The 115,343-nt window shown below is 29.5% G+C and carries 88 protein-coding genes and 1 tRNA gene (2 of these 89 cut by a window edge); 43 read left to right on the forward strand and 46 right to left on the reverse strand.

Annotation, left to right across the window (positions count from 1 at the left end):
* Both QEJ31_RS10700 and QEJ31_RS10705 read right to left on the reverse strand, forming a co-directional pair.
* A protein-coding gene (locus QEJ31_RS10700; RefSeq protein ID WP_280590013.1) for an HAD family hydrolase crosses the window boundary here: on the reverse strand, window positions 1-31 show its 5' portion. It extends 743 nt beyond the left edge of the window; only the first 31 of its 774 coding nucleotides appear in the window; it begins with the start codon at window positions 29-31; the stop codon falls past the left edge of the window.
* 85 nt (window positions 32-116) lie between these two features.
* Entirely contained in the window at window positions 117-2,810 is a 2,694-nt protein-coding gene (locus QEJ31_RS10705; RefSeq protein WP_280590015.1) for a hypothetical protein, read from the reverse strand.
* A 156-nt stretch (window positions 2,811-2,966) separates the two neighbouring features.
* On the opposite strand from QEJ31_RS10705, the gene pilM reads away from it, so the two are divergent.
* The 6 genes from pilM to QEJ31_RS10735 all read left to right on the forward strand — a co-directional run bounded on the left by pilM (window position 2,967) and on the right by QEJ31_RS10735 (window position 9,558).
* Window positions 2,967-4,697, forward strand: coding sequence for a pilus assembly protein PilM (pilM, locus tag QEJ31_RS10710; protein WP_280590017.1), 1,731 nt, complete (start codon window positions 2,967-2,969; stop codon window positions 4,695-4,697).
* 1 nt (window position 4,698) lies between these two features.
* Complete coding sequence (locus tag QEJ31_RS10715) at window positions 4,699-5,358, forward strand: hypothetical protein (RefSeq protein WP_280590019.1); 660 nt, start codon at window positions 4,699-4,701, stop codon at window positions 5,356-5,358.
* Between the two features lie 23 nt (window positions 5,359-5,381).
* Complete coding sequence (gene gspN, locus QEJ31_RS10720; protein WP_280590021.1) at window positions 5,382-6,320, forward strand: type II secretion system protein GspN; 939 nt, start codon at window positions 5,382-5,384, stop codon at window positions 6,318-6,320.
* 90 nt (window positions 6,321-6,410) lie between these two features.
* On the forward strand, window positions 6,411-7,151 hold the full coding sequence (locus QEJ31_RS10725) for a M15 family metallopeptidase (RefSeq protein ID WP_280590022.1): 741 nt from the start codon (window positions 6,411-6,413) through the stop codon (window positions 7,149-7,151).
* Window positions 7,152-7,492: 341 nt separating this feature from the next.
* Entirely contained in the window at window positions 7,493-9,286 is a 1,794-nt protein-coding gene (locus tag QEJ31_RS10730; RefSeq protein ID WP_280590023.1) for a hypothetical protein, read from the forward strand.
* A 77-nt stretch (window positions 9,287-9,363) separates the two neighbouring features.
* The gene (locus tag QEJ31_RS10735) at window positions 9,364-9,558 is read left to right on the forward strand and encodes a hypothetical protein (RefSeq protein WP_280590024.1); all 195 of its coding nucleotides are present in this window, start codon (window positions 9,364-9,366) and stop codon (window positions 9,556-9,558) included.
* Here the strand turns inward: QEJ31_RS10735 and QEJ31_RS10740 are convergent.
* The 4 genes from QEJ31_RS10740 to QEJ31_RS10755 are packed head-to-tail and all read right to left on the reverse strand — an operon-like array spanning window position 9,553 to window position 17,581.
* Window positions 9,553-10,566, reverse strand: coding sequence for a hypothetical protein (locus tag QEJ31_RS10740; RefSeq protein WP_280590026.1), 1,014 nt, complete (start codon window positions 10,564-10,566; stop codon window positions 9,553-9,555). The genes QEJ31_RS10735 and QEJ31_RS10740 overlap by 6 nt on opposite strands.
* A gap of 7 nt (window positions 10,567-10,573) precedes the next feature.
* A complete protein-coding gene (locus tag QEJ31_RS10745; RefSeq protein WP_280590027.1) occupies window positions 10,574-13,015 on the reverse strand; it encodes a tetratricopeptide repeat protein in 2,442 nt (813 codons plus the stop codon).
* Complete coding sequence (gene mfd, locus QEJ31_RS10750) at window positions 12,999-16,529, reverse strand: transcription-repair coupling factor (RefSeq protein WP_280590029.1); 3,531 nt, start codon at window positions 16,527-16,529, stop codon at window positions 12,999-13,001. Before mfd ends, QEJ31_RS10745 begins: the two co-directional genes overlap by 17 nt.
* Before the next feature lie 32 nt (window positions 16,530-16,561).
* Complete coding sequence (locus QEJ31_RS10755) at window positions 16,562-17,581, reverse strand: NAD(P)H-dependent glycerol-3-phosphate dehydrogenase (RefSeq protein WP_280590031.1); 1,020 nt, start codon at window positions 17,579-17,581, stop codon at window positions 16,562-16,564.
* Between the two features lie 181 nt (window positions 17,582-17,762).
* Here QEJ31_RS10755 and QEJ31_RS10760 point away from each other — a divergent pair, with 181 nt between their 5' ends.
* Both QEJ31_RS10760 and QEJ31_RS10765 read left to right on the forward strand, forming a co-directional pair.
* Window positions 17,763-18,731 (forward strand): AAA family ATPase, encoded by a 969-nt coding sequence (locus tag QEJ31_RS10760; RefSeq protein ID WP_280590033.1) that lies wholly within the window; start codon window positions 17,763-17,765, stop codon window positions 18,729-18,731.
* 14 nt (window positions 18,732-18,745) lie between these two features.
* Window positions 18,746-19,267, forward strand: a complete 522-nt coding sequence (locus tag QEJ31_RS10765) for an HAD-IA family hydrolase (RefSeq protein WP_280590036.1) — start codon at window positions 18,746-18,748, stop codon at window positions 19,265-19,267.
* 2 nt (window positions 19,268-19,269) lie between these two features.
* Here QEJ31_RS10765 and QEJ31_RS10770 read toward each other — a convergent pair whose 3' ends face one another.
* The 3 genes from QEJ31_RS10770 to QEJ31_RS10780 all read right to left on the reverse strand — a co-directional run bounded on the left by QEJ31_RS10770 (window position 19,270) and on the right by QEJ31_RS10780 (window position 22,427).
* A complete protein-coding gene (locus QEJ31_RS10770; RefSeq protein WP_280590038.1) occupies window positions 19,270-19,746 on the reverse strand; it encodes a hypothetical protein in 477 nt (158 codons plus the stop codon).
* A 368-nt stretch (window positions 19,747-20,114) separates the two neighbouring features.
* Window positions 20,115-20,984 carry a hypothetical protein gene (locus tag QEJ31_RS10775; RefSeq protein WP_280590039.1) on the reverse strand — a complete coding sequence of 290 codons (870 nt, stop codon included), beginning with the start codon at window positions 20,982-20,984 and terminating at the stop codon, window positions 20,115-20,117.
* A gap of 375 nt (window positions 20,985-21,359) precedes the next feature.
* On the reverse strand, window positions 21,360-22,427 hold the full coding sequence (locus QEJ31_RS10780) for a hypothetical protein (RefSeq protein WP_280590041.1): 1,068 nt from the start codon (window positions 22,425-22,427) through the stop codon (window positions 21,360-21,362).
* Between the two features lie 190 nt (window positions 22,428-22,617).
* Between QEJ31_RS10780 and QEJ31_RS10785 the strand changes: the two genes are divergently transcribed.
* The gene (locus QEJ31_RS10785) at window positions 22,618-23,229 is read left to right on the forward strand and encodes a helix-turn-helix domain-containing protein (RefSeq protein WP_280590042.1); all 612 of its coding nucleotides are present in this window, start codon (window positions 22,618-22,620) and stop codon (window positions 23,227-23,229) included.
* Here the strand turns inward: QEJ31_RS10785 and QEJ31_RS10790 are convergent.
* On the reverse strand, window positions 23,226-24,278 hold the full coding sequence (locus QEJ31_RS10790) for a hypothetical protein (RefSeq protein WP_280590043.1): 1,053 nt from the start codon (window positions 24,276-24,278) through the stop codon (window positions 23,226-23,228). The genes QEJ31_RS10785 and QEJ31_RS10790 overlap by 4 nt on opposite strands.
* A 223-nt stretch (window positions 24,279-24,501) precedes the next feature.
* Window positions 24,502-24,633, reverse strand: a complete 132-nt coding sequence (locus QEJ31_RS10795; protein ID WP_280590044.1) for a hypothetical protein — start codon at window positions 24,631-24,633, stop codon at window positions 24,502-24,504.
* Window positions 24,634-25,090: 457 nt separating this feature from the next.
* Here QEJ31_RS10795 and QEJ31_RS10800 point away from each other — a divergent pair, with 457 nt between their 5' ends.
* Together QEJ31_RS10800 and QEJ31_RS10805 are read left to right on the forward strand one after the other, a co-directional pair.
* Window positions 25,091-27,154 (forward strand): hypothetical protein, encoded by a 2,064-nt coding sequence (locus tag QEJ31_RS10800; RefSeq protein WP_280590045.1) that lies wholly within the window; start codon window positions 25,091-25,093, stop codon window positions 27,152-27,154.
* A gap of 18 nt (window positions 27,155-27,172) precedes the next feature.
* Window positions 27,173-28,081 carry a hypothetical protein gene (locus QEJ31_RS10805; protein WP_280590049.1) on the forward strand — a complete coding sequence of 303 codons (909 nt, stop codon included), beginning with the start codon at window positions 27,173-27,175 and terminating at the stop codon, window positions 28,079-28,081.
* Here QEJ31_RS10805 and QEJ31_RS10810 read toward each other — a convergent pair.
* The 7 genes from QEJ31_RS10810 to QEJ31_RS10840 form a co-directional block, all read right to left on the reverse strand.
* Window positions 28,078-29,115, reverse strand: coding sequence for a D-glycerate dehydrogenase (locus QEJ31_RS10810; protein ID WP_280590052.1), 1,038 nt, complete (start codon window positions 29,113-29,115; stop codon window positions 28,078-28,080). The genes QEJ31_RS10805 and QEJ31_RS10810 overlap by 4 nt on opposite strands.
* Window positions 29,116-29,371: 256 nt before the next feature.
* Window positions 29,372-31,063 (reverse strand): SpoIIE family protein phosphatase, encoded by a 1,692-nt coding sequence (locus QEJ31_RS10815; protein ID WP_280590054.1) that lies wholly within the window; start codon window positions 31,061-31,063, stop codon window positions 29,372-29,374.
* A 65-nt stretch (window positions 31,064-31,128) separates the two neighbouring features.
* Window positions 31,129-31,818, reverse strand: a complete 690-nt coding sequence (locus QEJ31_RS10820; RefSeq protein ID WP_280590056.1) for a class II aldolase/adducin family protein — start codon at window positions 31,816-31,818, stop codon at window positions 31,129-31,131.
* Window positions 31,815-32,972: a RuBisCO large subunit C-terminal-like domain-containing protein gene (locus tag QEJ31_RS10825; protein ID WP_280590057.1), complete on the reverse strand. Its 1,158-nt coding sequence runs from the start codon at window positions 32,970-32,972 to the stop codon at window positions 31,815-31,817. Before QEJ31_RS10825 ends, QEJ31_RS10820 begins: the two co-directional genes overlap by 4 nt.
* An 18-nt stretch (window positions 32,973-32,990) precedes the next feature.
* Window positions 32,991-34,073, reverse strand: coding sequence for an S-methyl-5-thioribose-1-phosphate isomerase (mtnA, locus tag QEJ31_RS10830; protein WP_280590059.1), 1,083 nt, complete (start codon window positions 34,071-34,073; stop codon window positions 32,991-32,993).
* 27 nt (window positions 34,074-34,100) lie between these two features.
* Window positions 34,101-34,976 carry an S-methyl-5'-thioadenosine phosphorylase gene (mtnP, locus tag QEJ31_RS10835; protein ID WP_280590061.1) on the reverse strand — a complete coding sequence of 292 codons (876 nt, stop codon included), beginning with the start codon at window positions 34,974-34,976 and terminating at the stop codon, window positions 34,101-34,103.
* 8 nt (window positions 34,977-34,984) lie between these two features.
* A complete protein-coding gene (locus QEJ31_RS10840) occupies window positions 34,985-36,001 on the reverse strand; it encodes a glutathione S-transferase N-terminal domain-containing protein (protein WP_280590063.1) in 1,017 nt (338 codons plus the stop codon).
* 132 nt (window positions 36,002-36,133) lie between these two features.
* Here QEJ31_RS10840 and QEJ31_RS10845 point away from each other — a divergent pair, with 132 nt between their 5' ends.
* From QEJ31_RS10845 to QEJ31_RS10865, 5 genes are all read left to right on the forward strand, one after another.
* Entirely contained in the window at window positions 36,134-36,646 is a 513-nt protein-coding gene (locus tag QEJ31_RS10845; RefSeq protein ID WP_280590064.1) for a hypothetical protein, read from the forward strand.
* Window positions 36,647-36,879: 233 nt separating this feature from the next.
* Entirely contained in the window at window positions 36,880-38,067 is a 1,188-nt protein-coding gene (gene tuf / locus QEJ31_RS10850; RefSeq protein ID WP_280593283.1) for an elongation factor Tu, read from the forward strand.
* Between the two features lie 180 nt (window positions 38,068-38,247).
* On the forward strand, window positions 38,248-39,279 hold the full coding sequence (locus tag QEJ31_RS10855) for an MBL fold metallo-hydrolase (RefSeq protein ID WP_280590065.1): 1,032 nt from the start codon (window positions 38,248-38,250) through the stop codon (window positions 39,277-39,279).
* 11 nt (window positions 39,280-39,290) lie between these two features.
* On the forward strand, window positions 39,291-39,791 hold the full coding sequence (gene greB / locus QEJ31_RS10860; protein ID WP_280590067.1) for a transcription elongation factor GreB: 501 nt from the start codon (window positions 39,291-39,293) through the stop codon (window positions 39,789-39,791).
* A gap of 60 nt (window positions 39,792-39,851) precedes the next feature.
* Window positions 39,852-40,565: a dienelactone hydrolase family protein gene (locus QEJ31_RS10865; protein WP_280590070.1), complete on the forward strand. Its 714-nt coding sequence runs from the start codon at window positions 39,852-39,854 to the stop codon at window positions 40,563-40,565.
* Here the strand turns inward: QEJ31_RS10865 and QEJ31_RS10870 are convergent.
* The 4 genes from QEJ31_RS10870 to QEJ31_RS10885 form a co-directional block, all read right to left on the reverse strand.
* Complete coding sequence (locus QEJ31_RS10870; protein ID WP_280590072.1) at window positions 40,536-42,347, reverse strand: hypothetical protein; 1,812 nt, start codon at window positions 42,345-42,347, stop codon at window positions 40,536-40,538. The genes QEJ31_RS10865 and QEJ31_RS10870 overlap by 30 nt on opposite strands.
* A 198-nt stretch (window positions 42,348-42,545) precedes the next feature.
* A tRNA-Cys gene (locus QEJ31_RS10875) sits at window positions 42,546-42,620 on the reverse strand.
* An 82-nt stretch (window positions 42,621-42,702) separates the two neighbouring features.
* Window positions 42,703-43,869, reverse strand: a complete 1,167-nt coding sequence (locus QEJ31_RS10880) for an HD domain-containing protein (RefSeq protein WP_280590074.1) — start codon at window positions 43,867-43,869, stop codon at window positions 42,703-42,705.
* Window positions 43,870-43,883: 14 nt separating this feature from the next.
* Entirely contained in the window at window positions 43,884-44,444 is a 561-nt protein-coding gene (locus tag QEJ31_RS10885; protein WP_280590075.1) for a gamma carbonic anhydrase family protein, read from the reverse strand.
* A gap of 92 nt (window positions 44,445-44,536) precedes the next feature.
* Here QEJ31_RS10885 and QEJ31_RS10890 point away from each other — a divergent pair, with 92 nt between their 5' ends.
* From QEJ31_RS10890 to QEJ31_RS10905, 4 genes are all read left to right on the forward strand, one after another.
* A complete protein-coding gene (locus tag QEJ31_RS10890) occupies window positions 44,537-45,673 on the forward strand; it encodes a hypothetical protein (protein ID WP_280590076.1) in 1,137 nt (378 codons plus the stop codon).
* The gene (locus QEJ31_RS10895) at window positions 45,670-46,356 is read left to right on the forward strand and encodes a bacterial transcriptional activator domain-containing protein (protein WP_280590077.1); all 687 of its coding nucleotides are present in this window, start codon (window positions 45,670-45,672) and stop codon (window positions 46,354-46,356) included. Before QEJ31_RS10890 ends, QEJ31_RS10895 begins: the two co-directional genes overlap by 4 nt.
* Before the next feature lie 429 nt (window positions 46,357-46,785).
* On the forward strand, window positions 46,786-49,749 hold the full coding sequence (locus QEJ31_RS10900) for a hypothetical protein (RefSeq protein WP_280590079.1): 2,964 nt from the start codon (window positions 46,786-46,788) through the stop codon (window positions 49,747-49,749).
* 830 nt (window positions 49,750-50,579) lie between these two features.
* Complete coding sequence (locus QEJ31_RS10905) at window positions 50,580-52,460, forward strand: hypothetical protein (RefSeq protein ID WP_280590080.1); 1,881 nt, start codon at window positions 50,580-50,582, stop codon at window positions 52,458-52,460.
* Between the two features lie 301 nt (window positions 52,461-52,761).
* Here the strand turns inward: QEJ31_RS10905 and QEJ31_RS10910 are convergent, their stop codons facing one another.
* From QEJ31_RS10910 to QEJ31_RS10935, 6 genes are all read right to left on the reverse strand, one after another.
* Window positions 52,762-53,511 carry an Rpn family recombination-promoting nuclease/putative transposase gene (locus QEJ31_RS10910; protein ID WP_280590082.1) on the reverse strand — a complete coding sequence of 250 codons (750 nt, stop codon included), beginning with the start codon at window positions 53,509-53,511 and terminating at the stop codon, window positions 52,762-52,764.
* Window positions 53,512-53,595: 84 nt separating this feature from the next.
* Window positions 53,596-55,182, reverse strand: coding sequence for an IS66 family transposase (locus QEJ31_RS10915; protein WP_280590084.1), 1,587 nt, complete (start codon window positions 55,180-55,182; stop codon window positions 53,596-53,598).
* A gap of 397 nt (window positions 55,183-55,579) precedes the next feature.
* Window positions 55,580-55,969 (reverse strand): hypothetical protein, encoded by a 390-nt coding sequence (locus QEJ31_RS10920; RefSeq protein ID WP_280590086.1) that lies wholly within the window; start codon window positions 55,967-55,969, stop codon window positions 55,580-55,582.
* Window positions 55,970-56,025: 56 nt separating this feature from the next.
* The gene (locus QEJ31_RS10925) at window positions 56,026-56,250 is read right to left on the reverse strand and encodes a PD-(D/E)XK nuclease family transposase (RefSeq protein ID WP_280590087.1); all 225 of its coding nucleotides are present in this window, start codon (window positions 56,248-56,250) and stop codon (window positions 56,026-56,028) included.
* 368 nt (window positions 56,251-56,618) lie between these two features.
* Window positions 56,619-57,770 carry a hypothetical protein gene (locus QEJ31_RS10930; RefSeq protein ID WP_280590088.1) on the reverse strand — a complete coding sequence of 384 codons (1,152 nt, stop codon included), beginning with the start codon at window positions 57,768-57,770 and terminating at the stop codon, window positions 56,619-56,621.
* A 27-nt stretch (window positions 57,771-57,797) separates the two neighbouring features.
* A complete protein-coding gene (locus tag QEJ31_RS10935; protein ID WP_280590089.1) occupies window positions 57,798-58,082 on the reverse strand; it encodes a hypothetical protein in 285 nt (94 codons plus the stop codon).
* Between the two features lie 195 nt (window positions 58,083-58,277).
* Between QEJ31_RS10935 and QEJ31_RS10940 the strand changes: the two genes are divergently transcribed.
* The gene (locus QEJ31_RS10940; protein WP_280590091.1) at window positions 58,278-60,521 is read left to right on the forward strand and encodes a hypothetical protein; all 2,244 of its coding nucleotides are present in this window, start codon (window positions 58,278-58,280) and stop codon (window positions 60,519-60,521) included.
* Between the two features lie 235 nt (window positions 60,522-60,756).
* Here QEJ31_RS10940 and QEJ31_RS10945 read toward each other — a convergent pair whose 3' ends face one another.
* Window positions 60,757-61,359 carry a hypothetical protein gene (locus QEJ31_RS10945; protein WP_280590092.1) on the reverse strand — a complete coding sequence of 201 codons (603 nt, stop codon included), beginning with the start codon at window positions 61,357-61,359 and terminating at the stop codon, window positions 60,757-60,759.
* Window positions 61,360-61,371: 12 nt separating this feature from the next.
* On the reverse strand, window positions 61,372-61,671 hold the full coding sequence (locus QEJ31_RS10950; RefSeq protein WP_280590093.1) for a hypothetical protein: 300 nt from the start codon (window positions 61,669-61,671) through the stop codon (window positions 61,372-61,374).
* Window positions 61,672-61,867: 196 nt separating this feature from the next.
* Here QEJ31_RS10950 and QEJ31_RS10955 point away from each other — a divergent pair, with 196 nt between their 5' ends.
* The 8 genes from QEJ31_RS10955 (at window position 61,868) to QEJ31_RS10990 (ending at window position 79,314) form a co-directional block, all read left to right on the forward strand.
* A complete protein-coding gene (locus tag QEJ31_RS10955) occupies window positions 61,868-64,108 on the forward strand; it encodes a hypothetical protein (protein WP_280590094.1) in 2,241 nt (746 codons plus the stop codon).
* 18 nt (window positions 64,109-64,126) lie between these two features.
* Window positions 64,127-68,278, forward strand: coding sequence for a hypothetical protein (locus tag QEJ31_RS10960; RefSeq protein WP_280590095.1), 4,152 nt, complete (start codon window positions 64,127-64,129; stop codon window positions 68,276-68,278).
* Between the two features lie 54 nt (window positions 68,279-68,332).
* On the forward strand, window positions 68,333-75,826 hold the full coding sequence (locus QEJ31_RS10965; protein ID WP_280590096.1) for a polymorphic toxin-type HINT domain-containing protein: 7,494 nt from the start codon (window positions 68,333-68,335) through the stop codon (window positions 75,824-75,826).
* Window positions 75,819-76,235, forward strand: coding sequence for a hypothetical protein (locus tag QEJ31_RS10970; RefSeq protein ID WP_280590098.1), 417 nt, complete (start codon window positions 75,819-75,821; stop codon window positions 76,233-76,235). Before QEJ31_RS10965 ends, QEJ31_RS10970 begins: the two co-directional genes overlap by 8 nt.
* Window positions 76,225-76,683 (forward strand): hypothetical protein, encoded by a 459-nt coding sequence (locus tag QEJ31_RS10975; RefSeq protein ID WP_280590100.1) that lies wholly within the window; start codon window positions 76,225-76,227, stop codon window positions 76,681-76,683. The genes QEJ31_RS10970 and QEJ31_RS10975 overlap by 11 nt, the downstream gene beginning before the upstream one ends.
* 406 nt (window positions 76,684-77,089) lie before the next feature.
* Window positions 77,090-77,575: a hypothetical protein gene (locus QEJ31_RS10980; protein WP_280590101.1), complete on the forward strand. Its 486-nt coding sequence runs from the start codon at window positions 77,090-77,092 to the stop codon at window positions 77,573-77,575.
* Between the two features lie 220 nt (window positions 77,576-77,795).
* Window positions 77,796-78,590: a hypothetical protein gene (locus QEJ31_RS10985; protein ID WP_280590103.1), complete on the forward strand. Its 795-nt coding sequence runs from the start codon at window positions 77,796-77,798 to the stop codon at window positions 78,588-78,590.
* 253 nt (window positions 78,591-78,843) lie between these two features.
* Window positions 78,844-79,314, forward strand: a complete 471-nt coding sequence (locus QEJ31_RS10990) for a hypothetical protein (protein WP_280590104.1) — start codon at window positions 78,844-78,846, stop codon at window positions 79,312-79,314.
* Window positions 79,315-79,420: 106 nt separating this feature from the next.
* Here QEJ31_RS10990 and QEJ31_RS10995 read toward each other — a convergent pair whose 3' ends face one another.
* Both QEJ31_RS10995 and QEJ31_RS11000 read right to left on the reverse strand, forming a co-directional pair.
* A complete protein-coding gene (locus QEJ31_RS10995) occupies window positions 79,421-80,311 on the reverse strand; it encodes an Rpn family recombination-promoting nuclease/putative transposase (RefSeq protein ID WP_280590105.1) in 891 nt (296 codons plus the stop codon).
* A gap of 274 nt (window positions 80,312-80,585) precedes the next feature.
* Entirely contained in the window at window positions 80,586-81,500 is a 915-nt protein-coding gene (locus QEJ31_RS11000) for an Rpn family recombination-promoting nuclease/putative transposase (protein WP_280590106.1), read from the reverse strand.
* 366 nt (window positions 81,501-81,866) lie between these two features.
* On the opposite strand from QEJ31_RS11000, the gene QEJ31_RS11005 reads away from it, so the two are divergent.
* Together QEJ31_RS11005 and QEJ31_RS11010 are read left to right on the forward strand one after the other, a co-directional pair.
* Window positions 81,867-82,127 (forward strand): hypothetical protein, encoded by a 261-nt coding sequence (locus QEJ31_RS11005; protein WP_280590108.1) that lies wholly within the window; start codon window positions 81,867-81,869, stop codon window positions 82,125-82,127.
* A complete protein-coding gene (locus QEJ31_RS11010; protein WP_280590109.1) occupies window positions 82,124-82,540 on the forward strand; it encodes a type II toxin-antitoxin system death-on-curing family toxin in 417 nt (138 codons plus the stop codon). Before QEJ31_RS11005 ends, QEJ31_RS11010 begins: the two co-directional genes overlap by 4 nt.
* A 77-nt stretch (window positions 82,541-82,617) precedes the next feature.
* Here the strand turns inward: QEJ31_RS11010 and QEJ31_RS11015 are convergent, their stop codons facing one another.
* The 6 genes from QEJ31_RS11015 to QEJ31_RS11040 form a co-directional block, all read right to left on the reverse strand.
* Complete coding sequence (locus QEJ31_RS11015; protein ID WP_280590111.1) at window positions 82,618-83,154, reverse strand: Rpn family recombination-promoting nuclease/putative transposase; 537 nt, start codon at window positions 83,152-83,154, stop codon at window positions 82,618-82,620.
* A gap of 93 nt (window positions 83,155-83,247) precedes the next feature.
* Window positions 83,248-84,834: an IS66 family transposase gene (locus tag QEJ31_RS11020; protein WP_280589758.1), complete on the reverse strand. Its 1,587-nt coding sequence runs from the start codon at window positions 84,832-84,834 to the stop codon at window positions 83,248-83,250.
* A 403-nt stretch (window positions 84,835-85,237) separates the two neighbouring features.
* Entirely contained in the window at window positions 85,238-85,627 is a 390-nt protein-coding gene (locus tag QEJ31_RS11025) for a hypothetical protein (RefSeq protein ID WP_280589761.1), read from the reverse strand.
* 84 nt (window positions 85,628-85,711) lie between these two features.
* Window positions 85,712-86,065, reverse strand: coding sequence for an Rpn family recombination-promoting nuclease/putative transposase (locus QEJ31_RS11030; protein WP_280590112.1), 354 nt, complete (start codon window positions 86,063-86,065; stop codon window positions 85,712-85,714).
* Between the two features lie 278 nt (window positions 86,066-86,343).
* Entirely contained in the window at window positions 86,344-87,186 is an 843-nt protein-coding gene (locus tag QEJ31_RS11035) for an Rpn family recombination-promoting nuclease/putative transposase (RefSeq protein WP_280590116.1), read from the reverse strand.
* A 280-nt stretch (window positions 87,187-87,466) separates the two neighbouring features.
* Window positions 87,467-88,297: an Rpn family recombination-promoting nuclease/putative transposase gene (locus tag QEJ31_RS11040; protein WP_280590120.1), complete on the reverse strand. Its 831-nt coding sequence runs from the start codon at window positions 88,295-88,297 to the stop codon at window positions 87,467-87,469.
* 706 nt (window positions 88,298-89,003) lie between these two features.
* On the opposite strand from QEJ31_RS11040, the gene QEJ31_RS11045 reads away from it, so the two are divergent.
* The 3 genes from QEJ31_RS11045 to QEJ31_RS11055 all read left to right on the forward strand — a co-directional run bounded on the left by QEJ31_RS11045 (window position 89,004) and on the right by QEJ31_RS11055 (window position 92,642).
* Complete coding sequence (locus QEJ31_RS11045; RefSeq protein ID WP_280590124.1) at window positions 89,004-89,462, forward strand: RICIN domain-containing protein; 459 nt, start codon at window positions 89,004-89,006, stop codon at window positions 89,460-89,462.
* A gap of 120 nt (window positions 89,463-89,582) precedes the next feature.
* Window positions 89,583-90,419 (forward strand): c-type cytochrome, encoded by an 837-nt coding sequence (locus QEJ31_RS11050; RefSeq protein WP_280590125.1) that lies wholly within the window; start codon window positions 89,583-89,585, stop codon window positions 90,417-90,419.
* Window positions 90,420-90,608: 189 nt separating this feature from the next.
* Complete coding sequence (locus QEJ31_RS11055) at window positions 90,609-92,642, forward strand: hypothetical protein (protein ID WP_280590127.1); 2,034 nt, start codon at window positions 90,609-90,611, stop codon at window positions 92,640-92,642.
* A gap of 3 nt (window positions 92,643-92,645) precedes the next feature.
* Here QEJ31_RS11055 and QEJ31_RS11060 read toward each other — a convergent pair whose 3' ends face one another.
* A complete protein-coding gene (locus QEJ31_RS11060) occupies window positions 92,646-93,263 on the reverse strand; it encodes a hypothetical protein (RefSeq protein ID WP_280590129.1) in 618 nt (205 codons plus the stop codon).
* 225 nt (window positions 93,264-93,488) lie between these two features.
* Entirely contained in the window at window positions 93,489-93,962 is a 474-nt protein-coding gene (locus tag QEJ31_RS11065; protein ID WP_280590131.1) for a hypothetical protein, read from the reverse strand.
* A gap of 226 nt (window positions 93,963-94,188) precedes the next feature.
* Between QEJ31_RS11065 and QEJ31_RS11070 the strand changes: the two genes are divergently transcribed.
* Both QEJ31_RS11070 and QEJ31_RS11075 read left to right on the forward strand, forming a co-directional pair.
* Window positions 94,189-94,968 (forward strand): ABC transporter substrate-binding protein, encoded by a 780-nt coding sequence (locus tag QEJ31_RS11070; RefSeq protein ID WP_280590133.1) that lies wholly within the window; start codon window positions 94,189-94,191, stop codon window positions 94,966-94,968.
* A gap of 87 nt (window positions 94,969-95,055) precedes the next feature.
* Window positions 95,056-96,603: an MFS transporter gene (locus QEJ31_RS11075; protein ID WP_280590135.1), complete on the forward strand. Its 1,548-nt coding sequence runs from the start codon at window positions 95,056-95,058 to the stop codon at window positions 96,601-96,603.
* A gap of 1 nt (window position 96,604) precedes the next feature.
* Here the strand turns inward: QEJ31_RS11075 and QEJ31_RS11080 are convergent, their stop codons facing one another.
* Window positions 96,605-98,245, reverse strand: coding sequence for a peptide ABC transporter substrate-binding protein (locus QEJ31_RS11080; protein ID WP_280590136.1), 1,641 nt, complete (start codon window positions 98,243-98,245; stop codon window positions 96,605-96,607).
* A gap of 222 nt (window positions 98,246-98,467) precedes the next feature.
* Here QEJ31_RS11080 and QEJ31_RS11085 point away from each other — a divergent pair, with 222 nt between their 5' ends.
* On the forward strand, window positions 98,468-98,947 hold the full coding sequence (locus QEJ31_RS11085; protein ID WP_280590137.1) for a hypothetical protein: 480 nt from the start codon (window positions 98,468-98,470) through the stop codon (window positions 98,945-98,947).
* A gap of 48 nt (window positions 98,948-98,995) precedes the next feature.
* Here the strand turns inward: QEJ31_RS11085 and QEJ31_RS11090 are convergent, their stop codons facing one another.
* From QEJ31_RS11090 to QEJ31_RS11100, 3 genes are all read right to left on the reverse strand, one after another.
* The gene (locus QEJ31_RS11090) at window positions 98,996-101,341 is read right to left on the reverse strand and encodes an AsmA family protein (RefSeq protein ID WP_280590138.1); all 2,346 of its coding nucleotides are present in this window, start codon (window positions 101,339-101,341) and stop codon (window positions 98,996-98,998) included.
* Window positions 101,342-101,357: 16 nt separating this feature from the next.
* Complete coding sequence (locus tag QEJ31_RS11095; protein WP_280590140.1) at window positions 101,358-102,347, reverse strand: alpha/beta fold hydrolase; 990 nt, start codon at window positions 102,345-102,347, stop codon at window positions 101,358-101,360.
* Window positions 102,348-102,475: 128 nt separating this feature from the next.
* Window positions 102,476-103,006 (reverse strand): DOPA 4,5-dioxygenase family protein, encoded by a 531-nt coding sequence (locus QEJ31_RS11100; RefSeq protein ID WP_280590142.1) that lies wholly within the window; start codon window positions 103,004-103,006, stop codon window positions 102,476-102,478.
* A gap of 203 nt (window positions 103,007-103,209) precedes the next feature.
* Between QEJ31_RS11100 and QEJ31_RS11105 the strand changes: the two genes are divergently transcribed.
* From QEJ31_RS11105 to QEJ31_RS11130, 6 genes are all read left to right on the forward strand, one after another.
* Window positions 103,210-103,737 (forward strand): rhodanese-like domain-containing protein, encoded by a 528-nt coding sequence (locus tag QEJ31_RS11105; RefSeq protein ID WP_280590143.1) that lies wholly within the window; start codon window positions 103,210-103,212, stop codon window positions 103,735-103,737.
* 46 nt (window positions 103,738-103,783) lie between these two features.
* Entirely contained in the window at window positions 103,784-106,723 is a 2,940-nt protein-coding gene (locus QEJ31_RS11110; protein WP_280590144.1) for a hypothetical protein, read from the forward strand.
* Entirely contained in the window at window positions 106,723-109,206 is a 2,484-nt protein-coding gene (locus QEJ31_RS11115) for a Mur ligase family protein (RefSeq protein WP_280590146.1), read from the forward strand. The genes QEJ31_RS11110 and QEJ31_RS11115 overlap by 1 nt, the downstream gene beginning before the upstream one ends.
* A 26-nt stretch (window positions 109,207-109,232) precedes the next feature.
* On the forward strand, window positions 109,233-111,119 hold the full coding sequence (locus QEJ31_RS11120; protein ID WP_280590148.1) for a tetratricopeptide repeat protein: 1,887 nt from the start codon (window positions 109,233-109,235) through the stop codon (window positions 111,117-111,119).
* Complete coding sequence (locus QEJ31_RS11125; RefSeq protein ID WP_280590150.1) at window positions 111,116-111,574, forward strand: hypothetical protein; 459 nt, start codon at window positions 111,116-111,118, stop codon at window positions 111,572-111,574. The genes QEJ31_RS11120 and QEJ31_RS11125 overlap by 4 nt, the downstream gene beginning before the upstream one ends.
* A 76-nt stretch (window positions 111,575-111,650) precedes the next feature.
* Complete coding sequence (locus QEJ31_RS11130; protein ID WP_280590151.1) at window positions 111,651-113,255, forward strand: ATP-binding protein; 1,605 nt, start codon at window positions 111,651-111,653, stop codon at window positions 113,253-113,255.
* 10 nt (window positions 113,256-113,265) lie between these two features.
* Here the strand turns inward: QEJ31_RS11130 and QEJ31_RS11135 are convergent, their stop codons facing one another.
* Together QEJ31_RS11135 and QEJ31_RS11140 are read right to left on the reverse strand one after the other, a co-directional pair.
* On the reverse strand, window positions 113,266-114,999 hold the full coding sequence (locus QEJ31_RS11135) for a M14 family metallopeptidase (RefSeq protein WP_280590153.1): 1,734 nt from the start codon (window positions 114,997-114,999) through the stop codon (window positions 113,266-113,268).
* Between the two features lie 28 nt (window positions 115,000-115,027).
* On the reverse strand, window positions 115,028-115,343 hold the 3' end of the coding sequence (locus tag QEJ31_RS11140; protein WP_280590154.1) for a YebC/PmpR family DNA-binding transcriptional regulator. 398 nt of this gene lie beyond the right edge of the window; 316 of the gene's 714 nt are visible here — the last part of the coding sequence; its start codon lies off the right edge, out of view; the stop codon is at window positions 115,028-115,030.

Raw genomic sequence — 115,343 nt, forward strand, 5'->3', positions numbered from 1 at the left:
GAACTTTAGGAAGTTCTTGTTTTTTTTTCATTATAAAATTACCTGCGGAAAATGAATTAACCCAGTAATCACTACAAGACTAGAATATTCCTTTTTAATTTCGTTAAGTCAAATGTTCAGCAGGCTAATCCCACAGGGCTAGTATTATTTTTTGACCCTACTGTAATAAATATTTCTTCGATCATTTTTTGTTCAAACGTATTTGTAGGAAAGATATGAAAAATTTGTGACAATGACTCTTTTGTAGCATTGTTTAGTTGTCCAGCTCTTTCTAAACCTTTTATTAAAAAATATAGACTTTGAATAGAAGCGTTAGTGCTAATATTATTTTGCATTTTTTCAATACCAGCAGAAAATTGACCTTGTGTCACAAGAATGTAACCATGTAAAACTTTTGTATCAAGAGGTACCTTTTGAATATTCTCATACGAGTCAATTGCAGCTTCTAATAAAGTTTGTGCTTTTTTGTAATCAGTACCCTTCATAATAATACTTAGTGCTTCTAGTTCAAATAATTTTTGTTTCGTCATTTTTGCTGCAGGGCTTTGATTATTTTTAGCAATTAGCAGCCATTCATCAACAAGCGGCCAATTCCCCGTAAGACTGTAAATTTGTGCAATGCAAGCAGAAAGAATACCAAAGTTAAATTCTTTATTGCCTTTGTGCTTAAGATTAAGAAGTTCTTGAACTGAAATTCTTGAATTAAAGCTGGCTCCAGACTTAGCTATAAATTGTAAAAGTGAGTCTGAAAATCTTTCACTAATTAAAATTGCACTTTTTGCTAAATTCCAAGCATATTCAGAATAATTATTTTGCAAACAATCAAGACCAAATTTTATAATATTTTCTATTAATTGCTCACGTTGGGGACTTAAAGTAGCAGTTGTTTGCAAAATTAACTCTTCAAGATTTTTTATAATAGTATCACTTTCTTTTATGAAAGCATTATTGCTTAAATTAAGTGAAGATCTAAGTAATAGAATTAAATATGAATGATTCCATGGATCACTTGCTAAAGATTTTTGAATTTCATCAAGAGAATTTTGATATTCACCTTCTGAATAGTAAGTAGCAGCAATACTCCAGTGCATTTCATTAGATTGTTGTTCCGTTAGAGATGATATTTGTAAACTTTCTTGTGCTATTTCTCTTGCGGTATTATAATCTCTAATTTTTAGAAGGAAAAATATGTATCTTAAAATTCCATCTGAGTTATAAAAGTCAGAATTAAACATATACTGGAAGTATTTTTTAGCTTCCTTATTATTCCCTAATCGTGAATGTATTTCTCCAAGATAGTAATGAATTTCAGGGTCAAATTGATAAATATTATTTATTTCTTCTAACTTCGCTAAAATTTCTTCTTTTGGAGTTTCATTTGCAATACATTCTCTTATTTTGTTTTTTAAGGTCATGTAGTTATTTATATCGATATTTGCGATCTTAAGCCCGCAAAGTAAAATGCAAAATCTAATTTCTGGGCTACCATTTAAATTTTTGTATGCAACTTTTAAGCATTCCATTAACCCTTCAGATGGAGATGAGCTAACGCACAATGAAGCTGTTTGCATAACTAGATCTGGAGGTGAATCTTTCGTAATGAGCACAGCAAAGTAACAAATTCTTGCAACGGCTTTTAAACCATATTCATCACACAATTGAGCGATAAAATAGATTTGATTCATGTCTCTAGGAGATTTTTTACAAGCTATTACTACATTTTCAACTTCAGCTCGGCAAGCTTCTGAGGCTGGAATATTATTTGCCATTTTGTAAGCCTGCATTGCTCCAAGGAGACATAATATTTCGATTTCTACTGGGACTTCATTGTATTGTCTTTGTAACCAGTCTGCGAGGCTTTTCAATGCATTAATCGCATTTTTATGGTCATTAAGCTGGATAAATTCATGGTAAAGTGCTGTGTGTGTTTCAAAATGACCATGCACTAAATACTTATCAAGAGCCTCAAATCTTTCTGCAAAATTTACATGTTGATCTGATAAAGCTCCCATTTGTTGCAGTTCAGTAAGAGTTGCTAACACGCAGATTGAATTCTCATTTAGTTTGAAAGCGTTTTTCCAATGTTCGATAGCTTCAGTAACTCGCCCTACGCTTTCTAGTGCGCAGCCAGCTAAATACCATGCAGCATAGTTTTCAGGAAAGTTCATTTTGAAATCTAATGCTTTATGATAGTAATCCTCTTTCATTTGTTTTTTACTTGAATCTAAATCTTTATTATCATTTGAAAAAATTTTTTTATTGAAATCTTCTTCATCTGGAATGTAGTCGTCGGGTATTTCAAGATTTCGATTGATACGAATTTTTTTATTTGAAAGAATATTAATTAAAGGTGTTTTGGTTTGAACATACATTTCATTATCGCGATGCAAATTTTCGTAATGGACTTTAAAAGTCTGTCTTTTTTCTTTTTCTATATCATTTTTTGAAGAAATCCTTATACTTCCTAATAAGATCGCAAATTCTAAGGCCATGGATTTGGGATGATCTTTGCTCAATTTTTTTAAGTCGTGTAAGAGTTCCAAAAGGGTGTCCCTTTTGGATGAGACTTCTACTCGCCTGAAGAGAATTTCATAATCGTTAGGGTAGGTAAGGGACAACTTTTTAAGTAGATTTTCTGCTTTTTCAAAATCTTGGACAAATATGTATTTGTTGACTTTTTTTAAAGCGTTAACAGAATTATGATGAGAAGAAGATCTATGGCGTAATTTTGCTAAAAAAATCATGCGGGAGATAATTTTTTGTTTAGTTATTGGCTTGTTATTTTTTGAGCTCTTTGCTCTAACCTGCATAATTTCTCCAACAAAGGTTTGACTCTAAATATGAAATCGGAGTTTCTGATGGAGAGCTAAAGATTATTTTATGGAAGATGGGTTCTTTGACTAAAAGATTCAGACAAAAGTTTGAAACTTATTGAAAGTGTTATCTATTATGGAGATGCCAGAATAATGCAAAAGATTCTTGGTCTAGATATCGGGACTTACTCGATTAAGGCTGTAATTATATGGAATGACTATAAAATAATTAATGATTACAAAAATTATCTCGTGCATCAAGTTATTGAAAAAAAAATCGAATATAAAGAAGGGCTTAGTGAAAAAGAAGCCCAAACTCAAGCCATTGACGCACTTATAAAAGAATACAATATTGAATTTGATCTTGTTTTTGCTGCTATAGATGCCAAAAATGTTTCTATCCGCAAAGTAGATTTTCAAAATATTCGCAAGAGAGATATCGTCGGATTTTTGGAAAATGAACTAGAAAGTAGCAGTCCTTTTGCGATTGAAGAAACAATATTAGACTATCAAATTATAGATTATACTAAAAATAGATCTTCAGTTTTGGCTGTCCTAGTAAAAAAAGAAGTTATCCGGGACATTTTAGAAATTATTGAAAAAGAACATCTGCGAGTTAAAGTATTAGATATTGATAACTTAACATATTTAAATATGCTAAGTTTTTTAGATAAGGATCCAGAGCTACCTGAACACATAGAAGATAATCAAAATCAGCAACAAACTAACGTAACTGCAAGTTTAATTATAAATATTGGACACAGTAAAACAACATTAACTTTTTTAGCGGATAAAAAAGTTCTTTATACTCGAATAATTAGTATTGCTGGTGATTACTTTAATCAAGTACTAAAACAAAAATTAAATATTGAATATACTGAAGCAGAAATTCTTAAGCACTATGTCAGTTCAATGGAAACTGTTGAAAGTGAAGATGCTAATAGCAAAAGGAATTTAGTATCTATTATACTTGCAGATGCAATTTCAGAATTGGGGATTGAAATTCTACGTACAATCCAGTCATTTCAAGTAAAAGAAAATATTCAAATTCAAACTGTATTTATATCAGGTGGATCTAGTAAAATTAAGGGTATTAAAGATTATCTTCATGTCATTTTAAAGGTACCGGTTTCTAATATTAGAATTAAAAAAGAAAACTTTATGTTTGAAGATGACGAGCATTCTGATTATGGCGGAGTCGAAAGTTTAGCTACTTTTTCTCAAGCATTAGCAATATCAATGCGAGGATTACCTGTAATAGGAATTGCTTCAAAAGTTAATTTAAGAAAAGGTGAATTTGCTCAAATAAGTAATTATGACAAATTAATAAGGCAAATATTTTTGTATACGAGTGCTGCGGCAATTGTACTTTTCTGTTTATTTATTAGCTACTTTATACGTTCGGTTTTGTATAATCAGGAAATTACTACATTAAAAAATCAATTTAGAAAAGATGTTATTTCTATGGCAAACGGTGAACCGTATTCACTAAGAGCTATTTCAAGTAAGAAAGACTGGGACTTTAAAATTTATGGAAATGAAGCCATTAATTTTCTAAAGCAAAACATGAAAGATAAAGAAAAAATAGTAGAAAATTATTCTTCAGCAAGTCCTTCTTTAGCATTAAATGTAATGAGTCAAGTATCCAGAGCAATACCAAAGGAACTTTATTTTGAAGTTTCTGAATTTAGAATTCAAGATGATCAATTATATATTGAAGCTGAAACGAATAGTCCTGAAAGTTTAAATAAAATTATTGATAAGCTTTCAAAAATGAAAGAACTCTCTCAGGTAACAAAAAAATCCCAGTCAAATAAGCTTGGATCTGATAAAAAAATAATTCACTTTGCAGTTTCTGCTGCTGTGAATGTTGGAGAAGGGTAAAATGGCAAGTAAAAAATATGCAGAATCAATAAATCAGTTTTCCCAAACTATGAAAACTTTAATATTTGGAGAAAATAACGCCAGATTAGATTATCTGATTGAGCAATTTTACCGCTTAAATCATGAAAGAAGATCTTTTATAATTGTTTCATCATTAGTACTAGCTATTTTAAGTTTTGTTGGCTTAGTTTGTCTTTACTTTTTAGGTTTATATTCTTTGCAATCAAAACTTTCGAGTGCATATACAAATTCAAATGCATTAAGAGAAATTAAATCTGCATATATATCAGTTCAAACAAAATACGAAGAAATTACAGGCAATATTTCCTCTGCAAATAGTAGTTTAAATTTAGTTTCTATAGTCGATCAAAAGGCAAAAGATTTAGGAATTCAAGTATCTGGTTTTCCATCTAAACCAACAATAACTAAATTTCCAAATCAAAATCCATTAGCTGAAAATTTTCAAAAAGAAAGTATAGATTTTAAATTATCAAATATTAGTTTAAAAAAGATGATGGAATTCATCAATGGACTAGAACAGCTTCCAAATAAATTAAAAGTTACAAAATATAGATTAATATCAATAACTGATGCTAAATTATATTTTGAAGTTCTATTAACTGTAGAGGCTTTAATTCCTAATGATAAAGAAAATAAATAACTTTTTAAGGTGTTTTTACTTTTATGAATAAAAAAAAAATAATTAGTTACATTTTTGTTAGTTTATTTGCTTTTATTGTGATATTTTATCATACTTTTCCTTATACATTACTAAAAGAAAATATTGTTATACAAGTTCAAAATCAATTGAATTCACAAAAAATACCCTTAAATTTTTCTATGATATCTTTGAAACCTTACTGGATAACGGGTGTTGAAATTCGAGGATTGGAATTTGAAAATAAACTAGATCACAACGATGAATTGGTGATTAGAAGCATAACTGCCAGGCTCTCTCTTTTACCTTTATTAATCGGTAATATTACTATTAATATGAATATAGAACAAAGAGATGGTAGTGTTGTCGCTAAAGTAGTTCTTCCTCTTTTTGCTACGCTTGCAGGAGATACCAGTTTAAAATATTTAGATCTGCAATCCAAAAATTTTAAACTTGACTCAATATTCTCGCAATTACTTAATGTTGTTCGTCTGAATGAAAAACCAGAATTAGCTTTAGTAACTCCTATTATCGCAAAAACTAAAGTAGGAGGGAGACTTTTTGGAACGGTAACTTATGAAGAAAAAGGTAGGGCTGTTGTAAAATTAAACTTAAAAGAAGCTTTTTTAAATACTGCAAATGAGGCTTTGAATATTCCAATCCAAAACTTTACAACTGCAAATGTTGATTTTGATTGGAATGGAAAGAAAATTCAAATACATCCAAATACCAAATTTGAATCTGAGGATATTAAATTTGATTTAGACGGTTTTATGGAAACCCCTTCCGATCCTAAATTACCGTGGCATTTAGATTTAGGACTTAACTTGAAAATGAGTGGTCAAGTTGAAAAAGATTTTGGTTTTTTAATCCCTCAACTTTTAAATTGTCCTAACAATGTAATAATTGCTGGACTTATGAAACTTAAACTTGTAGGTGATTCAAGCAGTTTAAGTTGTCAATAAAATATATATTTCTTTTTTAATTTTTATAAAGTAGATATAGATTATCTTATTTAATACAGTAAGATATTCAATTCTTGTAAGGAGATAAAAATGAAAAAGAAAATATGTTTTTTTACTTTATTTAACCTTTTTTTTGTAAATATACAAACAAATGCTCTTGAAAAAGGCTTTGTTTATTTAAAAGATATTGATCCGACAATAAAAAGTGATCTAAGATATTTATCGACAAATAATTTTACAAATCAAATAGTACCTGGATATAAAAAACCAGCGGTAATTTTAACTAAAGAAGCAGCTGAAGCGTTAAAATGTGCTCAACAAAAATTCAATAAAGATAATTATTCAATAGTTGTTTATGATGCTTATAGACCTCAAACTGCAGTGAATTTCTTTATGAAATGGAGTAAAGATTTAAAAGAACAAGAAAAAAAATCTTGGTTTTATCCAAGAGTGGACAAAGTGAAAGTATTTGAGTTGGGTTATGTCGCTTCTAAATCAGGACACTCACGCGGTAGTACTGTTGATATTTCGTTAATTAAAAAAGATAAAAAAATAAGTAAAATTGTTCCTGAAGAAAGAAAATATTCTGATGGAATGAAAATTTATTACTTAAACGATGGAACCGAAGATTTTGGTTCTTCATTTGATTTATTTGATCTTGCTTCACATTATGAAAATGATCTCATTAGCAAAGAACAACAAGAAAAACGTTTATATTTAAAAAATGTTATGGATTCTTGTGGTTTTAATAATTACAAAGAAGAATGGTGGCATTTTACTTTAAGAAATGAACCATTTCCTGAAACTTATTTTGATTTCTCAGTGGAATAATTTAGATTATTCCATATTTCATTCTCAAAAATATTCTTTTAATTCAAGTTAAAATATAAAAAAATCACGAATTCTTCAAAAAATCATAAAAAAAATTTTAAAAATCATTCTCTTTTTAAATAGGAAGAGTAAAATTTAAATAATTAGTTATATTATTTTCTTAATTTAAGAAAAATAAATTAATAATTATTTAAATTTAAAATTATAAATATTTATAACACTATTGTGTTCAAATTTTGGTTATGATATTTTAGGAAAATTAATTAATTTCTGTTTATGCATTGCTTTTTACTTGATACTTTGTGTATTCAAGTTCTCTTAATTTATTAAGGAGTTCTCAATTGACTAATATTAAACTGTCTTTAAGATCTGTTAGTTTATCAGTTGCCCTCGTTTTTTCTTTAAATGCATTTGCTAATAAAGATAAAAATACAAATGAATTAAATGAAAGTTTGACTATTGGGATAGAAAAAAGCTTACCTTTAACCCAGGGTGTTGATGGTTTATATAGAAATGATGGTGTTGCAGCTGTCATTTCAGAACCAAATTTTATAATTAGTAATAAAATTAATGGGAAAACGGAAAATAACAAAAATGATTTCATATTGATTGCGAAGGAATATTTACGGTCAAATGCTGCAAAATTCGGCTTAAATCAAAATGCTATCGAAAATCTTGCCTTACAATTTGTAAGAACTGACAAAGAATTCTCAGTAGTCAGATTTATTCAACAAGTACACAATATTCCTGTTTATGGAAGTTCTATTGCTGTAACTGTTAATAATAAAGGAAGAGTAACTTTTGTTGCAAGTAATACAGTAACAGGGAATTTAGAAGAACATAAAGTATTATTAGATAGCTTAACTAGCTTTTCACAAGAACAAGCATTAAAAATTGCTTTAAACTATTTAAGAATAGAAGCAACAAAATTTACCAAAGCAAATTATGTTATATTCAAAGATACACAAAATAATGTTCATGAAGCATGGCATTTTAAAGTAATTCCTGCAAAAGGAAATGGAGATTGGGATATACTAATTGATTCAGCGCAAGGAAATATTTTAAGGGCAGAAAATAAAATTAGAAACTATTCTGCAACTGCAAAAGTTTATAAAACAGACCCCCTGTCTACAGTAAAACTAAAGTATGGCGATGCTGGGTTTGCAGATAACATCGATAATCCAAAATCTTCTAATTCTAGTCAGCAGCCAAAAGATACTCCAGAACTTTCTAAAGCAAGAACGCTTGTAACATTACCAGATGTTACTTTTATAAATAATAATTACTCTTTAACAAGTAAATATGCGGTTTGTGATGATTTTGAATCTCCAAATGACAACGCTTGTCCAGTGCAAACAGCCAATTTGTTTGATTTTGATAGAACAAATAAGTATTTTGATGCAGTTAATGTCTTTTATCATATAGATAATTATCTTCGTTATGTTAATGAAACTTTAAACGTAAGTGTTATGCCGTATCAATATAAAGGCGGAGTTCATTATGACCCACATGGATTGGGAGGTGATGATAACTCGCATTATAGTGAATCATCTGGGAAGTTAGCCTTTGGCCAAGGTGGAGTGGATGATGCTGAAGATTTGATGGTCGTAATCCATGAGTTAGGGCATGGTATCCATGATTGGCTCACTCACGGAAATTCTGAGAATGATGCTGAAAATGGCTTAGGAGAAGGAACTGGTGATTATCTTGCGGCAGGGTATGTCCGTGACATACCTGAAAACTTATGGAAACCGACAGATCCAAAGTATAACTGGGTAATGCGTTGGGATGGTCACAATCCATTTTGGCCTGGTAGAGTTTCTAATTGGCACATTGGCAGAAAATATCCTCAAGATGTCATTCATACAGGGGATAATCATGCTTCAGGGCAATATTGGTCTTCTTGTAATTTAGTTGCACGAGATAAAATAGGAGGCCAAGCTATGGATAAAGTTTTTTTGAGTGGGTTATCAAAAACAGTTGAATCGACTAATCAAGTTGGTGCTGCTCAAGCAATTATCAATGCTGCAAAAGATTTAAAATATTCTAATGATCAAATTAAGGGTATTGCATATGCTTATAATACAGTTTGTTCATATAATGTTAAAATCCCAATAACTGATCCAGAAGAATAAGTATTGTCAAATTTAAGAAGAGAAGTTATGTTGCCTTGGTATTAAATTAAAACAATTATATAATATTGAGGCACATTATGAAAAACCTTAAATATGTATTCTTTTTTGTTTGTATTTTTCTTTTCCAATCAATTCATGCACAAAATTTTAGATCAAAGGAAGAAATTTTTTCTCAATATTTTAAACCAACTATTGATTGTACATGGTTAAAAAAATGTAGTTTTAGACCTCATAAAAAAGAAACTACTACAAAATTCCGTTTTGTTTTATAGTGTAATATTTTTTAAAAGTTTATTTTGAAACCCTGTTAATGACAAAGACCCACCTGAATGAATAATTAAAATGTCTTTTGTTAAATTTTTTTCTTTAATAATATTATAACTTTCATAAAATAGTTTAGCACTATAAATAGGGTCTAAAAGAAAGCCATTTGTTTTACAATTATTTATTATAAATTCAAAAATTTTACTATTTGTAGAACCAAATGATTTTGCATTTGTTGGAGTGTATAAAATAAAATTATTACTTAATGAAATATTTTCCTGAAATAAAGTGTTAAAAATTTTTAAATAAGAATTTAGTAATTCTTTGAAATAAGATTCAGTTCCTGCAATTAGTAGGACATGTATAAGGGTATCTTTTTTGATATATAAAAAAGAAATAATTACAGAAATAGCTGTTAATCCAGTGCCAGAATCAATAAAAATATGGTGAAAATTTAACTTTAATTTTTCTTCATTTTTTAAGATATCATAGGGTAATGATAAAGATCCAGAAAAGGCTTCTTCAGTATTTGCCCCTTCGGGCAAAACAAATATTTTTTTGCCTTCAGCAAGCGCCGTTTTTTGATATTCATTTATTGTCTCTTCTATATTTTCAGTATAAAGAATATTACTTTCTGTTAGAAATAATGAAGTAAAAAAAGAATTTCCAACTAGTGATTCTTTTTTTACTTTAGTATTTAATACTAGAATTGGTTTAATGTTTTGTTCAATTAAAAGTTGTATAGCACTGAGAATATTATTAGAGTTTAATCCGCCTAACAAGATTACTTGACCGTAATCATTCTTAACTAAATAAGGCATTAATGATAGGTATTTTCTGATTTTAGAACCACTAATTCCAAACCCTAATTCATCATCTCTTTTTACATATAAAGTAGCATCGAATTTTATTTGTTGATTTAATTTATGTACTCTTGATGAATATTGATAATTTGCGAAAGTAAAAGATTCAACTTTAGAAAAAAAATTATCTGTTAAATTATTTTTTAATTGCATTTTTCCCTTAAAAAATTCCTGTAACCATAAGTGATAATCCTGGGCGAAAAATATCAGAATTATCTGGTACAACCCTAGTGTATTCATAATATGCACTAAAGGTACCTATTAGCCAATCTAAAATAAAGTAATTAGCGGCCGCCGTGGGAGTAAATTTAAATTTACTTTGAATAGGGGAAATAAAAGTAAAGAGAAAATCAAAAGTATTCCCAAACTTTAAACTTAGCTTTGAGTCAATAGCATAAGTAGCTGCTGGAGTAGCGATTAATTCTAAAGAGCTTCCAACAGTATCTGAAGTATTAAACATAAGAATTTCTTGGCCTTGTAAATTTAAATCGAGCACAAACTTTTCTATCTGACCTAAGCCCATTAAATAATATTGATTGTAGACTAATCCACTGCGTTGATTAGAACTGGTTCTACTAGATACATCTATTTGAACCCCAGCGTTTAATTCAAGATTTTTATAAACTCCGCCACCTAAAAAATATAAGGTGTCTTGAGTATTATCCACAAATATAGCACCACCAGATTGATATATTCTCACTGAATCAGTTTCTTTTTTTAATTCATCTTTTTCCCAACGATAGCTTTCATAGATACTTCCTTCTGCAACAATTGCATCAAGATTACTATACCCGTTCGTTAAATTTTTTACATAAAATAATTTTCCAGCACCACCTAAAAACCATCCTGTAGCATTAGATTCTTTAATTGTATCATAGCTATATATACCACCCATGATGGCACGAAAAACACTTTTATCGCTATACGTATTTGGTAAGGATTGATTTTGAGCAAGAGATAAAGCGTTTGCATCATATTGAATTCCAAATGGAATAATTAGAGTCCAAGGTTTTTCAATATTAATTTTTTTTAAAAAATCTGCAGCTGATTGACGTAATGAAGGATCGAGTTCTGTATCCCAAACTGCTGTTTGAAAAGCATTTTTAGCAAATACTAATTTATTATTAAAGTAATAGGGAACTCCAACATAGTATTCATATTCATGCGCAATTTTGCTTTCTGGTGGGATATTTTTTTTCGCTAATAAAAATTCATTTTCTGCTTTTTCATAATTTTTTTCTTCTAGATATATCAATCCTAATTGCCAATGTGCCATTGGGTAATTAGGGTCCATTTTTTCAGCGTATTGAAAATATTTTTTTGCGTCTTGATTTTGATATAATCCTTTTTTGGCAAAACCAAGATAATAAGGAATTCTAATATCTTTATCCATTTGATTTTGAATTGGAGTGAGTAAGTTAAGTAATTCAAAAAACTCTTCATTGTCTGCTAATACAGCTGCTCTATCTAATCTATCTAATATTTCACCAATTCCATCTATATTTTTAATTTCAAAGCGTTGCTTTAACTCATCTTGTGTAGTTGTTAAAGCAATATAGTTATCTATTGTAGAACTTTTAGGAGTCGCTAATGGTAATACACTACCATCTTCAAAAATTGTAAATTCTAACCCTGGTGTTAGTTTAATACTATTATCACTATTTTTTTGTTTTTCTTCAGATTTTGTAACGCTAGGAATAAGAGTAACATCCCCACTGAATACTAAAAGTCTTGTAAATAATTTTCCGTTTTCTTTATCTCTTGTAATGACAACATCTGAACCTCTGGGTATTAAAACATTTACTTCCGCAGTATAAATATTGATTTTATTTGTAAAGTTTTCAGTATTTGCATCAGTATCATTTCTATTACCAGAAGCTTTAACTCTTAATCCTCCGTAGTTTAACCTTGCTGTTCGCATTTGCTCATCACTTTGTGTAGTTTCTATACTTAAATTAGATGAAGGTAACAAAAATAATACTCCAGACTCAGAATCTGATATTCTAAGAGTATCTAAATTGTCTGTTTGAAAAATACCATCATTCCAAACAAAACTTCTTGATAAAGAACCAATGTATAGAATATAGTCGCTTTGAATCAAAGTGCCTTTTCCATAAATTGCTGAAACTTGTTGAGAAGAAAATGAATCATTTTTATTTTGCTTTGGCTTTACATAATCCATTAATTTATTCAATTCTTTAGGATCAAAGCCTTCTTTCGAACGAATATCAAATTCATATGTGTAAGTTGTTCCACCAAATTCATTATAGGTAATTATTTGTAAGACTGGAGCTTTGTCTTGGTATTCATTTTCTTTTAAAATAATCGGACAGTATAATCCAGTACATATTTTTTTGTTATTAATCGACCATACTATATTTGAGTTTTGTGATGAAAAATCATCTCCAGGTGTTACTTCTAATAAAACTTCTTTATCATAAGCAGCCTGGATATTTAAAGGCGGGCCTGAAGACAAAATAGGGAGTTGCGGATTTAATAAACTTTTTGGAATTTCGGCAAATGCTTGCAGGAAAAAACTTTGGAAAAAGACAAAGAAACATTTTATTGTTGATATTTTAACAATATTAAGATTTTTCCTCATAAGCTTCTCCCGCGAGGAGACTTAAAATTCTTTTAATTTCTGAAATAGTTCCAAAACTATCCTGTTGGAAATTCTTTTTTCTAATAGTTAGTAATAGTCTGCCATCAGGAGTAATACGCATTCCTTTTGTCTTTCTATTACAAACATCAAGAATTCGTTTGATAAGCAATTCACTGTTTTCATCCTCATTGTTAGGTTGTAAAACATTTTTGCCTAAGCGAATTTCAGTAGCATCATCACCTATCGATAAAGATGTAGCTCCTAGTAATAGAAGCCATCTTCTGATTCTGGCAATTTCTGCTAAGTTTTTAACTTCAACAGGTAGAGTTCCAAATCGATCTTCGCATTCCATGATAAGGTTTTGCAATGCACTCTCTTGACGAGCACCAAAAAAGCGACGGTATGTTTTTAAACGTTCTTTTGAATTCTCAATATAATTTTCTGGGATTTGAGCAACTAATGGAATTTGAATTTCAACATCTGTTTGTGTTGTTACTTTAACGCCGCCTAAATTTTTAATAGCATCATCTAACATTTGTAGATAAGTTTCCAATCCTATATCACTGACTTTTCCACTTTGTTCATCACCTAGTATATTTCCTGAACCTCGCATTTCCATATCGTGACTTGCAATAATAAACCCACTTCCAAGTTCTTGGTGTTCCTTTAATATATCAAGTCGTTTCATTCCTTCTTGATCTTCTTTTGCATTCAAGGAAGTTAAGAAATATGCATAACCTCGAGTTGATCTTCTGCCTACACGCCCACGTAACTGATATAGTTGAGCTAGACCAAAATAATCTGCATTTTGTACGATAATCGTATTTACATTTGGCATATCTATGCCTGATTCTATTATTGTTGTGCACAGAAGAATTTGATATTTTCCATCAAGAAAATCTATGATTGTTTTTTCCAAATCTTTTTGAGTCATCTTCCCATGCCCAATGCAAATTTTTGCGTTTGGCACAAGTTTGATTAAAAATTCGTGAACTGAATCTAGTTCTTCAACTCTATTATGCACATAAAATACTTGTCCCCCTCTATTTAATTCAAACAGAATACTTTCAGAAATAATGCTTTCATCAAACGGGCAAACAAATGTTTTCGTTGCCAAACGAGATTTTGGAGGTGTGGTTAATAAACTGAGATCACGCAAACCAACCATAGCCATTTGTAGGGTTCTTGGAATGGGTGTTGCCGTCATAGTAAGAACATCGATACCATAGGACATTGCCTTTATTTTTTCTTTTTGCAAAACACCAAATCGTTGTTCTTCATCTACAATTAATAAACCAAGATCTTTAAATTCAATATCTTTAGAAAGAATTCGATGTGTTCCTATCAAAATATCAATTGAACCTGATTTTATTTTTTCTAAAACTTTACTTGCTGAAGTAACAGAACGATCTAAAATTGTAATATTAGCTGCAAAATCAGCAAACCGTTCCTTTAATGATCGATAGTGTTGATGAGCAAGAACCGTTGTAGGAACAAGCCATGCAACTTGTTTTCCTTCTAACAGCGAGCGAAAAGCTGCGCGCATGGCCACTTCCGTTTTACCAAAACCCACATCTCCACAAAGCAAACGATCCATTGCTTTTGGTTTTGACATGTCTGACATAATTTCTTTAATTGCTCGCATTTGATCTGGAGTTTCGTCAAATGGAAAGGCGTCTTCAAATGCTATATAGTCTTCATCTATTTTTGCAAATGCATGTCCTGGAGTCATAGCTCTTTTTGCTTGGTGTTCCATTAATTCTTTCGCAAGTTTTTCTACATCAACTTTTGCTTTTGCTTTTCTTTTTTCCCATGAGGAGCCTTTTAGACTGTCTAAGGAAGTATTATCAGATGCACCGATATATTTTTGAATTAAATTTAATTTATGAACGGGTACATATATTTTATCATTTTCGGCGTATTCCAAAACAAGAAAATCACCGGTTATGTCTAAAATTTTTATCGTCATTAAACCACGAAAACGAGCAATACCATGTTGCACATGAACAACAAGATCTCCTTCTACAAAGTCAGAATATTGAGCAGATAAAAAAGCTTCTGAATTCTCCTTGGTACTTTTTTTATTCTCTTCATCAGTAAATGTTTCAAAATGTTCTGTAGTTGCAATGCCTCTGATCCATGTTTCAGAAATAGCTAATGTTTTTGTTTCAGAAAGATAGAATCCTTCTTTTGCATTTAAAATTCCTGCGTAAATATTATCGGCTATTTTAGTGCAAGTTAGATTTTTTGCCAAAAGATCTTTACAAGAAAATTGAACTAAATTAAAATTTATATCTTCATTTTTTATTTGCAAATATTTTGCTGCTATTCCATAAAATTCAAGAAAGCTTTCATTATTACTTGCAAGAAATAATATATTATTTATTTTAGAATTATTTAAGAGAGATTGAATTTTATCTAATCTTACTGACAATTTAGTTTTTTCAACAGACTGAATTTCAGTTTGTAAAGGAATAGGTAGTAAATAATTTGATTTAATAAGATTATCATCAATAAAATATTTTTTTCCATTAGATAAATTTGGAAATATATAATCAATAGTCCCTACAGGATAATTTTTTCCAAATGCAGCTTGATAAGAGTTTTCATATAATTTTTCTATTTCACCGATAGATTTTAAAAATAATTGTGGTGAACTATTGAACACAAATGAAATTTCTTGATTTTGTTCAATAAGATTTTTTGTAATAAATTCATGAAAAGCTGGAAATTGTCCAAAAGTAAACATATAAAAAATATCATCAATACCTGCAAATGTTACATTAGCTTTTAAATCTTCTAACAAATTAGCTCTGCCAACTCCCATTACTTTCTGTGCTAAAATTGCTGTATTAAATTTTTCAACCGCATTTTCTATTTGACTTGGATAGGGCCAAACAAACTCTCTTGAAGGTAAAATAGTGATAGATTGCAAGGTTTGAAACGAGCGTTGATCATTAGCACGAAAGGAACGGATTTTATCAACTGTATCGCCGAAAATTTCAATTCTTGAGGGAGTTTTTTCGCCTGGAGTCCAAAAATCGATTATGGAACCCCGGACACAAAATTCTCCAACATCTTCAACTCGCTGAACTTGTAAATAAGCTAATTGATTTAATTGTTCAACTAATAAATCGGGATCGAGATCGTCCCCTATTTTTATTTCATATTTATTGCTTTTTAACCAATTAATAGTAGGAAAATTTCTAATAAAACCAGCAATACTACAAATAATTATTCTAGGTTTATTTGTGGATAAAATGAAACAAGCCTCTATTCTTTTTGCAATAATTTTTCTAGCGGATTCAAAGCGAAAAACACCTGTCTGAGAAAATCCAGGAATATAAATAATATCTTTGGAACTAAAATAATCATTAGTTAGTGATCTTAGGTAGGATTCATATTCTTGAGCTTCTGCTTCTGAATTAGCTATAATTACTTTAGTTAATTTAGGATTTTTTATCAGTTCGGAAACAGTTTCAACTAATCCAGCTTCAATAGAAAAAAAATGCATAAGAAAAACTTTCGTTTAAGATTAAAATTATATTACCATTTAAATTCAGAACTTTGTTGCCGCTCAATAAGTAAACGAACTGCATATTGAATAGGAACATTTTCATATAATACACGATAAGCTATATTAATTATCGTTGTTTCTATACCAAGTTTTTTACTTAATTCATTTGCACTTACTGTTGTTGTTATACCCTCTATTACTTGTTCTGATTCAGCAAATATAGCTTCTTTCGTTTTACCTTCCGAAAGTTTGAGTCCAACTTGTCGATTTCGGGAAAGATCGCCAGTACATGTTAAAATTAGATCACCAACACCGCTTAATCCCAAAAAAGTTACAGGATCAGCTCCCATCTTTACTCCAATGTGCACAATTTCTGCCAATCCTCTAGTAATAACAGCAGCTCGTGCATTATTTCCCAAATTTAATCCATCAACAGCTCCAGCCACCATAGCAATTACATTTTTTAATGCTCCAGCTATTTCTACGCCAATAATGTCTTTTGAATCATAGACACGAAAGTAGGGGCTATGTAAAAGCTGCGAAGAAATATCAAGTAATTTTTTGTCTTTTGAAGCTATAACAACACTTGTTGGCAAACCTTGTAACATTTCTTTTGCAAAACTTGGTCCACTTAATGCTCCAATCGCTGCATATTCTCCCCAAATAGATTCTAAAATTTGAGAGGGAAGCAATAAACTGGATTGTTCAATTCCTTTTGCTGCGGATATAATATTTATTTTTCTTTCAGTTGAAGGAGCTATTTCTGTTTTTTTCCAGTGTTCAAGCATCCATTCACTTACATTTCTAATACTTTGGCATGGGATGGCTAAAATAATAAGTTTAAATTCGCTCAAAGGTGTTTTAAAATCAGCAAAAGTTTCTAAATTACAATTTTTAAGAGAATTGTGCGCTTTAAGTAGTTGAAAGTGCGTTTCTTCTCTTGCTATGATAGTCACAAGGTTTAAAGGTGTATGAATACAAGAAGCTATAGCTGTGCCAAATGCACCCGCTCCAATAACAAGAGTCTTATCCGTTAATGTAAAGACCATAGTTTATCACTCCTCTAGTAATGATTTCTTTGACTAATAGGTTTAAATGAAGCATTTCACCTTTAAAAAACGATATCTTTCATATTCGCTAACGCAGCTGTAACTTTTCTTGGCTTTCACTTTTTAGGTTGAAAGGATAAGCTTAAATAAGTCCTTTTAATGAAAGAAGAGGTTATTATCCATGCCAGATCTTCAAGAAACGTCGAATGCATCTCAAGAACTTATAAAAATGCTGAATAACAAAGTTTTTGGGCAAAGTGAAATCATAGAGCATGTTGTTATAGCAGTTATTTGCAGTGAACATGCATTATTAACAGGTGCACCTGGAGTAGCAAAGACAACTTTGGTTAGAAATCTTGCTGCTGCATTGGGTAACAAATACAAACGAATTCAATTTACCCCAGATTTAACTCCATTCGACATATTAGGCGGCGATACAATTCATTTTGATGAAAAAAATCCCGACCTAAAAAAAATAGCTTTTTCACCTGGCCCAATTTTTTCTCCTTTTATTTTAGCAGATGAAATTAATAGAGCTTCCCCAAGGACGCAATCTGCCTTGCTTGAAGCTATGCAAGAACGTCAAGTAAGCATCGGAGGTGTTTCTCGCCCTTTACCAAAACCATTTTATGTATTTGCTACGCAAAATCCAATCGAAAATGAAGGGACCTTTCCCTTGCCAGAAGCACAGTTAGACAGATTTTTACTCAATTTAGAAATCCCCTATCCAGACTTTGAAGCAGAGGTAAAGGTTGCTACATTAGCAAAGAAAATAGAGGATTTGCCCACTTTACAAGTAGCTGATATTCTCTTAAATTCAAGAGAAATTGTTGAAAAAATCAATATTTCGGATCCATTGCTAAAAGGAATTGTTCGAATCGTTAGAAATACGCGGCCACAAGAATCTAAACTAACTGTCGCAAAAGATTATCTTGATTTTGGTGCCAGTCCGCGAGCAACACAAGCTCTGTTAATTTCTGCAAAAGCACTTGCTTTAATAAGAGGAAAATCAGAAGTTCAATTTGAACATATTGCTGAAGTAGCTCCAGCTGTATTAAGGCATCGTTGTATCGTTAATTTTCGTTCGTTATCCGAAAATAGAAGTTCTACAAGTATTATAAATCAAATAGTTCAAGAAACTATTTTATAAAAGAGATAAAACATATGCAGATTCCCACAACAGCACAGCAAGTAAAATATGCTGTGTTCCTTGATGCTTCAGGAACATTGCTTCAAAGTTCTGTTTCAAATGCAATTGGAGTACAATTATATTTGGATACAAAAAATATTTTACAAGCATTTAAGGATAGAAAAATAAATCAAATTTCAGTAGCAACAGGAGTAATAACGAATTGGGGAAATAGAATCAATGGAATGTTACGAGCATTACAGGTGGATTCTTATTTTGATGTCATTATTAGTTCTGATACCGTCCAAAAAACTAAACCAGATCCTTCAATTTATCATTATGCTTGTACATGTTTAAAAGTGGATCCTAGGCATGCAATCCATATTGGAGACTCCTTATTAGATGATGCTTTGGGAGCTCAAAATGCAGGATTACACGGAATTTGGTTAAAACGCGGTAATTATCTTCCTGAAGAAGCAAAAAACTTAATTCATCCTTATTTTTCTAATTTAAATGACATTTTTCAATATATTCAAAAGAAAATTATTATTTCTTAAAATCAATATATCTCTTCAAATTCACATTGATTAACATTTATCTCCTGAGTGGTTGCTTGAGAATAATCAGGAATACAAACAGCTTTTGTTGGTTGTAACATCTTCCATTCATTTTTCTTTATAGGATTGTCTATTATTGGTAATTTATAGTTACTTTTTGGAGATACCAAAACTATATATTTATTGTCTTCATCAACTAAACGATAAATACACAAGACTTGTTGAAAATTTTCATCACTCTGATTTTTTTTCATTCCAAATAAATGATATAGACTTAAAGCTTTTACTCCTTCATTTAATCCATGAAAAGATTGATAATTTATAAATTGTTTCCAACTACCTGTTTGGGTAGGGACATAATGTGTACCATCTGCATTTTGTTTTATATCTTCTGCTTTAGGACAACTAGCATAAGTATAAAAAGAAAAACCAATTGATAAACAAGCTAAACTGGTTTTAAAAAAGGTAAATTTTTTCATTACTATTCTCCTTAAAATTTTATTATTAAGTTTTTTTCTCAATCAATAGAGATGAAAATTGAATATAAAAATGTATTTATTTTATAACTGCTTGTTAAGCAGAAAGGTTTTTATCATACAAAGAAATAAGAATTATGCAAATAAATTTTTCTGCGAAAAAAAATAAAAACGAAATTAAAAAATATAAAAAAACAACACAATTAAAATTATTATTTAATAATAATATAATGTTATATGCTTATTTTGGCTTAATAAATAGATTACCAATAAATTTAATTACATCTTAATAGATTAATCTTATATAAAATTCACTTAAATAAAAATAATTTATACTTCTAAAGATATCAATATTTTTAAATTTTTTTTAATTAAGTACATTTGCTTTCAGGTAAATCTTCAATTTTATTATATGTATTAAATAAATAACTCAATTCAATTTCTTGAGTTATTATTTTTTTGTTTGGGATATTAAAGTAATGCAGAAATTTATTTATTTCGAAAGCCCAAAAATAATGGCCAAAGTAAGGTTTATCATAGGTAACTATTATATTTCCAGATAATGTTACATTGTATTCAATTACAGCTTTAATTTTTGCAGATTTACCGTACATTGAAATTTTAGTACAGGTTTTTGCAGGTACTTCAAACATTCCCCCCGATTCTATTGATATTTTCTCTGAATTTGTTTTAGATTCTTCTTTGCCAAATGTAAAAGATTCAGTAAATGAATAATTTGAAGTTAAATTTGATTCTTTGATACCTAAAGTAATTCCTAAATTTATAGCTTTGGCAAGAGACTGTTCTTGAGTCCATTTCGTTGTAAAGATATTTTCAAAAGAATGGACAAAGCGTGGAGTCATTTTTTGCATTCTATCCGTTTTATTTTCAAGGATATGTTCTACTAACAATTCGTTGTCCACTTTTCCTTTTATCAACTTTAATTGTTTACTTGAAACAGAAATTGTTACTTCTTTCCAATTATATTCTTTATATAAGTTTCTATGATAATTATAATTACTCCAAGGAGAGTGATATCGAATAAAAGTATTGTCTGGCCTTTTACCAGTATATATTTCAACTAATGAACTGCGAGTAATATTATGTCCTAAATAGAATTCATTTGCCACTTCTTGACTATTGATAACATAGGATTCTTCGCCCGTCAGGAGAAGTTGAAGTTTATTTTCAGTAAATTCTTCCGTATTCAAACCAGTAAGAATAGTTAGTAGAAAAGACATTTAGAATCCCTTTCTAGTAAATAAAATAATTTATATGCAAATTTTTAAAATAATTTCTTATAAGTTAATATTAATTAATTTAAATTTTAAAGCCAAAAAATCTAAAATAAGTAATTACAAAATTAAACTTTATCAAGTGAAAAATATTCTCAGCAGTGTTTTAAGATTACCAAAAAGGTGAAAACTTTGTCAAATTATTTTTAATTTAAATATTAGTTTGGAAATTTTTAATGAATTTTGTAAAGGAAAAATTTTCGGCAATTCATATCTGTACTTAAATTTTTTTATAAAATATTTTTACTGATTGTGCTGAAAAAGTAACTCCACAATAGAATATTATTTCTTACAAAATAAACTCAGTAGATTTACTTTTTCTTAATTGTTTGAAGTTATATATTTACTATGCTCAATTTTTAAAATTTGTTCAGTAGAAACCGTATGAATTTCATCTGGTTTGTGATGATTCCCCCAATAAATTTTTAAAGAACCTGTCCGTGCATTACTTGGTACTTTAATTTTCACAATATCTAATTTATTACCAAAACTATCTTTGCTTGATGCTAATAAATGTGAAGTTTTTTGCGGTTGAGTTACACCAGGAAAATAAATATATCTATTTGCAATATTGTAACCAATTAGTTTAATTGTTGTTTGCGGTGAAGCTTCTTTGGGTAGATCTTCAATCCATGTGTTCATAGATTTATGTCTCCACCCCGCGGTAAATTTATTTTTTGGTGAATCTAGTTGTTTCCATTTACCATTTTCGCAATCGCCTCTATTCATTAGTTTGTATATTGTTACTCCAGCATCTTTTCCTTTTGCTGAGTCTAAGCAATATCCTTGATAAGACATTTTTCGGCAAACCCAAGAAGCAGATTGAATGGCGATACATTTTTTAGGATCTAAAACAGCCAACGCATGTCCTGGAAAAGCCAATATATCACCGCTTCTAGGAATAAAGCTTCCATCTTCTTTTTTTATTGGTACAAAATATTTTAATTCGTTTGTTTTCTTTCTTTTTGCAAAAGTATGACTCAATATTGGCGCATTTTTATGACTTGAATTAAAAGGTAATTGCATTTTTTCACTATATAAGTGCCAAAGAAATCGTGTGCAATCTACTCCATATTTTCGCATAAAATCATACTTATCTTTTGCTTTAGTATATTTATAATTCCAACTAGAATGAATTCCATCAACAGCATACGGAATATCATCCTGCGTAAGTTCTGATTTTGTTTCTTTTGCATAAGTTAGAAAAGCTCTAATTTGAGACGATTGATTTTGTTCATATAAATTTTTCCAATCGACTTGAATTTTAGTTGGATTTACGTAATTTTGATTTTTGGATGCCTGATTTTTTTTAGATTTATAAGTAGATACACAGCTTATGCATAAAATACTAAACAAGCTGATGAAAAAAAATGATTTATGTTTCAGCATGGCTACGTTCCTTGTTGTCATTCCAAACATATTGAATATATACCTTCTCAGGTAGTTTTTTGTATAGGCTTATCGTGCATAAAATGCCTATCTATTTTTCTCATGAGGATTTTTTATTGCAGTAATTTGGCTAAAAAAAATCTAAGCGTATCAAATGAATAAGAAAATTATATTTTTGGAGTAAATAATTATGTATAAAAATGACACACCAGAAAAACCTGAAAGCTTTGGACAGTACATTGCTGTGCATATGAAAAACTTTCGGCGGGAATATGGATTGAGTCAAGAACAATTATCTGAACGTTCAGGTGTTCCAAGAAGTACAATTGCTAGCTTAGAAAGAGGGGAAGGAAATCCAACGTTGCAAGTTCTAGTTGGAATTGCGCAAGGTTTGGGAGTGCAAATGTCAGCCTTGTTGCAAAAACCTATTCCAACGGCGGTGTTGTATAAAAATGGTGACGCAGCGAAAGTTCCAAAAAAATTAATTGATCAAAACGATACCGTATCAAAATTTGTTGATGTCTTACAATTAACTCCTGAAAATTCAAGATATCTTATATTGCAGGAATATTCTTTAAATGAAAAAGAAAGATTTCCAGGTTCTCCACACTCGCCTGGAACAGAAGAATATTTTTATTGTTTTTCGGGTGCGTTTGAAATTATGGTTGAAAGTGAATTTTTTATAGTTGAGGCTGGTGATTTGCTTTGTTTCGATGGGCATCAAAGACATGCATATGCATGTCGTGATGGTTTTAAAACTTCTAAAGGTCTCAGTATTGTAGTCCAAGTCCCAAAATTTTAATCGACAAATGTTTCAGAATGGTTACTCACCAAGTGACTATCGTGATTTAAAATTGCTAATACTGACTGGGACTCAACAGTTTTTTCTGGAGTTGGACTTCCAATTCCCCAATATACTTTTAGTTTTCCTGATTTAGCATCGAATGGTACGGTTATTTTTACTGTTTGAATTTGATGATCTTTTAAATAAATTGGAGATCTTTTAATTAGTCTTGCTTTAACTGGAGTTTTGCTTCCAGTAAAATATATGTATTTATTCGCTAAGTTTTTCCCTGAAAGAACTATCGTTTCCCCTGGTTTCGCCTCTTTTGGAAGAGTTAAAATCCATGTATTAAATGCTTTATGTCTCCAACCAATTGTGAATTTTAACTTATTGTTATCCATACCCTTCCAAATACCATTTTTGCAAAATCTATCACTTGCCAAGTGGTAAATAGAAACTCCTGCTGATTCGCCATAGTCATAGTCGGTACAAAAGCCATTTTCAGATTTTTTACAGAGCCAAATACTAGATTGAATAGCAATACAGTTATCTGGATCTAAGACGGCGATGGTGTGACCTGGAAAAGCTAAAATATCACCTGTTTGGGGTTTAAAACCTTGTTTCGTTTTAGGAACGAGATCAAAGTTTTTTAATTGAGACGAACTATCAGAACTTTTATGAGTAAAAGTTCTACTGATTATAGGGGCTGTATTTGATTTTGAGTTGTATGGTAAATGTAGCATATTTATATACAAGTAACGCAGTAAGCGAGTGCAATCGACTCCGTATCTACGCATAAATACAAATTTGTCTTCAGCGCGGTTGTAGCCTTTTTCCCAATTCAAAGAGATTTTTTTTGAAGGATAGGGAATGTTACCATGCATAAGTCTTTTATTTATGATCTGTGCTGAACGCACAAATTCTTGTGCCAAAGGAGAAGGATTTTCAGCTACAAGATTTTCCCATTTTATAGGATATTCTTGTGGACTAGAAAACGAATAAGCGTAAACTACTGATTGAATTATGAATAACTGAAAAAGAAAGAACAGAACTGTTATAATTTTCATTTAGTTAATCTGATATGGCAACGCTCCCTTTTGCCATAATCTTAGCCTTTCTTTGAATTGAGTCCAAATCGATGCAAAGCTCATTTTTGATTTTATTTAAGATATTCAATGTATTATAACTTAAATGAAAAATAATAATGATAATTTTGCTGATAAAGGATGCCCAAGCAAAAAGTTTTCTGTTGGAAGACTTCCGATTCTTCCAGAAAAGGTTCAAGTTAGATTACGAAGTTACTTGAGCAGAATATCTATACAGAGCTTGCTCAAAAGTAATGCTTTCTTTAAACCAGCAGGTTTTATCTTTTAGATCCCTAATATGTTCAACCCATTTTTTGTTTGTTCTTTTTGTAGGCATTTATGAATTTCTAGTTTGGGAAAGAAAAAAGAATTGAAAGGAAATGAAAAAACACCCTCAATTCTATAAAAAAACAAGTTATAACAAAATGTTAAGTAAATAAAGAAAAATATAAAAAACTTTTAACTCCTTTTTTTAAGAAATAAAAATTTAATATGCATAGGAAAACAATTGCCTGAATTTTAAAAATCACACTAGTGCATAATGAAAATCGGGATAAAATAAGCAGTATTTAAATGTCTTAATAACATATAAAATTTAAATTTAGTATTATTAGATAGATAAACAAAAAAATAATGAATATTAATATAAATATAAAAAAATATTAATAAATTTAATGATATTTAATGATAATGTAATTATTTTTAAATAAATTATTGATTTTTATAAATTATATATATATCAAAACTTGGTTTAGTTGATTAAAAAACTATCAAAATTTAACAAAAGGAATAATATGAAATTAAATATCTGTAATTTAAGTGTTTTTTCATTAACCCTCCCATTTTTATTTAGTTGTGGGAATGCGGTGGATAATAGGCGAAAACAGCCTAAAGCTAATGAAAATGTAAATCTTCCAAAGCAAGAACATCCAAATAAAGAGATTCATGAATTTGAAAAAAAAATAACTGAACTTACAGCTGAAAAAGAGAAGTTAAAAAAAGTTATAGAAGATTTAGAAAAAAGTTTATTAAATTCAAATAGTCTTCAAATTGATTATAAAAATAAAATTAAAGAGCTTATAGATAAAACAAAATCAATGCTTGAAGTACATTTTAAATTAGAAAATGATACAAATTTTGATGGCTTGATAGAGATTTTGAATGGTTTTAATTCAATTGTTGATCCTAATAATTATAATTTTGATAATTTATTTACTGCTTTAACTAATTATTTTATCCATTATTTTTTAGTTACTTATAAAGATAAAATAAATGCTGAAGTGACACCGATAATTTATGAACTATTGGATGGAACTAATAAATTAGTTGATTCTAATAAAATTACGGAAAGTAAAGAAAATATTACTGAGAAAATTATTAACGGTAATATAGGCCAAATTATAGAAGAAATTAATCTGAATATTAAAAATATAAATATAAATTTAGAAAATAAAAAAGAAGCTGAAAAACTAGCCGAAAAAAATAAATTGCTAAAAATAATAAAAGATATTAATCTCGATGGAGAAAAATTATTTCCAAATAAAAGACAAGAGGATCTTAAAAAAGAAATTGAAAAAGAAGATTTTATTATAATTTTAAACAAAGAAATTAATAGAATTATTATAAAAATTAAAGAAAAAAATAAATCTGATATTTTAAAAAAATTAGGTATTCCAAGCAATGAATATAATACTTTTAAATTGAATGAATTTGAAAAGAAAATAAGATCAGGAATGGAAACTAATTTTAAGAAAGAAATGCTCGACTATTTAGTTAAGAAAAATATAATCAAAAAAATTGAAGATAAAGAAAGTCATTTTGATGATTTTAAAAACTTACAAGATGCTATTTATTCTTTAAATATTAATGCTTCAGCAAAAGATTTATATCAATTAATAATAGATCATTTATTGTTAGTTAGAAATAGTAAAAATGATGAAATTACTAAATTAAAAGAAGCATTGAATAAAAAAGAAAAAGAAATTGAAAAAATTTCAAAAACAAAGTCAATTTTTTCTGCATTAGAACCTTTTCCAGGAGTGCAGAATATGAATTGTGCAGAAGATGAAAGCTTAACAAAAAATAAAGCTTTGGAGTATTCTGACTTTAATGACAATGGGAATGATCCTAATAAAAAGCCCTATCTTATTGAAATTTCCTCAATAGATAATGATAGAAAATATAATAATTTCAAAAGATCAAAAAATAGAATAAATCAATGTTCTAATAACAAGCTAGATTCAACAATTAATAATGAAATTGTAAATATAGAATTTTTTAAATATAATGATCTTAATTTTAATGATGCTTTTATTATTCATGTTGAAGATAGAATGAAAAAATTATATTCATTTTATTTTTCTGAACCTGTAACTTTTCGTATTCGCTATGAAAAAAGACATTTTACTGGGATGATTGATTCAAAAACTAACGAAAGATATAGTGCAGATATTTACACTAAATTGAATGAATTTGAAAAAGTAAATCTTAATAATGATCAATATAATGAAATGCATGCAATCTTGTTTTCAAGATATTTTTCAAATCAGATTACCCATGGACATAGTTCTATTAGTAATAAATTTTCATTTTTAAATGTTGATGATAAATATGAGTTTTGGCTTGTAGAAAATAATAATTTTTCTGGTCCTTTTAGAAATAATGATCAGTTACAAGATGCGAAGAAATATATGAAAATCGAAATCACGAAACAAACAGGCCTATTTCCAGAAGATATATTTATTAATGCATGCTTTTATTCGAAAATTAATGATAGATTAATAAAAAAATGTTTTAATGAAAATTTTGGAAAAAATATTAATTTAAAACAATATATTGAAGTAAAGACTAATAACTAAAAAGAAATGGTGTTTAAAATGAAAATGAAATTATTTTTCTTGTTTATGTTTTTTCTAAGTGGCAATATTCATGCAAAAAATGTTGATGAAACAAAAAAGTATAAATGTGAGATTGAATTTGATTTAGGAAAGTTTGAAATAAAACAAAAAACAGGTTTAGAAAAATGTTTGCAAAAAATACCTGAAAATGATGTTATAAAGTTGATATATATCATTTCATCTGCAAACCATATTGGTGATGTAAAAAAGAACGAAATATTGGCGCAAAAACGTCTTGCAGCTGCTCGTTCTTTTTTAGACACACAAGCAGATCGTTTTAAATTGGCAGTAACAGAAGAATTATCTATGGGTAGAAACCATGTTCTTGGTAAAAAAGTGCACATTTTAATTCTGACAACTAATAAATTATCACCAGAAATTAGAACAGTTGAAATAGTAAAACCAGTCGAAAAAATTGTGGAAAAGAAAGTTTATATTGAAATAAATAAACCTATTGAAGCAAAAAAAGAAATTCCAAATTATTCTTTTTTTGTTGGATCTAGAATTGCACGCGATATTTTCATGAAAGATGAAATTGCACCCTATTTTTCGTATGGCTTAATTTCAGGCGTTCAATTTTATGCGCATGAGCATGTGAAATATGAAATTGGTTTAAATGCAAACCAGTTAGTAAATGATGACGTTTATTCAATTAGCACGGGATATGTCTTAGCTGGAGCTTATTTGACCAGTTCTAAAAGTGAAGGATTTTTTATTGGGGTTCGTGGATTATCAGGAATTGTAGCAAATCAAATTCGGCAAGCTGATTACGATGGTGGTGGTGAAGGTCGCATTGGATATGAAACCCAAACTATGAGTATCGGATTTGGAATAGGTAGAACCCGTTATACAACAAGAGCTGGACTTGAGTTGGCTTTAAAACTTTAGTTCACCTGATAAGGTAACAATCCTGTTGGGCGTATCCCTATTTTTTCTAGCTTGTGCGCCTTTATCGCTTCAAAAACTATACTCCCCATTGCATTTCTGGTTTCAACCGTTGCACTTCCTAAGTGTGGAAGTATAAAAAGATTTTTTGCTTTTTTTAAATGCTCAGACATAACAGGTTCATTGCAAAAAACATCAAGCCCAGCACCAAATAAGTGATTTTGATTTAAAGCATTTGCTAAAGCCTCTTCATCGATAAGTTCCCCTCTCGCTGTATTAATCACTATTCCTGTTGGTTTTATTTTAGCAATTCTTTCTTTATTTAACCAATTATTTGTTTGTGCATTCAAAGGACAATTTAAAGAAACAATATCTACAGTCTTAAAAAAATCATCTTCATCTAATAAAGTAATGTTGTTACTTTTCTCAGAAAGGTTTTCTTTTGTTTTTTTATGGTTTAATGCATAGCAATTTAAACCAAATGCTTGTGCCCGCTTTGCTAGTGCTTGACCAATTTGGCCAAATCCCACAATCCCTAAATTTTTATTTTTTAAGCTAGTGCCTAAAAGAAAAGTTGGACTCCAGCCAGGGAAATGTGCTGTTTCGTTAAGAATTGAGTATCCTTCGCCAATTCTACGGGAAACGCATAATATTAAAGTCATTGCAATGTCTGCAGTCGCTTCCGCTAAAACGCCGGGAGAATTTGTAACTCTAATTCCTAATTGAGAGGCAAAAGAAATATCAATATGGTTATATCCCACGCCAAAATTGCCAATGTGCGAAATATTTGGAAAGTTTTCCTTAATAGCGATAAGTTCACTTTTTCCAATTTTATCAGTAATACAAGTAACAAAAGAGAAATATTTTTCTAAATTATCAGCTTCTTTTTTAAATTGAACGATGCTCTCAAAAATAGAATTGTTTGGGGTAGAAGGTAACAAATGTCCTTGAATATTGAGCAAAGGATCAGAAAGTGGAATTCCGGGAAAGTTCTGGGTTGAGAGAAAATGGAAGGTGTTTGAAGTTACTGAATTCATTTTTATATTCCCTAAAAATAAGATCTTCTAACTGCGCATAACGCAAATCTTCATCCGAAATAGGAGAGTTTATCTCTATATCACAATAGTTAATCTGATTTTTTAGGATATCATTCAAGTCAAAACTAAAATCCATGTCTTCAAGCATAATTCCTCCTCCAAGTAGTTTTTTTTATTATGGAGTGTTTTTGCTTTTTAATTGGGCAATTTTTTACCGTCCCTGGTAAAAATTTCCTAGCTTGTGTAAAAATTTAGACTAGGAAACTTTTTCCAGGTGTTCTTCTGCATCTGCTTGTGGTTGGTTGCGTTCAGAAAAATATTTTATAATTTCATTTGTATAACCAGACACTTCGGTGGCACAAAATTTACAGGCAACAAAGGTAACATCATCCTCAAACCTATTTCCCTGAGTAAAATCTATCAAATCTAATTGGATTGTATTAACAATATCATTTGTATTTAATGTATCTATGCCTTTTAATTTTTTCATAAGTCTGCGTTCAGAATATTCTCGTTTATTAGAGTTTTTTGCTTCTGTTAAACCGTCAGAGTATAAAAAAATAATATTATTTACCTTAAAATCAATAGTATGAACTTTAAAGGGCTGTTGTTTATTTGTTTTATCAGGGCTTATATAACCTAAACGTTTTCCATTTCCTAATAAAGTTGAAGGAGAAGAAGTATTAGAATCTTTATTGATTAAAAATGGAAAATTTTGAGCTGCATTTGCATAAAGTAATTTTTGTTTGAGCGGATCGATGATAGCACTAAACATAGTCATCATTCGTTCCTCTCCACCTATACTTCTTACTATAACGTCAAGTTCTTCAAGAATGGTTGATGGTTCATCCATATCTCTAGAATAAAGAGAGTCGCAGTAACCTTTCACAGCGGCAGTTAACATAGCACTAGGAGTACCATGCCCTGTTACATCGCCGAGCATAATTAAAATTCTTTTGTTGCTTAAAGGATAAAAATGCCACCAATCGCCGCCACACTCAGAAGCTGATTGGAAAAATGCAGATATTTCAAAGTAACTGACTCTTAAATTATTTGCTTTTGGAATGAAGGATTTTTGCACTATTTTAGTAGTTTCTAATTCATTAGCCATTCTTTGTTGTTCTTTTTCATCCTTAATGAGTTGGATAATTTGTTTTACCATGTAATTAAAATTTACTTTCAAACTTTCAATTTCATCTTTTCCAAAAAATCTATTTTTAAATTCGGTTTCATAAAGTCTATTATTTGCAATTTCCAAACTTGCTCGTTCAAGTTCTTTTATAGGACTGATGATCAAATGATTCACTACTAAAAAGCTAGTTATGACTAAAACAATTCCTAAAATAGAGAATAATATTGAATATTTTATTAATAATTCTTTTGATGCTAAGGAAATATGTTTTGTAGAATAAGTCATTACTAAATAACCAACTTTTAAGTTAGCATATTTTTCTTTTTTGGAATTTTTAAAAAATAAAGGGTACGCTAAAATAAACTTTTCATTCTTTCTGTCTTCTATTTGCAACAAAATACTATTTTTATTGTTGTATTCTATTTTAAATAACTTTTCTTTTTCTTCCTTTGAAATGAGATCTTCAATTACTACGTTAAGAGGTTCTTTTTTTGTGCCTCTAACTAAATATGAGATAGAGTAACCTTGTTCAGAAAATAAGGAAGCAGAAATAACGTTTGAGTTTTTCATTAATTGGTTTAAGGTTGAGTTTATAGTTTTAAAATCTATTTCCCAAAGAGCATTTTCTAATACAGGTATGGCAGAGGTAAATGAAGAAAAATTATTTTTCTTTTCGTAAGATTCCATTTCCTCTCTATTTTCTGAAATTTCATAATATGCAAAAGAACCTGTCACTACTAGAATTATAAAAATCAATGCTGTCGCAATTTTAGCTGTAAGCGGATATTTAATTTTAGCTGTTGCTAATTGCGACATAGAATCCTTTTAAAAAATTTCATTTCTAATAAAAAATTCTATGCGGTTTTCGGATGTCTAGTAATCTACTTTAGGTAGGCAGATAAATGCAAAAGTGCTTCTAGGCGCAATTCTGCTTGGCGTACAGAATTTCCAAAACAATATATTCCATGGTTTTCAAGTAAAAAGGCGCAAATAGGAATTTTTTTCTGCTGACTAAAAAATTGCTCTTCGATAAGCTGGGAAACTTTTTCCATATCCTGATTATTTTTGATTACGGGTAAATAATAATCAGTGTTGTGATCTTTATAACCTAATGCTTTTAATAACTCGTGCCCTGGAAAGATATAAAAACCAAATTTTTCGCAATTTTTACTTTCATCTAAGTTAACACAGTTTTTTTGTAACTGAATGTATTCAAATTCTAAAGCGTGGCAATGAATTACCGCGTTAACATAATCTAAATTTTTATAAACTAAAGCGTGTAGTAATGTTTCATCACTGGGTTTAGGTGCAAGGGGATGAATGGCGTTACCTGTTAACTGAGTTCTAATAAATTGTGAAGAATTTAAATTTCTTTTGTGAATTCCTGACTTAGTAATTAAAAAATGATCTACATTTTTTGTGCGAATGCTGAAATTACTGCTTGTTGCGGGAATTGCATGACGTTTGTCTAAACGTTTTGCTACCTCACACATTTTATTAAGTTCGATGTGTTCTAACGACGACAATGGGTAGAATGATGCATCTTTTATAATTTTCCTATATTGTCTCATTGCTTATCTAACTCTTCTCTAAATAGCTTTATCGTGGAAGTAATTCCTTTGTGATTAGCGAATATACCTGTTCCTGCATTTAAAACAAAATCTTTCCCAAAATCTTTTTTTGCTTCAGGTGCATGCTCAGGTTTTATTCCAGCACTAGGTACAGGAATAGTAGGATTGATTTCCCAATTTTCATTTTTAGCTTGGCAAGAATTGGCAATGTCCACTGCTAAAGGTTTATCAAGACCCAGTTTGCCATAGGGACTCGGAAATAAACTTAAATCGGCTCCAGCTGCACGGATAAATTGAGCTAAAGTAACACGAGGATGAATTGTGCTTGTTGATTCTCGAATACCAAAAGCACCAATTAAAGCTGGATGAGATAAAATGGGGAGATGAGTTAAATTTCTGAGTTGTTGCAAAAATTCAATACCACTTGTCCAAGTATTTATTAATAGAGCTTGTGCTCCTGCATTTTGCAGTTGTTCGATTTGTTCTCTGAAATTTAACGCACAAAATTGAAAATGCACAGCATACAAGGTTTTCAGCCCATTTTTTTCTGCGGTGTTAGCAACTTGTTCAACTCTTTTTAAAGTACTAGAAAAAGCTTCGTCATGTCTAATTTCATCATCTTTTAAAATATGCAACCCTGCCTGAGCAGCTTCCTGATAAAAGGAACAAATTTGTTCATCTGCCATAGCAACATTAGGTTTTAAAATTCCCATCAAAAGGGGATGCGACAAATCTGCCCCAACTTTTTCTTTTAATAAATTCGCATTCCACTTCGGACCTTGCAAAATATTTTTAGCAAAACAATCTTTAGAAAACCATACTGAATTTAATTGAATATTTTCATAAAAACTCATTTTACCGTATAGTATAGTTAATAGCCAAGATAATTTCCCTTGCCAAATATTATGCGGGAAAGCTAAAGTAACAACGTGGGAGCTTTCAGTTCTTTCATAACTCACAATTTTAGCAACTTTTTCAATCAACACACTTTTTTTTACAAACTGTTCTTCCCACGCGCCTAAAGTTTGGCCAATAGCAATTTCTTCAATGATGGAAGTTGGATATTGTGCTGCATTGATGACAAATTTAGCAAAAGCATGTGGTTCATTCCCTAATGGAGAAAGAAGTTCTTTGCGTTGAATATTTAAATCCATCTTGTTACCTTTTCAAGCTTAAATTTTTGCATTTAAAAAATTAGAAATTTGAAATTCTTGCCCAGTTTTATGAATAACACCAAATTCAGTAATAATTCCTGTAATTAAATTTGCAGGAGTGATATCAAATGAAGGATTCCAAACTGAAATTCCGGGTGCTGAAATTTGTTTTCCATGCAGATGAGTCAATTCATGCGCTGGTCGTTCTTCGATTAATATTTCTTTTCCTGTTAATTTAGAACAATCTATAGATGTGCTTGGTGCTGCTACATAAAATGGTATTTTATGGTAATGAGCTGCGATTGCTAGCTGATATGTACCCACTTTATTAGCTGTATCTCCATTTGCAACAACTCTATCCGCTCCAACAATAACTGCATCAACTCCTTTTTCATGCATTAAAAATGCTGCCATTGAGTCAGTAATTAAAGTAGCAGGAATTTTTTCATATACCAATTCAAAAGCTGTTAAACGTGCTCCCTGATTATAAGGTCTAGTTTCTGTAGCATAAGCATGAGCCAATTTATTTTTTGCAAATAAACTTCTGATGACCCCAAGGGCTGTGCCGTATCCAGCCGTTGCTAAAGATCCTGTGTTACAATGAGTTAAAATTTTTACTGAATTTAAATGCGAAAAACAATCTGCTCCAAAGTTTCCAATAGCTTTATTATCTGCAATATCTTTTGCAAGTAATCCGCTCGCTTGTGCAATAAAAAATTGGGCAAGTTGATCTGAATTTAAAAGGTCAGAATATTTAACATCTGTTTGTTTATTTATCAAAGCTTTCATTTGCTCTGCCATTTTAAATAAATTAACAGCAGTAGGACGACTTGTGCACAAGTAATCTAATTTATCAAAAATAAATTGTTTTAAATTTTGGAGGGACATTTGTTGTTTTAATTGACCAACTTCACATGCTAAACAAAGTGCTGCTGTAATAGCAATTGCCGGTGCTCCACGAACCTTCATTTGTTGGATAGCATTCCAACCTTTTGTAGAATCGCTGCAATCTTCATAGACAAATTGATCTGGTAACAGTAATTGATTTAATATTTCTAATTTCCCATTTGCATACTTTATTGCTTCTAATGAATTTGGCATTTGTTACCTTTCTGCTTTTAGAGTCTTTTATTTCCAATATTTTCCATACAGTAACTCTAACTTTTTCTTTGTTTCTTCAGGAATTAACTTAATATTTGTCATGATAGAATTTTGAGCAGCAGAAAAGATTGGATTTTCTGTTTGTTTTGGGAAGGATCTATGAATTTCCAAAGCAATTTTTTTCGAAGTTTGAACGTTTTTATTTAAGACAGCAATTACGGCCTCTACAGTAACAGGCTCCTCTTCTTCTTTCCAACAATCGTAATCAGTAACAAATGCTAAAGTAGCATAAGGAATTTCTGCTTCTCTGGCCAATATAGCTTCAGGCATAGCTGTCATTCCAATAATTACAGCTTCCTTAGAACGGAAATAATGGCTTTCTGCGCGAGTGCTAAAACGCGGACCTTCAATACAGACCAAAGCCCCCCCAAAATGGGTAGGAATTTTTTCAGTTAAACAAGCTGCATGAATGTATTTTTGCAATTCAGGACAGTAAGGTTCGGCAAAGCTAACGTGTCCAACAACACCGGTTCCAAAAAATGTGCGTTGGCGAAGGCCTGTCGTCTGATCTAAAATTTGGGTAGGGATCACTGCGGTTCCTGGGGCCGTTTTTTCTTGCAGCCCACCCACTGCACTAACGCTAATGATATGCGTTACTCCTAATTTTTTTAAAGCATAAATATTAGCGCGGTAATTTACTTCAGACGGAAGAAAACGATGTCCTCTTCCGTGTCTAGGTAAAAATGCAATTGGGCGTCCATCAATTTCACCCGTAATAATTTTATCAGATGGTTTTCCAAAGGGAGTCTCAATCTCTTTTTCTTGAACATTTTGTATTCCAGGTAAATCATATAAGCCGCTTCCCCCAATAAATGCCAAAAATGTGTTTTTTGTTTCAGTCATGAGAACTCCTAATTAAAAATATGGGTTGAAAGAACTTCTGCAAAGGCGAGATCCATTTCAGTAACACCCCATTTGGGTTGATGCGTACAAATCTCTACAGCCAATTCAGTAAAATTATCAAGTCTAAAATTTGTATGGTGATCAGAAGTTTCTTGCAAGTCACATAAATATTCAAGTGCATTTAAGGCTTGATGATAATTAGAAAATTTAAAATTCGTAAGAATATAGGGGCCACTTGTATTTGATTTTAAATGCCAAGTAATATTTTTATAAAAAGTATTTTGAAGTTTATTATTTAATTGGGCTACCGCTTCTGGTAGATTAGAAATTAAAGCGCGTGAAGATTTTTTAATTTTTTGAATTTCTTCTTTATCTTTAATACAATCTTCAATATGATTTTTAAAAAAATTGTTATCTAAAATTATCTTTTTAATATTTTCATCGCTTCTCAAAGCGTTAAAATAATGGAATGATTTCGTTTCTTTTCCAGGTAAAAATATTTCATTGCGGAACAGTTGAGTTAAATAAAAGTAACAAAAAAATGGTGCAAAGCTTATATCTACAGCATTTAATTGATTTCCACCGAAAAAAACTGAATTTTTTGGTAACAATTTTTCTAGATTTTCATATGCTAAATGAAGTTTTTCTAAAGCTTGGGTAAATTTAACTTTACTTTGGCAGGAAAAAAAACAAGCCATTAAGTATCCTGTTACTTCATTATTTAGTCTTTCAATCAAATATTTATTTAATGCTTTTTCTGTTGAGTCTTTTCCAAATAAAAGAGTTTTAGCTGCAAATGTTTCGTCTAAATATTCCATAATCACTAGACTTTCAGCCAATCCTTGTGTTGAAGAAATTTCAACTGTGGGGACTGTTTTATTAGGATTTAACTGCACAAATTTTTCTGGTGGATTTTTCAAATCAATTTCAAGGAAAGAAACTTCACTCAAAGAAATATTTTTTATTTGTGTTGTTAATTTAACTCGAAAACAGAAGGGGCAAAAGGGAATGGTATAAATATTCATTTCAATCTCCAAAATTATGAACAAGTAATGAAATTAATATGACATTTTCTGGAACAAGGATGGGAAAAAAAATCCCCCACCGAAGCAATGTTAAATCCGATATGTACATAAATCATTTAATAGGACAATGCTATGCTCATAAAAACAATTGATTACATTATAATGTATGTCGGGGTTTTTATTGCCGTGATTGTCCAAGCGATCTTCTTAATGCTACCTATTAATTTAAAAAACTGGGAAGACGACTACCTCTATGTACTAACTTATATTGGTTTGCAGGGTGTTTCTGCTGGTATCCTATTTATACTTGTTCCCTTCTTTCTAGAAATCCGTTCTTTGCAAACCAATACTCTGTGTTTTGTCATAATAGGTGTTTGTGTAATAGCAGCACTTAGAGCAATTAAGATCATTCCATTAGAGTTTACTTTTCCAGCGACAGCTCCTGTTATTCCTGCTCCAAAAATACTCTTTACTGATTTTCACAATCAACAGAGGTATTCAAACTTATCTGATTTTTCATTTGAAGAAGCCGATGGGGAGTTGCGTTACAATCAATTTAGGGAAAGATTGTTGAAAACTAGAGCAGAAGATAACGAAACCATTCTTGAAGAACTTATTGGGATGGAAAACAACATGCTAGATTAGTAAAAACATTGGATTGTCCCGCCATTTGAAATTGTCTTAAAATGCAGCTAACTTCTCTGGAAAAATTTAATTCTTTGACCTTAAAAGATGATTGCATTTTTTTTGGAATGTTTGTATCTATGCCCTTCACAGGAGCAAGAACTTCTTTACAAGTTATTCTTTCTGTGCTTATCCTACACATGATTTTTTTTTGTTTGTTTTTATTTTTGTTGCCTACACTGGAGGATTATACCGTGGCAAAGGAAAAATTTGAGCGTTCCAAGCCTCATATGAACATCGGTACCATTGGTCACGTTGACCACGGTAAGACCACTCTTACAGCTGCTATTTCTGCTGTTCTCGCTACAAGTCAAGGTAAAACTGCTACTAAATTTGATGAAATCGACAAAGCGCCAGAAGAAAAAGCTCGTGGTATTACCATTAACGCTTCCCACATTGAGTATGAAACTGCTAACCGCCACTATGCACACGTGGACTGTCCTGGTCACGCGGACTATGTAAAAAACATGATTACTGGTGCTGCGCAAATGGACGGTGCTATCCTTGTTTGTGCTGCGACTGATGGTCCAATGCCACAAACTCGTGAGCACATTTTGCTTGCTCGTCAGGTGAACGTTCCATACATCGTTGTATTTCTAAACAAATGCGACATCGCTGACCCTGAATTAACAGATCTAGTTGAAATGGAAATTCGTGAACTTTTAACTAAGTACAGTTTCCCAGGTGACGACACTCCTGTAATTCGCGGTTCTGCTTTAGGCGCGCTTCAAAATCCAGGCGATGCTAATAATGCAAAATGCATTTTAGATCTTATGGCTGCTGTTGACTCCTTTATTCAAGAGCCACCACGTCCAATCGACAAACCTTTCCTTATGCCAATTGAAGACGTGTTCTCAATTTCTGGCCGTGGTACTGTTTGTACTGGTCGTATTGAACAAGGTATTTGCCGTGTTGGTGAAGAGCTTGAAATCGTTGGAATCAAACCAACATCTAAGACAATTTGTACTGGTGTTGAAATGTTCCGTAAGGTTCTTGACCAAGGTCAAGCTGGTGACAACGTTGGTGTTCTTCTTCGTGGTACAAAACGTGAAGACGTTGAACGCGGACAAGTTCTTTCTAAGCCAGGTTCTATCAAACCTTTCAAAAAGTTTACTGCGCAAATCTACGTTCTTAATAAGGACGAAGGTGGACGCCATAAACCTTTCTTCAAAGGCTACCGTCCTCAATTCTACTTCCGTACTACTGACGTGACTGGTGTTGTTGACTTGCCAGCTAACGTGGAAATGGTTGTTCCTGGTGATAACGTTGAAATCACTGTTGAACTCATTACTCCAGTAGCAATGGAACCAGGTCTACGCTTCGCTATCCGTGAAGGTGGTCGTACTGTTGGTTCTGGTGCAGTTGGTAAATGCATTGAGTAATTTTTACTCTTCGCATTGTTAATGCAAAATAAGCTCTCTAGTTTTTCTAGGGAGTTTTTTTTTGCTTAAATTTTGATTGCGATTTTTCAATTTCAACTTTTATTTAAAAAATTAGCATCAATCTCTTTTTTGTGTTAAAAAGCCCAAAGATATTCAATAATTCTATCGAGGTGGCAATTTATGCAAATAAATTTACGGAAAATTAAAAAAATATGTTATTCCGCTGGTTTTTTAGCTCTTTGTTTTCCTTTTTTCCCCCCCTTTTTTCCTATTCCAGGTCAATTTTGGCAAAACTGTTTTGCTGCTCCTGCTCAAATAAAAACTCAAGCTCCCGGTTACTTTCGTCTTGCAGTAGGTGATTTTGAAGTAACAGCTTTATATGATGGGAATTTAAAACTCGAACACTCGCAAATTTTTAAAGGGGTAACGGCACCGGAAATAAAAAAACTACTAGAAAAAGTATTTATTACCGGAACAGAAGTAATCACTCCAATAAGTGCTTATTTAGTAAATACAGGTAGCAATTTAGTTTTAGTCGATGCAGGTGCTGCGAAGTGTTTTGGAGCAGGTGGTGGGAATTTAATAGATAGTATTAAAGCGGCTGGTTACAGCCCTGACCAAGTTGAAACTATTTATATCACGCATATGCATGGTGATCATGTTTGCGGATTGACTAGTGCAGATGGGAAAATGAATTTTCCAAATGCAACTGTCAGTCCTTCACAGGCGGAAGCTGATTTCTGGTTAAGTGAAAAAACTTATCAAACAGCTCCAGAGCAATTTAAGTCTTTTGTAAAAATGGCAGTTGATGCTGTAAAAGTTTATCGCGACAATAATAAATTTAAACCATTTGGCCCAAAAGATGCTTTGGTAAAAGGATTTACAGCTGTCCCAACATATGGACATACGCCCGGACATACAAGCTATCAAATTTCTTCGGGTAACGATTCGTTAATTGTAATTGGAGATATTATTCATAGCTATTCTACTCAATTTCCTAATCCAAAAATTGGAATTATGTTTGATAACGATGGAAAAAAAGCGATTGCCCAACGGGTGGGATTATTTGCTAATGCAGCTAAAAATAAAATATGGTTAAGCGGGGCTCACTTGCCTTTTCCAGGGATAGGTCATATTCGCAAAGAAGGAAAAGGATTCGCTTGGGTTCCTGTGGAATATGCTCCTTATGGAGTATCAAATTTTCGGAAATAAAAGTTTTTAAGATGAAGAAAAATATTGAACAAGTACCTACTAAATTAGTTAATTTAATAACACCTGCCGGATATAAAAAACTAACCGACGAATTTCAGCAATTGGCAAAAAAAGAACGCCCTATTGTTGTCCAAGAAGTTTCTGCAGCAGCAAAATTAGGTGATCGTTCTGAAAATGCGGAATACCAATATGGCAAAAAACGGTTGCGTGAAATCGACAGACGGCTACGTTTCCTTGACAAACGTATTTCTGCAGCTAGGGTTGTCGATCCAGGGGAACAATCGGGTGAAAAAGTTTTATTTGGGGCTACTGTAAAATTAGAAAATGCAGATGGCAAACTGTTTACTTACCAAATTGTTGGGGAAGATGAAGCTGATTTGAATTTAAAAAAAATAAGTTGGAAATCCCCTTTAGGACAAGAATTATTAAATAAAAAAAGAGGTGACATAGTTGTTGTTGAAGCCCCTGCAGGTGTGCGTGAATTTGAAATAATTGATTTTCAGTTTATTTAAGTTTTAGTTAAAATAATTGATTTTCCGTTTGTGTAAGTTTTTTGAACCAGGGAGGTTGCGGTGAAAACACAAGATATAGAATATCGTGTGCAAGATGTCACATGTCGAGGTTATTTAGTTGAACCTAAAGCACAAGGATTAAAACTACCTGGTGTTGTTATGTATACCGATTTTTGGGGATTAAACCCCAGACAAAAAAAAGTAGCTGAAAAACTTTCGCAAATGGGAATGGTGGTGTTGGTTGCTGACATGTATGGTGAACAACAAATTGGGACAACTTTTGAAGAGTCAGGCAAGCTCATGCATTCAGTTGTGGATCATGATGACATTTTTACAAGTCGTTTGCTTGCTCCCTTTGAACTGCTAAAGAGAAATTCGAATATTCATCCCAATAAATTATTTAGTATTGGTTATTGTTTTGGTGGAGTCTGTTCTTTGAAACTTGCCCGCATGGTTGATGATTTGCACGGTGCAATTTCAGTTCATGGCTTGTTAGCAACTAAAAATAGAGTTCAGCCCCATAAAAAAATGCCAAAACTTCTTGTTCTCCATGGGGCAAGAGATCCTATGGTGCCGCAAGAAGATATCGTTGCTTTTCAACAGGAAATGAACGCTTGTAATGCTGATTATACATTTATCGCTCACGGATTAAGTACACATGCTTTTACGAATGCTGATGCTGCAGGCACTGAAGCAACGGCCTATAATTTTCTCGCTGATAAACGTTCTGATCTTTATATTAAATCATTTATTTTCGAGCATTTTTCTTCTTAATAATTCTTGAAATTTTTCACACTCATCTGAGAAAATCATTGTGTTTAAAAAACCAGTTTGGAAGTTCAAGGCTTGGAATGAATCTTCTTTTAACTCTACAGCAAAAGCAATTGTAAAAAATATGGGATGAAGAAGTTTTTTCTGATCATCCCGAGTTTTTAATTCGTCTATGTAATATACCAAAGCAATATCATATAGATTTGGGCAGGACTTCTGCAGAAAAATATTACTAAATGGAAAATTATATAAATATTGAAATCCGTCCTTTGAAAAATCAAATAACCGCTTAAAATATTCAAATATATTTTGATTGAGAATTTCAGTACAATATTTTATAAAATTTAAATCATTACAATTAGTAGAAGTTAAAAAATGATTTTCTAGTTGCTGAATTGTCGGCATTTTTTTAGCGATTAATGGAATTTGAACTCTTCCAATATTTTCAAACCCTATCATAGATTGAAAAGTTCCATTAAAACGTTTAGAAATATGGCGTTCATTAAATATAATATTTATTTTATGCCAATTACTTAATGTTTTATCAATGTTTTTAGGTATAGATCGTACTAATTTTTTTCCTTCTTCAATTTGATTATAATTTAACTGAATTGACACTAAATTTAAAAAATAAGGTATTCTATATGAAAATAACAACATTTTTTTATAGGTATGAATGATAATTAAGCAAGTAATTTTTTTGCTTTGATAATGTGATATAGAGCATTTTTTGTTATAAAAATTAACTAAAAAATCATAAATTTTTTCTTTCCCTAAAAAAGAATCTAGATTGCATAATTTTTCTTCTTTTAATTCTGGTGTGAGAGAATAAAAATGAATTAAAAATATGATCCAAAAGCTTTTTTCATAAATGACATCTAAATTATTTTTTATTTTATGGATAAGTTCACATTTTTTATTAATAAAAATGTTAAATATTGTCGGATCTTTTGCGTTATAACATACTTTATTCATAGATTCGCAAATAGCTAATTCATCTTTAATATGATTTGCGATATGAATATAATTTTTGTCATTAATAAATTGAGTAAATTTATTAGCTGAGTTTTGTAAAATTTCATAAAAAGCTTGAGCTTCAATACAAGGAGCAGTTTTTTCTTCTAGTACTTCTTTGTAAATTTTTATACGAAATGAGGTGTAGTTGTTTTTGCCTTTTTTAAGAAGCTTATCAAATGTTTCTTTAAATAAATCAAGTTCATTACCCAAGAATTTTTTTAGACCAATGCGGGGATTATATAAAATAATATTTATTTTTTGATATTGATTATAAAGAAAGACGGCATAAAAATTTTCACTACAATTTTCTTTAATAAAATAAAATTTACTATATTTATTTTCTTGAATAAGTTGGGCTATTTCTCGATCAAGCAGTGTTGAAAACTTATTACTTTCAATCTCATGTTCAAATACGCTATCAATAATATAATCTGGAAACAGTTGGCCTATAATTGAGTTGTATTTTAAAAGAAGATCTTCTTGATTGCTGAGACAGTATTGAATATTATGTTTTGTTTCTTGGCATTTAATTAAAAAATTGATGTAATCTAAACGTTTTTCTTCAAAAAACATTTTAAAACTAGAAAGCTCACCATAAGTAAAGTAATCCTCTTTTACAAATTTTAAAAATAAACAGACTAGTGCGAAAGAAGAATTTTTTACCAATTCATCTACAATTCCCTTAGAATTTTTAATCGGCTCAAGGGTAAGGATATGCTTCTTGATCAAATTCTTATTGATCCTAGGCATGCTTTGAAAAAAGACCATAAATATACAACCTCCATATTGTTATTTATTTCTTCTAATTTTTTTATATTTTTTTGAAATCAGCAAAAAATATAAATCAATTTTTTATATAGAAATTTTTAAAAAAAGAAATACGCAACAGGAAGAATTTTCAAAAACTTCAACTTTAACTTTTTGCAGATTATTTATATTTTTCAAATAGGAGATTTTAGATAGACATGGAGGTGCCGATCGGATTTGAACCGATGTATAAACGATTTGCAATCGTTTGCGTAGCCGCTCCGCCACAGCACCTTGAGTGCAAGACGTATATCCCTTCTGTTTAGGCTTTGCAAGTGGGGATAGTAAAATTTTTGGGAATAATTCGCCTTAAGCTTTAAGATAAACTGCTTACATATTCTAACCATAAATTATCGAGTTCATGAAATAATGCAGGAAATTCATTGCTATAGAGCTCTCGGACAAATTCCATAGAAGAATTGGGGACATTGAAATGGGTGTTCCCACTGCGGGTTTCCCTATCAAAATAAATTTGCGAGGAAAACCTGTCACAGATATCAACGATAGCCAGCAAATGCCTATCTGTGGGCCAAGCTAATTGAAACCGTTTGCAAATGGTCTGCAGAATATCTTCTTCAATTTCTCTATGGAGTTTATCCACTTCTTTTTCCCGAATTTTTATAGGGTAAATAAGATCACTGGAATAAGCCTCCGCCAAATCATGTAATGCTGCAGCATGGTACAATTGAATGCGGTGGGTTTCTGGTAAATTTAATTTTGCTGCTAGAAGTCTGCACAAAAAAACCACTTGAAAAGTGTGTTCCCCCACACTCTCTGGAAAGTGATAACTCCAACCTTTATAACGGTAGTGTTCTTTTAATTTTTCTACCATACCTAAGAAGGTTCCTGAAAATCCAGAAATACCATCTTCTTGTAATCCTTTATTAGCCTCGTAAAATAATTCATCCAATAAATCGACCGCTTTTTTCCATTCAAGTCTTCTTGCAGGTGCTTTAATGGTTTCCTTGCAAGGATGCTTTTTAGCTAGAGATTGGCCAGCAAATATTTGTTTGCGTTTTTCATCGTAATGAGTTTTATGGCGTTCAGCTGCAAAATATTGATTACCAAGTAAACATTCTTTCTCAATATATAATTTTGACGCGAAAGCATCGACAAGTTCATGCAAGCCAAATAATTCGCTATTGCGAGTAGTCTCAATCCCTAAAGACTGTTCCGTTTCTTGCCAAATTTTTCCACGAATTTGATTATAAATATCTTTTACTTTGGGATGATTTTTTCGTAAATGATAACTAGGATCACCAAGTAAAGTCTTAGGAAGTTCTGCAAAAATAGACAATTCAATAAATTCGCATTGTTCTTCTATAGTTAAATTTAGATGAGGAGCTAAGATCATGCTCAATATAATTTGGGTGTAACCATGTTCTGCTGCGGATTGTTTCTTTATGCAAATGGAGTCGGAAAATAAAGGTAACGAGCAGATAATTTTTAATTTTCCTAATTTGCTTGGTAATAATTTATCCATAAATAAAAACCTTGTTAGGATAGAGAGTAATCATAACCTTTTGCATATTCTAAGTAACGCATTGTGGTTGCAAATATTTTTTCAAACTCTTCGTCTGTTACTTGACGAACAACTTTTGCGGGAGAACCCAATACTAAACTTCTGGGTGGAATTTTTACTCCTTGCGTGACAATGGCCCCTGCGCCAACTATCGATTGAGCTCCAACAACCGCACCATCCATTACAATAGCACCCATTCCTATGAGACAACCTTCTTCAATTGTACAACCATGGACTGTCGCTAAGTGACCTATACTCACATTTTTGGCTATAGAAGTAGGATATTTTTGATAAGTACAATGAATGATAGCCCCGTCTTGAATATTAGTATTTTCACCTACAAAAATAGTATGCACATCTCCACGGACAACTGCATTAAACCAAACACTACAATTGTCTTCTAACGTAACAGCGCCAGAAATCCTTGCGCCGCAGGCGAGAAAAACTGAATCTGCTATTTTAGGAAGAATGCCTTGATATGCAGTAATACTTGCCAACGGACTTCTATTTTTTTGTTTCCCTTTGCTCTGCGTCATAAAAAACCCTTTGTTTATTTCATTTTAAAAGTTTTAACCGATCTTTTTATGTGACAATTTTATTCTTAGTTTATTGGAAAATAGAAAAAACAATGAAACCGTTACATCTTGCAAGACAGCATTTTTTTTTCCAAATATCCTTAGGAATTGTTTTTGTTTTCTCTTTATTTGTTCCTTTAAAAGCAACAGGTCAAAATAATTCAAGTTTAAAAAAATCTGAGCCAATCTATCAAAATCCGTTTGATCTGGCTAGCGGCGGAGCTTCGCTAACTCGTGCAACCCAAGAAGGGGTCATGTTTTCCAATCCTAGTTTACCTGCTTTTGGGGAAGGGCATTTTCGTTGGATTTTTCTACGTAGTACTTTTAGTGTTGCTGAGGGAACAATAAAAACAGGCGCAGATCTGCTAAAATCAGCAAGCAGTGCAGGCTCAACATCGAGCTTAATTAACAATGCAGCAAGTGATTTATTTAAGTATCCAAATTATATCGGTTTAAGTAACGCTGCCGGAGTAATTACTTCTGAATTTGGAATAGCAGGTTTTGCTGCAAATAAATTATTTACCAATGGCAAGCGGTTTGGGAGCGTTGGTGTGCCGCAATTAGTGGTGCAAGATAATGGTTTTGCGGGTGTTGCAACAACCATGAGCACCGCATTTGGCGATCATCTCGCAATTGGGATTGGACCAAAATATATTTACAATGCGGAAGTAAACACAACTCTTTCGGTGAACGAAGTATTAAGTCCGTCTACTGCTTCTGCAAAATTAAGTAACGCCTTATTAACAGGTAATGCTCTCGCAGCAGATATAGGTTTTACCCTTCAACAACGCACAAAAAACTTTGACATTCGCTTGGCAGGTGTTGTCGCCGATGTAGGAAACACGACGTTTAATAGTGGACTTCCACCTTGGTTGCAAACATATAACGCAGGTTTGGGTTTTGCCGTGCATGACTTTACCAATGCTCTTCATTGTGCAGTTGATTATCGCGACATTACTGATGTTTACGGAGAAGATTTGCCTAAAAAAATATATATGGGCTGCAAAGCTTTGGTTACCAGAATATTTGGTTTTGGTTTTGGATATTTGCAAGGTTGGCCGAGTTACGGATTTGTTTTGAATTTATTTTTATTCCGCTTAGAAGCGGGTGTTTACACAAGAGATATTGCAAATCAAGCTGGGTTAGTTGGACAAAAAGTGTACTTTGTTTCTTTAGGTTTTGAGCTATGAAACAAAAAATTATTTTTGTTACAATATTTTGTTTTTCTGTAAATTTAGTTGGTTGTTCAGGCAATATTTTAGCCCGATATTCCACCCAAAAAAGTTTACAAGAACAAGCAGAATATGACATGCAAAATGGCGATTACACTGCAGCACAAACAAAATTACAAACTATTTTAGCTGGTGATCCATTAAATTATACCGCTGTTTCTATGTTAGCAGCTTGTTACGCTGCCATTGGTGGTGTTATATTAGTTGATATTTTAATTAAATCAGCCGTACAATCAACAAGTGGAAACAATTCAAATAGTAATTCTATTACGTTAGCTTCTTCAGTATTACCAACACCAACTCCAACTGTATTTGCACAAATGGCAATTGCTATTAACACTATGGCAACAATTCCACAAACTAGTTTAACTAGTGAAATGTCTTTTCAACAACAAATGTTTTTAGACTTGTATTTACTTTTGCAAATTCTTGATTTGATTAATACACTTCGTGCTGGTGGCACGTTAACAAATGCACAAATAACTCTTTTATTCAATACAATTGGTAATATCAATTCGGTTTCGGGAAGCAATAATAATCAAGTCAGTCAAGCCGTAAGTAATATTACAAATGGAATTAATAACTCCCCAGGAGCAAATCAAAATCAACAAGTTGCAAACTACTTAACCCCTTTTATCTAAAAAAATATTTTAAAACTAATTATTATCTATAAATTTTGTAATTCAATATTTTAAAAAATTGCATAAAAATAATTCATAATTAATATTTGTATATTTAAAATATTAATTTTATTAATTTAAAATATATTTTTAAAAAATTTTTATCTTATTAAAAAATTAAATTTAAGTTAAAAATAAAATATTAAAATTATTAAGATAACAGACTGAAATGGAAACCAAATTAATAAACTATTATTTTTTTAGATATTAAAATTAAAAATTATGATAAAATATGTAAAATTAATTATAATTTATATGCATTTTTTTTGACAAATTAATTTCATTTCGCTTATACATACAAAATTGCAAATATACGCATCCGTTACTTTGCAATTACAGCAATTTATATCTTTTGCTTTAAGTATTTTGTTTTTTTTAGGAGAAAAATACATGACAGTTCAAAAAACTTTAAAACTCACTGCACTTGGCTTGGGTATGGCAAGCATTGCATTAACGGGATGTAAAGGTAAAGATGGTGGTAATGGTGTTGATGGGAAGTCAAATATAGTTAATGGTGCAGGTGAGCCAGCAGTTCATCCTGAAACGAAAGAGCCTATTCGCGGCGGCTCACCTTTAGAAGAAGGATCTGACACTACTGTTACTCATAGATATAAAAATGATAAAGGTGAAGAAGTTTTAGTTACAACTACATACAATAAATCAAAACACAAACTAAAAATTGTAGCTTCTGATAGAATAGCATCAAATGGCTGTATGAATTTTACAGTGCAACTAGTTTCTGCAAAAAATGATAAAATTTTAGAAGACATAACTGCATTTTTTAAAGGTGTTGGTACAGGTAACAACATGAATTCAGGAGTTGCGCAAGTAACACTCAATTCAGCATCTGAAAGAGATTTTGTTATTGAAGATGGACAAATCTGTGCAAAGAGTTTCTTGTATAATGAGGTATTAAAAAAATCAACTTCTTCTACGGAAAATGAATATGGAACAAATGGTAGTAATGAACAAGTTCTAGAAAATATTGTTCTTACAGCAAGAATGGGTGATTTAGAACCAGTAAATGAAATAATCAAAGTGGTTGATGCACAAACTGTAGTTAACTCAATTCCTACTGAAGAAAGAACAATAGTAATTCCGCATGGTGCAGTTTCCTTTCCAATTCCAATTACTGCAAAATTGGTTGGTCGTTATTTATCTTCAAGAGATCCTAGAGCAAATGAAAATTCATTCAAATTATTTGAGCGTATTGCTGAGGTTACTTTAAAAGATAAATTAGGGAAACCAGTTAAAATAACATTCAATAAAGAAAAAATGGGTTGGGAAGTACATTCTAAAGATTTGGAAATAAGCCCTGAAGCTAAAGTTTATAAACTTTCTGTTAGAATCAAAGCAGACCTAGCAAAAAATGAAGCTGAAACACCTGTACACAATCAAGAGCTATTTATTAAAGTTGTTCCTGCAATTCCTGTAAGCTACAAAATTCATAAGCTACATACAAACATTCATGGAAGACAATCTTTCGATATACGAGCTAAGTTTTCTGATGGAACTGAACGTTCAATTTATGAAGCACAAAACACAAAAAATAAAGGATATAATGACTCCTTTAAGGTAACTTATAAATTTGCAAATGTTGAAACTGCTAAAGCAAATAATTCTCTTAATTTTTCTATCAAACGTGAAACAAATACAGGCTTCGATGTATTAGCTAAAACAAAAAATCTAAATAGCGTTGTTCAAAATTCTTTTACTGAAGATATTAAGTATAGTGAATTAATAAAGAAAGATATTAATATCCATAATTTGCCACTTATTGATGTCGATTCTGAAAAGAAATTTAGTTCTACAGATAACAATTTCTATAGTTTAACTGTAGATATTGAACATACAAGAGACTATTTGAATAGAAATGACAAAATCACAACTTCAGCTAGTATTGATACTTTTAATGAAGAATTAATTAATAGTGATTTATCTGCAAACCAATTAGCAAGAATTGTAAATAATAATGTTCATTGGAAAACAGCTGAAGACAAGTGGAATAAAAATAGAACTCTTACTGACAAACATTTCTTTGTGGTTTCAGATCAAACTACAGAGTTAAAGCAAGAATTTTATGGAATTGAAGGTGGAGCTAATTATAATAAACCTATCTTAACTACAGCTGCAAGCGGATCAATCCCAGCAACTTCAGTAGAGCTTCCTCAAGGCGGTATAGCTTATGATGAAATTGAGAAAAATCTTTGCGTAAAAGCACTTCCAAAATTGTTCGTAGGAAATGTGGAAGTTCAAGGATTCCAAAAAATTGCTAAACTAGAACAGTTAGACGCTGATAGAAAAAACTTTACCTTATATTTTGACAAAACTGATAAGCAAGCAGAAGCAGTACCTTCAACTCATTTCAATAAAAATATTATTTGTGCAAACAATAAAGCTGATTTAAAAACAGTTTCATTTAATGCGGTTTTCCAAGATCGTAAATCTAATAATTTAAGTGTAACTGTGGTTAAAGCTGTTGAAACACCTAAAGTTGTTCTTGCATTTGATGACAAGCAAAAACGTACAATTCTTTCTGCTAGTAACAAAGAAAAAGGTATATCATTATTTTACTTAATGAGTGATGACGAACTAGGTTCCCTAATTCCAAAGAATTCTCCAATTTATAACGAATTAGTTGTTCATGGCGAAGATAAAACTTCAACTAATAACAACATTTCACCTATGTCATTGTCTGTAGATACAGCTAATAGCAGTCCATATGCTAAACTTGTTGTTACAAATACTCCTTTTGATAGTTCAAGTTATCAATTTCAAGAAGTTAAATTTAAATTTACACCTGCGACATTCACTCGTCCAGCTACAATTATGGATAAGTATTTTAGCCATGTTGCTTCATTAAGCCTTGATAAAAATAATATTAGAGCTATGTACACTTTAAATGAACAAGATAATCAATATTTCAACTATAATAATATCAATTCTGATGGCAGCATTGAATGGGACAAATATTACTATGATTCATCTAAAATCTCTAGTGATATAAAAGCTAAAGAAGGTGAAATAACAGCTAAAGAAGGTCAAATTACAACTAAAGCTAATGATATTTTAGCAAAAGAAACTGCTATAAGTAATAAGAAAACTGAGATTGCTAATAAATCGGCTAGAAAAACTCAATTATTAGCTATTGCTACAAGATCAGATATTGAAGAAACTGAGTTAAAAGCAATTACAGCTCTAGATACTGATTTAACTGCTCTTGAATTAGGTTTAGCTACTCTAAAGACCGAAAAAACTACTTTAGAACAAGAAAAAACTACTTTAGAACAAGAAAAATCTAATTTAGTAAAACAGTTAGAAGATTTAAAAAATGATGTTCCAGAGCATATCTAGTTTTTTGAAAATAATTTTCTCTTTATGAAGAAAATTATATCGTAATCATCCAACCCAATACTCCTAATTGGGTTGGATTGTGTTTTATACATTTATTTAGGTATTTTTTGATTACTTTCTTATAAAATTTAAAATAATGTGTTAAAATTTTATAAAAATCAGTAATGTTACTAATTTAAGTATATTTCATAATAGTAATATTAAAAATTGATTAAAGTAATAGCAAATACTTAATATTATAAAAATTGTCATACAATTTTGTATTTTTTTATAAATTCAATAATTAAATTCATTTAAAATTATAACAAAATTTGATATAAAATAGTTAAAAATATTTATAATTATTTATATTTAAATTAATTATATAGTTTATCCTTATTATAATGGAAATTTAAATCATAAAATTCAAGAAATAAGAAAAAAATACAAATTTTTATTGTACCAGTTCAAAAATACCTGTGTACTGTGGTAATTTAAAATATATATATTATTAATAAAAAATTAAAATATTAAAACTTATAAGATTACAAATAAAATAAATTTTCTATTTAATTATAATTTATGTACTTTAGTAAAATTTAAAAATATAGAAAAAAAATCTTTTAGCTAACCAATTTTATGTTTTTTCATTCCCATAAAAAAAATTAACTAATTAATTTTATTAAATTTTTAAAAATATAATGAAGTTTTAACTTATGTTTTAAATTTTGTTCTTTTTGACAATTTAAAAAAACATGATCTATAGTTTGCCGAATTGCATAGATTACCAATTCGTGAACTTGCAATGATGTTTTCGTTAACGTTCTTTTTTTTTTATTCTGGAGAAAAGTATGTATAAAAAATCAGTAAAACTTACTGCAATTGGTTTAGGTCTTGTATCTTTTGCTTTAGTTTCTTGCAAAAGTAAAAATGATAATAAAAATAATGAATCAGCTAACCCAAATCCTGTTGAAAAAACAACGGAAAATAAAAATATGGAAAAACTTGAAGTCAGCTTTAGCAGCAAAAGTCTTTCTTTAAAAGGTGGTTGTGCCGTTGTAAATGTTAATTATACTGATGCTAAAGGAAATAAATCTCCTAATTTAGCAGCATTTAATGATAATAATTTTTCTATTTCTCTTGTTGGAGCTTCAAGTAAATATTTCGAATTAAAAGATGGTGAGCTTTGTACAGTTGCTGCTGATAAAGATGGCAAAAAAATAACCAACAATGGTGAAAAAGCTACTATTGTTGCAAAATTTAATAATTTATTTGCTTCAAACACTTTAGTCGCTGTTAAAGATACTTTTAATGCTATCAATACAAGTTTAACAACTGATCAAGTAAAAGCTTCTGGTGAAAAAATAAGCTTTAGTATAAAAGGGTTTTCTAACTCTTCAGTCAGTAATGATGATTTGAATGCATTAAATACCTTAACTGATACAAATTATACTATTGAAGTTATTGACACTGTATCTTCCGTTGTAATTGCGAATGCAGTTACATTTAATGCTAAAACTAAAGTCTGGGAATTAAATACTAAAGTACTTGGTTACCAAGCTGATCCTACGAAAAATACTGAAAACGAAAAACTTTTAAAAATTAAAGCTACATCAAAGAACAATACTTCAGAATTCTACGAAGTAAATTTAGCTAAAATAACTATTACAGCTCCTGTAGTTAAATCTGTTAAGTTTGAAAATGTTAAAAGCAATTTCTTAAAAGACTCAACAAATAAATTAAATTTCGTTGCAGTTTATAGTGATGACTCTGTTAAACCAATTGCTCATACTAATATTACATTTGTAGTTAAAGATGATAGTGAAACAGTACCAACTGATGTAACTGTTGAAAACGGTAATTTAATAATTAAAAATACAGCACAAGACTCAGTAGCTTCTGGTAAATATTATAAATTAAAAGCTACAGCTGGTTCTAATATTATTCAAACTAATAACTTTCATGAAGTTATTTTTGTTGTAGGTGAAAATGCACCAGAAGTTCAATTTAACTTTAGAGAACTTGGACTTACTGGGCAATTTAATTCCGTAAATGATACTTTGACTGCAAAAACATTAGCAAAAGGTGCTTCTGAAAGCGATATTAACTTTATCAAGTTAGACCAAGATTATGCTAAAAATAACTGCGTAAAAGTATTGCCACGCTTGAAAATTGGTACAACTGTACTCGAAAATTTAATCCCATTTGATGATTCAAAATTGATTAAATCTGATAGTGATAAGTTTACAAGTAACTTTAGTATTACTAAAGATGTTATTTGTGCGCAAAAAGCTGCTGATTTAAATACTAAACTTGTCTTGAATTATAAGTTCCAAGGTATTGTTTCAAATCCTCTAACTGTTACAGTTGGTGATGCAATTTTAACTTCAAAGGTTTCTGCTGGTGTTGCTGGTAAAAGTATAGTTGAATTCAAAGATTTAACAAAAAAAGAAGAAGTATATGTTAAAGCTTACTATACTTATACTGATGGAAAAATATCTAATCAAGAAGCTTCAACAGCCGATGCTGCTAAGTTTAATTTTACATTAAGCAATACAAATTCTCCATTTAAATTAGCTATAAATGGTAGTAATTGGGTGCTTTCACATAATGCTAATATTTCAACTCAGTATAAAGACCAAGTAAATGAAGTTTCAATCACAGCTAAAGTTCCATTAAACAACGGACAAGTAGCAAATGGTGATAAATTAGTTGTTAAATTTGCTGATTAATTTCAAATAAAAATACATTACTGTAATGCATAGTATTTTATATCCTTAGAGTTTATCTAAGGATTTTTTTTATTTAATCTTTTTCTTTAGGAATGTAATTATCAGTATTGTAGTCCAGCTCATATTTTCTTCTGGCTTCGTATTTTGCCCTAGCAACGGGATCTTGGCTTATATATTCTAATGTACTAAATTTTTTTCAATTTTAGGTGTTTGCATAGCCAAGTTGGTCTTTTTTAAGACAACTTTGAAAAAGTGTATTATTTTATATTCTATGATTTAAAAGAAAAGTAATGAAGAGAAACTAAGTATTCTTTAGTTTCTCTATTTCAGAAATGGGTAGGTCTGTTATTTTACTAATCATTTCAATTGAAAAATGATTTACTAAAAGGTTTTTTGCTATTTCAAGTTTTCCCTTAGCAAAACCTAGTTGTACACCTTCATCTTTCCCTTTAACAAAACCTAGTTGCTCTCCCTCATTTTTCCCATTTTGAAAACCTTTAGTAAAACCAATCTGTAATCCCTCTTCCCTAGCCCCATCCATATCGGTGTTGTAGTCAAGTTCATATTTTCTTCTGGCTTCGTACTTTGCCCTAGCAATGGGATCTTGGCTGATATATTCAAGTGTATTAAATGCTTTTTCAATTTCAGGTGTTTGCATAGCCATGACGGTCTCCTTTGAAGCACCTTTAAAAAAGTGCATCCATTTGTCCAGTTCATTATAATACTGATCTGGGATTTTGGGAACTTCTAAAAAGTAAAGTTGGAAATCATTACTAAAAATATATTTTGTATCAATATCAAGGGTTTTAATTTTAGTGAAAAAATGTTCTTTGTGTTTAAAGAAATTAAAATTTAAAATATGAATACAGATAGCCGGTTTTAAGGTTTTGTATTTCTTTCCACTAGTTAATTGTTGTTCATAAAGTTTTGCCCAGTAATACAAACAACGTTTTTCGTATTCATAAGTATTTTGCACTTGAATTTCAATGTTGACAAAACTTTCATTATTAAGTTTTGCCAACACATCTAGCGTAAATCGTCGAACCTTCACACATTGCCGAGTAAACGTCAATGAAGTAACTTAATTTATAGTGATTTATTTACGTAATTTGATAAATGAATAAGAATTGTTTCTTTATCCGCTGTCTATATTATTAAATTCTTTTGGGGTAAAGACGTTTTTCCCAGCATGAATATGCTTAACAAGCATTGAAAAATATTCTCTAGGATTTATTCCATTTAATTTACAAGACTCTACAAGAGTAAACATAATAGATGCTGTTTTTGCACCTTGTTTTGAATGAGTTCCATACCAAGTTTTTCTTCCTATAACAGGACTTCTAAGTTGTCTTTCTTGGTGATTATTATCAATGGGCAATTCAATATTTTCGATAAATCTTGTAAGCCCTTCATGGTTTTTTAAAAAATAGTTTATAGCGATTGCTAGTGTACTTTGAGCAGAAACTCCTTGTAACAATTTTTTTCCTATTATCTTCATGTCTTCAAAGAGTGCTTTCATTTGATTTCTATTTTTTTGGAGTAGTTGAGGATCCTTTTTTCCATCTGATTCTAACCTATAAATTTCATGATACTGTTCAATGAAGAATTTACTTTCAGGGAATTTTTCAGCTTCCATGAATTTGCGACGACTATGCGCATTGCAATAAATATTTTTAATTAATGGAATATTTTTATTCTCTCGCTGTTTATTTACTTCTGTTGTTGATTTAACGTAACCGGAATAAATGTCACTGACTAAATATTCACACTTAGATTTGCCAAGAATCTCAGAAGCGACATCGCCTGATCTGGTATTCCTGATTTCAAAGTATGAGCTTTGTTTGTTGGAAAATCCCCATAAATACCAGCTCTTTTTTTCATCTCCTTCTAACATTCGGTGAGGAGTTTCATCCGCATGTAATACGTTTGAAGATAATATTTCTTCCTTTACTTTATTATATGCCAGCTCAACATATTCGGCTAGTTTATGTGTCGTACCTATTAAACTATTGGGTGGTAAATCCACAAAGCCTTCACGCCCTGCTATTGAACTGTATCTTTCAATAGGGATGAGATCACAGTACTTTGTCATTGCAACATCGACTATCATTTCGTCACTATAAACTGAACTTGGTATTATTTTTTTAGGAGTAGGAGCAGTCTTAATATCTCCATGACATTTGGTACACCGGTATTTATGTCGCTTTTGTTTTATTATGTAGTAATCTTTTGGCTCTGTTGTTAAAAACTCACTATCTTCAGTCATTCCAGAATCACGCATTTGTGAACCACAGCAGTTGCAAATAGGCAGTTCCTTAAATTCTACATGTTCTTCAATTATTTCTGCTTCAGGATATCGCTCAGAAGGAAGTCTTTTAATTTCATTGGCACGTTTTTTTGAACTATTTTTCTTTATATTATCAGATGGTTCTGAAGTACTTTTATCTTTTACAATCCTTTCAGATTTTTCTCTAAATATCCTTCGTCTAAGTAATACAAGTTGCCCCTCAACTTCAACAATTTTATCCAGTAACTCTTTATTATGCTTTTTTAAGCTATCTCGTTCTTCAAGGATGAGATTGTGTTTTTGAATAAATTCATTATGAGAATTTAATATTTTCTCAGTATATTTCTTTTGATTTTCAAAGAATTCAATCAGCTGTTTGCTATTGAATTTTAAAAGATCATTCGCGGTAATTTTTTCGAATAGATTTTTTTCCATTCGCGCAAGATAACACCTAATTCATTAAATTTCAAGCATTTGATTTGGTTGTGTATTTTCTAATTTCTGCAGGACTTTCAACAAATCTTTTGTTTAGATCTGTTCCTTCAAAAAATAAACTAAATTCAGCTTGAGTAAGAATAATTTCTTTTTTATACCTCGGATTTATTCTTGAAAATAACCCTTTTTCAAGCCTTTTGGATATGATTACGAGTCCAGTACCATCATAATAAAGACACTTACAAGAACCTTTTCTTATTTATAAATAAAAATAAATGTCCCGAAAAAGGATCCTTACGAAGAACATTTTTTGCACGATTAAATAACCCATCATACGATTCTCGCATATCCGTGGGACTCTTATTTACATATATCTTTGTTCTTCTATTAAAATTAATCATGCGCTTTTCTTTAAATAATCCAATAAAAAATCTATGTTTGAAAATCGAATCAATTTACCACCTGGTAACACTAACTCTGCAGCACCACATACAGATGTTGTTACTGTTGCATGTTCTGAATTTAAATTTTGTTCCGTTGATATCTTTATTTGTTTAAAATCTTCGTCACTAAAGTGACCTTCTCTTTTTAACCTTTTTGCTTTACCAATTAAAGATGCCATTTGTGCATGTGTAAAACCTAAAGTCGCATAAAATTCCTTACTTGAACCTGTCCAATTCTCCCATGCTACTAACACTTCAAACAATATGTCATCGGGGACATGCTTTAAATACCCTTTATCTGATACATAAGAACTTAACTTCCTTTTTAAGGTTACATTCTCCATTATCATCTCCTTTCTCTTCTATTATGATGACTATTTTAATCTAACAAATTTAATTTTTATTGAAATGTGGGCTTGTGCGATGATTTACCATCTAGCCTAGTTTCCTTATCGTCTTCTTGATCTTTATTAATTTCTGTATTTAGGTAAGTTAAGGAAATAATTTTTTCATCTTCTGGATAATTTAACACACTATTTAAAAAGTGAATTAAAACATCTTCTTTCTCCCCAAAAATGCGTTTAAAAACATAATCATTTTTAATGTCAAGCAATTCAAATTCCATTCCAGCTCCTTTCAAGTAAACGGATAAGGAGCATAAATTAAAAAAAATGAAATGTGTGGAGCTGACCAGAAACTGAACAAAGTTGAAAAAAAGTGAACAAGAAAGATTTGTTTTGAATTTAAATTATTATTTTATATAGCTAAAAATTTTAGATTTTTAATGTTTTTATTATTGCATTTTTAAAGGTGTGAACTTCAAATGAGGGGTCAGGATCAGTGATTAAAATTTTCTTTTAAGTATATTATTTCATTAAATTAACATTTTTACATTAAATTTCATTCTTTTTACTTAATATTGCATAAAATTTAATATCAATTAAATATAATAAATACAAGCAGACAAATTAAATTTTTTAACCACTAGTAATATTAATATTTTAAAGGTACTAAATACACATTTAATTTTGAAGAATATTTATCTACATAGATTTTTAGATTAATATTACTTGAAGAACCTGTTTCTAAATATCCTATTTGAGAATAATCTAATGAAATATTTTCTGTTGAACGATTAATTATATTATAACTATTTGCGTTGAATTTTTCTAAACACTTTTTTGGAAATTCAGCCGAATAATCTGCATTATAAAAGCTTGTCGTACTATGTTCTTGATTAATGTCACTAAAATCATTTATTATAGGGCCATAGTGACTAGAATTTTTTCTAACGGATTTTATTTTAAATATTTCACCGTTAGAACTTCCTTTTTTAGTAATTGATAAATTTTTAATATAACTATATGGATTATTGAAATAAATATAATCTGTATAGTTATTTAAATTTTTATAATAAGAAACTGTATTAGGATCTATTTTTAATTTTTCATTATTATATCTTTCAGTTAAATATAATCTCCAACAACTTTCCGCACCATACTCACAACTTCTAATATCAGTTTTTCGTTCTAAATACTTACTATCAAATGTAACATTTTGTTTAACGATTGATAAATAGTTGCCACTTGTAATTTCTGTACCAGCACCGCCTGCACATGAAAAATTTTCATAATTACTATTTGGTATTACATCATAGGAACGCTTATTATTGATTAAGATTCTTGATTTATTCCCACCTTTATACTTAACATCATCATAAAAACAAACAGCATACGCATTATAATTAACAGTAGTATCAATTGGAAGTGAGTAATAGTTAACAGTACCAGCTATATGGTCAGTATTTGTATATTCAAGCTTAATAGCACCTGGGGCATTCGCCCATTGTTCACAAGGATTACTCAATATAAAATTATCGTTTTTTGCTAAGCTGTCTACTCTTCTTTCAAGTAACTCATAGTTCATAGTTAAGGTTTCAAGTTTTGTTTTTAATTCATTAAAAACGGAATCGCGCCCAACAACTCTAAATGCGTTTAAATTATGTAAACCATTTTGCAATAAAGTAACTTGTTTTTTTAAGTTAGTAATATCTTCAGTGCAAGTAGCATTATTGTCTGTCGCTGTTGCTTGGGATATCACAGCGAGCGAGCTTAGATAAGTTAATATTTTTCCATATGATTTCATAATAAGCACCTTACTTAGTTTTAAGAATTAATTATTTTTTGCTTCAAGTTCTTGCAGTTTTTTTTCAAGATTTTTATATTTAAAATGAAGAATTCTAATTTTATCTTTTAAATCTTCAATTTCCATAGATCGTGTATTTTGTTTTTTGCGATCTTTATAGAGTAAGTCACTGGCAGTAACATACTCCGACTGTAGTCTATAAACGTCATCTTCCAATTGGTTTAATTGGTAAATAATGTCTTGTTCTTCAGCATAAGTTGGCATTGCCACGTTTGCTGCCAAAGAAATAAAAATAATTTTTAATAATTTCATTTATAATATTACCTTAATATATAAAGTTTAAAAAAAATCAAAATTTCAAGTATCAATTTATACAAATTTTGTCAATTTTAAAATTTAAAAATAAATTTTGACTAAATTAAATAATAATAATAAATAAACAACACTGTGCATTGATAGTGTGCAAATTTAATTTTGTAATTTTATTTTATAGGTGAGTAATTCTTTATGTACTTAAAATATTTCCCACTTTTAGCAATGTGTTGTTTTCAAGTATCAATCCATGCGCAAGGTACGGAGCAGGCATTCAAAAGAAGCAAACGAAGCGTTGTGTGGAATTTACCTGATCAGTTTTTTAAAACCCTTACTATGAATAATCAATCTTTATGTTTAACAAAAACAGATACTAACAATTTTGAATGTTTTAGTTTATATGCAAATCAATTGAAATTGCCTCCAGAGCAGCAAAAAAATATTGGAAAGTTTAAAAAAGTAACTGTGGGGGAAAGACATGTTTGTGGATTAGGAGCAGAAGATAATTTAACTTACTGTTGGGGTAGTAATGAAAATGGTCAGCTTGCAACAGGTGGTACTGAAAATTTATCACAACCTACAAAAGTTTTTACTAGCACTAACTTCACACATTTTGCATTAGGTTTTAATAATACTTTTGCCTTAGATGACTCTGGAAAAATTTGGGGTTGGGGTAGCAATAAATTTGGCCAACTTGGCTACTTTAATTATGATTTAAATTCCTACTACCCCTATCAAATTAGCAATGATGACGATAAATATTTTTTAATTACAGCTGGAGACGACTTTTTTTGTAGTATTTCAGAAGAAGGAGAAGATAGTTTTGGGAAATATGGAAAAATATATTGTTTAGGGAAAGGTTACTCGCAAGTTGAAACCGAAGAAACGTTACTTGATACGGCAAATGAATTTTTAAAATTAAGTAATAATAATTACTATTCTATAAGTTCTTCAATGTATCACACATGTGCCATAAATAAACAAAGAAAAATTGAGTGTTGGGGTGAAAATAAGTATGGACAAGTAGGTTTAAATCCTTTAAGTAATGCATATGTCCTAAGACCATTCTTAGTTACCCATCCAACCGATAGCGAATTTAATAATAGTCAATTTAAAAGTATAGTAACAACCCCAAATGCAACTTGTGGAACAACAGATACAAATAAAACCTATTGTTTTGGCGATAATACTTTTGGCCAGCTTGGCTATAAATTAGGGAATGAAGCTATAAAAGAAGAAAATGGTTTTCGTTATTCTATTCAATATTTTCCAAAGAAATTGGATAAAAATTCAGATGTCATAAATAAAAGTTATGTAAGTTTAGCAGGGAACTCCAGAACATTATGTGGGCTAACACAACAGCAAGAATTAGAATGTTGGGGCTTTACTGAAAAAAATTACTTTAAAGAAATTAGTTTAGGCGATGATTTTTACTGTGGATTAAGCTTTAAAGGCACTCGCGCACTTTGTGGAAGTACTAAAAAAAGTAATGATAATCATTTAACCCATCCTTGGAACACAACAGTTCAGTTTCCTTGGGTAAGTAAAGAAGAATTCATACAAGTAAGTTCTGGTGAATTTGCGGTATGTGGAATAACTAGTGAAAATGTAAATAATACTTACTGTGCATTTAATAAAAAAACTCCATTTTTTACAGATAAATTTAAATTTAAAAAAGTAAATTTACCCAATTCAAGTTTAAAAATAGCAGTAGGGGACAGTCATGTTTGCGCTATTCAAAAAGATAATGGACAAATTTATTGCTCAGGAAATAACGCATTTGGACAATTAGGAATAGGCTCATTTCGTTCTACAAAATATGCAGTAGAATTTAAACCAATTGTTAATCCATTAAAAATTCAATTTAAAGATCTCGCATTAAGTGGCAGAACGACGTGTGGATTGTCAGTGACAAATGAAGTTTATTGTTTTGGCTCTAATGAATATGGTGAAATGGGATCTACCTTAATAGCTTCTATGTCTAAAACAACACTTCATAAAATAAAAGATTTAAAATTAAAAACTATTGTCGCAGGAAACAAACATTTTTGTGGTGTAACATTAGACGATACCGAAAACAAAAATAAACTATATTGCTGGGGTGACAATTCCTTTGGGCAAGTAGGAAAACAAAATATTGCAGACCCATATCAAAATAACAATATCCATTTGCCATTTGAAGTACCCAATACTCAGAAAGTAGTTAGTGTTACAGCAAGTGAGCATACTACCTGTTTCTTAAATAAAAATAATGAAACCTATTGTTTAGGTAAAGACTTGGAAAATGTCTTTGAAGAAAGATCTTTAGCTTTTTTAAACCACATACCATATCAAGTGCAAAAAAATAATTCTTACACTTCAATTTCTTTAGGAAAGAAAATTGCATGCGGTATTTTAAAAACAGATAAAACAATAAATTGTTGGGGTATGAAAAATTAATTATTAGTAATATAAATTAATTTTAAATTTTCTTAATTTGATGTTTATTGAATAGAAGTTATTTTGACAGGTTTCATTTTTTAAATAAAAATGAATTACTTAATCTTTTTATAAGAGAATTTTTTCACTCATTTTTACAGATAATAAATAAAAACTAATGCTAATTAGTAGAATAGTTTTATGATTAGATGTCTATATTCTTTGCAAAAATTCTATGAATATTTATTTTTATAAATTAATTACGTGGCTTAAGAAGAAAAGTTCGTATATTGTAATAATTAGCCGATTTTTTCTCTACACTAGTTAGTGGATAATTATTGCAAGGATGGATTTTCGGATAAGGATCATCACTATGTGCTAGAGATAAGATGAAATTCAAATGAAATTCATTAAAATTCTTACAATTACGATCACTTGTTTCTGAATTTTCAGACACTATTCTAATTGTGCAATATCTCTCATTTATATCTAAGTATGTAACTTCCTTACTAACCTTATATACTCCAAATGAATTACAAGGATTAGGAATTCTTTTCGTGCCAACAGTTATATAATCAGCGTCATTTGAAGGATGATTTTGAACTTTGCTAAGTAAGTTTTGATAGTTTTGACTTAATGCCTCTACCTTTATTTTAAGATCGTTAATAGTAGCTAGCTGTGCTTTGTCTTTCCCACTTACCATAAAGCCTGTTAAATTTTTAACAGAAGTATCTAAAAGTTTAACTTGGTTTTTTAGAAAATTGACATCAGCTGTGCAAGTTTCTTGTGTATTTGCTATTGCAGTACTTGTTACCGTAACTGCTAGTAGGGTTGCAAAACCTTTTTTTATTATTTGCATAATGAACTCCTTTTACATATTTTTAGTTTTGTTATTATTTTGTTCTATTGCTTTTAAAGCCTCTTCAACTTTTTTTTCATTTTCAGTAATTTCTTTAATTTTGTCATCAAGGGACTTTAAGGTTTTTTCTTGTTTTTCTTCCCTTTCTTTTTTAATTTTCATTCGGCTTGTATAGGTAACAACTTCTGATTGCAGAGTATAAATATCATCTTCAATTTCATTAATTTGCGAAGTTAATGACTCGTTATTGGCAAAAACACTACAAGGAATAATGACGAAGGTAGGGAGAAGAAATTTTACTAATTTTTTCATATATGATTAAACCTATAGCAAATTATAAATAACCAACAAATATTTAAGTAACTATTTAATTAAATTTTGTCAATTTATAAAAATAAAAAAATATTTTTGACTAATTAATAAATTTTAAATATAAAAATAAATTAATGTGTATTTAATATGCAAAATCACATTTTATATTAATTTCAATAGAATATGAGAATTTTTTATGGTTCAAAAATTAAATTATTTACTCACTTTTACAACATTATTATGCATTTATGATGCAAATGCTAATGAAACAAGCATGAAAAGATCGAAGCGCAGTGTTGTGTGGAATAATCATGAGGAAAAATTTAGCAGTTTATTTTCAAATAATAGCTCGTTATGCTTAATAGCTAACAATAACAATTTATTATGTTATAATCTTCATTCTGATCCAAATAAATTACCACCCAATACACAAAAATTAATAGGTCAATACAAAACAGCAGCCGCTGGTGAAAAACATTATTGTGCAATTGGTTTGAATGATTCCGCTATTTATTGTTGGGGTAATAATGAAGAAGGGCAACTTGGTACTGGCGATCAACAAAATTCTTTCTTCCCAGTCAAAGTATATTCTTCTGAGTTGTTTACTAACTTAGCAGTCGGTAAAAATAATTCGTACGCTTTAGATAGTAGCGGTAAAATATGGGGCTGGGGCAGTAATCAATTTGGACAACTTGGTTATGCTAACTTAGAACTTCCTTCTTACTATCCTTCGCAAATTAGTTCAGATGAAGATGAATATTTTGCCATTTCAGCTGGAAATGATTACTTTTGTGCAATTGAAAATGAAGGTGAAGATACCTATGGAAAGTTTGGACAAATTTATTGTTATGGTAAAAATTTTACAGAACAAGAAAATGATGATTATCCTGAATACAATCCCTTAATTTTAAAAGGAATGGGTGCAAACCATTATTATGCAGTATCATCCGCAGTTAATCACACATGCGCCATAAATAAACAAAGGAAAATTGAATGCTGGGGTGAAAACAAGTTTGGTCAATTAGGCGTAAATCCAAATGTAAAAAAGTATTCTGATGTTTCTGTTTTAGTCACACATCCAAGCGACAATGAATTTAATAATAGTCAATTTAAAAATATAGTAACAACCCCAAATGCAACTTGCGGAACAACAGATACAAATAAAACATATTGTTTTGGAGATAATACTTTTGGCCAACTTGGTTATAAATTAGGGAACGAAGCCATTAAAGAAGAAAATGGTTTTCGTTATTCTATTCAATATTTGCCAAAGCAGCTAGATAAAAATTCAGATGTCATAAATAAAAGTTATGTAAGTTTAGCAGGGAACTCCAGAACATTATGTGGGCTAACACAACAGCAAGAATTAGAATGTTGGGGCTTTACTGAAAAAAATTACTTTAAAGAAATTAGTTTAGGCGATGATTTTTACTGTGGATTAAGCTTAAAAGGCACTCGTGCACTTTGTGGGAGTGCAAATAAAAGTAATGATAATTATTTAACCCATCCTTGGAATACAACAGTGCAGTTTCCTTGGGTAAGTAAAGAAGAATTCATACAAGTAAGTGCGGGAGAATTTGCGGTATGTGGAATAACTAGCGAAAATGCAAATAATACTTACTGTGCATTTAATAAAAAAACTCCATTATTTGAAGATAAATTTAAATTTAAAAAAGTAAATTTACCCAATTCAAGTTTAAAAATAGCAGTAGGAGATAGCCATATTTGCGCTATTCAAAAAGATAATGGACAAATTTATTGCTCAGGAAATAATGCATTTGGACAATTAGGAATAGGGTCATTTCGTTCTACAAAATATGCAGTAGAATTTAAACCAATTGTTAATCCATTAAAAATTCAATTTAAAGATCTCGCTTTAAGTGGCAGAACGACGTGTGGATTGTCAGTGACAAATGAAGTTTATTGTTTTGGCTCTAATGAATATGGTGAAATGGGATCTACCTTAATAGCTTCTATGTCTAAAACAACACTTCATAAAATAAAAGACTTAAAATTAAAAACTATTGTCGCAGGAAACAAACATTTTTGTGGTGTAACCTTAGACGAAACTGTAAATAAAAATAAATTATACTGCTGGGGAGACAACTCTTTTGGGCAAGTAGGAAAACAAAATATTGCAGACCCATATCAAAATAACAATATCCATTTGCCATTTGAAGTACCCAATACACAAAATATCGTTAGTGTTACAGCAAGTGAGCATACTACCTGTTTCTTAAATAAAAATAATGAAACCTATTGTTTTGGCAAAGACTTGGAAAATGTCTTTGAAGAAAGATCTTTAGCTTTTTTAAACCACATACCATATCAAGTGCAAAAAAATAATTCTTACACTTCAATTTCTTTAGGAAAGAAAATGGCATGCGGTATTTTAAAAACAGATAAAACAATAAATTGTTGGGGTATGAAAAATTAATTTTCAAAGGAGTTGAAAATGCGAAAAAAAATATATCATTTATTGCTAGGAATAGCTTTTGTATCATGTAATAAAAACTCGGAACAAAATGTTCAAGAGTACGAAAATAATAAAGTAAATGCAATTAGCAGTTATTCTGCAAATAGTTCATTTCAAAATATTTCAAGTATAGATAAAATAAGCAAAGAACAAATTGATTACAGAACAAAAAACTGTCCTATCACACACTCTAATTTAACTTCTGAGTTAGGAACTTTAATTAAAGATTTTAAGCAAGAAAATTTATTGAGTGTCGAAAACAGAAATACAATTCCTATTTTTAAAATTTTAGAACAAACTAGCGCATTAGTTTCTGATAAGGCATCAAATATAACTTCAATTCATGGTTGTTACTATCCTGAAATTTATTTAACCAATGCACTAATGATGAATGTGCTTCAGCAAATTCCATTTATCCCTTTCAATCAAGAAAATTTAAATATTACAAATGATTCTGCTGATGATTCATTTGAACAAACAAACTGGCGTGACCTTGAGCAACTAAAAAATAGTCGTTTTGCAAAACTAAATGGCTTAATTCGTTCTGCAACAATTGCAAGAAAAGTAACTACAGTAGAAAAAGCAACTTTAAATACTGCAAATAAATTAAAAGCAAAAGTAGATGGCGCAGATGTTTATTTATTTGATACTGGAGAAATACAACAAAAAGAAACTTATTATGCAAATACATTAACACTTGCTAATTCATTACTAGCTATAGGCTATTATGAACGCGCACATTTTCGTTGGGATGGAAGTTTTTCGGCAAATGAATTAAATATGCCTGTGAATATGCCAAATGAAAATTTGCAAAATATCATTGATAAAATTTATTTAGGAAATTCATCAAGTACTAATAATTTAGTTCCTTTAAAGTATGTCATTGCTTACGATTTACTTATGGCAAATAAATATGCCAACGAAGCTACTGAGCTAGATTATAAAAATACTTCATTTTGTGATGGCAAAAATATTTCTACACACCTAATTCCTGTTTGTGCAGAAGCAAAAAAAATACAAGCCAAAGCTTATGATGTTGACTTAAAACGTCTTATCTGTACGTCTGGAAAAGAAATTGAAACACCAATTACAAAAGAAGACTATTTAAATAATTATTTTTGGGAAGAAGCTGTTTGTGTCGATTATCTAGAAACAAATCCAAGCTTAAAAAATATGCATTTAAAAGCAAATGGTGAATCTTACCATTCTTTAAATTATGGGTACTTAAACCCCTTAAAGCTAGATGAAAAGTTAAATTCTTTTCAAAAAACATTCCAAAATATCAAACAAAGACTCGATCAAATTCGTTTTATTGAAAAAATTGATTTTGGAAATAAGCAAGTTGAACTTTCTAACGCTGTTGTTAATTTAAAAGCTGAAAAAGAGTTGCTATTAAAACAACAAAATAAAGTCAGAGAAGAAATTACCTTAGCTGAATTCAATAAACAAACTTCAGAAATTATTGCTGAATCTTATAGAGAAGAAAAAAAGAATTTAGAAATAGAGCAAAGTAATTTATTTAGAAATTATGTCACTCAACATTCAAGCTTGAAATCGTTAGAAAAGCTAAAAGGAATTTTAGATAGATACGAAAACGATAAAGCAACAGCAATTAACAATTATAAAATAGAATATTGCGGTTCGACTGATGTTAATGCTTGTAATGGCGGAAGATATGGACTACAAAATAGGCTAATTAATGAAAGAATGATTACTGTAAAAAATGATTGGACAAACGAATGTCTCAAAGACGCCCAATCATTAAGTAATATTTATCGCCAAATTGGTAAAACTGGTTGTGATATTAAAAATATTATGCCTAATATGCATGGGAAAAGCGAAAATGAAATTTATAACGCGTTGCAAGCAGGATTAAAAAATAATCCAAATATCACTCCAACCTGTCAAGCAGCGGCTATAGCTGAGTCGCGCACTCAAATTCGGAATAAAAAATTAGATGATTTTTTAAGGAATTTTAAACCGGGGAAAGAGTGTAAAAGTATTTATAAACCAGTAAGTAGAAATTGTGGAGATAGGGATAATAATTGTACAGGAGGAGTAAACTATGTTTTTGATAGAGAAGAATGCAAAGACAATGTTGAAAAATTTCGCAATTTAATAAATGAACTAGGTCTTGATAGATCAAAATTAACAGAAAACAATAGCACTGAAAGTATTCATTCTTACTTTTCAACGTTAAGGGTAGACTCATCCCAAACTGAAGCCATGCTTAAAATGCATTCAGATAAAATATTACTAGAACGAGTATTAGAATTATCCGAATCCAGCAAAGATCAACTTATTCAATCGCAAGATGGGTTTTGTGCAAATCGTTTATCGGAAATGGAAAATGGAATTCGTCCACAATTTGATAGATTGTTGCAAGTACGTTCTGAGTTTGAACAATTACAAATGCAAAGATTACAAATTACAAAATCTATCAATGACGATCAAATTGAATTCGACAGAGTTGTAAATGAAAAACGGGTGCAATTAGCCGATCAAATTCAAAGTTTACAGCAAACAAATAAAAATTTAGCAAAACAATTAGGCTTAAGCCAAAGTTTTGAACAGTTAGTTGCAAGTAAAGCTCAGGATTTAATTTCTTCCGAATTCGCATTTGCAAATTTTTATTCTAATAATTTAAATGCATTTTATTATTATCCAATTAAAAGTATTGATTTAAAAATAAAATCACAAGAAACGCAAAATTTAGCCGCAAAAACAAATGTCATTATTGCGCAACAAAATTTAGAAATTAATAAAAAACAAATTGAAAATAATGATATTTCCATTTTGCAAACAGAACAAAAAGTAAAATCACATGATTTAACAAAATACCTTATTACTTCTTTAAAAGTAAATACAAATAGCTTTCAAAATGAGCTTGAATATCTAAAAGATTTAAATGAACTATCTAGACAAATGGTATTTGTCGCATCAAATAGATTGTTACAAATGAATCCCAACTATACCTTAGACTTTAACGTGTTATACGACCTTTCAAAAGTTAAAGTGTTTTGTAGTTATCTTGCTAGTTTTGAAGATGGTTTGGTTTGTTTAAATTATTTAAAGAGCTTAAAAGAAAACTTTGACTTTAGAACTGAAAAAAAGTTTGCAAAAATTAAAAAGGGCATGACTTTTAAAATTTATTCTTCTGACTTAAGAAAAACTAAAGATGATGACGATGATGAAGTAACTGAGTTGCAACAACATAAAGATAATTTGTTACTCAATGAATTAAACGATTCGGGAAGAATGCTTGTAAATATTGATGAGCAGTTTTTAATTGACAAAGGATTCTTTCCAAGAAAATTTGTCGATGAATATTATCGTGCACGTATTTTAGGAATGACTGTAAATATTATTCAGAAAAACCTAAAAAACAAAAAATATATAGACATGCCTTTTGATGAAACAGAAAGTATTGCTTATGTCTTACATGATGGTTTAAATGCAGAAAAATCTGCCGATTTATTTCAATGCAATAGCAATTATTCAACATTTTCACAAAAAATGTACGAACGGTTTATGCATGTGTTAAATAATAATCCAAATAAACTAAAAAATTATAGCAGATCAATGAAATATTTATTTTCTGCTGAACAATTACAAAATATCATGTGCACAAATGTCTTTGCTATTCACACAAAAGGAATTACAAAAGACAATTCTCAGTTGAAATATGTTAATGCAAAGAATGAACTAACATCTATTTCTTTATTTAATAAAGATAAAGATATTAATTCGCAATCAAAATCAATTTTAAAAGTTGCAAGTTTTGATTGGATTGAAAATTTGAAAGATGATCCAACCAGTTCTCCTGCACCAAGTGAAGTGTTTTGGCAGCCATTAACAGGTCATATGACTGATACTTTGACCCAAAATTTTCAAATTGGTAACTTAACAAGACAAATTTACGAATGTATTAATTCTTCTTCATTAGATTCGTCAAATTGTACTATAGCAAATAATACGGTTTATAAATCGTTTGCAGGCTTTCCATTGTTAGGTAAGTATACGTTTGTATATGCGCAGCATGAAAAAGATAAAATTAAAAATTTAAAAAGAACACCAGATAAACAAAGTTCCATAGAAGGAATAGAAATCGATATTATTTATTCAGAATAACAACGATACACGCCCTTTTAACAGAAAGGGCTTTTTTTAATTTCAAGGACGAATATGCAAAAATTAAATAATTATATTAAATTTATTATTCTTATTTTATTCTCACATTTATATTCAAATATAGCATTTGCTGAAGTATTTTCAGCACCTACTCTATCAAAACCATCAGCTCCTGGTACTTTTGGGGCGAGGCAATTAGATTGGACTGTTAGCGATTTAGGTGAAGTTGGTTATAGCATTCCAATTGCAGCTCCTGCATTAAAACAATTAAGCATGAATTTAAGTCTCAATTACTCACCAACGCATGCCTATGGTGATGCTGGAGCGTTTTGGAATTTTTCTTTAATGAAAGTTTCTTTAGATTTAAAAAGAGGACAAACACAATTTTTAACCCGTAATTTATGTACGCAGTCAATGGCAGACAATTTAAATATTAATGGGACAAAATTAATACCACAGTCTCCAGGTATTTGGATGACTTCTTTAAATTCAGGAAGAGATATATTAAAATGCCATGAAAATGGATTTGTTTTTTATAAATCTACAGGGGATATTTTTCATTTTGGTTTGACTCCAGAATCTATCAGTATGACTGCGAATGGAGAGGCCATTGAATGGCTTATAAGTAAACACTCTACTTTTCGTGGTAAACAAGAAATATTTTATGAATACGAAAAGCCAACAGGCCAACCTACTGAATTTGGTTTAAGCAATACAAATATTCCTAACTTGTATGCAAAGCCAATGTTAAAAAGAATTTACTCTGATGATGTTGAGCTACAAATTCAATATCAAGAAAATACTTTTAAAAATTTGCATTTTTATGGTGGCATTCCACAAATTTTATTTGGTAGAGTTTCTGAAATTTCTGTATTAAAAAATACCCATTTATTACGCAAATATGTTTTTCAATATGAAGATTCTGCAAAAGTCGCCTTTCCTAGACTTTATTCCATGCAAGAATTGGGTAGTGATGGAAAAAGTGCCTATCCAAAAACAATTTTTAGCTATCGAGGAAGCAACTCAACCGTTAGTAATGAATTAAGCAGCGTGAATGAAAAGTTTGATAGGTCTTTTCCAAGCTTTTCAGACAACTATTTTAAATTTGCAGATTTACTAAGCACAGGTAAATCACAAATGTTATATCAGGCAGGCAGTGATTCATTTTGGTTAACTTCATTTGACCCTACTAAAGTTTTTGCCGCAGAACCAAATGGAGGACTGGTAACTACCCAAAAAATAAAAGTAAGACTAGAAGCATATACTCAATACAGTAAAAATTTAAAAGATTTGCAGTTTGTGGACTTAATGGGAACAGGAACGACTGATATTTATAGTTCCAATGGCGCCAATCCTGTTATTTTATTAAATGACCGAAAATTTAATGAAAAAGGCGAATTGATTTTTAAACGCTATGCAAGACTTAGTCGTGATGACTACGATTTTATCAGACAATGTGGTTTAGACCCTAGAAAGTGGAAAACTTTAAATTTAACTGGACAAGGGCGCAGTGATTTTCTTTGTATCGGTAATAAAAATGCTTTTATTTTAATAAATAAAGGAATGAAATTAGTTGATGCTAAAGAAAATAGGTATGAAATAATCACAAAAAGATTAAAAGTTAAATTAGATTATAACTTGCAATCAACGCTTCAAGATGACTACGCAATTGTTGATTGGAATGCCGATGGACTTTCTGATTTGCTTATTAATCATGGAAATAGTATTTATTTATTACTTAATACAGGTAATTTTGCAAAAGGTGAAAATCAAAGTAGCTTTTTTGAAAAATTAAACTTAGGACTATACCGTTACCTTGGCGGTATCAAAGCTTCAAAAATGCTTATTGGTGATTTTACTGGTACAGGCTTACCAAGTATTAATTTTAAACATAGCCGTTTTTTAATTAATCACGGTTTAGGAAAACCCTTAACAGAATTATACATTGAAAATATTAAAAAATTTAATCCTGAATATGCTGCTGTTGTCCAGTTAACAGGAACTGGCAAGCAACAAATTTTTGCTGCCACACCCGCTACACATGGTAACGCAATTATTGAACTTGCGAGTCGTTCCTTTCCAAATCATTTGCACTCAGTGGTTAGCGCAGATGGTAGATTTTTAAGTTTTAACTACACATCTTCTGTGTTAGAAAATCAAGAAGCAATTACAACAGAACAAGATGTTGAAGTGAAACAGCTTGAAATGCAACAACCTATCATGCCTGTTGTCTTGCCTTTACTAAAACAAATAGGTTTCTCAGATGGGATTAACCCCACAAGAATGACTCGTTATGCATATCGCTTGCCTAGATTTGATAGTTACTTAAATAAGTATCTAGGTTTTTCACTGGTAAGAAAACAAAATGTTGGTGATGAAACGCAATTAGGTACCTTACAAGAAAAAAGATTTTTATCAGGTGTACGCTTAAGTGAAGTTGAAAAATTCTCTGGTTTTGTTGATTATCGCTTACAATCTGAAAAAAATGTGATTCAACATGAAATGTTGCAGCAATGTTTAAATCCATCTTTAACTGCTGAAAATACTCAATGGTGTACTGACTTAGCTGGTTTTTCTTATTATCAAAAATCTGGTGCGGCCTTAGATTCTCTTTCTTTTGCGACAGGGCAAATTAATAGTAAAGAAAATTATACATTAGAAAATAATAATTTTGATTTAAGATTTTTTTCTGCAAGTGAATATTCAAGTAATCCTTCTTTGCAAGATAAAAAACCAGAATTGGCAAATGTTTTAAATATTACTGAGGAAACAGAAAAAAGTGGTGAAAATTATTTAACTTATCAAAAAATACATAGTAAAGTAACGCATGTCTATGATGAACTTGGTAGACTTATTACAACGCAACAAAAAAATTCTTCATTGCTTAATGGGGAAGATAAAGTTACTAATTACACTTATTTTTGTCCGTTATCGCACCCAGAAAATTTAAAAATATATTGTGATCAAGTTTCTTTAGAACAGGTATCTTCTTCACTTGGAAATGTAAAAACAATTACTAAAAAAATTGAATATGATTTTCAAACAGGCTTGCCGATTGAAAATTGGGAAGCCAATCAAGCTGGTGATTTAGTTTTACAAGAATCTGCAACTTATGACCAATTTGGTCGTCTCACAAAATTAAAACAAGAAACAGGTGAATATTCTATATTTCATTGGAATAATTCTAATGGAAATTTAAACAGTATCCAAACACATAATGATATCACAACTGAAGCGCAATATAATGAATTTGGTAATATAGTTAAATTATCTAATTCTAAAAATAATATTTCAGAGTTTGGATATGACAGTTTTGGAAGAGTTGTTTCTTATAGTAAAAATCAAGCCAGCGAACCACAGTTAAAAATTGTGCATATAGCACAGAAGTCTTGGGATATATTTATTAATTGGTTAAAGAAAGTATTTGGATTAGGTGGAGTAAGTAATAATAATCAATTAAACACTGATAATTCAACCCATGTTTTTGAAAAATATGAATATGCATTTCCTAAATTAGAGTTTCAAAATGGTTTAACACTAGAAGAAAATTTAGAACAAATTAATGAATTTGATAAATTGTTGCCGCAATTTACAACAGCTTCATCTTTTACTGAACAAACGGTTGGAAAGTTTAGTAACCATAAGATGAATCCAGGGTATATAAATACTTATCGCAGAAATAGCATAGATCAAGAACTAACATTAGTTGCAAAAAATTGGCTTTCAGGTGCAGATGAAGTTTTGTATTCAGCATCGAAAATAGGTGTTGATAGATTTTCTCTAGCAAATAAAGCAAGTATAAATTCTTTAGGAAAAGTTTATAAAGAATATTTAAATTCTGAAATTAGTTTCCAAAATGTTTTAGCCAATGAATTGCCAAATAAAAATACATTTAAAGTTAAATCAATTTATGAATTTTATGCCAATGGGGAAATTAAAAATCAAGAGTTTGATGAAGGAATTAAACAAAGTTTCAACCAAGGTGTGGACTATGTTGAATCTATCTCTCCTGAAGGAAGAAGAACAAAAACAATATTAAATGATATTGGGCAAGTTGTAACGAAACAAATTGGTTTAGACAATCAAGGGAATGTAAGTAATGAAACATTGATTACAAATGTAACCTATGATGCTTTAAGTCGAATTATAAAAGTTACAAATAACGATGGTTTAATTGCTGAACAGCTTTATGCCGCAAATAATAAAGTCATTGCTCAAACAAATAACTTTTTAGGTGTGTCACAATTTTTCTATGACAATTTTGGTCGCTTAACACAAAATGCAATTTGTCCAGTTGGTACAAATATTGGCAATTGTAATATGCTTGAATCTTCTATTCTTTACAAACAATTTAACTACGATGGATTAGGAAATTTAGTTAAAGAAGAACACACTCGGTTTGAAAGAGCAAAAGGAACGCATGCCAAAGAAGTTATTGAATATACTTATGGATCATTAAAAAATAAAAATAGAGCTGAAGATATTGGTTTACCAATAATAATAAAAGTAAATTCAATAAATGAATTAGGGCAAAATGAAAGTATAAGAAATTATGCTTATAATAGTGAAGGTCAAATTTCAACTGATGAATTAGAATTGTTTCTTTATAAAACAAAAGGCTCTCCAACTGGTTTAATTAAAGAAAGAAAAAGTATAAGTGTTTATCAATCTTATCAAGTATCAGATTTTGCTGGAAATGTAGTACAGTTAAAATCAAGAGGCGGTTTTTCTAGAGAGCATTTAAATAAATTAGAAGACAAATATTTTACTGGTTATGCCGTCCAATATTTAAATGGAATTTCACAAATTGATAAATTAAGTTTCCTTAAAGATGGAAAAGAACAAAGTGTCCCTATTCAAGGGTTAAATTATGATTCTGAAGGCTACTTAAGTACTGTTTACTTAGAAAATAATTTAAAATTAAAATCCTGCTGGCACAAAAGGAAAGAAATTCCAATTGCGTTTTGGGCTGGTAAAGCTACTGAAAACGTAGATAATTTATGTAATGAAACAAATACAGCTAACAGTGGATATTTTCATACCCGTTGGAAATATAATAATGATTTATTTCCAATAGAAACGAAAGACTTTTCTACATTTGTAGATAAATCTATTTCATTAGCTGGCAATTCAAAGTTTACTTATGACCAACAAGGGCGTTTAAAATCAAGTGAAGGTTTTACTAATAATTCAATTGGTTGGGGTAAAATTGATTATTCATATTCCGTTGGTGGAAAAATAGAGAAAATTGTTAGATCTGGAAATTTTGTTAAGGATAGATTGAGTGACGGATTTGATACTCTAGAAGAAAATTATCATTATTCAAACCAAAATCAGCTTGGTGTATTACAGTCAGTTACTTCTAGATCAGGAAAACAATCTGCAATTTCAAAATTTACTCATGATGGTATTGGCTATCGTGAATTTGGTGTTTCACCAACTCTTGCTGTTTTTACAAAAAGCAAAAATAGTAATCAAACTGAGGAAAACTGGACTAATCCACAACAAATTCCAATGCAAAAATACGCTTGGAGTGGACGTGGACAATTATCAGGCGTATTTTCTGCATTTGAAAATAGTAAAAATCAGATTGAAGCAGCTGAATTGCTTAATTTAAAAATGAGCGATGAAAAGGGCAATCAACTTGCAGAGTTTGATTCTGTTACGTTGAATGAAATTCTTGCTTCAGATAGTAAGAAAAAAACTTACGAAACTGAAATTACGAAGTTACCAAGAAATGTTCAATTTTCTAATGGAATTAGTTTTGAACGAGATGAAATTCATTTTGATATCCAAGTGGGTAGTTTTGCTTCATTAAGATTAATTACAAGATATCCAGCACTCAATGCAACAAATCCTGAATCTTTAAGTAAACAAGAAATGCAAACAAGAAAAGAACTTGTTTTAAAAGATTTAGTGGGAAGTGTTACTCAGGTTTTAGATATCGATACACATAAAATTATTGAAAAAAATGCTAGCGAACCTTTTGGATTGAATAGAGGAATTCCTTTATTAACGAATAATGTTTTAAATCAATTTCAAACAGATAATAAAAGAGCTGAAAGTCAATTATATTTAAATCCACAAAGCAATATGCGAGAAAATTGGGATACAAAATCTTATGAAGTAATTAATTTAGATAGTTTAAATGATATTGATAAACAAGGTATGCGCGGCTCAAAATCCTTTGCAAAAGGGATATTCTCAGCATCTACTGGATTACACAATATGGGTGTGCGAGCTTACGATCCTGCACGTGGATTGTGGTTATCTCCTGATTTATTTATTGGCCAAAATTTTCATTTAATGTTTGAAAGAGTTAAAGAAGCCAATTTATTTCAATATGCTGGAAACAATCCTATAGCATTTAATGATCCGAGTGGGAAATTAAGTTGGGACAATTTAAAAGATAAATTCAAAGATGCGGCAAGCGGAAAAGTAAGTGGGCGTGGTCATGATATGTCCAAAAACCCAGGAAATTCAGGTGGGCTAGGTGGTAAGAATAATTTTTCGAATAGTAATAGTAATTTAAACTCTCTGAACAATCAAAGTTCTATTGTAAATGATTTCTTATCAAAAATTACATGGGAAAGAATTTATCCGAATATAGGTCCTTGGGGATTCAAATTAAATTATATAAAAAATTACATGGAAAGTAGTCAAAAGATTCAAATTACAATAAATATTCTTTCAGAAGCTGTTCAATATACTAGTATGGCTATGGGTGGTGTTGGTGCTGCAAATGCTATTTACCAAGGCATTACAAAAGCAAATTCATTATTTAGTTTTTTTAAAAGTATAGCAAAAAATCCTGGTATTTTAACTGGACAGATTAGTAAACAACTTTGTTTTGTAGCTGGTACTTTAGTTGTTACAGAAGCTGGTGCAAAAGAAATTCAAGATATTCGACCTGGTGATAAGGTAGCAGCAAAAAATCCTGAAACTGGTGAAATTGAATTTAAAACAGTTTTACAAACATTTGCACATGAAGAAGAATCTTTGGTTACGGTTGATGTTGGCTATGCAAATATTACAAGCACAGTGGAACATCCCTATTATGTTGTAGGTGAAGGTTATACACCAGCATTTCTTCTTACCCCCGGAAAGCAATTAGTCACTACTTCTGGTAAAACTCATTATGTTATTGGTGCGAAATTTAAACGCCAAAAACAAATGGTATATAATTTTGAAGTTGAAGATCATCATAATTATTTTGTATCGAATGATGGGTATTTGGTTCATAATGCTTGTAATTTAAACTCTACAGGTGGTAAGAAAATTCCAACTGCTGAGATTAAAGCACCTCCTGTTAAAAGGGGAAAACCTCCAACAGGACAAGATGGACATCCAATAGAATTGCATCATAGGAATAGGACTCCAAACGGGCCTATTGATGAAATGACAAGGACAGAACATAGATTGGGAGAAAATTTTAAGTTAAATCACCCAGGAAATTCTCCTACTCAAATTGATAGGAGTGAATTTGCAAAAATTAGAAATGAATATTGGTCTAAAGAATGGGACTCAGGGAGATTTATTAATGATTAATGATTTATTTATTGAAAAAATTCATAATAATTATAAATTAATAATTTGTTCTGAAAAGATTGGTTCGGTTTATGCTTACTTATTAAAAGAAGATAAAATTATATCAGATCTTTGGCTTTTTAATATTACTAGTTCTCCTATTACAGAACCTTGGAAGGAAAAAAAGATACCTCCATTTCAAAATTCAATAATATATGCTATTGAAAATGAATTTAATTATTCACAAATTGATGAAACTAATTATTGTATTATTTTCCAACAATCTCTTAAAAATGGGATTTATGCTAAAATTCTATTTTCTGGGTTCTTGATAGGTATAATCTCTGAAAATTTTAAACCTGGATGGTCAATTTTTTCCAAAAAAAATGGTCCTTTAGCTCAAAGAATGGTTGATTTTGATGAAAATTGATTTTTTAAAAAATTTTAATTTTAACTCTAGCGGTAGAAAAGCAACAGATGCAGAAATTAAATTATTATTGACAAAAGTAACATTTGTGCCAAATTGGTATTGTGAATTAATATTTAATTATCCTCTTATAAATAGAGGCATTGAAATTTCTCAAGATAAAGATCATTCTAGAATGGGAATTGATTTGTATTGGATGTCTCCTGAACAAACTATAGAGGAGTTATTTGATTACTATCCTGGAATTAATCTAAAATCTGAGAAAATATTTCCATTCGGTATTTGTGCTATGGGGTCAGGAAATCCTTATTTTATAGATACTAATTCTAGTAAATTTCCTGTCCTAAGAATTATTCATGATAATTTTGATGAAAATTTAAAAAATATTCATGAAATTGTCCAAATTAGTTTTAATGAATTCATTGAAAATGCTTTTCTCTATGAAAATTAATTAGAGCTCAAAAAAAATCATAATTCCTTGAGTATTTTTTAATTTATAGTTGTAATTGTTTTTATTGTTTGAAATGAAAATTGTTATGAATAGTAATAACGGTATATATAATAAATTATATACAATTGTAAAATCATTACTTGTTCGAAAAGACTGGTTTAGATATAAAAGGTGATATTAGTTTTCTATAAGTAGAGTTTTCTAAAAAATCACTATTAGATTCGGGCATTAAAAGACCTCCGGTAAAAGCAAAAATTCATCCGCCAGATGATAAATCAAAATATCATCACTTACATATATATGATGCAAAAGGAAATTCTTTGAGTAAGGATTTAATGAAAGTAAATAAACAGTCTTTAGAAGCACATATCCCTATTAAACAACCTTAATAAAGGCGGAAACTAATATGAAGAAAATAAATGATTTAAATAATTTGGATATTAAAAAAATATCATTTGCAGATTCTACAGTAGATAAATATATAAATGATGTAGAAAATAAAAGGCTATATTTCAAAGTAAGAAACGCATACTATAAAAATTTTAGAGATAATGATATTGTTGATCTTATTGATCTTTATAATGTCGAATTTTGGCTGAGTGATTGGGATAAAGTTGAATCAAAACACGACGTCGATGTATATGTTAGGAATGAAAAAGGTTTATATAAATGGAATAGGATTAATACTATAGAGTTAGGAAATGAATTTTTTACAGAAATTTTAGATTACAACTTAAATGATGAATATCTTGAATTTAAAGGTCCAACAGGTGATGGTTTTGCAGAATTAAGACTCTACAATGTAAAAAATATTAAAATTTATGTGTGTGAAGATGAGCAAGAAGATAAAGAATATTTTGAAAGAATAAAAGCTTTATACTTTAATGATTAAATATTTGCAGTAAAATACTTAAAGTTGTAAAAAATTAAAATGAGGAAATTTTCTTATTTAGATATTTCCTCATTATTTACTAAAAATAAATATTTTTAAAAAAAAATAAAAAATAATTTATAGAACTAGAATAAAAATATATTTTTAAATAATGTAATATAAGTTAAACATGATATTGAGCTTAAAGTGATTTGTTGGTTGTAGTTAAATAGGTCTCCAAATGAAAGTTAGATGTAAGTATAATACTATTGATGATATAGTAGATCAAAATATTCGAAATAAATTGCTGCGATATAAAGTAGATGGTATTAATCTTGAAAAAAATAAGGAATATAATGTATATGGTTTAAAGGTATTTGAAGGACAAATGTACTTTTTAATTTTTCCTTATTATGATTTGTTTATTCCATATACTTATTTGACATACTTTTTTGAAGTTATAGATCCAAGAATGTCTAAATATTTTAGATTTTATAGTAGTTTTGATAGTCATGAAATTAACTCGAAAGAGTGGATAAAAGACGAATTTTATTATGAAAAAATATTAGATGATTACTATGAAGAAATATATCGAGAATATAAAAAATTAATTGACACTGAATTTCCAAATTTAAGAATGCAATTACTAGAAATAAAAAATAATATTTCGTATTTTTCGAATCAATTTGGAAATATTGCTGGTATTGTTAATTATTTAAACTTAGAAAAAAATAAATGGTATGATGTTTGTATAGAATTTATCAATCCATTAGAGCTATATGTAAATTATTTTATAAACGATGATATAGATTTAAAAAGTATTGTTGCTGAAGATATGCTCATAATGAATTTAAAAATTGAAGAATTTAATGATGAATTTTTTAATGATGTATTTATTACAAATTTAATATGCTATTTTAACGGGAGTAAAATTAAAATTCCTATTATCCCATATCATGAGGAAATAAAAAAAGGCGATTATATTAGAATTAAATATAAAACTAATTTTATTAAAATTAATATATTAGATGAATAGTTAGAAATAATATAAATATTTTTGTAAATAACAATCTTAGAAATGGGTTTTTAATTAATAAGAAATAATAATGTATTTTGATGTAGTTAAATTTTATATCATTAAACCAAACATACATTTAGAAATAGAATTTAATTTGAAAATAGTAATTGCATGTTGAAACAAAATGAACTAGTAAAAATAGTTGTTAGAGAGAATAAAGTAATTGAGAATTTTTATTTTATTATTTACTTAATGGAGTAAAAGTTAAAAAATGATAAATTATGTAGAATTAATTAAAATTTACTGGTCTTATAAAGAAACTTATTTTTTGAATAAAATTCCAGAAATTGCGTGTGAGGCAGTTATTAACGGAGAAAATCACCCAGCTATTCTTGAATTGGCTTCATTATGCAATCCAGATATTCCAGAAATAGATGATGTATTAATCAAATATTATAATGAGTTTCATATTCCAAAAAATCTGGCTATGCGTTATTTAGTTTTAGATATATTAAATAAAGTTATAGATAAGCAAATTTCTCCTTATGATGGGACATTTGAAATTTGCGAGTACTATTATGAAAATGATTATCCGGAGGAATTAATTAATTTCTGGCGTTTAAAATTCGCTTATATTGAAGCAATTTCAGAGGAAGAAAAAACTGAATGTGAAAAATCTATAATTGATGAGTGTAAAAAAATGCAAGTAAATTCAAAATGCTTAAGCACATGTAGTGGGTGATTGCTATATCCTAGCAATTCTTACACCAACTAGACACAGAAAACCTTCTTTGAAGCAGCTTTAAAGAAGGTTTTCTTAATATTTTAAAACAAGTAATTTAGAGAAACTAAGTATTCTTTAGTTTCTCTATTTCAGAAAAGGGTAGATCTGTTATTTTACTGATCATTTCAATTGAAAAATGATTGGCTAAAAGGTTTAAAACAATTTCTTTGTTTCGGTTATTTACTCCCTCATCTTTCCCTTTAGCAAAACCTATTTGAACCCCTTCAGTTTTTCCTTTAGTAAAACCAATCTTTACTCCCTCTTCTCTAGCTCCATCCATATCTGTGTTGTAGTCAAGTTCATATTTTCTTCTGGCTTCGTACTTAGCCCTAGCAACTGGATCTTGGCTGATATATTCGAGTGTATTAAATGCTTTTTCAATTTCAGGTGTTTGCATAGCCATGACTGTCTCCTTTGAAGCACCTTTAAAAAAGTGCATCCATTTGTCCAGTTCATTGTAATACTGATCAGGGATTTTGGGAACTTCTAAAAAGTAAAGTTGGAAATCAGAACTAAAAATATATTTTGTATCAATGTCTAAGGTTTTAATTTTAGTAAAAAAATGTTCTTTGTGTTTAAAGAAATTAAAATTTAAAATATGAATACAAATAGCTGGTTTTAATGTTTTATATTTCTTTCCGCTAGTTAATTGTTGTTCATAAAGCTTCGCCCAGTAATACAAGCACCGTTTTTCATATTCATAGGTATTTTGTACTTGGATTTCTATATTGACAAAACTTTTATTATTAAGTTTAGCCAAGACATCTAGCCTAGTTTCCTTATCGTCTTCTTGATCTTTATTAATTTCTGTATTTAAATAAGTTAAAGAAATAATTTTTTCATCTTCTGGGTAATTTAACACGCTATTTAAAAAGTGGATTAAAACATCTTCTTTCTCCCCAAAAATGCGTTTAAAGACATAATCATTTTTAATATCAAGCAATTCAAATTCCATTACAGCTCCTTTCAAGTAAACGGAAAAGGAGCATAAATTAAAAAAAATGAAATGTGTGGTGCTGACCAGAAACTGAACAAAGTTGATAAAAAACTGAACATTGTGAATTTCTATTTAATATTTTTCTTTTCAGTATTAAAATAAATTTTTTAATTTCTCAAAATATTAAATTATTTCGGTAGGATATTAGGTTAATATTTTTTATGGATTAAATATCATTATTTACGTTAGATTTTAAGGATCAATATTAAAAATTTAATGAATATTAGAGAAACTAAGTATTCTTTAGTTTCTCTATTTCAGAAAAGGGTAGATCTGTTATTTTACTGATCATTTCAATTGAAAAATGATTGGCTAAAAGGTTTAAAACAATTTCTTTGTTTCTTTTGTACTCACCAATCTGAACTCCTTCAGTTTTTCCTTTAGTAAAACCTAGTTGCTCTCCCTCATTTTTCCCATTTTGAAAACCTTTAGTAAAACCAATCTTTACTCCCTCTTCCCTAGCCCCATCCATATCGGTGTTGTAGTCAAGTTCATATTTTCTTCTGGCTTCGTATTTTGCTCTAGCAATTGGATCTTGGCTGATATATTCCAATGTACTAAATGCTTTTTTAATTTCAGGTGTTTGCATAGCCATGACGGTCTCCTTTGAAGCACCTTTAAAAAAGTGCATCCATTTATCCAGTTCATTATAATACTGATCTGGGATTTTTGGAACTTCTAAAAAGTAGAGTTGAAAATCGTGGGAAAAAACTTTTCTTGTTTCTGTATCTAACGGTTTAATTTTTGTCATAAAATAATCTTTATCTTTAAAGAAATTAAAATTTAAAATATGAATACAGATTGCAGGTTTTAATGACTTATATTTTTTTCCGCTAGTTAATTGTTGTTCATAAAGTTTTGCCCAGTAATATAAACACCGTTTTTCATATTCATAGGTATTTTGTACTTGGATTTCTATATTTACAAAACTTTCATTGTTGAGTTTGGCCAAGACATCTAACCTAGTTTCCTTATCATCTTCCTGATCCTTATTTATTTCAGTATTTAGGTAAGTTAAAGAAATAATTTTTTCATCTTCTGGATAATTTAACACACTATTTAAAAAGTGAATTAAAATATCTTCTTTCTCACCAAAAATGCGTTTAAAGACATAATCATTTTTAATATCAAGTAATTCAAATTCCATTCCAGCTCCTTTCAAGTAAACGGAAAAGGAGCATAAATTAAAAAAAATGAAATGTGTGGAGCTGAACAGAAACTGAACAAAGTTGATAAAAAAATGGTCAAAGTGATTAAGTATTAAAAAATATATTTTTATATATTAAAATTTAAATTTTAAAATTAATTAATTTTTTAAAAAAATTGCAATGATTTAAAACATAAAGATAAATAAAAATTCTTGCTTACTATTGGGACTATTGTTTCTTCTTAGAATAAAATTTTATTTATTAACTTAACTATTTGATATAATTAATAAAAATATTAAAGAAGATGTAATATTAGGTTGATTTCAGTAACTAATTGGGTTATAATGGGTTACAAGGAGGTTACTATGCCAAAACAAAGAAAACAAATGCCACACCAGTCTAGCGTTCGTTGGGACGAAGATTTGCACCCATTAGTCGAAGAATGGTTTGAAAAAAATCCGGGTTGGACTATTTCACAATTGGCCAATCAAGCCATTAGAAAATTTGTACTTTCTCCTTATACAACTAATCCAGTTGAATTAGTTTCAATTAATAGTGAAGAAGGATTAAATCTAGCAGATAAAGCTATAATTGAACATGCAGATGCCTTGGAACGTCTTAAATGAAAATTAAAGTAATAGAAACAGAATTAGTAATTGAAATTAATAAAAGAATAACTTTACCGCTAGAACAAAAGCATGTTTGTGCACAACCAGAAAAAATAGAGAGTGCTTTACATGCAGCAATTTATCCAGGAAATTTTCCATTTGTACATGGTGGTATTGTTGATATTGCTGCTGCGTTATTTTTTTACATTATAAAATCTCATGCTTTTTTTGATGGAAATAAACGAACAGCTTTAATTACTGCAATTGTCTTTTTAGAAAGCAATGGGTGGACTTTAAAATACCCTCTTAGTCCAAAGAATAACGAAATAGCAACTTTAGCTGATGAATGTGCTGCTAGTATAAAAAATTTAGATCAAGTAAAGAAATGGTTTCAGATGCATAAAGTTAAAATAAAACAACTAAATAAATAATTTTTAGTGCTTATTTTAATTTTAATGAAAACATTTTTTTAAAAATAATTAATTGAAGATAATCTGAACTAGAGAAACTAAATATTCTTTAGTTTCTCTAGTTCAGAAATGGGTAGATCTGTTATTTTACTGATCATTTCAATTGAAAAATGATTGGCTAAAAGGTTTTTTGCTATTTCAATTTTTTGATCATGTTTCCCATTTTGAAAACCTTTAGTAAAACCAATCTGTAATCCCTCTTCTCTAGCTCCATCCATATCGGTGTTGTAGTCAAGTTCATATTTTCTTCTGGCTTCGTATTTTGCTCTAGCAATGGGATCTTGGCTGATATATTCAAGTGTATTAAATGCTTTTTCAATTTCAGGTGTTTGCATAGCCATGACAGTCTCCTTTGAGGCACCTTTAAAAAAGTGCATCCATTTATCCAGTTCATTATAATACTGATCTGGGATTTTGGGAACTTCTAAAAAGTAAAGTTGGAAATCGTGAGAAAAAACTTTTCTTGTTTCTGTATCCAACGGTTTAATTTTAGTCATAAAATAATCTTTATCTTTAAAGAAATTAAAATTTAAAATATGAATACAAATAGCGTAAATCGTCGAACCTTCACACATTGCCGAGTAAACGTCAATGCAGTAACTTAATTTTATAATTTAATTTATAGTGATTTATTTACGTAATTTGATAAATGAATAAGAATTGTTTCTTTATCCGCTGTCTATATTATTAAATTCTTTTGGGGTAAAGACGTTTTTCCCAGCATGAATATCCTTAACAAGCATTGAAAAATATTCTCTAGGATTTATTCCATTTAATTTACAAGACTCTACAAGAGTAAACATAATAGATGCTGTTTTTGCACCTTGTTTTGAATGAGTTCCATACCAAGTTTTTCTTCCTATAACAGGACTTCTAAGTTGTCTTTCTTGGTGATTATTATCAATGGGCAATTCAATATTTTCGATAAATCTTGTAAGCCCTTCATAGTTTTTTAAAAAATAGTTTATAGCGATTGCTAGTGTACTTTGAGCAGAAACTCCTTGTAACAATTTTTTTCCTATTATCTTCATGTCTTCAAAGAGTGCTTTCATTTGATTTCTATTTTTTTGCAGTAGTTGAGGATCTTTTTTTCCATCTGATTCTAACCTATAAATTTCATGATACTGTTCAATGAAGAATTTACTTTCAGGGAATTTTTCAGCTTCCATGAATTTGCGACGACTATGCGCATTGCAATAAATATTTTTAATTAATGGAATATTTTTATTCTCTCGCTTTTTATTTACTTCTGTTGTTGATTTAACGTAACCGGAATAAATGTCACTGACTAAATATTCACACTTAGATTTGCCAAGAATCTCAGAAGCGACATCGCCTGATCTGGTATTCCTGATTTCAAAGTATGAGCTTTGTTTGTTGGAAAATCCCCATAAATACCAGCTCTTTTTTTCATCTCCTTCTAACATGCGGTGAGGGGTTTCATCCGCATGTAATACGTTTGAAGATAATATTTCTTCCTTTACTTTATTATATGCCAGTTCAACATATTCGGCTAGTTTATGTGTCGTACCTATTAAACTATTGGGTGGTAAATCCACAAAGCCTTCACGCCCTGCTATTGAACTGTATCTTTCAATAGGGATGAGATCACAGTACTTTGTCATTGCAACATCGACTATCATTTCGTCACTATAAACTGAACTTGGTATTATTTTTTTAGGAGTAGGAGCAGTCTTAATATCTCCATGACATTTGGTACACCGGTATTTATGTCGCTTTTGTTTTATTATGTAGTAATCTTTTGGCTCTGTTGTTAAAAACTCACTATCTTCAGTCATTCCAGAATCACGCATTTGTGAACCACAGCAGTTGCAAATAGGCAGTTCCTTAAATTCTACATGTTCTTCAATTATTTCTGCTTCAGGATATCGCTCAGATGGAAGTCTTTTAATTTCTTTGGCACGTTTTTTTGAGCTGTTTTTCTTTATATTATCAGATGGTTCCGAAGTATTTTTATCTTTTACAATCCTTTCAGATTTTTCTCTAAATATCCTTCGTCTAAGTAATACAAGTTGCCCCTCAACTTCAACAATTTTATCCAGTAACTCTTTATTATGCTTTTTTAAGCTATCTCGTTCTTCAAGAATGAGATTGTGTTTTTGAATAAATTCATTATGAGAATTTAATATTTTCTCAGTATATTTCTTTTGATTTTCAAAGAATTCAATCAGCTGTTTGCTATTGAATTTTAAAAGATCATTCGCGGTAATTTTTTCGAATAGATTTTTTTCCATTCGCGCAAGATAACACCTAGTTCATTAAATTTCAAGTGTTTGATTTGGTTATGTATTTTCTAATTTCTGCAGGACTTTCAACAAATCTTTTGTTTAGATCTGTTCCTTCAAAAAATAAACTAAATTCAGCTTGAGTAAGAATAATTTCTTTTTTATACCTCGGATTTATTCTTGAAAATAAACCTTTTTCTAGCCTTTTGGATATGATTACGAGTCCAGTACCATCATAATAAAGGCACTTACTTACAAGAAGACCTTTTCTTATTTATAAATAAAAATAAATGTCCCGAAAAAGGATCCTTACGAAGAACATTTTTTGCGCGATTAAATAACCCATCATACGATTCTCGCATATCCGTGGGACTCTTATTTACATATATCTTTGTTCTTCTATTAAAATTAATCATGCGCTTTTCTTTAAATAATCCAATAAAAAATCTATGTTTGAAAATCGAATCAATTTACCACCTGGTAACACTAACTCTGCAGCACCACATACAGATGTTGTTACTGTTGCATGTTCTGAATTTAAATTTTGTTCCGTTGATATCTTTATTTGTTTAAAATCTTCGTCACTAAAGTGACCTTCTCTTTTTAACCTTTTTGCTTTACCAATTAAAGATGCCATTTGGGCATGAGTAAAACCTAAAGTACCATAAAATTCCTTACTAGAACCTGTCCAATTCTCCCATGCTAATAACACTTCAAACAATATGTCATCGGGGACATGCTTTAAATACCCTTTATCTGATACATAAGAACTTAACTTCCTTTTTAAGGTTACATTCTCCATTATCATCTCCTTTCTCTTCTTTTATGATGACTATTTTAATCTAACAAATTTAATTTTTATTGAAATGTGGGCTTGTGCGATGATTTACCAAATAGCTGGTTTTAATGTTTTATATTTCTTTCCGCTAGTTAATTGTTGTTCATAAAGCTTCGCCCAGTAATACAAGCACCGTTTTTCATATTCATAAGTATTTTGCACTTGAATTTCAATGTTGACAAAACTTTCATTATTAAGTTTTGCTAAGACATCTAGCCTTGTTTCCTTATCGTCTTCTTGGTCTTTATTTATTTCTGTATTTAAGTAAGTTAAAGAAATAATTTTTTCACTTTCCGGATAATTTAACACACAATTTAAAAAGTGAATTAAAATATCTTCTTTCTCACCAAAAATGCGTTTAAAAACATAATCATTTTTAATATCAAGCAATTCAAATTCCATTAGATCTCCTTTCAAGTAAACGGAAAAGAAGCATAAATTAAAAAAAATGAAATGTGTGGAGCTGATCAGAAACTGAACAAAGTTGATAAAAAACTGAACATTGTGAATTTCTATTTAATATTTTTCTTTTCATTATTAAAATAAATTTTTTAATTCCTCAAAATATTAAATTAAATTATTTCGGTAGGTTATTAGGTCAATATTTTTTTATGGATTAAATATCACTATTTTCGTTAGATTTTAAGGATCAATTAAAAATTTAATGAATATTAGAGAAACTAAATATTCTTTAGTTTCTCTAGTTCAGAAATGGGTAGATCTGTTATTTTACTGATCATTTCAATTGAAAAATGATTGGCTAAAAGGTTTTTTGCTATTTCAATTTTTTGATCATGTTTCCCATTTTGAAAACCTGTAGTAAAACCCTCTTCCCTAGCCCCATCCATATCGGTGTTGTAGTCAAGTTCATATTTTCTTCTGGCTTCGTATTTTGCTCTAGCAATGGGATCTTGGCTGATATATTCAAGTGTATTAAATGCTTTTTCAATTTCAGGTGTTTGCATAGCCATGACGGTCTCCTTTGAAGCACCTTTAAAAAAGTGCATCCATTTGTCCAGTTCATTATAATACTGATCTGGGATTTTGGGAACTTCTAAAAAATAGAGTTGGAAATCGTGGGAAAAAACTTTTCTTGTTTCTGTATCCAACGGTTTAATTTTTGTCATAAAATAATTTTTATCCTTAAAGAAATTAAAATTTAAAATATGGATACAAATAGCTGGTTTTAAAGTTTTATATTTCTTTCCGCTAGTTAATTGTTGTTCATAAAGTTTAGCCCAGTAATACAAGCAACGTTTTTCATACTCATAAGTGTTTTGTACTTGGATTTCAATATTCACAAAACAATCATTGTTGAGCTTTGCCAACACATCTAGCCTTGTTTCCTTATCATCTTCTTGGTCTTTATTAATTTCAGTATTTAAATATGTTAAGGAAATAATTTTTTCATTTTCCGGATAATTTAACACACTATTTAAAAAGTGAATTAAAATATCTTCTTTCTCCCCAAAAATGCGTTTAAAAACATAATCATTTTTAATATCAAGCAATTCAAATTCCATTAAATCTCCTTTCAAGTAAATAAAAAATGAACATAAATTAAAAATAATGAAATGTGTGGTGCTGACCAGAAAATGAACAAAGTTGATAAAAAACTGAACATTGTGAATTTCTATTTAATATTTTTCTTTTCATTATTAAAATAAATTTTTTAATTTCTCAAAATATTAAATTAAATTATTTCGGTAGGTTATTAGGTCAATATTTTTTTATGGATCAAATATCATTATTTTCGTTGGATTTTAAGGATCAATATTAAAAATTTAATGAATATTAGAGAAACTAAGTATTCTTTAGTTTCTCTATTTCAGAAATTGTTAAATCTGTTATTTTACTAATCATTTCAATTGAAAAATTATTTATTAAAAGATTTTTTGCTATTTCAAATTTTTGTTCATTTTTCCCTTTAGCAAAACCCTCTTCCCTAGCCCCATCCATATCGGTGTTGTAATCAAGTTCATATTTTCTTCTGGCTTCGTATTTAGCTCTAGCAATGGGATCTTGGCTGATATATTCAAGTGTATTAAATGCTTTTTCAATTTCAGGTGTTTGCATTGCCATGACGGTCTCCTTTGAAGCACCTTTAAAAAAGTGCATCCATTTATCCAGTTCATTATAATACTGATCTGGGATTTTGGGAACTTCTAAAAAGTAAAGTTGGAAATCGTGAGAAAAAACTTTTCTTGTTTCTGTATCCAACGGTTTAATTTTAGTCATAAAATAATCTTTATCTTTAAAGAAATTAAAATTTAAAATATGAATACAAATAGCTGGCTTTAAGGTTTTATATTTTTTTCCGCTAGTTAATTGTTGTTCATAAAGCTTCGCCCAGTAATACAAGCACCGTTTTTCATATTCATAAGTATTTTGTACTTGGATTTCTATATTTACAAAACTTTCATTGTTGAGTTTAGCTAAGACATCTAACCTTGTTTCTTTATCATCTTCTTGATCCTTATTAATTTCCGTATTTAAATAAGTTAAGGAAATAATTTTTTCATTTTCCGGATAATTTAACACACTATTTAAAAAGTGAATTAAGATATCTTCTTTCTCCCCAAAAATACGTTTAAAAACATAATCATTTTTAATATCAAGCAATTCAAGTTCCATTACATTTCCTTTCTTATAAACGGAAAAAGAGCTTAAATAAAATTTAATGAAATGTATGGTGGTAGATAGAAAGTGAACAAAAAGTAGTTAAAAATTGGGCAGAGAAAATATTTATTTAACTTGTTTTATTTTTATGTATTTAAAAATTTATCTTTTTTCTTACTAATATTTTTTAATTAATATTATATAATTTTTTCAACCGCATTGAATTTATTTCTAAAAAAATAGGATCTATAGCACTTACATTAGGATATGTAATAAAATATTTGCATTAAATTCCACTTTGTACTGTTTCTTAAATATATATCACAATTTAAGCTAGGAAATTTTTAAAAGTATACTAGAAAAATTTTCTAACTCTCGATTAATTAAAATTCATTTGTTTACTTCATCAAGCAGTGAAATTTTATTGCTTAATCATTAATAAAAAAAATTATAATTTAAAATATAATATGTTAAATTATTCTAATAAAATTATAAATTTAAATAAGAAAATAAAATATTACAATTTTAAAGTTAATTAATTGCTAAATTTAAATAATTAAACAATTAATTAATTCTTGTTGTTAAAAAAAGAAAAAGTATTAATTAGTATGAATCAGTATGAATCAGTATTTAATTAATTTTTTAATTTACTGTTGATCGGTTTTTATTGTCATGCTAAGAGATTTCAGATTTTAATAACAATTTTTATAGGAGAAATAACATGAAGTCTATTTTATTGAAACATTTGAGGGTTAATTCTGTAGTTTTTTTTGCCTCAATTTCATTAGTCCCAGCATTTGCTAATGCTCTTGTGAATGTTGTAAACGTAGCTACTGGGAAATATTTAGATAGTAATAGTGCAGGAAATGCTTATGCTTTTGATGAGAATGGTGGAGATTACCAATTATGGGATGTCCAATGGTTTGATGGCGGAGTTGTTTCTTTTAGAAGCTATGGAACAGGCTTAACTTTAGATAGTAACGCTGCAGGGAACGCTTATACTTTAGTAGCTAACGGAGGGAACAATCAAAAGTGGGAACTTAAATATGAAAGCGATGGAAAATTTAGTTTAAGAAATGAAGAAACTGGAAAATGTTTAGATAGTAATGGGGCTGGAAAATTATATACTCTAGGGTGTAATGGTGGTAATTATCAATTATGGAGATTTGTTTGGCATTGATTGGAAATAATTTTTAAAGGTCCGAATTTCTTCTTCTTGTCATATGTTAAAATAGACTAATTTTATTAGTTCATTTTTTCAAATTGAGGATTACTTTGAATAATCAAGAAGGAGGATTTGATGAAGAAAATATGCTATAAATTTTTTCTACTATTTCCATTTTTTTTACTATTACCTGTTTTTGCAGATGCAAATAAAGATTTTCTTATAGATGAAAGTTTATTTAAAAATTTAAATATAAAAGAAAGTTTTTTAACTACACTTGACCCATTGTATAAAGAACGTCGTACTTTTTCAGGCTATAATTTTTTAAATATACTTTTCCAAAAAAAAATAGACTACAAGAAATATGATCTTATTACTTTTATTGCAAAAGATAAGTTTAAAATTTCTATACCCATTTCATTTTTAGAAAAATATAAACCATTCCTAGCTATACGTGATATTACCTTAAAAAATAAAATGAAGTGGCAAGATACTAGAGATGGAGGGAGAATAATTAATGGCGGACCATATTACTTACTGTGGCGTGAAGAAGATAAAGTACCAGTTGAATATTGGGCATTTGGAATAGTAGAAATAAATCTAAGTACTTTTCATGAAACATACGGGGCAAGTATTCCCAAAAATACTTCAAACGAGAAGGTTTTAAAAGGTTTTCAAGTATTTCAGGAGTCTTGTTCCGCTTGTCATTCTATGAACTTAATCGGTGGTCAGCTTGGCCTTGAAATGAATGTGCCCAAAAATTTTTCTGAATACTATTCCGTTGAGTATATTCAAGCCTATACTAAATCGCCAACCTCATTTAGAGCGAATGCAAAAATGCCGCCAGTAAAAATCTCTGAAGAACAATTTAATAATTTTTTCCTCTATTTAAAAGAGATGAAAGAAAATAAATTATGTAACAATGATTTAACATGCCAGAATTTAATGGATGCAAAGCTTTTAAAGAAATAATAAAAGAAATTAGATCTATTTATCCTATAAAAAGTGGGATAAAACTTATGATTAATTTTTAATTCTTATTTCTATAAAAATATAATAGTAACAGTGTTTTTTCATCGTAATTTCATAAATTAGACATCTTTCAAATGGTAAAATTTATTTCTTGAAACAGAAATACTTTTCCCATTGTTAGGATGACTTATGCAAAAAGAATTTGTAGATGAAAAATTAACAGGTTTTTCTAGATTTATTCAAGATGGAACTTATCAGCCTTTTAAAAAAAAGGAAGGAGGGCAAGAGTCCAAATCAGAATTAGGTGGAGTATATCAAACTACAGTTGGCAATACAAATTATTTAGTATTGTTCAAACAAGGAAGAAATGATGGCGAAACGATAAGTGAATTTATTGCTTCAAAATTTTATAATTATGCATTACATGGTTTAGGAGCGAGTGTATTTCTTGCAACAAAAAATGAGAGAACACAAACAAAAGTTTTAAATAAACAAAAATTGCATTCAGAGGTATACATAGGCTCTGTTTTTTTTCAAGAATTTAAAGAAATATTTAAATTAATGAATTTAAGAGATCGTCCTATTTTTCTTCAGACATTTCACGATAAAAAAGCAAAAAATTTTGTAACTCAATATAAAAATACAAATTTAGGTGAAGTATTAGCAGTGAACTTATGGCTTGGAGATTATGATACTCATATTGCAAATTTAGGATTAGCAAATATCAATGGTAATATGCATTTTGTTAAAATTGACCATGGATGGAGTTTTGCTGAAATCCAGAATCAAATGGATTACAAAAAGGTACCTTGGTCAAAATTAAATGGTTTTGGAAAACCAACAAATCACTTTTCTGATTATGATTATGGCGACTTTTATACAAATCCAAACTATTCTTTTGCACAAAAACTTTATGCATTAAAACAAATTGAGAGAGAAGATATTAGAAAAATTTTAATTCTATCTTTTAATGAATTGCAAATGTATTACAGCTTTAGTGCTTTTGAAGAGTTTGCACATTGGATAGGTTTTCCTAAAAAAAATCAAATTTCAATTAAAAATTTAATTCACTACTTAGAGGAAAAATTATATTTAAGAGCTATTAGTGGAATTGAAAGCATAAATAAAAATGGACTTTACTCGAATGAATTAGAAAGAAATGAATTGGCTAGTAAAGTTACATTAAAATTAATTTCATTTGGCTATGGATTGGGGAGATTAACAGAAAAAAATCTAGATCAGTATGATGACTGCGTGTTAAAAGAAGTAAAACATTTAGATAATCCTAGTAATCCAGATTACAATTTCTTTGGAAAGGATCGAGCTGTAAAAGGAAATAGATCTATTTTTTTTAATCCACGAACAGGACAACAAGAGTTTCGACAAATATCAGATACACGTGGAGAGCATACAAATAGAGCTTATTCAAAAAAATTATCTACAACTTTAATTCGCCCAGATGGAAATACTACATTTCATGGAAGTATAGAAAACCCAGTAGGATTTATTCATAATTTATTTCAGGTACACAACAAAAATTGGAAATATGTTTTTAAATCTAATGCAAATACAAATTCGAAATGGTGGGTTGGAAATCAAAAAATAAATAATATGTATTTAAAAGATATATACAAAGATCTTTATATTGAAATTGATCAATTAAGAAGTGATCTGCTTAATCATTCAAGAGAAAGACTCAGAGCAGATAATTATAATGAGCTTTTGGTTGGTTTAAATTCTCGTTCACTGTGTGGTATGTTCACACCATTAGCTGGAACAAAAAATATTTTAAATTTAGCTTCCTCTTATCTCGCAGCAATAAGAATTTTAAAAAAGGATTTTCTTCCTACATTTATTTTTAGTGAAAGAAGTCGGATTGATAAAAAAATAAAAAAAGCAATCATACATCCTTTGACTTTGGAAGAAGTAATTGAGTGTTTATTAGTTGAAATGAAAACTAAATCAAAAGAGTTTTTAATGTTTCACTATACAATATTCCAAGAAAATTATGAACCAAGTAAATTTAGTTCAGAGACATATATTGTTCAAGTTAAATCAATCCTATACACCAAATTTGTTCATCATTCACAACGGTATGAAATAGAAAATTATTATAGGCAAAAATTAAATGAAGCATATTCGAAAGGATTAAGAAATATTGGTCAATATGAAATGCCTCGACAGGTTGATATACAGCCAGAAATCTATGTTACACGTTTATAATATTTAATGCAGAGGTATAAATTTTAATTGTAACTCTTTATTATTATCAAAAGTACAATAGTCATTTAAATTATAACAATTGACGCTTTTAGTAATGGTACCTAACTGAAATTCGCTCCCTTTTTTATTTAAAGAAAAGTATGAAGTGTTTTTTATTGTATTTGTAGTTAAATAATTTTTATTGTTTTTGGTATTTAAAAATTTAATCCGAACTGGAGCAGTTTTTAAAATACTTCTACTTGTTGATATAATAGGTTCTTGCAATTTATGCTCTAACTTGCTTCCATTGCAAATAAAAGGACTGGACTCACTAGGTTCAAGAACTACAATGTTTGAATTTTTGGTATTATTATATTGCAATTTAATATAAGCAAAAGAAAAATCATACCATAAATTGTAGATTGAAAAATTTCCTTTATATTCATTATTTTGTTCAATTATAGCGGCATAAGGTTTACAGTAATCCATAATTCTTAAATCTATATCTACGGCGTAAGAAAACGAATCAATATAATTATTATAATTTTCTTCTTCAAATTCATCTTGTTCTTTAATGGGAGCGAAACATGCTAGTGCACTTGATGAAACTAAAAAAGCAATTGAGGCAGCAAGTATTTTCATAAAAACCCCTTAAAATCAAAATTAGAAAAGTTTATTTTATGAAATTTATTAAAAACATAAAACATAATATTTTCTATCAAAAATACTTTTGGTAAGCAATTTAATAAAATTTAAATTATTTTTTTTTATTTTTTTAAAGATGTTAAGAATGAATTTTTTAATTTAACTTAAAATAAATAAATAAATTTCAGAAAATATAAGAAAAACTTTGATATACCGCTTTTGTTAATCGGTTGTTTCATCGAAAAGAAAATCCTTAGCAATTTGAGCTTTAAGCTTAGACAGGGAATCTTTCGAACCATCCGATAAGACTAGAACAGTATCATCACCAGCTATGGTTCCACATAAATATTTATAACCATTTTCTATTCCTGATTTTTCCTCGAAACTCAATTTTTCATCTATTACGATTGCAAGCGAATTTGCATGTCCTGGAAGGGTATGTAACACGAGAATATTTGGTTGTGAGAGTTTTATTTCAAGTATTTGACTTTGTGTTTTCGTAAATTGATCTAAGACTGTGTAGTAATTATTTATTTTTGCAATTCCTAACTTTTTAAGTCTTCGAGATAAGCTTGATTGCGGGATATCAATACCTAATGTCTTAAGTTTTTCAACTAACTCATTCTGTTGAGAAATTTTTTGCCCTTTAATGGTATCGACAATAATGCGATCTTCTTGTTGCGTATTTTGTTTCATTATAAAATCCTGATTAATAAAAATGGCAAAGCATTTGGCATGCAATATTTCAATATTAAACAAGCCTGTTCCAAGTTAAATTAAAGAGCGCTTGATCAGATGTCAAATAATCTCAAAAAGGAAATTTCTTGATTCAATAGAGCATCTAAGTATAAGATATTTAATTAGATAAATTACCTGTATTAATAAATGGAAGTGATTTTTTTTGGTGTTGGAGAAAAATTTTATGAAATTAAAGATTTGTTTTCTTCAATCAGTTTTTTTTATTTTGACATTGTTTGATATAAAAGCATATTCTGAAAAACAAAGCTCAAATTTAAGAGAGAAAGTTAGATCTTTAAAAGTTTGCACAACTGGTGGATTTGTTCCTTTTTCTTCTTACTCGAATGGAGCTTGGATAGGATTTGACATTGAGATGATTCAGGAATTTAGTAAGATAAACCATTTTAAATATAGAATTTACAATTTCAATATAGATGATATTTTTCAAGCTCTAAAAGAAAATAAATGTGATCTTATTGCAGCTGGAATAACAATAACAGATGAAAGAAAAAAAGATTTTTTATTTAGTTTTCCATATTATACTAGTGGTATTGTATATTTATATAGCAAAGGAAATTCAGAAATTGATAGGCTTGAAAAGTTTGAAATGCTTAATTCTGCAAAATTCAAAGTTGGAGTGAAATTAGGAACTACAAACGATTATTTTGCAGTAAAGTATTTAGGAAATGCAAATATTACTAAATATACAGATTATACTGAAATTTTAAACGCTGTTAAAATTGGAGCAGTTGACTATGTCATTGTTGATTTAAGTTTTGCTGCATTTATTGAGAAAAAAAATCCAAATCAATTTCTTTTTAAATTAACACCTGAAGATCATGAAATGTATGGAATTGCAGCAAGAAAAAATAATAAAGATTTGATAAATAGCTTTAATTTGTTTTTAGATAAATGGAAAAATTCAGGAAAGTATGAAAAAACATTAAAAAAATATTTTAATTAATTAAAAAAATAAAAGAACCAAAATTTTGACATTAAATTTAAATAAAAGCAGTACGATAAAAAATCGCATTTTCAATTTGAGGTAAGTATGTCAAATGATAAAAATATGAAAAGAATTGTAATTGCTTCATCTCTTGGAACAGTATTTGAGTGGTATGATTTTTATCTTTATGGAACCTTGGCTGTCTTCTTTGGTTCTTTATTTTTTCCAAAAGGAAATGAAACTGCGGGGTTTTTAGCAAGTCTTGCAACTTTTGGAGCTGGTTTTGCTGTTCGCCCATTTGGGGCTATTATTTTTGGTAGAATTGGTGATTTATTTGGAAGAAAATATACATTCTTAATTACAATAATTGTAATGGGACTTTCTACAGCTCTTGTAGGATTGTTACCAACTTATGAACAGCTGGGAATTTTTGCACCTATTTTGTTAACTGTGTTACGTTTGACACAAGGGCTGGCTTTAGGTGGGGAATATGGTGGAGCAGCAACTTATGTTGCTGAACATGCTCCACATCAAAAACGTGGACTTCATACAAGTTTTATACAAACTACTGCTACTCTAGGTTTTCTTTTATCACTTATTGTTATTTTGTCTTGCCGGTTATCCTTAAGTGAAAATGATTTTAAAGTTTGGGGATGGAGAATTCCATTTTTAATATCAATTGTTCTATTAATTGTATCAGTATATATTCGTTTAAAATTGCACGAATCTCCTCTATTCTTAAAAATGAAAGAATCAGGAACTCGTTCACTCTCACCTTTAAGAGATAGTTTTACAAAAATACCAAATCTAAAATTAGTTTTATTATCATTATTCGGAGCCACCGCTGGGCAAGGTGTAGTTTGGTATACAGGACAGTTTTATGCACTTTTTTTTCTCCAAAATACTCTGAAAATAGATTTTAAAAATTCGTATTTAATGATTGCTGTTTCTCTAATTTTGGCCACGCCTTTTTTTATCTTTTTTGGAAAACTATCTGATAAAATAGGAAGAAAAAAAGTTATTTTAACAGGCTGTTTATTAGCAGCTATTGCATATATTCCAATTTTTAAAGCTATTACTTTCTATGGAAATCCTGCTTTGAGTGAAGCAATGGAAAAAAATCCAATAGTAATTGAGGCAAATAATTGCAAATCAGAATGTGAGCAATTAAAAGAATTTCTTTCAAAAAAAGGCTATAATTTTGATTTACAAACAAATACTAATATCCCAAGCGAGAGTTTATCTGTAAAAATAGGTTCAATGGAAATAAAATCTTTTGATGGAAAATTGGTGGAAGACGCTTTAATTGCTGCAAAATATCCAGCTACAGCAAATCCAAATGAAATTAATTATGTAGCTGTAATTCTTTTATTAACGATTTTAGTAATATTTGTTACCATGGTCTACGGGCCAATTGCGGCCTTTCTAGTAGAATTATTCCCTACAAATATTCGTTATACATCTATGTCGTTTCCTTATCACATAGGCAATGGTTGGTTTGGAGGATTCTTACCTTTAATTGCTGCTTCTATGGTAATTTACACAGGAAATATTTATGCTGGATTATATTATCCGATGGCAGTTGCATTTATGACCTTAATTATTGGTGGTTTATATCTTAAAGAAACGAAAGATAATAAAATGGATCGTTGAATTATTGGGGAATTATCATTTTTTTAAAATAAAGATCTTGTGAATACAATTTTACATAACTATCTTCATTAGTGTATCCCATTAAATCGTAATTTATTAAATACTTTGATATGTAATTTAACATTGGAATAATTGTGTAATTTTCTAATCCTTTTTTAGCAGCTTTTTGTAAAAGTTTATTTCTGACATTATAATCATTTTCTTGACTTGCTTTATCAAGAAGGGCATCAAATGTTTTATCATTCATAAAAGTATGATTTTCTTTGTGCTTTGATTTTAAGATGCTTAGATATTCAATTGCATCTATATAATTAGGATAAAATTTATTGATAGATAATTGATAATTTCCTTTTCTAACATCTTGAATATTGTTTTTAATTTCTTGTTTTTCTAGTGTTAAAGTAATATTTAAATTTTTTTCAAGCATTTCAGCAATACCTAAAGCTATTTTATGATTATCTGGGTAGTAGTTATATTTTAGCTTTAGACTCAAACGTTTTTTTTCATACCCTGCTTCTTTCATTAACTTTTTTGCTTCTAAGATCCTTTTTTCGTAAGTCCAAAAGGCCCAATCTGGGATATATACTTTATAGTCTTCAATATTATAAGGTACTATATCAAATATTTTAAATTCAGGTTTAGATAAAACTCTTTTTGCTAAATCAGATCTATCGATAACTAATGAGATTGCTTTTCTTAGTTTTACATTATTTTTAAAGGGCTCTATAGATGTATTAACCAGCAAAAGAACAGAGTCATTAGAAGGATTAAATTGTATTTGATTATCTACTAACTTATTTTCTAAATATGGTAAATCTTCAGATGAAATATTAGCACTAGTAATGTTAGCTTGACCTGTCAAGTACATGTTTATTTGTGAAAGAATATCTTCCATAAAAAAGTAAGTTACTTTATTTATTTGGACTTTATCTTTATTATAAAAGTAGGGATTTTTTTCTAAAATAATATATTTATCTTCTTCATATGATTGAATTTGATATGCTGAATTTGACATTGTTGGGAAATGTTCAATGAATTTACCGTTTTTATCGTAACTTCTTGGGTGCAAGCAAACATAATTAATGCTACTAAGAAGTTCTAAAAAATGGGGAAAAGGATGTTCGAGTTTTAAAAGGAGAGTTCGAGGATTTATTACTTGCACACCAAGAAATTTTTGTGACAGTTTTCCCTCAAACACTTTTTTACTATTCAAAATAGGAAAGGCGCTAAAGCCTACAATTGTTGAAATATTTGGATTCATAAGACGTTTTATTGGCAATGCACAATGTTCAGCTGTTACCTGAGTGCCGTCAGACCATTTTGCATTTGATCTAATCTTAAAAATATATGTTTTATTATTATCTTCTACTCTGTATGATTCAGCTATAGCCATAATGACTTTACCATTTCTATCTATACGAGTAAGACCTTCAAACATATCTTGGAGAATCTGTTCGGTGGGTTTATCATTTGTATTTGTTGGATCGAAGGTAATTGGTTTTCCTCCAGAAAACCTAGTTAATTCATCACGTAATACAACTTTTTGAGCTACGGCAACAAAATTAAAGTTACAAATCATGAAACAAAAAATTATTGTCTTTAGATATCTGATAAATTTTATGAAATGAGAAGTTTTTTGCATAAAAAATGACTCACAAATATATAGACTTATATGTTCATTCCTAATTTTGTAATCTGAACAAAAATAAATGACTAAAATTATTTTATATGACTTAAGCACTTCTAAGCAAGCAGATTATACTTTAAAACTTATTTATTCAGGAAAGATTAGAATAGGTAGTGAAATATTGTTCTTTTTATTGTTCAATGAAAAAGTTGTCTTTAAACATATTTAGGAGGGGGAATGTATTTACTAAGTATTAAAGAGTTAAAAATCGCAATTCTTGAGAATGGCTTATCAGAGCAAATACAATATATTTATTTGTTTATTTTTATAGCGTTTTTTTCTGTGTTTTCTGAAGTCTATGTTTTTTTTCCAACAACTCCTACAATATTTGACAAAATTCAGTCGATTCTTAGTATTTTAATTCAACTGGTGGGAATCTATTTGGCATATCGTATGCATGGAGGTAAGGAAGGAAACTCTTTTATTACCAAGTTTATTCCTATCTATGTTGTACTTGCATTCCGCTTTATCATTTTTACATTGCTGACAATGCTTGGAAGTATGCCATTATTATGGGGTCTTTCTTTTTTAATACCTAAAGATTACATGGGTGATTTGGCAAATATATTTTATTTTGCTTATATTCCTATTCTTGAAATTGTGTTTTATTTGCGATTGACAAAGCATTTAAAAGACTTAAAAGACGTAAAGATATAATATTATAATTATTTTCTCAGAAGTAAAAAAGAAAGCTTTTTTACTTCTTTAAAAGCCAAACTGACTTGGATCTATTCCGTTTTTCTCAAGAAGTTTTTTGGCATCGTCTTGCAGTTTTTGTACTTCGGGGTTTTTCTTTATTTCTTCTTTGATCTTATTTGTAACTTCTTTTGAAGCATTTTTTATAAATCTTTTTTGCAGGGGTTCAGTATTAATTGTTACTTCAGGTTTGGAAACAGTTCCTGCTAAATAAAGGGTCAGTTCGAATTCACCTTTGTCATTTAATAAGTACTTTGCATAATTACTTTGTTGAATTAATTGTTCTTTAACTGATTTACTGGCGATATATAAAGCAGATCCTGTTAAAGATTCATCAATTCCTATATCTGCGTCGAGCTTTAGAAAACCTTGTTCAGTATTTATTGAGTTTCTGACAATTAATTTTCCATTTCTTATTTCAAATTCGCCTTTCTGATTTTTCAAACTTTTTTTAGAATCTTTATCATCTGACAAGCTTAAATTTTTTAATGAATTATTGTCGATTTTTAGACTAGAAAAAGGGCCTGATTTAATAAATTGATTAAACTGTTCACCAGCCAATGAAATTAAACTTTTGGTATTTAAAGTTCCATCATTAAAAAGAAAACTACCATTTGCATTTAAATATTTTGAAAGTGATGCTCTTGAATAACCTTTCGCATTAAAAGTCATTTTAATATCAGCCGAACCTTCAATTGGACTTGATTTTGCATCTGCTTTAATAGTCTTATAAATTTCTTCAACTTTTACATTATTTAAATTTAGATTACCATTATACATAATTGGATATACAGCTAAATCAACATTCATATTGCTAGTTAAATTTCCGGAAAATAAATTCATAGAAAATTTATTTAATGTTGCTGTATAGTTTTTAATTTTTGAATTTAAAATAAAATTTGTAAAATTAAAATTTTCATAGACAAGTTTTCCTATTGAAATTTCAGTGCTGAAGTCTGATCCAGAAAGAAGTTTCTTTTGTTTATCTGAAAGACTAAATTCATCTTTATTCAAATCTTGTTTTTTACTTTCTGAATTTGCAGAAGAACTTGGAGATTCATTTTCTTCTTTATTTTCAGCTTTACTTTGGTTTTTTTCTTCATCTTTACTGTTATTTTTTGCCATAAAAGGACTTATTATTTTTGATAAAAATAAGTTCTTGCTTTGAATTTTTAATGAACCTTTAAGAGGTTTGAATGATTTGCTATCAAATAATAAATTAATATCAGAATCACCTAATTTTGATTGTAAACTTATATTTGTATCTAGAGTTTCAGGTGCTGTAAGATAACCTTCAATTTTTCCTTTAAGATTTAAAGTCGCATTAAGAAGCATATCTTTATGTTGAGGTAAAATTTCTCCCAGTTCGGCTAAATTATTTGAATTAACTAAAAAATTAATATTAGCATTTGATTTATCTAGCAAGCTTAAAGCTACTTTAGCTTTTGTATCTATAGATTGTAAATTGAGTTTAAAATCGTCAATAGTGAGTAATCTAGGATTAGCAATACCTGCAAATGCTAAATTAAAAGGAACTGATTTTTTCTTAACAAAAGCATTTCTAAAATTAATATCGAGTTTATCAAAACTTAATTTTCCATTAAAAAGAGAATTTTTCCACTCTGTACCATTTAGTTCGGTATTTACGTTTAAAGCTAAACTAATTAATCCTTTTGCTGTAACATCATTTTCAGAATAATCAACTTCTGTTGAGAAATCTATTTTTGTATCTTTACCAGAACCAATATTTGATATTATTAAATTTGTATTTTCTACTTTAGCTACTAAACGTTCCTTTGGCCCATTAACATTAAATAAATTAAACGTTGCATTTCTAATTTCGAATGATTTAATTAATATTTTATCTGTAAAAGAACTTGAACTTTTTGAATTGCCTACTTGAGACGGAAGACTTTCCTCTTGCGGAGAATGTTCTTCATTGGTTTTTTTAAAGCTTTCTTTTTTTGCTAGAGTAGTTAAATTTGTTTTTCCTGATCCTCTTAAAATATTAACTTCAGGATTTTTTATATCAATTGTACCAACAAATTTACCTTTAAAAAGCTGCATTAATTCAGTTTTAAATTTAATTTCTTTAACTTTAAAAAGTTCTGTTCCCATAAAAACTTCATCAGTATTTTCAATAGTAACATCTTTAATAACAATTCCTAGCCCTGTAAAAATAGTTAATTTCGCTGAGGAAAAGTTTATTCTAGCATTCATTTTTTCTGCGACTGCATTTTGTATTTGCGGTTTAAATTTATTAAAATCTATAAGAAAAGGAAGAATGAATAAGATTACTATTATAGTTACAAAAAAACTTGATATACCAATGATCCATTTCATTTTTGTATTCACGATTACCGCCTAGTGTTTATTTATTTATTTTTAGATCGCTACATTGTTTGATAAATGAAGCACAATATTTAGGGATTTGATCGGAAAAAGCCATCCTTAAATGCCCTCTTTTTTCATCATTGTGTGCAAAAAAACCAGAAGGAATTTCCATCATCAATGAAGCTACATTATGGTAAGGTGCAATTTTATCTTTCATGCCGTGTAACCACAATACAGGAGTTCTTATATCTCTAAGAATTCGCCTTTTTTCAAAAGTTTCAGAAACAAAGTAACGGGCTTGTTCTGCGTAGCTTATTGCAGTTTTAACTCGAATAGGAAAAGACTTGCGTTTAAAGGAGCCAACTGCGGGAAATAAACCATCAAGCCCATAGTAAGAAAATTTATTAACAAAATCTTTCAGCCAAGCGCTTGGGTATAAATAATTCCATAATTCACCAGCAGCACTTGAATAAGTATTAATACTTAAAGCTGGAGATACTGCTATGACCCCATCTATGTTGCGTGCGACATCATTCCGAGTAGCTGCAATAAGTGTGTAAGATGCCCCCATGGAGTGACCCATTAAAAAACAAGCTGGTCCTTGGCGCTTTGCGCTGAGACCTATTCCTGATTCTGTTCCATATAAGCGTTCTATAAGCAGTGGTAAGCTTCTTGTTGCTTGTTGAAAATCAAGGACAGAAGAACCATTTATTCCATGTCCATCCCAATCAAATGATAGTACGGACAACCCAGCGGCATTCAAAAACTTTATCCAATGCAAAAGGGGATAAGAGCAATCATCACCCAAACCATGCATTAAAATAATTAAAGAATTTTGTGTGCTTTCAAAACCTTTTGGAACAGCTAAAAAAGCCGTTCCTGGTCCTGAAGAAAGGGGAACATCAAAATAACTTATTGAAACATCTTGAAGACTATTTTGGGAAAAGTGCCTTCTTCCACTTCCTTCAAACTTCGTATAATTTGTTTGATTTAAGCGTTCTGCTATCCACTTTTCAATTGTATACATAAATACAATGCCCTCCAAAATTGCACAGTGAGCTTTTCCATCTAGGAGTACATTATAACTACTTCTACTTTGTGACAAATATGAGTGCCATAAAATGCTATGGCATTTAGCTTTTGTGAACTATAAAATTAATGAGTTAGAATGGTTGGAACTGTATTGGGAGATATATTTGGTGGTTCTTTCATTCCAACCGCATTCAAATGTGCAGGGATTTTTTCTCCTTTTAAAAGAAGTTGTTTCCCCAACCAAAAACACGTTTTTAGATGATCATCTCTTGGATACAGGGTATTTGTATGAATTAAAATACTTAAACCCATTCTATTTAGCATTAACCAAGGAATAATATTTGCAAAATCAGCTTCCGTAAAAGCAACTTCAAATTGTGGAAAAGTGTGGGGACCTGTAGCAAAATCATACATAATTCCCAATTGAATTCGAAATCTTTCTGCAATTTGTTGGTATAGTAGTTTAGCTATTTCTTTGTTATCTATTGTATAATAAACATGCGCGTGAAAATTAATAATTTCTTCTTTTAAGCGAATTTTTCTATCAAATTCTTCACTCTTAAAATATTCTTCTGAATTAAAATTTGGATCAAAAAAATCTTTTAACTGCGCAAATCCTCCAAGATTCTCATTTGTGAGCTTAATTTCGTCCATAGTTTTTTCCTTTAGCTTTTCTTAAAATAACAAGAGACCAAAATGTTGAAAAAATGGGACCTGGAAAATGTAGCATAAAAAAATGTAACTTACTAGTATTAAAGAGTAATTTCAGTATTTGCAAATAATGATTCAGTTCAAGATATTTACATGATAATTAACCCTATTTTGGTTTATTTGATGAGATCAGAAGGAGTCAAACTATGCGAGAATTTACTTTGGAATCAACAATGAAGGAAGTTGAAACTCAATTTCCATTTGCAAGATCACTACTACACAGTAAATTTCATGTGGGAGGTTGTGCTACGTGTGGCTATGAACCACAAGAAACAATTACTCAAGTTGCTGGAAAACATAAAAAAGATGCAGATCTAATGCTTCAGGCTCTTAACTTAGGTTTATTGGATATGCAAAAATCTGAAATAACTGTTGATGAGTTGGCTGATTTGAAAAAAAGAAATGCTAAAATATTGATCTTAGATGTTCGGGAAGAATGGGAATTTGAAATAGCACATCTGCAAAACTCAATCTTGTTAACAGAAAAAAATTTTTCTGAGAATGTAGAAAAATCTAAAAACGTTGAGTGTGTTATTGTAGTATGTCATCATGGGTTAAGATCTATGAACGCAACTTTGTATTTAAAAGATAATGGTATTTTAAATGCTCGAAGTTTACAAGGCGGAATAGAAGCGTATAGTATTAAAATAGACAATTCTATTCCGAGATACTAGATTGTTTAAATATCTTTATTGATTTTATAAAGAAAGAATTTTTGCAATGCCAATTGATGCGCAGAATATTGTATATTTTAATAATATTCAAGCAAATCATCCTGCATATATATCTATTTTACCTGATTATATTAATAAAAATATCCAATGTAAGTTAAATCATACTGGGAAGAATATTCATGTTTTTCAGAAAAAGTGGATATTACAAACAGAAGATAAACAAAAAGAATTAGAATTACTCAATGAAAATGTTGATTTTTCGGTAGCAAAAAAATATCCAATTATTACTTGCGAAAGTATATTATTTGATGGAGTTTTATATCGTAAAGAAACTAAAACTTTTTCTGATTTTTTATTTTGGAAAAATTTGTCGCCTGGTGTTTATTTTTACACTTTTTCAAATATAAGTGAATTTTCCATGAGCGATTTTTTTGGTAAAAAATCTAGTAACAGTTTTTATTACTGTGAAAGTTTATCTGGTACTGAATATGAAAAAAAATTTTGTTCTCTACTTGATCCAGAAACAGGCCAAATTGAGAAAAAAAATTCTGATAGTCAAATACTTTATCAACTTTTAAATTCAGAAAAATACAGAATTTTTAATATAAATATCGGTATTAAAAATGAAAAAAAAGTGGAAATAAAAAACAATGTTAAATTTGTCTTAATGCCTTCTGAAGAAAGTAAAAATATTGGAAATATTCCTCCCAATATTGAATTTTTTGAAACAGGTAAATCAATAAGTTTACTTTGCAACACAAATCAGTTTTTGAATAGTCCAAATAATATAAAATATATCTGGTACGAAAATGGGAAAAAAATATTAGACGAAAATAAAAATATATTGCCAAGTAAAAAAATTATCTATGGAAATAACTACAGTTGTGAGAATAGTAATGGTTTATCAAGTAATGTAAAAATTGATTCGAAAATATTAAAAATAGTTGGGAAAAAACAAATTTCGTTTCAAGAGAATGATTTAAGTATTTCTGAAATATACTATACTAATACAAACTTAGACGAAAATAAAATTAAATGGAGTTGCTTTGAATCAAATGATCTGAAATGTAAAGTGTTAAAGAAAGATAATAAAATACAAATTACTATTGAAGGATTAGATAAAATAAGGCGAGGAAATAAAAATTCATTTGTAACTTTAAAACTAGATACAGAGAATGAATTAATAGAGAAAAAAATTATCCTATATTTCTTAAAGTCAGATGAAATAAATCTCCAGAATATTTCTAAAGAAATTACAGTTAAATATAATTCCAAAGTAGACTCTTATGATTGTAATATACCAGATAATATTAGAGATATAACTGATTTTCATGTGAAATGGTTTTTAAATGAAAAAGAATTAATTGATTTTAAAGATTCTCTTATTGCAAAAAATAATCAATTTAATGGATTACTTAATTGTATTGTTTATGGGAAAAATAAAAATGAATTATTTATCGGTGCTAATGCTAAAAAAATTGTCAATTTTAATGAAAAAAATCCATCTTGGTTGAAAGAGTCTTATCTTTACAATCCTGAGATAAATAATAAAATGATGTTATTCCAAAATAAAAAAAATCATAACAACAATAAATTAGAATGTTTTATTTTGAATACAAGTGGCGATAAAATTACAGAAAATATTTGCAAACTAAATAAAAATGGTTTTAATGAAATAAGTATTACTCAACTTGATTTTCACATAATTTCTGAATATTTAAAGAAAAACGAAATATTCGATATATTTAATCTCCCTAAATTACCGCTTTTAATTAGATTTTTTGAAGATAAAAAAGTAACTGATTATTATTCAACATTTAAAATAATTATTCCAAATTATAAGCCAGTAATATTATCTTCTGGTTTGATTACTAATAATAATTCTCAAAATTGTTACGCCATAGTTAGTAATCCACAAAAACTTTTCCTCTCAGCAGAGTTTTATTTAGTAAAGAATAAAATTAAAAAAAATATTTCACCTTTTGATAAATTTGATCAAAATAGTCAGCAAGAAGTGTTTAAGAATAGTTTTAGTAATTTCGATGTGTTTCAGTATAAATTTAAGTTTGAAAAAAAAGAAGATTCTTGTTTAATTAACATATCAAATGGAACACAAAGTTCTTTTAGCAAAGCTAAGCTTGTTTCTGAAGATAAAATGAAAAAAGATATAAAAGCATTAGAACATTTAAATTTGCATCAAAAAAATATATCAAGTAACTTGATCTTCGGTCGGAAAAATAAATTACTTATTTCAGAACTAAATAAATCAGTGAATGATTTAGAAAGTATTGAAACTGAATTTAAAATTGATAAAAAAAGAAATAATTCAGAAAATTTATTTTATTTAGATTATTTTTATAAAGATAGTAAAACTTATTTAAATGTATATTTTCCATTAAAAATATTTTTCGATAATAACGAGTTAGTTCAAAAAAATATTCCACTAGCTAATCATCAAAAAAGTAAAGAAAATTTTTCTAATTTCTTTTTTTCATCAAGAATTTATCAAGATAGTAAAAATAAAAATAGATTTTATTGTGAAGTTACAAGTAATGATTCTAAATATCTAAAAGATTTAAATTTCTCTATTTTTTTAAATTCTGAAATGATTCAAGAAAGAATTGGAGATATTCAAGGAGTATTTTTTGATATAGATAACTATGAAATTGGAGACAATGTTATTTGTCAGATTGAGTCCAAGGAGATGTTTGATAGGTCTTCTTTTAATCAGAAAGAACAAAGTGAACTTCAGTCTTTTTGTATTGCGCGTGATTATAATAATTCTATTTTTAAATTTTCATGTCCAGCAATAGTTGCAACTAAAATAAATTCTAAGGAAATAAAATTTGCATTAAAAGATTTCTTAATTCGAAATTTCAAAAATTATAGTGATATAGATGCTGTAAATGTAAATATTTGGAGTCTATCTGAAAAAAATAAATATAGTATATCAATGAGTTTTAAAAATGTTTTAGAGGAGCTTTAATGAATTTAAACGTTAAACATATTGCTATAATTCATCCAGCAGGAAAAAATAGAATTTCAAATGAAAAAAGAAATGAACGGATTGAAAAAATAAAAAATTTAGGATTTTTGGTAACAGAAATACTGCCACAACAAAACTCGTTAGACGGTGTAACTGCGGGACCTGTATTAGAGAGAGCTTGTTTATTAAGTTATGCTTTAACAATGCGGAAGTTTGATATTTTGTTCGCGGCCAGAGGTGGTATGGGTTGTACTGAACTTATTCCTTATTTAGAAAATCTTCTTCCGCCAGTCATTTCGGACAAAATATTAGTAGGTTTTTCAGATATTTCTTTTTTAGGTGTTTATTTAGGACTTAGATTCCCTAACTTTAAATATATTCATGGGCAAAATAGTTTTAGTCCAAATTTATTGTCGGGGCCAATGCTCGATCAAAAAGCCCTTTTTGAATTATTAAATCATAAACCAACAGCTTATAATTTTCCTGTTGATGTAATTTCGAGTAAAAATATCGATATTAGTAATGAAATTTCTGGAAAATGTATTCCCCTTAATTTAAGTCTAGCTGAGAGTGTTGCTGCTATTCAATATTTAAATTTACCAGAAGATAACATTCTTTTTCTTGAAGAGTGTAATGAACATTTATATAGAATTTTAAGAAAATTTGATTCTTTGATCAATTCAGAATTTCTTGCAAAAACAAAAGCAATAGTAATCGGAAATTTTTCTGATTGTTTTGATCCAAGCGATAGGCCTTTGAGTAGAGAATTATTGTTAAATATTTTGGCAAAAAAAACCAATCTCCCAGTAATAGATTTTCCTTTATTTGGTCATGAAGAATTTCGGTTTCCATTGCTGATGAAAAGTGAAATTATTATTAAGAAAATTAAAAATAAATTTACAATTAAATTTACAAACGAAATTAAAGATAAGCTAATGATAGCAACAAATTTTCCTGCTAATTTATTTACAAAAAATAATGATTTATTGAAAAAAGATATTAAAATTCACTTGACTGGTATTGGTGGGACAGGAATGGCGCAGGTTGCTGGTTTATTTAAAGCAGCAAATTATAAAGTAACAGGAAGTGATACGCCGATTTACCCTCCAATGGATAAGGTAATTGCTGATCTAGGTATAAAACCCGATGTTGGTTTTCTTGCTGAGAATATTCAAAAGAACAATCCTGATGCTGTTATACTTGCGAATGTTGTCAGTAGGCTTAGTGCGAGTTTGAAAAAAAATGAAGAATTAGAAGAGTTATTGCAGCAAACAATACCTTTACTAAGTTTTCCTTCAGCACTCAGGAAATATTTTTTAGCTGAAAGTACTAATATTATTATCAGTGGGACACATGGAAAAACCACAACAAGTAGTTTAGTAACACACTTGTTAACGCAAATTGGAAAAAAGCCATCTTTTTTAATTGGTGGTCGACCTGCAAATTTTGATGCTGGTTTTTCTTTTCAATCGAAAGATTTATTTGTTTTAGAAGGGGATGAATATGATTCAGCCTTTTTTGATAAAGGTCCTAAATTTCTTCATTATGAGCCTAAAATTTGTCTAATTAATAATATTGAATTTGATCATGCTGATATATATGCAAATGTTGAAGCTATTGAAGCCGAGTTTCTAAGGTTAGCTAAGTTAACGAAAGAAAGAAATGGAATTGTTATTGCTAATTTTGATGATATAAGGGCAAAAAAAGTTGCTCTTGAATCGGGAGCATTTGTTATAGGATTTAGCGCTCATAAACAAGAAAAAAATTCTTACTGTTGGCAATTAAAATCTTATAAAACTCTTTCAAATGGGATTGAAGTTGAATGCAAGCAACCAAATGGGAAATTACTTAAATTTAAATCAAGTATTTTTGGTCAGCATAATGCCTTGAATTCTATTGCTGCTGTCGCAATTCTTGCTGCGCATCAAATAATAGAAGATGAAAAGAAAACTGGAAAGAAAAGATCGTTAAAATATGAAGAAAATAAAACATATCTTGCGAAAATAACAAAAGCTATGACTTCCTTTAAAGGTGTAAAAAGAAGATTTGAACTTTTGCGTGAAAAAAATAATATTACCGTTTTTGATGACTTTGCCCATCATCCTACAGCAATCGTAACAACTTTAGAAGCTTTTAGAAGTTATATGAAAAGTGTCGGGAAAAAAGGAAGGTTGATAGCTTGTTTCGATCCAAGAAATGCAACTATGCGTAGGAGAGTTCTTCAAGATCAGCTTGCAAAAAGTTTTTTTCATGCAGACGAAATTTTACTAGGTAAGGTGCCACAAGATTTGCGAATGAACAAAGAAGAAGTACTTGATGGACCTGCAGTTGCATTGGCTTGTGGAGAAAATGCAAAATATTTTGACGACAATGAAAAATTACTTGTAAGTTTAAAACAACAAGTACGTCCTGGTGATACAATTGTATTCATGTCAAGTGGTTCATTTGATGGAATTCCAGCTCGCTTTGCAAAGGAGTTATAACGACTCCTTAAAAGAGGATTTAAAATATGCTGCAAGGATCAAAACCTATATTTTTATTTTTTCTTTTAAATTTTTCTGCTTTTACTTTCATTTCTTGTCAAACAAATAAAGAAAATAATTCGGCTTCTATTCCAAATCCACCAAGATCTAAAATACAGACAGGAAATCCTCCAGCATTGGAAGTAAATCCACCATCATATTTACAAGCAAGAATATTAAGAATTTCTTATAATTTTCAGACAAATAGATTGTCGCAAGCGGATTCAGATGAAGCTTTTATGTTAGGAAAAATGTTAGAGGAAAGAAAAAATTATCTTGATGCTGAAAAGATGTATTCAATATCATTTTCTTTCAATAGTAATTTAAATTGCGGTTTGAGTTTAATGGGGGTTTTGTTAAATTTAAAAAAATATCAAGAAGCATTATTAGTTGGAGATAAATTGTCTGTTTTGTTTCCCAATAAACCTGAAATTGATTTAGCTGTAGCTTCTATATATCAATTGAATGGTAATTATCCTATTCTGGTAAAAAAATTAGAAAAAGCATATAAAAAGTATCCAAATAATGAAGCAATAGTAATTAATTATGTTGCAAATGTTAAACAGCATAGGAAAAATATTTTAGAAAATTTTTTACTAAAAAATCCAAAGTCAACTAATATTATGATGGCTCTAGCGCAAAAATATTATAATGAAAAAAATTATACTAATTCTTTAAAATTTGCTAGAAGAGCATATAAAATAGATTATGACAATATTGAGATAATAACTTTAATTGCAAGAATTGAACAAAATCTTAGAAATTATGGAGAAGCTGAAAAATTTTTTAAAATAGCTTTTGATAAAGAAACTGAAAACAATTTAGCAGCTCAAAACTATATAAATATTTTACTTTTTCAGAAAAAAATTCAGATTGCATTATCAATTTTATTAAAACTTGAAGCAAGCTCTGATGAACATGTTCCTTTTCCACCAGAATTTTCTTTCCAAATAGCGAAAATACTGATTGTAAATAAAGATTTTACAGGTGCAAGAAAAAGGTTGCAAGAGTTGCTAGGGTTGAACTACAATAATTCTACAATCCATTACTATTTGGCAATTTGTAGTGAAGGTTTAAGATTATTTTCTGAAGCTATAGCAAATCTTGATAAAATACCTATAGAAAATGAATTATATAGAGATGCATTGAAAGCTAAAATAATAATTTATATTAATGCAAAAGATACTGATTCAGCGAAAAAAAGTATAGAAAAATTTGGGATTTCTGAGTCCAACCTAGTTCAGGATACTATCTTTAAAGTGAATATGTATGCTTACTTTTCTAAGTATAAAGAGGCTATAGATTTATTAAATAATGCTATTAAAAAAGTTCCTACTGCTAAAGAATTGTATTTAAAAAAGGCCGAATATCTGAAGTTTTCTGAATCAGACAGTGCTTCGATAGCTTTCGCAGAGCAACTTTCAACAAAATGGCCTAATTATGCTGAAGTACTTAATTTCTTAGGATACTCTTTGGCAGAAAAAAATGTCAAGATTGAATATGCAAGAAAAATTTTGCATAAAGCCGTTTCGCTTGAGCCACAAAATGGATTTTATTTAGATTCACTAGGTTGGTTATATTTTCAAAAGAATGACTTGAAAAATTCTTTAAAATATATAGAAGAAGCTTTGAAATATGAACCTGATGAACCAGTTATCAACTATCATCATGCTCTGGTTTTTTTAAAGTCGCAGCAATATGAGCAGGCATTAAAAAAACTTGAAATGACGAATAAAATTTTAAGTGATATGCTTCCCTATCAAGTTGAATCCGATCCGGAATTAACAAAAATAGCAGGCAAATTAGGTGAAAAGTTGCAGGAAGTCAAACGCATCTTAGAAACACAAAAACGTAATATTTCAAGGAATTTATGAATAATACTACTTTAATTTTACCCCATTTATACGATGCATTACATCACGAAATTAAAATAGATAGAATTGATTGGACAATAGTGACCCGTTTTGCTGAAAATTGGAAACTTTCTGTGGCAGATGCACTTCTCGACTTAAGTTACATTGATGAATCGACATTGGCTAGATGTCTCGCTCGTTCGCATAATTTACCTTATTTACCTGGTACCCAACTTAAATTTGATTTTTCTGAAGTGAGTTTGGAAAACTTTGATGATTTAATGAGTGTTGGTGCTGCTCCTTTAGATGAGCATCGTTTGGCTATTTGCAATCCTTATGATGATCATAGAGGTTACTTAGACAAAAAGTTTTGTGAAAGGGAAATGATCGTAACAGAACGTTCTTCTATAATTGAGGCTTTAAGGAAACATGGCTTTAATGAATGGATAGATGAAGAAGTGCAAGCCAGAAAGTAAAAATATTTTAAATTCATTATGCTTTTAAATGAGATGGTGCTATTCTATATTTTATAGAGTAATCCAGGAGTTTAGTTTGAATAAAGATTTAAATCTTAATAATATTTTATTTTCTTTACCTTCAGTTTTTTGTGTTTTAGATTTAAATTTTAAAATAGTTTTGTCTAGTAATTTGTTTAATTCACTTTTTCAAATGCAGCAAAATGATCAGCTTGTATTTTCGCAGTTCTTACATTTTCATTCTTCATCGCACGATAAATTAAAAACTAATATTCTTGAAGAAAAAATTAATTTTGTGTTAAAAAATAAAATTCCTAGCTCATTCTCAATTAAATTGAAATTAGAAAATGAGGGAATGATTCATAGTAAATTAGCAAAAGTTGATTTTAAAATAGCAATTATTCCTATTTTTTTTGAAGAAAAAATTTCAAATATATTAATTCATTTTGAAAATAGAGCGAGCAAAAATCATAATTTTAATCTGTTTGAAAATATTTACTCTTTGGGAGCTCGATATCAAAGTGTGTTATCAGAAAAAATATTACGTTCTCAAAAGATAGAAAATATTGGAAAAATGTTACTTGGTATTGTTCATGATTTAAATAATATGTTTACAATAATAAATATTAATTGCGATATTATTTTAAACTCGTCTCAAATAATTTCTCCTGTTATTAAAAAACAAACAGAGCAAATTAAAAAAACTTCAAAACATTCTGCTGTATTAATGCAACAGATTTTAAATTATACAAAGAGATCTGCTAATAAAATTCAACCAATAAATATTAACTACTTAATTGATGATTTAGAAAAAATGTTGCTAAGAATATTACCTGAGAATATAACTCTTATTAAAGATTTAGATCCTTATTTATCTAGCGCATTAGTCGAGCCAATTCATGTTGAACAAATTATTCTAAATATGATTATTAATGCAAAAGATGCAATTAAAGGAATGGGTGAAATAAAAATAAGCACATCTAATAAAGAAATAAGTCAGCAAATAAGTCATCAAAATTTTCTTTTAAAAACTGGAAAATATGTAGTTCTTACTATCAAAGATAATGGTAAAGGAATAGAAAAAGAGATTTTTTCTAAAATTTTTGAACCATTTTTTACTACTAAAGAAGATAAAGGAACAGGTATTGGGCTTGCTACTGTGTTCAATATTATGCAACAATGTCATGGCGCTATATTTGTTGAAAGTGAAGTTGAGAAAGGAACTACATTTACTATGTATTTTCCAGCTTCGAATTTAGAAGCAATTAATTTTCCGACTGTAAAACAGATTGAAGCAAGTAAATTAAAAGGAAATGAAAATATCTTAGTTGTAGAAGATAACGGTGATTTAAGAAAAGCAATTGTTCAGAGTTTAGAATTTTATGGGTATAAAGTTCACTCAGTTTCAAATGGTCTTGATGCCTTCCATCTACTTCAACAAAATAAAAGACATTATGATCTGGTTATTTTAGATATTGTATTACCACTACTAAATGGAATTAAATTAAATGAAATACTTTCTAATGATGGATTTCGTGGTAAAATATTATTTTTAACAGGATACAATGATCTGCACGGATTTGAGTTAGGTGAATCGCAAAATAGTATAGACTTCTTAGACAAGCCTTTTATTCTAAATGATTTATTAATAAAAATGAGAAATATATTAGGAAATCAATGAGTTACTATCTTTAATTTTCACCAATTATTGCAAAATATTCACCCAGAAAAGGGATTTGAACTTTGATTACTCCTTGAATTACTTTGTTCGCATTTATTTTTTTTACTGGAATTTTTACAGTATATGATGAAGAATAATTGCTGCCTAAATCAGGTGAATCAAGCCAACCATTAATAACAGGAGCATAACCGTTTAAGGGCTTAAAATGATGAATTGATGAACCTAATACTTCAGCATTTTTTAGCTCAATAACTTGTGCTATAATCTTTTTTTCCCCTTGTGCCTTAACTCTTGCAGCGGAAATATTTGTAGATAAGAATCCTGTATTTTCTATGCGAAGTGATATTGATGAAAAAGATTGATCTTTGCCATCGATTATTTTAGCTGTAACCTTAGGTTGTGGAGCGATATCAACAATTAAAGGTAACAGTCCCATTTGATTTTCAACGACTTCTGAAATCAAAGATTCTGGTGGATTGAAAATACCAAATGTGAGTGGAAACTCAGATATTTCAACTTCGCCAAGTTGAGGATGCTGGTAACTTTTCCAAGGAGTTCCAAATATTGTATTATTATTGGAATCTCTGTCGAGTTCATAAATTTTTCGCCATTCTTTTTTTGTCCAAAAATCATATCTTCTTACAAAGGGTCTATCATCTCTGCCTATGCGTTTGGGTAAATCCCATAATTCACAAACGTAACTAATTGCCCCAATAGCTTGGTAGGAAAATCCAGTAAGGCAACCTTGGAGAGGTTTGCCAGGAATGTAAGTAAACTCATTGTGACAACTTACAGCTGGATAGTTAGTTAATTCTTGAATTTTTCTATCTAACGTATAATAAATACTTCTATCAGTGATATCCATGGCAAAATCATCTTTAGATTCAAGAGGGCGGATAAAAACTCCACCAAAAGTATGATAATTTAGCCAAAAATATAATTCAGGGATGCTCAAAGCAAAATCTGCAATGGCTTTACTTTCAGGTTCAGAGAAAGGCATTTTACCGCCTTTGTTATCTAAATAATTTGGAACCCAATCAACAGGAAAATTACGATTTAAATCTACTTCATTATCACCTACGCAATTAGCAGGTGGAATTGATGTGCCATCAAAATTTTCTATTATTCCTTCAGGATAAATATCATAAAAAGGTTCTTTGTCACCTAATTCACGTTTGCGAATCAACTGAGGATACATTTCATCTTGAACCCATGTGCCAGAGGGACTTTTTTTTCGTATGTATCCTATTCTATTTTTTTGTTGCAACAATTCATATGTGTTAAGTTTAATATCTTTCTCTAACAAACACATTCTTTGCCAATAACAACCAAGTTCAGATTGATTTCGCATGTCTCGTGCATTGCTACGATTTTTCTTTCCAGTTGTAAAATATTGTTCAGCACCATCAGGGCAAATTCGAGGAATAAAAACATAATTCACTTGGAAAAATTTATCTTCTTGATTTGTTAATTTTTCCGCTAATTGTTGAATGTGAGCAAGAACTGTATTGGTGCCAATAAGTTCTGCTGAATGCATATTGGCATCCATCCAAACAGTTGGTTGTTTTATTTTTTTACCTTTTGGATAAACACGTAATGCTACAATGGATCTATTTTCTAATGTTTTAATTAAGTTTATTTTTTCTATTTCTACATTTTTAGGAAATTGTTTGCAAAGAAGATCTAAATCGGAAATCATTTCATTATAATTTAAATATTTATGTGGAAAAGATAATTTAGACATAAGATCTCCTTTAAGCTTCTATATTTTATTATTCTTGAATATCAAAATTGTGGTAGACGTTTTGCACGTCATCATGTTCTTCTAATTTGTCAATTAATTCAAGAGCTATTTTCGCATTTTCTCCAGATAAAGAAACAGAATTATCTGGAATTAGTTCGAGACCTGCTTTTTCAAAGGGAATATCTGCTTTTACTAAGGCTTCACGGACTTGCGCAAAAGAAGTTACTTCTGTGTACACCGTAGTAAAATTGTCTTCAGTAAGGACATCTTCTGCGCCAGAATCTAGAGCAATTTCCATTATTTTATCTTCTGCAACTTTCTGGGCATTGATAACAAACACTCCC

Source organism: Pigmentibacter sp. JX0631 (genome assembly GCF_029873255.1).
In the GTDB taxonomy this organism is placed as follows: Bacteria; Bdellovibrionota_B; Oligoflexia; order Silvanigrellales; family Silvanigrellaceae; genus Silvanigrella.

What these genes read in the sequence shown, in the direction of transcription:
- QEJ31_RS10705 (WP_280590015.1), bottom strand. Translation starts at nt 2,810, where the DNA reads ATGCAGGTTAGAGCAAAGAGCTCAAAAAATAACAAGCCAATAACTAAA.
- pilM (WP_280590017.1), top strand. Translation starts at nt 2,967, where the DNA reads ATGCAAAAGATTCTTGGTCTAGATATCGGGACTTACTCGATTAAGGCT.
- QEJ31_RS10715 (WP_280590019.1), top strand. Translation starts at nt 4,699, where the DNA reads ATGGCAAGTAAAAAATATGCAGAATCAATAAATCAGTTTTCCCAAACT.
- gspN (WP_280590021.1), top strand. Translation starts at nt 5,382, where the DNA reads ATGAATAAAAAAAAAATAATTAGTTACATTTTTGTTAGTTTATTTGCT.
- QEJ31_RS10725 (WP_280590022.1), top strand. Translation starts at nt 6,411, where the DNA reads ATGAAAAAGAAAATATGTTTTTTTACTTTATTTAACCTTTTTTTTGTA.
- QEJ31_RS10735 (WP_280590024.1), top strand. Translation starts at nt 9,364, where the DNA reads ATGAAAAACCTTAAATATGTATTCTTTTTTGTTTGTATTTTTCTTTTC.
- QEJ31_RS10740 (WP_280590026.1), bottom strand. Translation starts at nt 10,566, where the DNA reads ATGCAATTAAAAAATAATTTAACAGATAATTTTTTTTCTAAAGTTGAA.
- QEJ31_RS10745 (WP_280590027.1), bottom strand. Translation starts at nt 13,015, where the DNA reads ATGAGGAAAAATCTTAATATTGTTAAAATATCAACAATAAAATGTTTC.
- mfd (WP_280590029.1), bottom strand. Translation starts at nt 16,529, where the DNA reads ATGCATTTTTTTTCTATTGAAGCTGGATTAGTTGAAACTGTTTCCGAA.
- QEJ31_RS10755 (WP_280590031.1), bottom strand. Translation starts at nt 17,581, where the DNA reads ATGGTCTTTACATTAACGGATAAGACTCTTGTTATTGGAGCGGGTGCA.
- QEJ31_RS10760 (WP_280590033.1), top strand. Translation starts at nt 17,763, where the DNA reads ATGCCAGATCTTCAAGAAACGTCGAATGCATCTCAAGAACTTATAAAA.
- QEJ31_RS10765 (WP_280590036.1), top strand. Translation starts at nt 18,746, where the DNA reads ATGCAGATTCCCACAACAGCACAGCAAGTAAAATATGCTGTGTTCCTT.
- QEJ31_RS10770 (WP_280590038.1), bottom strand. Translation starts at nt 19,746, where the DNA reads ATGAAAAAATTTACCTTTTTTAAAACCAGTTTAGCTTGTTTATCAATT.
- QEJ31_RS10775 (WP_280590039.1), bottom strand. Translation starts at nt 20,984, where the DNA reads ATGTCTTTTCTACTAACTATTCTTACTGGTTTGAATACGGAAGAATTT.
- QEJ31_RS10780 (WP_280590041.1), bottom strand. Translation starts at nt 22,427, where the DNA reads ATGCTGAAACATAAATCATTTTTTTTCATCAGCTTGTTTAGTATTTTA.
- QEJ31_RS10785 (WP_280590042.1), top strand. Translation starts at nt 22,618, where the DNA reads ATGTATAAAAATGACACACCAGAAAAACCTGAAAGCTTTGGACAGTAC.
- QEJ31_RS10790 (WP_280590043.1), bottom strand. Translation starts at nt 24,278, where the DNA reads ATGAAAATTATAACAGTTCTGTTCTTTCTTTTTCAGTTATTCATAATT.
- QEJ31_RS10795 (WP_280590044.1), bottom strand. Translation starts at nt 24,633, where the DNA reads ATGCCTACAAAAAGAACAAACAAAAAATGGGTTGAACATATTAGGGAT.
- QEJ31_RS10800 (WP_280590045.1), top strand. Translation starts at nt 25,091, where the DNA reads ATGAAATTAAATATCTGTAATTTAAGTGTTTTTTCATTAACCCTCCCA.
- QEJ31_RS10805 (WP_280590049.1), top strand. Translation starts at nt 27,173, where the DNA reads ATGAAAATGAAATTATTTTTCTTGTTTATGTTTTTTCTAAGTGGCAAT.
- QEJ31_RS10810 (WP_280590052.1), bottom strand. Translation starts at nt 29,115, where the DNA reads ATGAATTCAGTAACTTCAAACACCTTCCATTTTCTCTCAACCCAGAAC.
- QEJ31_RS10815 (WP_280590054.1), bottom strand. Translation starts at nt 31,063, where the DNA reads ATGTCGCAATTAGCAACAGCTAAAATTAAATATCCGCTTACAGCTAAA.
- QEJ31_RS10820 (WP_280590056.1), bottom strand. Translation starts at nt 31,818, where the DNA reads ATGAGACAATATAGGAAAATTATAAAAGATGCATCATTCTACCCATTG.
- QEJ31_RS10825 (WP_280590057.1), bottom strand. Translation starts at nt 32,972, where the DNA reads ATGGATTTAAATATTCAACGCAAAGAACTTCTTTCTCCATTAGGGAAT.
- mtnA (WP_280590059.1), bottom strand. Translation starts at nt 34,073, where the DNA reads ATGCCAAATTCATTAGAAGCAATAAAGTATGCAAATGGGAAATTAGAA.
- mtnP (WP_280590061.1), bottom strand. Translation starts at nt 34,976, where the DNA reads ATGACTGAAACAAAAAACACATTTTTGGCATTTATTGGGGGAAGCGGC.
- QEJ31_RS10840 (WP_280590063.1), bottom strand. Translation starts at nt 36,001, where the DNA reads ATGAATATTTATACCATTCCCTTTTGCCCCTTCTGTTTTCGAGTTAAA.
- QEJ31_RS10845 (WP_280590064.1), top strand. Translation starts at nt 36,134, where the DNA reads ATGCTCATAAAAACAATTGATTACATTATAATGTATGTCGGGGTTTTT.
- QEJ31_RS10855 (WP_280590065.1), top strand. Translation starts at nt 38,248, where the DNA reads ATGCAAATAAATTTACGGAAAATTAAAAAAATATGTTATTCCGCTGGT.
- greB (WP_280590067.1), top strand. Translation starts at nt 39,291, where the DNA reads ATGAAGAAAAATATTGAACAAGTACCTACTAAATTAGTTAATTTAATA.
- QEJ31_RS10870 (WP_280590072.1), bottom strand. Translation starts at nt 42,347, where the DNA reads ATGGTCTTTTTTCAAAGCATGCCTAGGATCAATAAGAATTTGATCAAG.
- QEJ31_RS10880 (WP_280590074.1), bottom strand. Translation starts at nt 43,869, where the DNA reads ATGGATAAATTATTACCAAGCAAATTAGGAAAATTAAAAATTATCTGC.
- QEJ31_RS10885 (WP_280590075.1), bottom strand. Translation starts at nt 44,444, where the DNA reads ATGACGCAGAGCAAAGGGAAACAAAAAAATAGAAGTCCGTTGGCAAGT.
- QEJ31_RS10890 (WP_280590076.1), top strand. Translation starts at nt 44,537, where the DNA reads ATGAAACCGTTACATCTTGCAAGACAGCATTTTTTTTTCCAAATATCC.
- QEJ31_RS10895 (WP_280590077.1), top strand. Translation starts at nt 45,670, where the DNA reads ATGAAACAAAAAATTATTTTTGTTACAATATTTTGTTTTTCTGTAAAT.
- QEJ31_RS10900 (WP_280590079.1), top strand. Translation starts at nt 46,786, where the DNA reads ATGACAGTTCAAAAAACTTTAAAACTCACTGCACTTGGCTTGGGTATG.
- QEJ31_RS10905 (WP_280590080.1), top strand. Translation starts at nt 50,580, where the DNA reads ATGTATAAAAAATCAGTAAAACTTACTGCAATTGGTTTAGGTCTTGTA.
- QEJ31_RS10915 (WP_280590084.1), bottom strand. Translation starts at nt 55,182, where the DNA reads ATGGAAAAAAATCTATTCGAAAAAATTACCGCGAATGATCTTTTAAAA.
- QEJ31_RS10920 (WP_280590086.1), bottom strand. Translation starts at nt 55,969, where the DNA reads ATGGAGAATGTAACCTTAAAAAGGAAGTTAAGTTCTTATGTATCAGAT.
- QEJ31_RS10925 (WP_280590087.1), bottom strand. Translation starts at nt 56,250, where the DNA reads ATGGAATTTGAATTGCTTGACATTAAAAATGATTATGTTTTTAAACGC.
- QEJ31_RS10930 (WP_280590088.1), bottom strand. Translation starts at nt 57,770, where the DNA reads ATGAAATCATATGGAAAAATATTAACTTATCTAAGCTCGCTCGCTGTG.
- QEJ31_RS10935 (WP_280590089.1), bottom strand. Translation starts at nt 58,082, where the DNA reads ATGAAATTATTAAAAATTATTTTTATTTCTTTGGCAGCAAACGTGGCA.
- QEJ31_RS10940 (WP_280590091.1), top strand. Translation starts at nt 58,278, where the DNA reads ATGTACTTAAAATATTTCCCACTTTTAGCAATGTGTTGTTTTCAAGTA.
- QEJ31_RS10945 (WP_280590092.1), bottom strand. Translation starts at nt 61,359, where the DNA reads ATGCAAATAATAAAAAAAGGTTTTGCAACCCTACTAGCAGTTACGGTA.
- QEJ31_RS10950 (WP_280590093.1), bottom strand. Translation starts at nt 61,671, where the DNA reads ATGAAAAAATTAGTAAAATTTCTTCTCCCTACCTTCGTCATTATTCCT.
- QEJ31_RS10955 (WP_280590094.1), top strand. Translation starts at nt 61,868, where the DNA reads ATGGTTCAAAAATTAAATTATTTACTCACTTTTACAACATTATTATGC.
- QEJ31_RS10960 (WP_280590095.1), top strand. Translation starts at nt 64,127, where the DNA reads ATGCGAAAAAAAATATATCATTTATTGCTAGGAATAGCTTTTGTATCA.
- QEJ31_RS10965 (WP_280590096.1), top strand. Translation starts at nt 68,333, where the DNA reads ATGCAAAAATTAAATAATTATATTAAATTTATTATTCTTATTTTATTC.
- QEJ31_RS10970 (WP_280590098.1), top strand. Translation starts at nt 75,819, where the DNA reads ATGATTAATGATTTATTTATTGAAAAAATTCATAATAATTATAAATTA.
- QEJ31_RS10975 (WP_280590100.1), top strand. Translation starts at nt 76,225, where the DNA reads ATGAAAATTGATTTTTTAAAAAATTTTAATTTTAACTCTAGCGGTAGA.
- QEJ31_RS10980 (WP_280590101.1), top strand. Translation starts at nt 77,090, where the DNA reads ATGAAGAAAATAAATGATTTAAATAATTTGGATATTAAAAAAATATCA.
- QEJ31_RS10985 (WP_280590103.1), top strand. Translation starts at nt 77,796, where the DNA reads ATGAAAGTTAGATGTAAGTATAATACTATTGATGATATAGTAGATCAA.
- QEJ31_RS10990 (WP_280590104.1), top strand. Translation starts at nt 78,844, where the DNA reads ATGATAAATTATGTAGAATTAATTAAAATTTACTGGTCTTATAAAGAA.
- QEJ31_RS10995 (WP_280590105.1), bottom strand. Translation starts at nt 80,311, where the DNA reads ATGGAATTTGAATTGCTTGATATTAAAAATGATTATGTCTTTAAACGC.
- QEJ31_RS11000 (WP_280590106.1), bottom strand. Translation starts at nt 81,500, where the DNA reads ATGGAATTTGAATTACTTGATATTAAAAATGATTATGTCTTTAAACGC.
- QEJ31_RS11005 (WP_280590108.1), top strand. Translation starts at nt 81,867, where the DNA reads ATGCCAAAACAAAGAAAACAAATGCCACACCAGTCTAGCGTTCGTTGG.
- QEJ31_RS11010 (WP_280590109.1), top strand. Translation starts at nt 82,124, where the DNA reads ATGAAAATTAAAGTAATAGAAACAGAATTAGTAATTGAAATTAATAAA.
- QEJ31_RS11015 (WP_280590111.1), bottom strand. Translation starts at nt 83,154, where the DNA reads ATGTGTGAAGGTTCGACGATTTACGCTATTTGTATTCATATTTTAAAT.
- QEJ31_RS11020 (WP_280589758.1), bottom strand. Translation starts at nt 84,834, where the DNA reads ATGGAAAAAAATCTATTCGAAAAAATTACCGCGAATGATCTTTTAAAA.
- QEJ31_RS11025 (WP_280589761.1), bottom strand. Translation starts at nt 85,627, where the DNA reads ATGGAGAATGTAACCTTAAAAAGGAAGTTAAGTTCTTATGTATCAGAT.
- QEJ31_RS11030 (WP_280590112.1), bottom strand. Translation starts at nt 86,065, where the DNA reads ATGGAATTTGAATTGCTTGATATTAAAAATGATTATGTTTTTAAACGC.
- QEJ31_RS11035 (WP_280590116.1), bottom strand. Translation starts at nt 87,186, where the DNA reads ATGGAATTTGAATTGCTTGATATTAAAAATGATTATGTTTTTAAACGC.
- QEJ31_RS11040 (WP_280590120.1), bottom strand. Translation starts at nt 88,297, where the DNA reads ATGGAACTTGAATTGCTTGATATTAAAAATGATTATGTTTTTAAACGT.
- QEJ31_RS11045 (WP_280590124.1), top strand. Translation starts at nt 89,004, where the DNA reads ATGAAGTCTATTTTATTGAAACATTTGAGGGTTAATTCTGTAGTTTTT.
- QEJ31_RS11050 (WP_280590125.1), top strand. Translation starts at nt 89,583, where the DNA reads ATGAAGAAAATATGCTATAAATTTTTTCTACTATTTCCATTTTTTTTA.
- QEJ31_RS11055 (WP_280590127.1), top strand. Translation starts at nt 90,609, where the DNA reads ATGCAAAAAGAATTTGTAGATGAAAAATTAACAGGTTTTTCTAGATTT.
- QEJ31_RS11060 (WP_280590129.1), bottom strand. Translation starts at nt 93,263, where the DNA reads ATGAAAATACTTGCTGCCTCAATTGCTTTTTTAGTTTCATCAAGTGCA.
- QEJ31_RS11065 (WP_280590131.1), bottom strand. Translation starts at nt 93,962, where the DNA reads ATGAAACAAAATACGCAACAAGAAGATCGCATTATTGTCGATACCATT.
- QEJ31_RS11070 (WP_280590133.1), top strand. Translation starts at nt 94,189, where the DNA reads ATGAAATTAAAGATTTGTTTTCTTCAATCAGTTTTTTTTATTTTGACA.
- QEJ31_RS11075 (WP_280590135.1), top strand. Translation starts at nt 95,056, where the DNA reads ATGTCAAATGATAAAAATATGAAAAGAATTGTAATTGCTTCATCTCTT.
- QEJ31_RS11080 (WP_280590136.1), bottom strand. Translation starts at nt 98,245, where the DNA reads ATGCAAAAAACTTCTCATTTCATAAAATTTATCAGATATCTAAAGACA.
- QEJ31_RS11085 (WP_280590137.1), top strand. Translation starts at nt 98,468, where the DNA reads ATGTATTTACTAAGTATTAAAGAGTTAAAAATCGCAATTCTTGAGAAT.
- QEJ31_RS11095 (WP_280590140.1), bottom strand. Translation starts at nt 102,347, where the DNA reads ATGTATACAATTGAAAAGTGGATAGCAGAACGCTTAAATCAAACAAAT.
- QEJ31_RS11100 (WP_280590142.1), bottom strand. Translation starts at nt 103,006, where the DNA reads ATGGACGAAATTAAGCTCACAAATGAGAATCTTGGAGGATTTGCGCAG.
- QEJ31_RS11105 (WP_280590143.1), top strand. Translation starts at nt 103,210, where the DNA reads ATGCGAGAATTTACTTTGGAATCAACAATGAAGGAAGTTGAAACTCAA.
- QEJ31_RS11110 (WP_280590144.1), top strand. Translation starts at nt 103,784, where the DNA reads ATGCCAATTGATGCGCAGAATATTGTATATTTTAATAATATTCAAGCA.
- QEJ31_RS11115 (WP_280590146.1), top strand. Translation starts at nt 106,723, where the DNA reads ATGAATTTAAACGTTAAACATATTGCTATAATTCATCCAGCAGGAAAA.
- QEJ31_RS11120 (WP_280590148.1), top strand. Translation starts at nt 109,233, where the DNA reads ATGCTGCAAGGATCAAAACCTATATTTTTATTTTTTCTTTTAAATTTT.
- QEJ31_RS11125 (WP_280590150.1), top strand. Translation starts at nt 111,116, where the DNA reads ATGAATAATACTACTTTAATTTTACCCCATTTATACGATGCATTACAT.
- QEJ31_RS11135 (WP_280590153.1), bottom strand. Translation starts at nt 114,999, where the DNA reads ATGTCTAAATTATCTTTTCCACATAAATATTTAAATTATAATGAAATG.